This window comes from Faecalibacter sp., from assembly GCF_057177045.1.
The window spans coordinates 1441787-1557129 of the sequence record NZ_CM169987.1 but is presented as its reverse complement, the minus strand read 5'-3'; the positions used below and the strand labels follow the sequence as shown (position 1 = coordinate 1557129).

At 34.1% G+C, this 115343-nt stretch carries 108 protein-coding genes, 8 tRNA genes and 3 rRNA genes (2 of these 119 running past the window's edge); 68 read left to right on the top strand and 51 right to left on the bottom strand.

Annotation, left to right across the window (positions count from 1 at the left end; all coding sequences use genetic code 11):
* Positions 1 to 85 carry the beginning of a tRNA threonylcarbamoyladenosine dehydratase gene (locus AC1QSP_RS07170; RefSeq protein WP_484078145.1) on the bottom strand. It extends 638 nt beyond the left edge of the window, so only the first 85 of its 723 coding nucleotides appear in the window; the start codon lies at positions 83 to 85; its stop codon lies beyond the left edge, outside the window.
* A gap of 19 nt (positions 86 to 104) precedes the next feature.
* Complete coding sequence (locus AC1QSP_RS07165; RefSeq protein WP_484078144.1) at positions 105 to 755, bottom strand: TatD family hydrolase; 651 nt, start codon at positions 753 to 755, stop codon at positions 105 to 107.
* A 78-nt stretch (positions 756 to 833) separates the two neighbouring features.
* Between AC1QSP_RS07165 and AC1QSP_RS07160 the strand changes: the two genes are divergently transcribed.
* Complete coding sequence (locus AC1QSP_RS07160) at positions 834 to 2246, top strand: DHA2 family efflux MFS transporter permease subunit (RefSeq protein WP_484078143.1); 1413 nt, start codon at positions 834 to 836, stop codon at positions 2244 to 2246.
* 30 nt (positions 2247 to 2276) lie between these two features.
* On the opposite strand, the gene AC1QSP_RS07155 is transcribed toward AC1QSP_RS07160, so the two are convergent.
* Entirely contained in the window at positions 2277 to 3314 is a 1038-nt protein-coding gene (locus tag AC1QSP_RS07155) for an asparaginase (RefSeq protein ID WP_484078142.1), read from the bottom strand.
* A 107-nt stretch (positions 3315 to 3421) separates the two neighbouring features.
* Between AC1QSP_RS07155 and AC1QSP_RS07150 the strand changes: the two genes are divergently transcribed.
* The 4 genes from AC1QSP_RS07150 to AC1QSP_RS07135 all read left to right on the top strand — a co-directional run bounded on the left by AC1QSP_RS07150 (position 3422) and on the right by AC1QSP_RS07135 (position 7242).
* Positions 3422 to 4258, top strand: a complete 837-nt coding sequence (locus AC1QSP_RS07150) for a hypothetical protein (RefSeq protein ID WP_484078141.1) — start codon at positions 3422 to 3424, stop codon at positions 4256 to 4258.
* Positions 4259 to 4323: 65 nt separating this feature from the next.
* Positions 4324 to 4779: a peptidoglycan-binding protein LysM gene (gene lysM, locus AC1QSP_RS07145; protein ID WP_484078140.1), complete on the top strand. Its 456-nt coding sequence runs from the start codon at positions 4324 to 4326 to the stop codon at positions 4777 to 4779.
* 226 nt (positions 4780 to 5005) lie between these two features.
* Positions 5006 to 5848: an OmpA/MotB family protein gene (locus tag AC1QSP_RS07140; protein WP_322971973.1), complete on the top strand. Its 843-nt coding sequence runs from the start codon at positions 5006 to 5008 to the stop codon at positions 5846 to 5848.
* 119 nt (positions 5849 to 5967) lie between these two features.
* The gene (locus tag AC1QSP_RS07135; RefSeq protein ID WP_484078139.1) at positions 5968 to 7242 is read left to right on the top strand and encodes a cation:proton antiporter; all 1275 of its coding nucleotides are present in this window, start codon (positions 5968 to 5970) and stop codon (positions 7240 to 7242) included.
* A gap of 69 nt (positions 7243 to 7311) precedes the next feature.
* Here AC1QSP_RS07135 and AC1QSP_RS07130 read toward each other — a convergent pair whose 3' ends face one another.
* Genes AC1QSP_RS07130 through dnaN form a run of 3 tightly spaced genes read right to left on the bottom strand, consistent with a single transcriptional unit; the run spans position 7312 to position 11318 of the window.
* Positions 7312 to 7743: an META domain-containing protein gene (locus AC1QSP_RS07130; protein ID WP_484078138.1), complete on the bottom strand. Its 432-nt coding sequence runs from the start codon at positions 7741 to 7743 to the stop codon at positions 7312 to 7314.
* Positions 7744 to 7754: 11 nt separating this feature from the next.
* Positions 7755 to 10169, bottom strand: a complete 2415-nt coding sequence (gene pheT / locus AC1QSP_RS07125; protein WP_484078137.1) for a phenylalanine--tRNA ligase subunit beta — start codon at positions 10167 to 10169, stop codon at positions 7755 to 7757.
* A 30-nt stretch (positions 10170 to 10199) separates the two neighbouring features.
* Entirely contained in the window at positions 10200 to 11318 is a 1119-nt protein-coding gene (gene dnaN / locus AC1QSP_RS07120) for a DNA polymerase III subunit beta (RefSeq protein ID WP_484078136.1), read from the bottom strand.
* A gap of 283 nt (positions 11319 to 11601) precedes the next feature.
* On the opposite strand from dnaN, the gene AC1QSP_RS07115 reads away from it, so the two are divergent.
* The 9 genes from AC1QSP_RS07115 (at position 11602) to AC1QSP_RS07075 (ending at position 18952) form a co-directional block, all read left to right on the top strand.
* Positions 11602 to 11880 carry a GNAT family N-acetyltransferase gene (locus AC1QSP_RS07115; RefSeq protein WP_484078135.1) on the top strand — a complete coding sequence of 93 codons (279 nt, stop codon included), beginning with the start codon at positions 11602 to 11604 and terminating at the stop codon, positions 11878 to 11880.
* A gap of 6 nt (positions 11881 to 11886) precedes the next feature.
* Positions 11887 to 12516 (top strand): carbonic anhydrase, encoded by a 630-nt coding sequence (locus AC1QSP_RS07110; RefSeq protein WP_484078134.1) that lies wholly within the window; start codon positions 11887 to 11889, stop codon positions 12514 to 12516.
* Positions 12517 to 12594: 78 nt separating this feature from the next.
* The gene (locus AC1QSP_RS07105; RefSeq protein WP_484078133.1) at positions 12595 to 15408 is read left to right on the top strand and encodes a hypothetical protein; all 2814 of its coding nucleotides are present in this window, start codon (positions 12595 to 12597) and stop codon (positions 15406 to 15408) included.
* Position 15409: 1 nt separating this feature from the next.
* Entirely contained in the window at positions 15410 to 16171 is a 762-nt protein-coding gene (locus AC1QSP_RS07100) for an SDR family NAD(P)-dependent oxidoreductase (RefSeq protein WP_484078132.1), read from the top strand.
* A gap of 159 nt (positions 16172 to 16330) precedes the next feature.
* The gene (locus AC1QSP_RS07095; RefSeq protein ID WP_484078131.1) at positions 16331 to 16816 is read left to right on the top strand and encodes a DUF4252 domain-containing protein; all 486 of its coding nucleotides are present in this window, start codon (positions 16331 to 16333) and stop codon (positions 16814 to 16816) included.
* A 7-nt stretch (positions 16817 to 16823) separates the two neighbouring features.
* Entirely contained in the window at positions 16824 to 17312 is a 489-nt protein-coding gene (locus tag AC1QSP_RS07090; RefSeq protein WP_484078130.1) for a DUF4252 domain-containing protein, read from the top strand.
* Between the two features lie 35 nt (positions 17313 to 17347).
* Positions 17348 to 17878: an RNA polymerase sigma factor gene (locus tag AC1QSP_RS07085; RefSeq protein WP_484078129.1), complete on the top strand. Its 531-nt coding sequence runs from the start codon at positions 17348 to 17350 to the stop codon at positions 17876 to 17878.
* Positions 17829 to 18467 (top strand): hypothetical protein, encoded by a 639-nt coding sequence (locus AC1QSP_RS07080; protein ID WP_484078128.1) that lies wholly within the window; start codon positions 17829 to 17831, stop codon positions 18465 to 18467. The genes AC1QSP_RS07085 and AC1QSP_RS07080 overlap by 50 nt, the downstream gene beginning before the upstream one ends.
* Positions 18468 to 18478: 11 nt before the next feature.
* Positions 18479 to 18952, top strand: coding sequence for a DUF4252 domain-containing protein (locus tag AC1QSP_RS07075; protein ID WP_484078127.1), 474 nt, complete (start codon positions 18479 to 18481; stop codon positions 18950 to 18952).
* 43 nt (positions 18953 to 18995) lie between these two features.
* On the opposite strand, the gene AC1QSP_RS07070 is transcribed toward AC1QSP_RS07075, so the two are convergent.
* Together AC1QSP_RS07070 and AC1QSP_RS07065 are read right to left on the bottom strand one after the other, a co-directional pair.
* Positions 18996 to 19385, bottom strand: coding sequence for a T9SS type A sorting domain-containing protein (locus AC1QSP_RS07070; RefSeq protein ID WP_484078126.1), 390 nt, complete (start codon positions 19383 to 19385; stop codon positions 18996 to 18998).
* A gap of 199 nt (positions 19386 to 19584) precedes the next feature.
* A complete protein-coding gene (locus AC1QSP_RS07065) occupies positions 19585 to 20136 on the bottom strand; it encodes a hypothetical protein (RefSeq protein WP_484078125.1) in 552 nt (183 codons plus the stop codon).
* Between the two features lie 56 nt (positions 20137 to 20192).
* Between AC1QSP_RS07065 and AC1QSP_RS07060 the strand changes: the two genes are divergently transcribed.
* Both AC1QSP_RS07060 and AC1QSP_RS07055 read left to right on the top strand, forming a co-directional pair.
* Positions 20193 to 21665 carry a helix-turn-helix domain-containing protein gene (locus tag AC1QSP_RS07060; RefSeq protein WP_484078124.1) on the top strand — a complete coding sequence of 491 codons (1473 nt, stop codon included), beginning with the start codon at positions 20193 to 20195 and terminating at the stop codon, positions 21663 to 21665.
* On the top strand, positions 21662 to 22783 hold the full coding sequence (locus AC1QSP_RS07055) for a tetratricopeptide repeat protein (protein ID WP_484078123.1): 1122 nt from the start codon (positions 21662 to 21664) through the stop codon (positions 22781 to 22783). The genes AC1QSP_RS07060 and AC1QSP_RS07055 overlap by 4 nt, the downstream gene beginning before the upstream one ends.
* Before the next feature lie 58 nt (positions 22784 to 22841).
* Here the strand turns inward: AC1QSP_RS07055 and gdhA are convergent, their stop codons facing one another.
* Together gdhA and AC1QSP_RS07045 are read right to left on the bottom strand one after the other, a co-directional pair.
* The gene (gene gdhA / locus AC1QSP_RS07050; RefSeq protein ID WP_484078122.1) at positions 22842 to 24191 is read right to left on the bottom strand and encodes an NADP-specific glutamate dehydrogenase; all 1350 of its coding nucleotides are present in this window, start codon (positions 24189 to 24191) and stop codon (positions 22842 to 22844) included.
* 197 nt (positions 24192 to 24388) lie between these two features.
* Entirely contained in the window at positions 24389 to 24973 is a 585-nt protein-coding gene (locus AC1QSP_RS07045; RefSeq protein WP_484078121.1) for a DUF937 domain-containing protein, read from the bottom strand.
* A 107-nt stretch (positions 24974 to 25080) separates the two neighbouring features.
* Between AC1QSP_RS07045 and AC1QSP_RS07040 the strand changes: the two genes are divergently transcribed.
* From AC1QSP_RS07040 to AC1QSP_RS07030, 3 genes are all read left to right on the top strand, one after another.
* The gene (locus AC1QSP_RS07040; protein ID WP_484078120.1) at positions 25081 to 26115 is read left to right on the top strand and encodes a GyrI-like domain-containing protein; all 1035 of its coding nucleotides are present in this window, start codon (positions 25081 to 25083) and stop codon (positions 26113 to 26115) included.
* Positions 26116 to 26189: 74 nt separating this feature from the next.
* Positions 26190 to 29012 (top strand): excinuclease ABC subunit UvrA, encoded by a 2823-nt coding sequence (gene uvrA, locus AC1QSP_RS07035; RefSeq protein ID WP_484078119.1) that lies wholly within the window; start codon positions 26190 to 26192, stop codon positions 29010 to 29012.
* Between the two features lie 434 nt (positions 29013 to 29446).
* On the top strand, positions 29447 to 29908 hold the full coding sequence (locus AC1QSP_RS07030; protein WP_484078118.1) for a Dps family protein: 462 nt from the start codon (positions 29447 to 29449) through the stop codon (positions 29906 to 29908).
* Positions 29909 to 30054: 146 nt separating this feature from the next.
* Here AC1QSP_RS07030 and AC1QSP_RS07025 read toward each other — a convergent pair whose 3' ends face one another.
* Positions 30055 to 32001, bottom strand: a complete 1947-nt coding sequence (locus tag AC1QSP_RS07025; RefSeq protein ID WP_484078117.1) for a KUP/HAK/KT family potassium transporter — start codon at positions 31999 to 32001, stop codon at positions 30055 to 30057.
* Positions 32002 to 32319: 318 nt separating this feature from the next.
* Between AC1QSP_RS07025 and AC1QSP_RS07020 the strand changes: the two genes are divergently transcribed.
* The 13 genes from AC1QSP_RS07020 to AC1QSP_RS06960 all read left to right on the top strand — a co-directional run bounded on the left by AC1QSP_RS07020 (position 32320) and on the right by AC1QSP_RS06960 (position 47497).
* Entirely contained in the window at positions 32320 to 32763 is a 444-nt protein-coding gene (locus AC1QSP_RS07020; RefSeq protein WP_484078116.1) for a MarR family winged helix-turn-helix transcriptional regulator, read from the top strand.
* A gap of 2 nt (positions 32764 to 32765) precedes the next feature.
* Positions 32766 to 35165, top strand: a complete 2400-nt coding sequence (locus tag AC1QSP_RS07015; protein WP_484078115.1) for a 3-hydroxyacyl-CoA dehydrogenase/enoyl-CoA hydratase family protein — start codon at positions 32766 to 32768, stop codon at positions 35163 to 35165.
* Between the two features lie 41 nt (positions 35166 to 35206).
* Complete coding sequence (locus AC1QSP_RS07010; protein WP_484078114.1) at positions 35207 to 35557, top strand: four helix bundle protein; 351 nt, start codon at positions 35207 to 35209, stop codon at positions 35555 to 35557.
* Positions 35558 to 35604: 47 nt separating this feature from the next.
* Complete coding sequence (locus AC1QSP_RS07005) at positions 35605 to 36786, top strand: acetyl-CoA C-acyltransferase (RefSeq protein ID WP_322969021.1); 1182 nt, start codon at positions 35605 to 35607, stop codon at positions 36784 to 36786.
* An 89-nt stretch (positions 36787 to 36875) separates the two neighbouring features.
* Positions 36876 to 38678, top strand: a complete 1803-nt coding sequence (locus AC1QSP_RS07000) for an acyl-CoA dehydrogenase family protein (RefSeq protein WP_484078113.1) — start codon at positions 36876 to 36878, stop codon at positions 38676 to 38678.
* Between the two features lie 466 nt (positions 38679 to 39144).
* Positions 39145 to 39819: an SIR2 family NAD-dependent protein deacylase gene (locus AC1QSP_RS06995; RefSeq protein WP_484078112.1), complete on the top strand. Its 675-nt coding sequence runs from the start codon at positions 39145 to 39147 to the stop codon at positions 39817 to 39819.
* A 1067-nt stretch (positions 39820 to 40886) separates the two neighbouring features.
* A 16S ribosomal RNA gene (locus tag AC1QSP_RS06990) occupies positions 40887 to 42403 on the top strand.
* Positions 42404 to 42574: 171 nt separating this feature from the next.
* Positions 42575 to 42648, top strand: a tRNA-Ile gene (locus tag AC1QSP_RS06985).
* A 41-nt stretch (positions 42649 to 42689) separates the two neighbouring features.
* Positions 42690 to 42763, top strand: a tRNA-Ala gene (locus AC1QSP_RS06980).
* Between the two features lie 216 nt (positions 42764 to 42979).
* A 23S ribosomal RNA gene (locus AC1QSP_RS06975) occupies positions 42980 to 45761 on the top strand.
* 146 nt (positions 45762 to 45907) lie between these two features.
* Positions 45908 to 46015: ribosomal RNA gene (rrf, locus tag AC1QSP_RS06970) — 5S ribosomal RNA — on the top strand.
* Together the 16S, 23S and 5S rRNA genes with 2 tRNA genes alongside form the textbook arrangement of a ribosomal RNA operon.
* Positions 46016 to 46447: 432 nt before the next feature.
* Entirely contained in the window at positions 46448 to 46990 is a 543-nt protein-coding gene (locus AC1QSP_RS06965; protein ID WP_484078111.1) for an RNA polymerase sigma factor, read from the top strand.
* Positions 46991 to 47014: 24 nt separating this feature from the next.
* Positions 47015 to 47497, top strand: coding sequence for a hypothetical protein (locus AC1QSP_RS06960; protein WP_484078110.1), 483 nt, complete (start codon positions 47015 to 47017; stop codon positions 47495 to 47497).
* Here AC1QSP_RS06960 and AC1QSP_RS06955 read toward each other — a convergent pair.
* The 6 genes from AC1QSP_RS06955 to AC1QSP_RS06930 all read right to left on the bottom strand — a co-directional run bounded on the left by AC1QSP_RS06955 (position 47494) and on the right by AC1QSP_RS06930 (position 52254).
* Positions 47494 to 47790 (bottom strand): ATP-dependent Clp protease adaptor ClpS, encoded by a 297-nt coding sequence (locus AC1QSP_RS06955; protein ID WP_322969026.1) that lies wholly within the window; start codon positions 47788 to 47790, stop codon positions 47494 to 47496. The genes AC1QSP_RS06960 and AC1QSP_RS06955 overlap by 4 nt on opposite strands.
* Positions 47791 to 47794: 4 nt before the next feature.
* On the bottom strand, positions 47795 to 48631 hold the full coding sequence (gene prmA / locus AC1QSP_RS06950; protein WP_484078109.1) for a 50S ribosomal protein L11 methyltransferase: 837 nt from the start codon (positions 48629 to 48631) through the stop codon (positions 47795 to 47797).
* An 89-nt stretch (positions 48632 to 48720) separates the two neighbouring features.
* On the bottom strand, positions 48721 to 49479 hold the full coding sequence (gene tpiA / locus AC1QSP_RS06945; RefSeq protein WP_484078108.1) for a triose-phosphate isomerase: 759 nt from the start codon (positions 49477 to 49479) through the stop codon (positions 48721 to 48723).
* 23 nt (positions 49480 to 49502) lie between these two features.
* On the bottom strand, positions 49503 to 50585 hold the full coding sequence (locus AC1QSP_RS06940; protein WP_484080368.1) for an ABC transporter permease: 1083 nt from the start codon (positions 50583 to 50585) through the stop codon (positions 49503 to 49505).
* Between the two features lie 4 nt (positions 50586 to 50589).
* Entirely contained in the window at positions 50590 to 51708 is a 1119-nt protein-coding gene (locus tag AC1QSP_RS06935) for a BT_3928 family protein (protein WP_484080367.1), read from the bottom strand.
* A 3-nt stretch (positions 51709 to 51711) separates the two neighbouring features.
* A complete protein-coding gene (locus AC1QSP_RS06930) occupies positions 51712 to 52254 on the bottom strand; it encodes a DUF1599 domain-containing protein (RefSeq protein ID WP_484080366.1) in 543 nt (180 codons plus the stop codon).
* Positions 52255 to 52312: 58 nt separating this feature from the next.
* Here AC1QSP_RS06930 and folP point away from each other — a divergent pair, with 58 nt between their 5' ends.
* Positions 52313 to 53149: a dihydropteroate synthase gene (folP, locus tag AC1QSP_RS06925; protein ID WP_484080365.1), complete on the top strand. Its 837-nt coding sequence runs from the start codon at positions 52313 to 52315 to the stop codon at positions 53147 to 53149.
* Positions 53150 to 53178: 29 nt separating this feature from the next.
* Here the strand turns inward: folP and AC1QSP_RS06920 are convergent, their stop codons facing one another.
* The 4 genes from AC1QSP_RS06920 to AC1QSP_RS06905 form a co-directional block, all read right to left on the bottom strand.
* Complete coding sequence (locus AC1QSP_RS06920) at positions 53179 to 53604, bottom strand: hypothetical protein (RefSeq protein WP_484080364.1); 426 nt, start codon at positions 53602 to 53604, stop codon at positions 53179 to 53181.
* Positions 53605 to 53646: 42 nt separating this feature from the next.
* Positions 53647 to 54591: an MBL fold metallo-hydrolase gene (locus tag AC1QSP_RS06915; RefSeq protein ID WP_484080363.1), complete on the bottom strand. Its 945-nt coding sequence runs from the start codon at positions 54589 to 54591 to the stop codon at positions 53647 to 53649.
* Positions 54592 to 54642: 51 nt separating this feature from the next.
* Positions 54643 to 55668, bottom strand: a complete 1026-nt coding sequence (locus AC1QSP_RS06910) for a DUF4407 domain-containing protein (RefSeq protein WP_484080362.1) — start codon at positions 55666 to 55668, stop codon at positions 54643 to 54645.
* A gap of 99 nt (positions 55669 to 55767) precedes the next feature.
* Positions 55768 to 56823 (bottom strand): branched-chain amino acid aminotransferase, encoded by a 1056-nt coding sequence (locus AC1QSP_RS06905; RefSeq protein WP_322969036.1) that lies wholly within the window; start codon positions 56821 to 56823, stop codon positions 55768 to 55770.
* Positions 56824 to 56905: 82 nt separating this feature from the next.
* Between AC1QSP_RS06905 and mnmC2 the strand changes: the two genes are divergently transcribed.
* Both mnmC2 and AC1QSP_RS06895 read left to right on the top strand, forming a co-directional pair.
* The gene (gene mnmC2, locus AC1QSP_RS06900; protein ID WP_484080361.1) at positions 56906 to 57619 is read left to right on the top strand and encodes a tRNA (5-methylaminomethyl-2-thiouridine)(34)-methyltransferase MnmC2; all 714 of its coding nucleotides are present in this window, start codon (positions 56906 to 56908) and stop codon (positions 57617 to 57619) included.
* A complete protein-coding gene (locus tag AC1QSP_RS06895) occupies positions 57612 to 58043 on the top strand; it encodes an NUDIX hydrolase (RefSeq protein ID WP_484080360.1) in 432 nt (143 codons plus the stop codon). Before mnmC2 ends, AC1QSP_RS06895 begins: the two co-directional genes overlap by 8 nt.
* On the opposite strand, the gene AC1QSP_RS06890 is transcribed toward AC1QSP_RS06895, so the two are convergent.
* Genes AC1QSP_RS06890 through greA form a run of 4 tightly spaced genes read right to left on the bottom strand, consistent with a single transcriptional unit; the run spans position 58040 to position 59902 of the window.
* Positions 58040 to 58423 (bottom strand): hypothetical protein, encoded by a 384-nt coding sequence (locus tag AC1QSP_RS06890; RefSeq protein ID WP_322969039.1) that lies wholly within the window; start codon positions 58421 to 58423, stop codon positions 58040 to 58042. The two genes, AC1QSP_RS06895 and AC1QSP_RS06890, sit on opposite strands and share 4 nt — an antisense overlap.
* A 4-nt stretch (positions 58424 to 58427) precedes the next feature.
* Positions 58428 to 59003 carry a hypothetical protein gene (locus AC1QSP_RS06885; RefSeq protein WP_322969040.1) on the bottom strand — a complete coding sequence of 192 codons (576 nt, stop codon included), beginning with the start codon at positions 59001 to 59003 and terminating at the stop codon, positions 58428 to 58430.
* A gap of 8 nt (positions 59004 to 59011) precedes the next feature.
* On the bottom strand, positions 59012 to 59404 hold the full coding sequence (locus AC1QSP_RS06880; protein WP_484080359.1) for an HIT family protein: 393 nt from the start codon (positions 59402 to 59404) through the stop codon (positions 59012 to 59014).
* 18 nt (positions 59405 to 59422) lie between these two features.
* The gene (greA, locus tag AC1QSP_RS06875) at positions 59423 to 59902 is read right to left on the bottom strand and encodes a transcription elongation factor GreA (protein ID WP_484080358.1); all 480 of its coding nucleotides are present in this window, start codon (positions 59900 to 59902) and stop codon (positions 59423 to 59425) included.
* A gap of 125 nt (positions 59903 to 60027) precedes the next feature.
* Between greA and AC1QSP_RS06870 the strand changes: the two genes are divergently transcribed.
* The 8 genes from AC1QSP_RS06870 (at position 60028) to AC1QSP_RS06835 (ending at position 66712) form a co-directional block, all read left to right on the top strand.
* Positions 60028 to 60471 carry a hypothetical protein gene (locus AC1QSP_RS06870; protein ID WP_484080357.1) on the top strand — a complete coding sequence of 148 codons (444 nt, stop codon included), beginning with the start codon at positions 60028 to 60030 and terminating at the stop codon, positions 60469 to 60471.
* Positions 60472 to 60740: 269 nt separating this feature from the next.
* A complete protein-coding gene (gene eno, locus AC1QSP_RS06865; protein ID WP_484080356.1) occupies positions 60741 to 62033 on the top strand; it encodes a phosphopyruvate hydratase in 1293 nt (430 codons plus the stop codon).
* An 82-nt stretch (positions 62034 to 62115) separates the two neighbouring features.
* Positions 62116 to 63399, top strand: coding sequence for a citrate synthase (locus AC1QSP_RS06860; RefSeq protein WP_484080355.1), 1284 nt, complete (start codon positions 62116 to 62118; stop codon positions 63397 to 63399).
* Positions 63400 to 63518: 119 nt separating this feature from the next.
* The gene (locus AC1QSP_RS06855; protein ID WP_484080354.1) at positions 63519 to 64187 is read left to right on the top strand and encodes a sterol desaturase family protein; all 669 of its coding nucleotides are present in this window, start codon (positions 63519 to 63521) and stop codon (positions 64185 to 64187) included.
* A 269-nt stretch (positions 64188 to 64456) separates the two neighbouring features.
* Positions 64457 to 65365, top strand: a complete 909-nt coding sequence (locus AC1QSP_RS06850; protein ID WP_484080353.1) for a M28 family peptidase — start codon at positions 64457 to 64459, stop codon at positions 65363 to 65365.
* Positions 65366 to 65405: 40 nt separating this feature from the next.
* Positions 65406 to 65585: a hypothetical protein gene (locus AC1QSP_RS06845; RefSeq protein ID WP_322969048.1), complete on the top strand. Its 180-nt coding sequence runs from the start codon at positions 65406 to 65408 to the stop codon at positions 65583 to 65585.
* 91 nt (positions 65586 to 65676) lie between these two features.
* Entirely contained in the window at positions 65677 to 66009 is a 333-nt protein-coding gene (locus AC1QSP_RS06840) for a PadR family transcriptional regulator (RefSeq protein WP_322969049.1), read from the top strand.
* A 1-nt stretch (position 66010) separates the two neighbouring features.
* Entirely contained in the window at positions 66011 to 66712 is a 702-nt protein-coding gene (locus AC1QSP_RS06835) for a hypothetical protein (protein ID WP_484080352.1), read from the top strand.
* A gap of 35 nt (positions 66713 to 66747) precedes the next feature.
* Here AC1QSP_RS06835 and aqpZ read toward each other — a convergent pair whose 3' ends face one another.
* Together aqpZ and gcvP are read right to left on the bottom strand one after the other, a co-directional pair.
* Positions 66748 to 67449: an aquaporin Z gene (aqpZ, locus tag AC1QSP_RS06830; protein ID WP_484080351.1), complete on the bottom strand. Its 702-nt coding sequence runs from the start codon at positions 67447 to 67449 to the stop codon at positions 66748 to 66750.
* 121 nt (positions 67450 to 67570) lie between these two features.
* Positions 67571 to 70429: an aminomethyl-transferring glycine dehydrogenase gene (gene gcvP, locus AC1QSP_RS06825; protein ID WP_484080350.1), complete on the bottom strand. Its 2859-nt coding sequence runs from the start codon at positions 70427 to 70429 to the stop codon at positions 67571 to 67573.
* 142 nt (positions 70430 to 70571) lie between these two features.
* Between gcvP and hisE the strand changes: the two genes are divergently transcribed.
* The 5 genes from hisE (at position 70572) to AC1QSP_RS06800 (ending at position 74412) form a co-directional block, all read left to right on the top strand.
* A complete protein-coding gene (gene hisE / locus AC1QSP_RS06820; RefSeq protein ID WP_484080349.1) occupies positions 70572 to 71015 on the top strand; it encodes a phosphoribosyl-ATP diphosphatase in 444 nt (147 codons plus the stop codon).
* Positions 71016 to 71053: 38 nt separating this feature from the next.
* On the top strand, positions 71054 to 71833 hold the full coding sequence (locus tag AC1QSP_RS06815) for a M48 family metalloprotease (RefSeq protein ID WP_484080348.1): 780 nt from the start codon (positions 71054 to 71056) through the stop codon (positions 71831 to 71833).
* Between the two features lie 150 nt (positions 71834 to 71983).
* Entirely contained in the window at positions 71984 to 73366 is a 1383-nt protein-coding gene (locus tag AC1QSP_RS06810) for an HTTM domain-containing protein (protein ID WP_484080347.1), read from the top strand.
* Between the two features lie 31 nt (positions 73367 to 73397).
* Complete coding sequence (locus tag AC1QSP_RS06805) at positions 73398 to 73919, top strand: DUF2314 domain-containing protein (RefSeq protein WP_484080346.1); 522 nt, start codon at positions 73398 to 73400, stop codon at positions 73917 to 73919.
* An 85-nt stretch (positions 73920 to 74004) separates the two neighbouring features.
* Complete coding sequence (locus AC1QSP_RS06800) at positions 74005 to 74412, top strand: hypothetical protein (protein ID WP_484080345.1); 408 nt, start codon at positions 74005 to 74007, stop codon at positions 74410 to 74412.
* A gap of 37 nt (positions 74413 to 74449) precedes the next feature.
* Here the strand turns inward: AC1QSP_RS06800 and AC1QSP_RS06795 are convergent.
* The 7 genes from AC1QSP_RS06795 to AC1QSP_RS06765 all read right to left on the bottom strand — a co-directional run bounded on the left by AC1QSP_RS06795 (position 74450) and on the right by AC1QSP_RS06765 (position 76128).
* Positions 74450 to 74524: transfer RNA gene (locus AC1QSP_RS06795), tRNA-Val, on the bottom strand.
* Between the two features lie 42 nt (positions 74525 to 74566).
* A tRNA-Val gene (locus AC1QSP_RS06790) sits at positions 74567 to 74641 on the bottom strand.
* 42 nt (positions 74642 to 74683) lie between these two features.
* Positions 74684 to 74758: transfer RNA gene (locus AC1QSP_RS06785), tRNA-Val, on the bottom strand.
* Between the two features lie 42 nt (positions 74759 to 74800).
* Positions 74801 to 74875 (bottom strand) — tRNA-Val (locus AC1QSP_RS06780).
* A 42-nt stretch (positions 74876 to 74917) separates the two neighbouring features.
* Positions 74918 to 74992: transfer RNA gene (locus AC1QSP_RS06775), tRNA-Val, on the bottom strand.
* 42 nt (positions 74993 to 75034) lie between these two features.
* Positions 75035 to 75109 (bottom strand) — tRNA-Val (locus AC1QSP_RS06770).
* Between the two features lie 119 nt (positions 75110 to 75228).
* Entirely contained in the window at positions 75229 to 76128 is a 900-nt protein-coding gene (locus AC1QSP_RS06765) for a lysylphosphatidylglycerol synthase transmembrane domain-containing protein (protein ID WP_484080344.1), read from the bottom strand.
* 122 nt (positions 76129 to 76250) lie between these two features.
* Between AC1QSP_RS06765 and AC1QSP_RS06760 the strand changes: the two genes are divergently transcribed.
* Genes AC1QSP_RS06760 through AC1QSP_RS06750 form a run of 3 tightly spaced genes read left to right on the top strand, consistent with a single transcriptional unit; the run spans position 76251 to position 78444 of the window.
* A complete protein-coding gene (locus tag AC1QSP_RS06760) occupies positions 76251 to 77051 on the top strand; it encodes an SDR family NAD(P)-dependent oxidoreductase (RefSeq protein ID WP_322969058.1) in 801 nt (266 codons plus the stop codon).
* Complete coding sequence (locus AC1QSP_RS06755) at positions 77051 to 77506, top strand: GNAT family N-acetyltransferase (RefSeq protein ID WP_484080343.1); 456 nt, start codon at positions 77051 to 77053, stop codon at positions 77504 to 77506. The genes AC1QSP_RS06760 and AC1QSP_RS06755 overlap by 1 nt, the downstream gene beginning before the upstream one ends.
* Positions 77506 to 78444, top strand: a complete 939-nt coding sequence (locus AC1QSP_RS06750; RefSeq protein ID WP_484080342.1) for a hypothetical protein — start codon at positions 77506 to 77508, stop codon at positions 78442 to 78444. The genes AC1QSP_RS06755 and AC1QSP_RS06750 overlap by 1 nt, the downstream gene beginning before the upstream one ends.
* Positions 78445 to 78834: 390 nt before the next feature.
* Here AC1QSP_RS06750 and AC1QSP_RS06745 read toward each other — a convergent pair whose 3' ends face one another.
* From AC1QSP_RS06745 to AC1QSP_RS06735, 3 genes are all read right to left on the bottom strand, one after another.
* Positions 78835 to 79728, bottom strand: a complete 894-nt coding sequence (locus tag AC1QSP_RS06745; protein WP_484080341.1) for a DMT family transporter — start codon at positions 79726 to 79728, stop codon at positions 78835 to 78837.
* 62 nt (positions 79729 to 79790) lie between these two features.
* Complete coding sequence (locus AC1QSP_RS06740; RefSeq protein WP_484080340.1) at positions 79791 to 80351, bottom strand: DNA-3-methyladenine glycosylase I; 561 nt, start codon at positions 80349 to 80351, stop codon at positions 79791 to 79793.
* Positions 80352 to 80504: 153 nt separating this feature from the next.
* Entirely contained in the window at positions 80505 to 82508 is a 2004-nt protein-coding gene (locus AC1QSP_RS06735) for a thioredoxin domain-containing protein (protein WP_484080339.1), read from the bottom strand.
* A 79-nt stretch (positions 82509 to 82587) separates the two neighbouring features.
* Between AC1QSP_RS06735 and putP the strand changes: the two genes are divergently transcribed.
* From putP to AC1QSP_RS06700, 7 genes are all read left to right on the top strand, one after another.
* Positions 82588 to 84084, top strand: a complete 1497-nt coding sequence (putP, locus tag AC1QSP_RS06730; RefSeq protein ID WP_484080338.1) for a sodium/proline symporter PutP — start codon at positions 82588 to 82590, stop codon at positions 84082 to 84084.
* A 119-nt stretch (positions 84085 to 84203) separates the two neighbouring features.
* Entirely contained in the window at positions 84204 to 86030 is a 1827-nt protein-coding gene (gene mutL, locus AC1QSP_RS06725; protein ID WP_484080337.1) for a DNA mismatch repair endonuclease MutL, read from the top strand.
* Positions 86031 to 86032: 2 nt separating this feature from the next.
* The gene (locus AC1QSP_RS06720; RefSeq protein ID WP_484080336.1) at positions 86033 to 86788 is read left to right on the top strand and encodes a rhomboid family intramembrane serine protease; all 756 of its coding nucleotides are present in this window, start codon (positions 86033 to 86035) and stop codon (positions 86786 to 86788) included.
* Between the two features lie 6 nt (positions 86789 to 86794).
* Positions 86795 to 87673, top strand: coding sequence for a rhomboid family intramembrane serine protease (locus tag AC1QSP_RS06715; protein ID WP_484080335.1), 879 nt, complete (start codon positions 86795 to 86797; stop codon positions 87671 to 87673).
* Positions 87673 to 88713 (top strand): endonuclease/exonuclease/phosphatase family protein, encoded by a 1041-nt coding sequence (locus AC1QSP_RS06710; RefSeq protein WP_484080334.1) that lies wholly within the window; start codon positions 87673 to 87675, stop codon positions 88711 to 88713. Before AC1QSP_RS06715 ends, AC1QSP_RS06710 begins: the two co-directional genes overlap by 1 nt.
* A 31-nt stretch (positions 88714 to 88744) precedes the next feature.
* Entirely contained in the window at positions 88745 to 90277 is a 1533-nt protein-coding gene (locus AC1QSP_RS06705; protein WP_484080333.1) for a helicase HerA-like domain-containing protein, read from the top strand.
* A 9-nt stretch (positions 90278 to 90286) separates the two neighbouring features.
* The gene (locus AC1QSP_RS06700; RefSeq protein WP_484080332.1) at positions 90287 to 91648 is read left to right on the top strand and encodes an exonuclease domain-containing protein; all 1362 of its coding nucleotides are present in this window, start codon (positions 90287 to 90289) and stop codon (positions 91646 to 91648) included.
* Between the two features lie 27 nt (positions 91649 to 91675).
* Here AC1QSP_RS06700 and AC1QSP_RS06695 read toward each other — a convergent pair whose 3' ends face one another.
* The 14 genes from AC1QSP_RS06695 to AC1QSP_RS06630 form a co-directional block, all read right to left on the bottom strand.
* Positions 91676 to 92977, bottom strand: a complete 1302-nt coding sequence (locus tag AC1QSP_RS06695; protein ID WP_484080331.1) for a redoxin family protein — start codon at positions 92975 to 92977, stop codon at positions 91676 to 91678.
* A gap of 54 nt (positions 92978 to 93031) precedes the next feature.
* Positions 93032 to 93283 carry a hypothetical protein gene (locus tag AC1QSP_RS06690; RefSeq protein ID WP_484080330.1) on the bottom strand — a complete coding sequence of 84 codons (252 nt, stop codon included), beginning with the start codon at positions 93281 to 93283 and terminating at the stop codon, positions 93032 to 93034.
* An 8-nt stretch (positions 93284 to 93291) separates the two neighbouring features.
* Entirely contained in the window at positions 93292 to 95445 is a 2154-nt protein-coding gene (locus AC1QSP_RS06685) for a T9SS type A sorting domain-containing protein (RefSeq protein ID WP_484080329.1), read from the bottom strand.
* Between the two features lie 87 nt (positions 95446 to 95532).
* Positions 95533 to 96687, bottom strand: a complete 1155-nt coding sequence (gene clpX / locus AC1QSP_RS06680) for an ATP-dependent Clp protease ATP-binding subunit ClpX (protein ID WP_322969075.1) — start codon at positions 96685 to 96687, stop codon at positions 95533 to 95535.
* A gap of 145 nt (positions 96688 to 96832) precedes the next feature.
* Positions 96833 to 97498 carry an ATP-dependent Clp endopeptidase proteolytic subunit ClpP gene (clpP, locus tag AC1QSP_RS06675; protein WP_322969076.1) on the bottom strand — a complete coding sequence of 222 codons (666 nt, stop codon included), beginning with the start codon at positions 97496 to 97498 and terminating at the stop codon, positions 96833 to 96835.
* A gap of 46 nt (positions 97499 to 97544) precedes the next feature.
* A complete protein-coding gene (gene tig, locus AC1QSP_RS06670) occupies positions 97545 to 98867 on the bottom strand; it encodes a trigger factor (RefSeq protein ID WP_484080328.1) in 1323 nt (440 codons plus the stop codon).
* Between the two features lie 197 nt (positions 98868 to 99064).
* A complete protein-coding gene (gene accC, locus AC1QSP_RS06665) occupies positions 99065 to 100423 on the bottom strand; it encodes an acetyl-CoA carboxylase biotin carboxylase subunit (protein ID WP_484080327.1) in 1359 nt (452 codons plus the stop codon).
* Between the two features lie 22 nt (positions 100424 to 100445).
* Entirely contained in the window at positions 100446 to 100928 is a 483-nt protein-coding gene (gene accB / locus AC1QSP_RS06660) for an acetyl-CoA carboxylase biotin carboxyl carrier protein (protein ID WP_322969079.1), read from the bottom strand.
* Positions 100929 to 101054: 126 nt separating this feature from the next.
* A complete protein-coding gene (gene rpmF, locus AC1QSP_RS06655) occupies positions 101055 to 101252 on the bottom strand; it encodes a 50S ribosomal protein L32 (RefSeq protein ID WP_019975824.1) in 198 nt (65 codons plus the stop codon).
* Between the two features lie 49 nt (positions 101253 to 101301).
* A complete protein-coding gene (locus tag AC1QSP_RS06650; protein ID WP_484080326.1) occupies positions 101302 to 101874 on the bottom strand; it encodes a YceD family protein in 573 nt (190 codons plus the stop codon).
* Positions 101875 to 101947: 73 nt separating this feature from the next.
* On the bottom strand, positions 101948 to 103021 hold the full coding sequence (gene pdxA, locus AC1QSP_RS06645) for a 4-hydroxythreonine-4-phosphate dehydrogenase PdxA (RefSeq protein WP_484080325.1): 1074 nt from the start codon (positions 103019 to 103021) through the stop codon (positions 101948 to 101950).
* A gap of 10 nt (positions 103022 to 103031) precedes the next feature.
* Positions 103032 to 103511, bottom strand: coding sequence for a hypothetical protein (locus tag AC1QSP_RS06640; protein WP_484080324.1), 480 nt, complete (start codon positions 103509 to 103511; stop codon positions 103032 to 103034).
* Between the two features lie 17 nt (positions 103512 to 103528).
* Positions 103529 to 103912 carry a RidA family protein gene (locus tag AC1QSP_RS06635; RefSeq protein WP_484080323.1) on the bottom strand — a complete coding sequence of 128 codons (384 nt, stop codon included), beginning with the start codon at positions 103910 to 103912 and terminating at the stop codon, positions 103529 to 103531.
* A 14-nt stretch (positions 103913 to 103926) separates the two neighbouring features.
* Positions 103927 to 106515, bottom strand: coding sequence for a putative LPS assembly protein LptD (locus AC1QSP_RS06630; protein ID WP_484080322.1), 2589 nt, complete (start codon positions 106513 to 106515; stop codon positions 103927 to 103929).
* Positions 106516 to 106632: 117 nt separating this feature from the next.
* Here AC1QSP_RS06630 and AC1QSP_RS06625 point away from each other — a divergent pair, with 117 nt between their 5' ends.
* From AC1QSP_RS06625 to AC1QSP_RS06580, 10 genes are all read left to right on the top strand, one after another.
* Positions 106633 to 107928 (top strand): N-acetylmuramoyl-L-alanine amidase family protein, encoded by a 1296-nt coding sequence (locus AC1QSP_RS06625; protein WP_484080321.1) that lies wholly within the window; start codon positions 106633 to 106635, stop codon positions 107926 to 107928.
* A gap of 52 nt (positions 107929 to 107980) precedes the next feature.
* Complete coding sequence (locus AC1QSP_RS06620) at positions 107981 to 108955, top strand: MlaD family protein (RefSeq protein ID WP_484080320.1); 975 nt, start codon at positions 107981 to 107983, stop codon at positions 108953 to 108955.
* Positions 108956 to 108997: 42 nt separating this feature from the next.
* Positions 108998 to 110323, top strand: a complete 1326-nt coding sequence (locus tag AC1QSP_RS06615) for a 4Fe-4S dicluster domain-containing protein (protein ID WP_484080393.1) — start codon at positions 108998 to 109000, stop codon at positions 110321 to 110323.
* 75 nt (positions 110324 to 110398) lie between these two features.
* Positions 110399 to 110833, top strand: coding sequence for an LNS2 domain-containing protein (locus AC1QSP_RS06610; RefSeq protein ID WP_484080319.1), 435 nt, complete (start codon positions 110399 to 110401; stop codon positions 110831 to 110833).
* Between the two features lie 39 nt (positions 110834 to 110872).
* Entirely contained in the window at positions 110873 to 111664 is a 792-nt protein-coding gene (locus AC1QSP_RS06605) for a (Fe-S)-binding protein (RefSeq protein WP_484080318.1), read from the top strand.
* 131 nt (positions 111665 to 111795) lie between these two features.
* A complete protein-coding gene (locus tag AC1QSP_RS06600; protein ID WP_484080317.1) occupies positions 111796 to 112263 on the top strand; it encodes an ABC transporter ATPase in 468 nt (155 codons plus the stop codon).
* Between the two features lie 113 nt (positions 112264 to 112376).
* Positions 112377 to 112991: a LemA family protein gene (locus AC1QSP_RS06595; RefSeq protein ID WP_484080316.1), complete on the top strand. Its 615-nt coding sequence runs from the start codon at positions 112377 to 112379 to the stop codon at positions 112989 to 112991.
* A 4-nt stretch (positions 112992 to 112995) separates the two neighbouring features.
* Positions 112996 to 113436, top strand: a complete 441-nt coding sequence (locus AC1QSP_RS06590; protein ID WP_484080315.1) for a TPM domain-containing protein — start codon at positions 112996 to 112998, stop codon at positions 113434 to 113436.
* A complete protein-coding gene (locus tag AC1QSP_RS06585; protein WP_484080314.1) occupies positions 113417 to 114238 on the top strand; it encodes a TPM domain-containing protein in 822 nt (273 codons plus the stop codon). The genes AC1QSP_RS06590 and AC1QSP_RS06585 overlap by 20 nt, the downstream gene beginning before the upstream one ends.
* Before the next feature lie 93 nt (positions 114239 to 114331).
* A protein-coding gene (locus AC1QSP_RS06580) for a deoxyguanosinetriphosphate triphosphohydrolase (RefSeq protein WP_484080313.1) crosses the window boundary here: on the top strand, positions 114332 to 115343 show its 5' portion. 356 nt of this gene lie beyond the right edge of the window; only the first 1012 of its 1368 coding nucleotides appear in the window; its start codon is at positions 114332 to 114334; its stop codon lies off the right edge, out of view.

Sequence of the window (115343 nt, the reverse complement as noted above, 5' to 3'; positions counted from 1 at the left end):
CTACGATTAGTACATTCGAATTTTTAAGGTTATTTAATCCTTCTTCTTTGAATAATAACTCAGCTCTTTCTTGCCAAATTGCCATATGTGATATTTATTTTTTCTTATAAATTGATAAATACGCGACTGAATTGATTTTGAACAATCGCTTCGATTTCTTCTATCGAACAGTTTTTGAGTTCAGCAGCTTTCGTATAAATTTCTTGGATAGGGATTTGACTATCATCATTTTCCAAGAAAAACTGATTTTCCGAAAGGTTTGCAAATATAGTTTGTAAGTTTGGGTTATGAAGCAAATTTTTTCCAAATGATGGGATACAATAATTATCCAGAATTTGTTGTAATAATTGTACATTCTTATTGAATCCATGAAAAATAAAGGGAACAGTGATGTTTAATTTTTTTCGGATTTCAAAAATTTCTTGATATGCTCGTACGCAATGGATAATAACTGGAATTTGATGTTCTTGTGCAATGCATAATTGTTGCTTAAAAACATTTTTCTGAACTTCAAAATCTACTGAGGTTAATTTATCCAATCCTATTTCACCTATCGCAAGGCATTTATGAGATGATATATGTTGAGTTATCGTGATTAAATCATCTGCAATATGCGATTGATTGATAAATACGGGATGTATACCAATCGAATAATAGCCTTCATGGGGTTGAATGTTCCATGGGTATTGGTTATACACTTCAATCAAATAAGGTTCAGGTGTAGTGGTATGATGGGTGTGGATATTGATTAACATAATTGTATTCCTGTGGTAAAAATAATAAAAAGCCTAATCATTCCATTTTAGGAATAAAATTTGGAGCAAGGATTTTCAATGAATTCTCAACACATCGAACAAGATCCTAAAGCTTTAAAATATTTACCATGGCTTGCCGCAATTGCACTTTTTATGCAGGCTTTAGATGGTACTATTTTGAATACAGCATTACCAACAATTGCTGTAGAATTAAATCAATCCCCACTGAAATTACAGTCTATTATTGTTTCTTATACATTAACTGTAGCTCTTTTAATTCCGTTAAGCGGTTGGCTATCGGATAAATATGGTACAAAGCGTATTTTTCAATTAGCGGTCGTATTATTTACGATTGGCTCGATTTGTTGTGCGATTTCGCCTAATTTATTCACATTAATCTTATCACGAATTTTACAAGCTGTGGGTGGATCCATGATGGTTCCCGTGGCTCGCTTAGCCATTTTATATGCTTATCCTAAAGAACAATTATTGAAAGTCATCAATTTTATTACAATACCTGGAATGATTGGACCTTTATTAGGGCCAAGTTTGGGGGGAGTTTTAGTAGAAGCGCTTTCATGGCATTGGATATTTTTAGTGAATATTCCATTTGGATTATTTTTAATCTGGATGTCTCGATTTGGAATTCCTGATTTTAAGAAACCTGTTTTTAAATTTGATAAAACCGGACTTTTATTATTTGGAGGTGGAGTAACTTTCTTAACCCTATTTCTAGAGCTTGTATCTACCAATATCGTCACAACAGAATTATTGATTGGAATTGCAGTAATCACTTTTGTATTGCTTATCGGTTATGTAGTCTATGCCAAAAAGAAAGCTCATCCCTTAATTAATTTGAACCTATTTTCTATTCGTACATTACGCATAGGTATTATAGGAAATTTAATTACCCGATTAGGGATTGGAGGAATGCCGTTTTTAATTCCATTATTGCTTCAAGTTGGTTATGGGTATACTGCTACCGTTGCGGGATTAATGATGATACCTGCAGCTTTGAGTAATTTAATAGCAAAATCATTAGTTGTACCCATTGTAAATAAATTAGGCTATCGAAATATGTTAATATCTAATACATTTCTACTTGGATTTCTCATCTGTTTATTCTTTTTTGTGAATTCCGAATCACCTATCGAATTTCTTTTGCCTCTATTATTTATACATGGTGGTATAAGTTCGATTCAGTTTACAGCGATGAACACGTTGTCATTGGCCGATTTGGATTATACCAATTCCAGTGATGGGAATAGCATATTAACCATTACGCAACAACTTTCACAAACTTTCGGAATCTCGGTAGCCTCTTTGGTTTTAGGAATGTTTAAACAATGGGAAAGTCTAACCAATGGTGTGGATGTGCAAGCGTTTCGTTATTCCTTTCTATTCTTAGGTATAATTACCATTTTATCCACTTTCATATTCATACAATTGCGATCTTCAGATGGTCTAGCTATGTCAGGGCATAAAGATTAAAAAAGTCAACCACTAGGGTTGACTTTCTATTTAATTATAGTAATGGTGTCTTAATTCGCCTTTTAGATTGGCTTCGTATTGTGCTCTAAAATCTTCACGCGATAAATTTTGACCTAATAAATAAATGGCTTTTGTAATGGCTCCTTCCATTGTTAAATCATAACTTGAAATTGCTCCCATTTCTAACAAAGCATCACTTGTTGCATATCGTCCAATTTCAACCATTCCTCCTGAACATTGTGTATTAATGATAAGATGAATGCCTTGATCCACTTTTTCTTTTAAAAGATCAATAAACCATTGGTCCGTAAAAATATTTCCTGTCCCAAAAGCTTCGATAATAAATGCTTTCATGCAAGGCGCATTTAAAACACTTTCGATAAAGCATCGGTTCATTCCTGGGAAAATTTTTAACACACCAACATCAGCATTAAGATTCTTGTTGATGCTTAGGGGTCCTGTAATTTCTTTTTTTAGTAATAAGTTTTCTTTTACTTCCAAATGCACACCAGATACTCCAATTATAGGATAGTTTGGAGACTCGAAAGCATCAAAGTTCTCTGCATTAATTTTCGTGGCACGATTAGCACGGAATAATTTATATTCAAAATAGATGCAAACTTCTTGAATAATCGGTTGATTATTTTTACGCAATGCAGCTAATTGAATGGATGTAATTAAATTTTCTTTTGCGTCAGTACGCAAATCGCCAATTGGCAATTGAGAACCTGTAAAAATCACTGGTTTTTCTAAATTGTCAATCATAAAGCTTAAGGCTGATGCCGTATAAGCCATGGTATCAGTTCCGTGTAAAACCACAAATCCGTCATAGGTTTCGTAGTTTTTTTCAATCACTTGTGCAATTTCAATCCAATATTCAGGCTTCATATCAGAGGAGTCAATAGGTGTATCAAAACTATGATACTCAATCGTACAATCAATTAATGATAACTCTGGAATTTGTTTGATTAGATTATCAAAATTAAAGGGTTTTAAAGATTGATCGCCGTAATCTTTTGCCATCCCAATGGTCCCACCTGTATAGACTAAAAGAATCTTTGTTTGCATTTTTAATTAAAATATGGCTTAAATGTAAATATTAAAAAAAAGATGTACAAGAAGATTAACATTGTACGAATTTTATTAACTTGTTTTCGAAAGAAGAATTAAAGAAAATGAAAAGAATATTAGCTTTCGCGGTAACGACATTATGGTTTAGTTTCGGATGGGGACAAGACAACGAAGGATTATTTGCAGTTGAATATGAAATGAATGGAAAGCAAATTAATTCATTTGCTTATTCGGTAGAAAATTGTACGCAAACCCTTGCTCATTCGACATGGCAAAATTGGGTGGAAAATAAAGGAGGTTCTTCATCGATTTTGAAAAAATATGAGGCCAATAATTTACAGTTTAAAAATTCAGATGACCGCTATAAAGTTATCTTAAGTATTGTCGAAGATTCACCTACGAAGCTTACTTTAATTAATACATTAATTGATCAAAATGGAATGTACTTTTCGGAAAGTAATCCCGATTTTAATGAGATTCATGAAAAACTACGTGATTTAGCATTCAATACAAAAAAAGCATGTCTACGTAATAATCTGAAAGTAGCGAATGAATCCATGATTTCATTGAGTAGGGAAAATGTAAGCTTACAAACCAAAAAAGGGACAGAGATTAAATCGTACCTTAAATCAAATAATGCTTTACTAAAATTGGAAAACCGAAGAACAGTATTGGGTGAAAAATTAGATTTATTAGAAAATCAATTGGAACGTGCTTCTGACGATAAAAAAATTGATGCGTTAATGAAGAAAAAAAATAAAACGTTATCCACATTTAAATCAGTAGAAGGAAACATAAATACTTTAACCAGTAAAGTGACTATCGCAGAAGAGAACAGTAAAGTATTAGATGATCAAATTGATCATGTAACTTCTCAATTACAAGCGCAACGAAATATGATTGATCAATTAAAATTGAAATTTAATCAAATTCAACGATAAGAAATTGATTTAATTTGCTATATTTAATGAAGTTAAAAACCAATTACTAATAAAAAAGTCTATTTATGGGATTATTTTCTTTCATTAAAAATGCAGGATCAAAAATCTTTGGTGGCTCTGAAACACCGGAAGAAAAAGCACAAAAAGTAAAAGAACACGTAGCGAAATTTAATTTCGATTTATCAGGAGTAACTTTTACATCTAATGGAGATACAATTGTAGTATCAGGTCAAGCCTTAAATATTGATGAGAAACAAAAAATTTTAGCAACTGCAGGGAATGTGGATGGAGTAGAAGGTGTAGAAGATCAATTAACGTTGAAAACACCATTGAAAATTGAATTACCTGACTTATCAAAAACAATGTATACGGTAAAGAGTGGAGACTCATTATCAAAGATTGCTAAAGAGGTTTATGGAGACCCAATGAAGTATCCCGTTATATTTGAAGCGAATAAACCAATGTTAACTAATCCAGATAAAATTTACCCTGGACAGGTATTGTATATTCCTCAAGGATAATTTGAAAAATAAATTTTCAATCCAATAAAAAAGCTTTCCAAATTATTGTGTTTGGAAAGCTTTTTGTTATATATTTACTTAGTTATAACAAATGAATAACACCCTATGAAGTAACTTTTACTTTGGATTTTTTACGATAGAATTAACTTGTTTAATGTATGTACATTAAGCAAGTTTTTATGGTAAGAATGTTATAAATTCGTATTAATGAAATATTAGAATATTTATGAAAGTTTCAATTTTCCCATTAGTGTTAATCGCTGGAACAACGATGTTTAGTTGTGTGAGTCAAAAAAAATATGATGAGTTATCAAGCCGTTTTAACTCTGTATATTCAGAAAATCAAGGGTGTCAAACTGAATTAGCAGTAGCAAAATCTAAATTAGCAAGCTTTGAAAATTCGTACTCTCAGTCTGAAAACACTGTAAATAAAGAACGTGATCAAGTTCGTGAATTACAAAAATTATTAAATAACTGTATCGAAGGAGGAAACAAAAACGTTGCAGAGTTAGTAAAAGAAATTAACGAATCGAACAAGTATATCAAACACTTAGTAAACACGAAAAACAAATCGGATAGTTTGAATATGGTTTTAACGAACAATTTAACACGTTCGTTATCAAAATCTGAAGCAAACGATGTAGATGTACAAGTGTTAAAAGGTGTGGTTTATATCTCTTTATCAGATAACATGTTATACAAATCAGGATCTTACGAAATTTCTCCAGCAGCTGGTGAAACATTAAGAAAGATCGCTAAGATTATTAATGACTACAAAGATTACGATGTATTAATTGAAGGGAACACAGATAATGTGCCAATCAGTAAAACAAACATCCGTAACAACTGGGATTTATCAGCGTTACGTGCATCTTCAGTGGTACAAGCATTACAAAACCAATTTGGTGTTGATGGAAAACGTATGACAGCAGGTGGTCGTGGAGAATACAATCCTTTAACTTCTAATGCATCTGAAGAAGGACGTTCTAAAAACCGTCGTACACAAATCATCATTTTACCAAAATTAGATCAATTCATGGAATTAATCGGTCAAGCACCAAAAGATTAATCAATTGATGAAATTTTGAATTAAAATCGAGATTATAACTAAAAAAAGCCACTGTAAAGTGGCTTTTTTTGTACCTTTTACCAAGATTATTAAACTTAAACATATTTAACATTTAATCAATGGAACTTTATTACTCATTTTCCGTGTTAATTGTGCTTGCATCAATTTTCGCTTATGTCAATCTGCGTTTTTTAAAACTACCCGCAACCATCGGAATCATGATTATAGCCATGCTCGTATCCGTAGCAATACGATTAGTAGGGGATCAATTTTTTCCGAATGCGACAAAAGAATTGTATGAATTATTTACCGATTTAGATTTTAATGAAATCTTAATGGGCGCCATGCTTAATTTCTTATTATTTGCTGGTGCACTTCATGTCAATATTGGTGACCTAAAAAATCAGAAATGGGCAATTATGACTTATGCAACCATTAGTGTGGTATTGTCTGCTTTTATTGTCTCTGGCATTTTGTTTTATGTCGCTCCTTTGTTTGGAATTCATATTCCTTATGTTTACTGTTTATTATTTGGTACTTTAATTTCGCCAACTGATCCTATTGTGGTTTTAGGAATTCTGAAACAAGCAAAAGTCCCAAAATCAATTGAAACGAAAATTACAGGTGAATCATTATTCAACGATGGGGTTGCCGTTGTGATGTTTGCGGTAGTTCTTCAAATTGCTACAAATCCAACCTTTGAAGTATCCTTTAGTTCAGTTTCAAAATTATTTGTGATTGAAGCCGTTGGTGGAATTGCATTAGGAGCATTCTTAGGATTGACAGCTTCTAATTTAATGAAGAAGATCGATGATTATAAGGTTTCTGTATTAATTACCTTATCAATTGTGATGGGAGGTTTTTTAATTGCTAAAGAATTACATGTATCCTCGCCTTTAGCTATGGTAATTGCAGGTTTAATCATTGGGAATTATGGTAAAAATGTAGCCATGTCAAAAGAAACCCAAGATTATTTAGGGAAATTTTGGGAATTAATCGATGAAATTATGAATGCGATTTTATTTTTATTCATCGGATTCGAATTGTTATTAATCGAAGATTTATTGGATCAGATTTTATTAGGTGTTGCATCTATTTTTATTGTATTATTCTCTCGTTTCTTATCCATTTTAATTCCTTTTAAAACGTTATTACGAAGAAATCCATATTCTAAAGGTTCATTACCTGTAATGGTTTGGGGAGGAATCCGAGGTGGTGTTTCAATAGCCTTAGTCATGTCTTTACCAAATGGTGAATGGAAAGAATTATTATTGGAGATCACATATATCGTGGTCCTATTCTCGATTGCAGTACAAGGTTTAACAGTTGGAACTGTTGCTAAGCGCTTCTTACAAGAAGATGATGATCATCACGAACAGCAACATGCACATTAATCATTCAAATGATATAAAAAAAGGCGAACCAAATGGTTCGCCTTTTTTGTGGGATATTCTTCTCTTGAATTAATTGACAAATTTTAATAAAAGCATATTGCCTTTGTAAAAGTATAATTCGTTTCCTTTGATTTCGTAACGATTGACATCATCCAATACGCCAAGAAATGCTGCTTCTGATTTTGCCTCAGGACATAACATTTTTGTACTTCCCACAGGAGCGAAAGAAATTGAATTTCCATCAGCTGCTGCTTCAGAATAGTATTGATTGCAACCTGCAAATCCACTTACTTTAAAATCATTAGGATCGATTTTAAGGGAAACATTTTCTCCATTAAAACCTTTAACGATACTGTTTTCATCATCTACTAATTTCCATTCAGAACCATATAAAGATGATTTCTTATGATTTAAAATTGATGTTGCACTTCCTGAAGTAGAACATGCTGTAAATAATAAACAAGATAAAGTGAAAACAGATACTACTTTTACTAATTTCATAAGCTTTTATATTATCTCAATTCAGCGTTGAATTGGGTTTGGTAAACTTTGATTAATTTATTCATTACTCCATCAATTTCTTGATCGCTTAATGTTTTATTTTCATCCTGAATCATAAAGCTTAATGCATATGATTTTTTACCTGCAGGTAATTTATCTCCTTCGTAAACGTCGAATAAATTAATATCTTTTAATAAGTTCGTTTTAACTGAACGAGCTGCAAGATATAATTCTTCATATTTAACTGTATTATCCAATAATAATGCTAAGTCACGACGAGAAGATGGGAATTTAGATATTTCTTTGTACGTTAATTTTTGCTCGTTTGCTAATGTTAAAATCGCATCCCAGTTTAATTGTGCAAAGTAAACTTCTTGAGAAACTCCAATTTTCTTCGCTAACTTTTTGTTGATAATTCCAATTGTACCTAAAGCCACTTCATTGTGGAAAATTTCGATACCATCGGTGTAATTATCATTGTTAGCAGCTTTTTCTGCTGTAATTTCAATTTTAAGACGAACAAAAATTTGTTGAACTAATCCTTTTAAATCAGCAAAAGAAGCCTTACGTAAATTTCCTGTCCAAGATTCCGATGTATAGTTTCCTGATAAAACAATTCCTAAACAACGTTGCTCTTCGTAAGCAGAATTTAATTTACGGTAAATTTTTCCAAATTCAAATAACTTAACATTTGTATTACGACGGTTCACATTAAACGCAACATTTTCCAATAATCCGTTTAATAATGTACGACGCATTACCGCTAAATCAGCAGAAAGAGGGTTTAACATTTCTACGCTTTCTCCTTCTGGATAGAAAAATACATTTTCGTATTCTTTTTTCGTTAAAGAGTTGTTCATTGCTTCATTGAAACCTGCAGCTGTTAATTGTCGTGCAACAAAATCTTCTGTTTTTTCAGGATCTATAGAAGTGGTAGGAACGTAAGAGAATGAGAATTTAGATGGAATCTCGATATTATCGTATCCATAAATTCTTAAAATATCTTCGATGATATCCACTTCACGTTGTACATCTACACGGTAAGAAGGAACTTCGATAGCTAATGTTCCGTTATTTTCGTTTAAGATGTTAATATCTAAAGCAGCTAAAATCGTTTTAATCGTTGCTTCTGGAATTTCAACTCCTAATAATTCTTTTACTTTCGCTAAACGTAAATCGAATGTAAAGTTTTCGATTGGCGTTGGATAGATATCAGTAATATTAGAAGCAATTTCAGCATCTGCTAATTCAACTAATAACATCACAGCTTTTTTCAAGGCATCCACCGTAATTGTAGGATCAATTCCACGTTCGAAACGGAAAGAAGCATCTGTATTTAATCCGTGAGCTTTTGCACCTTTACGAATTGTTACAGGCTCGAAGTAAGCCGATTCTAAGAAAATATTTTTAGTTTCTGTAGTAATTCCAGAATCTTGACCTCCAAAAACACCAGCCATACACATTGGCGCATTTTCGTTACAAATCATTAATTCGTGTCCTTTTAACGTACGTTCAACGCCGTCTAAAGTTGTGAATTTTGTTCCTTCTGCTAATTTCTTAACGATGACTTTATTTCCTTCGATTTTATCGGTATCAAAAGCATGTAAAGGTTGTCCTAAATCGTGTAAAATATAGTTTGTAATATCGACTACGTTGTTAATTGGCGATAAACCAATCGTACGTAATTTATTTTTTAACCAATCCGGAGAATCTTTAACCGTAACATTTTTTAAGTAAACACCAGCATAACGAGGAGCAGCTTCTGTATCTGCTACTTCGATAGCGATTGGGTTTGCTCCGAAATCCGTCGTTGGATAAGAATCTACATTGTAAGAAGTAAAAGTTCCGTTAATTTCACGTGCTTTGAAAGCCGCATATAAATCACGAGCAACTCCAAAATGAGACATAGCGTCTGCACGGTTTGGCGTTAATCCGATTTCGATTAAGTGATCTTCTTCTTCAACAAAAATGGTTGATAATGGAGTTCCTGCCACTAAAGCATCATCCATTACTAAAATTCCTGAATGATCTTCACCGATACCTAACTCTACTTCAGAGCAGATCATACCAAAAGATTCTTCACCGCGGATTTTAGATTTTTTAATTTTAAAATCACCTGGAAAAACTGTACCAATTGTAGCGACCGGAACAGTTTGTCCCGCTGCAACATTTGGTGCACCACAAACAATTTGCGTTGCTTGTCCGTCCCCTAAGTCGATTTTAGTTACTTTTAATTTATCAGCATTTGGATGAGGTTGAGTTTCTAATACTTTACCAACAACAACCGTGTCTAAATATTCTTTAGCTCCACCTACTTTTTCTACACCTTCAACTTCAAGTCCGATATTTGTTAATACCGCTGAAATTTCATCCAAAGAAACTTCAGTATCGATGTAGGTTTTAAGCCAATTATATGAGATCTTCATTATTTGAAAAATAAATTTTTATCTGTTTGATTATGCGTTTAACATTACGGGCATAACTAACATTAAGATTTCTTCACCTTCTTCTAAACCATCTACTGGTTTGATGATTCCGGCACGATTTGGTTCAGACATTTCTAATGTAATTTCATCCGATTGTAAGTTGTTTAACATCTCGATTAAGAAACGAGAGTTAAAACCAATTTGTAAGTCTGTTCCGTTGTAATCGCAAGGTAAACGTTCTTCGGCTTTGTTAGCGAAGTCTACGTCTTCTGCAGAAATTGTTAATGAGTTACCAACTAATTTTAAACGTACTTGATTTGTTGTTTTGTTAGAGAAAATTGCCACACGTTTTAACGATGTTAAGAATAAGTTTCTGTTGATTGTTAAGACGTTTGGATTCTCTTTAGGAATTACCGCTTCGTAATTTGGATATTTACCATCGATTAAACGACATGTTAAAACGATGTTTTGAAAAGAAAAACGAGTATTTGTTTTGTTATACTCAATTGTTACATCATCATTATTTCCTCCTAAAATGTTCTTTAATAAATTCAAAGGTTTCTTCGGCATAATGTATTCTGAAGATCCAGCGTTTTCTAGCCCTGTACGTGTGTATTTAACTAAACGATGTGCATCAGTTGCAACAAAACGGAAAATATCTTGATCGGCTTGGAAAAATACACCTGTCATAATTGGGCGTAATTCGTCGTTTCCAGTCGCAAAAATTGTTTTTAAGATCGCTTCAGATAAAATGCTTGCACTTACTGTAGTGTTGCTTGCATCTTCAATATCTGGAGTCTGTGGATATTCGTTCGCATCTTCAAATGCTAATTGGTAATTTCCTTGTTCAGAAACAATCTCTAATGTATTTCCTTCTTTTTGGATAAACGTTAAAGGCTGAGCAGGGAAAGTTTTTAACGTATCAGTTAAGATCTTAGATGGAATGGCAATTTTACCACTGTCGTTCGATTCAACTTCAAGAGTTGTAGAAATTGTAGTTTCTAAATCCGAACCGGTAATTGTTAATTGGTTTCCGTCTAATTCAAATAAAAAATTATCAAGAATTGGTAACGTGTTATTTGAATTGATCACACCACCGATTAAGTTAACATTTTTTAATAGCGTGTTGCTTGATACAATAAATTTCATATGAGAAGAATATTTTTCCTAAATAGATCTAACAAATGTAAGAAATATCACACGAATAAAATGGCTTGCTATACATTATTTATATAACGATTTATTAACATAATGAAATTCAAATTGTTAAATAAATGTGTTTTTCAATGAAAATTCATTCAAAATTGAGGAGATTTTTTAAAAATCCTACCCTAAATTTGTTATGCAAATAGAAATTTTAACATGCCTTTTGGTGGTTAGTATCAATATATCATTTAACTTCATTGGAAATCGAAATTAAGAATCAAATCCTATGAAAATTGAGTTAAAAATGAATGGAAATAATGGAGTGTTTGAATTGATGGATGATCAGAATTTTGCGGTTGGTGAATTGACTTTTCTTCAACGTGATCAAGAAATGATTATCAATCATACAGGCGTTAATCCGAGCTTGAGAGGGCAAGGACTAGCGGAAAAATTGGTGTTAAAAGCGGTGGAATATGCCCGCGAACATCAACTAAAAATAAGACCTTTCTGTTCGTATGTTAGTGTGTATATTGGTCGTCACCCTGAGGTGCAAGATATAGTCTAAAATTATATGAATTTAGAAAAAGTATTTGAGCACAATAAATCGTGGATTGATAAGCGATTGGCTCAGAATCCGGCGTATTTTGATCAATTATCTGCTGGTCAAAATCCAGAAGTTTTATACATTGGATGTTCGGATAGCCGTGTAACAGCTGAAGAATTATTAGGTGCAGAACCAGGAGAGGTTTTTGTTCATCGAAACATTGCCAATATGGTCATCAGTTTAGATTTAAACACCACATCAGTTTTGGATTATGCCGTAGAGCATCTTAAAGTGAAACATATTGTCGTATGTGGACATTACAATTGTGGAGGGATTAAATCAGCGATGATACCTAAAGATTTAGGAATTATGAATCCTTGGTTGCGTAATATTCGTGATGTATACCGTTTGCACGCCGACGAATTAAATGCCATCGAAAATGAAGGCATGCGCTACAATCGTTTAGTCGAATTAAATGTGCAAGAACAATGTGTCAATGTGGTTAAAAACCCGTTCGTTCAACGTGCAATGTTAAATGAAGGGTTAGTCGTCCATGGATGGGTTTTTGATTTATTTACAGGAAAATTAATCGATCTCAATTTAGATTTTGATAAAATCTTAAAAAATATCAAAGAAATCTACGACATTACAGAATAAAGATTTGATTAGAAACATAAACATTTGGTTTAAAATTTGTTGTGTGTTTTGCACCAAGCTAAAACCGATTATTCAACTATGTTTCAAAAGAAATGGATAAAAATAACGAGTATCGTATTGGGTTCTGTCCTTGCGATACTTTTTATTTTAAGTATAATTATTACTTCACTAATCAATCAAAAACTTCCTGCAATTATTGCAGAGAAAAATGATACTCCTTATCATTTTACGTACGATGATCTGAGTTTCTCGCTTTTAAATGGTTCGCTCGCTTTGCGTGATGTTGAAGTTTCTCCAAAAGACTCGACCATGATAAAAGATTCCATTGATGTCACAGGAAAAGTCAAAGAGATAGACATTGTAGGTGTGAATTTTATCAAGTTATTAACCAAAAAGGAATTAGCCGCTTTAAAAATTAAAATCATTGAGCCGACGGTCAATCTTTTTGAATCGGATGGTCCTAAAACGAAAGATACAACCCAAGTAAAAGTGGGGCAAAGTATTGATGTTAACTCTTTAGTAATCAAAGGAGGTCAATTTAATATGTTGACCAGTGATGGAAAACATAAGGTAGCAAAAATACAGAATATCAACATCGATTTTGATGGCATTCGATTTAATGAGCGAACAGTAGAAAAAAAGATTCCTTTTCGTTTCGATAAATTCGAAATCAAGGTGGATAGTATGTTCTTTAAATTAAATGATCACCAATACATGGTATCCAGTCAAGTGAAATTTAATGATAAAGAATTATTATTAAAAGATTATCGCCTCAAGCCGATTCGTACCCAAGGAAAAACGTATCTCCCCAACACTTATGATTCTGATATCTTTGATATTGAAGCGCCTCAATTGCTTTTGAATAATACCGATTGGGGATTCGATCAGAATGATAAATTGTATTTTAAAGCAGATGGATTAAAATTTACAGCACCTAACATTAATATCATTACAGCTGCAAAAGTAAATAAAGCTCCCAAGCAAAAAATAAAAGTGAATACGAAGGATGCACAATTGATTGATATTAAAAAAATTGAAATTGACAACGGTAAAATCAAGATGTGGCATCCGGATGCTTCTCGTGCTAAATTCTATATTCAGAATGTTCAGACAGTGATTGAAGGAATTAAATTAAACGAATTAACACGAACATCTGAAATTCCAATTGATTATAAAACATTTAAAATCAAATTGGATTCCATGTACTATGAATTAAATGAGATGCAATATGTACGTGCATCCCATTTGAATTTTACAACAAAGGATTTTGTTTTGAAGGATTTTAAGATGAAACCTTTAATCAGTAATCAACAATTTGTGAACAACCTTACCTCATCCAATACTTTATTGGATATAGAAGCTCCCATACTTCGTTTATCTAATAATGAATGGGGATTTAATAATCAACAATTTTATTTTAAAACCAGTGCCATTAAGTTAGATGAGGTTAATGTTAAATTATTGAATCAGAAAAATGAACGTCAAGTTGCTCAAAAAGCTGAAGCTGCAGCTCAAAAATTTTTAATCAATTTTGATTTGCAAATTGATACCATCCGCATTAAAAAGTCACGTTTTTTGGCAGCAAACAAATTTGATTTCAATCATGTGGATGTAAGCCTTTTGGGACTAAAAAATAAATATGGTGAGCAGCTCAACGTCAATCACTTAATAATTAATAATCCAAAATTTACATTATTTGGTCAACCCAAGCGTGTGGCACAAAGAGGAAGTATTAAACAGGAAAAATCATTTCATGATATTATCAAAGTGAAAAATACGTCCATCAAAAATGGTGTGCTGCAAATGGTACCATTTGGAAGTCAAAAACCTAATTTTACTTTAAAGTCCTTTAATTTAGGATTTGCCAATCTAAAAGTGGATCCTAAAACCATTAAAAATTCTATTCCTTTTGTTTATGATGGTGTAGTACTAAAATCTCAAGGAATTGATTTTGATATGAATAAATATTATCAATTAAATACGTCTACATTAGAATTTAAGAATGGAAATTTAATCGTCAATAAACTTCTTTTGAAGCCTAAACTATCGCGTTCAGCTTATGTTTCTCAATTGAAGAAAGAAGAAGATATTTATACGGTAAATGTGCAACAAATAAAAGGGAATGGGATTCAATGGGGAATTGATCAATCCAAAGATTTTTATTTAAATGCATCAAACATGATTTTGGATCAAATGCATGCAAATATCTATAGAAGCAAAGTACCTGCAGATGACATTTCACGTAAATCCATGTTTTCCGAAAAATTAAGAAAAATGCAATTTGGTTTAGGAGTAAAGCAGTTGAATATTGTACGTTCTAAATTAGAATATGAGGAAGAAGGTCCCAATAGCAATGGAGCAGGAAAACTGACTTTCCCAAATATTAATGCGGTGGCAAAAAACGTGAATTCAGGATATAAAAAGTCTTCGTTACCTGATGTAGTGTTAGATTGGAAATCTCATTTCATGGGAGGAGATATGTATGCCAATTGGTCTTTTAATCCCATGAATCGAAACGAGAATTTTAGAATTAAAGGTTATATTAAAAATATGCCTGCAAAAAATATGGATCCTTTTTTAAAGCCTTATCTAAAAGTTTCAGCGGAGGGGCGTTTTAATGAAATTAATTTCAATTTTGCAGGAAATAATAATAATGCAGGAGGAGATTTTACGATTCGTTACAATGATTTAAAGGTAAATATTTTAAAAGATAATGGTGAAAAAAGAAAAGTCTTATCTGCATTAGGAAATGTGTTGGTGAGTAAAAATACAAAAGGAAATTCCAAACAGGCAAAAGTGGAAAATATTGAGCGAGACCAACAAAAATCGTTTTTTAATTTCTTTTTAGCTTGTATCTTAGATGGACTAAAAGAAACAATACTCATTATCTAAAATGAATACAAAAAGAACCGCCTTGATTACTGGAGCATCATCAGGGATTGGAATGGCTACAGCCAAAAAATTAGCCCCAGATTATCGTTTAATTTTATGTGGTAGAAGACAGGAACGTTTGGATGATTTGCAAAAAGAATTAAGTCCAATAACGGAAGTGATAACCTTGGTTTTTGATGTACGCGATAAAGCGAACGTTTTTGCCGCTATCGAAAGCTTACCTGAAGCTTGGCAAACGATTGATGTTTTAATTAATAATGCAGGAAACGCTCATGGTTTAGCAACTTTTGATGCTGCGGATTTAGATGATTTAGAAGCCATGATTGATATTAATGTGAAGGGGTTAATACATGTTTCTAAAGCCGTAATTCCTTTTATTAAACAATCTAAGAATGGACATATAGTCAATCTATCTTCAATTGCAGGGAAAGAAGTATACACCAATGGAGCAACTTATTGTGCATCAAAAGCGGCTGTTGAGTCATTGAGCAAAGGAATGCGCTATGATTTATTACCATATGGTGTAAAAGTTACAAATGTCGCTCCTGGGGCCGTGGAAACGGAATTTTCTTTGGTACGTTTTAAAGGCGATGAAGAAAAATCAGCGAACGTCTACAAAGGGTTTGAACCTCTAGTTGCTGAAGATATTGCAGATACCATTGCATATGCATTAAATGCACCTCAACATGTACAAATTGCAGATGTCACTATTTTTCCACGTGCACAAGCAGGGGGGACTGCATTTTTCAAGAAATTAGATTAATTTTTAATATTAGAATAGTGTTTAAAGCCTCTTTTGAAGAGGCTTTTTTTTTGTAGAATTTTTTTTTTCATTTTGATGTAACAATTGATCAAGTTAAGAGTCTTTATAGTATAAGGTTGCAACCGAATAAAAATGAACAACTTTAAAAACACACACGATATGAAAAAGATAATATTCTTCTTTGCATTTGTATTTGCAACAACATTACAAGCACAAATGAACAAGTTTGATCAATTATTCAAACAATTAGAAAATAAAAAAGGCATTACTACACTTCACATCAACAAATCGATGCTTCAAAGTCTGAAATCCAACGAATCTAAAATGTCTTCAAAAGACTTGAAGGATTTTAATGATTTTACAAAAAATATAGAACATGTGAAATTGATTGTCGTAGATAAAAACACGAATAAAAAAATTCACGATGATTTAAAGAATACTCTGAAAGCGGTCAAGTTAGAAGAATTAATGACCATCAATAAAGATGGAAATAAAGTCAAGTTTTATACAGAGAATGCGAAAGCAAGTCAGTATAAAAATCTTTTAATGGATGTTTCAACTCCAACAGAAACAGTGTATATGGTTATTAAAGGTAACCTTAAGAAAGAGGATATACAGAAATCGATTCTTTTAAAAACAAAATAATTTCGACATGAAATATTTTATCTATTTATGGACCTGTATTGCTATAGCACTAACTTTTGTAGGATGTGTATCTCTTCACAAATCCAATATGGATTTTGTGGCGAGTCAGCAATTGCGCAATGAATCTTCTTTTGTCGCGGTTAATTTACCAACGGGATTGGCAAAACCGTTCATTATTCGTACACTCAAAAAGGAGGGTGAGTCCAAAGAAGTTATTGCGTTCGTAAAAAATATAAAAAAAGCTAGAATTCTTACTGTTGCGAATGCATCTGAAAATTTACGAAATGATTTTAATGATTATTTAGAGGCAAATAATATGGAAGAATTTTTAAGTGTTAATCATGAAGGAGACCAGATAAAAATTCATGCTAGAAAAGAGGATAAAGGGTTAAATCGATTGATGATTCGTGTAGAAGATCAACAAGGAGAAAATGTTTTTATCGATGTGAAGGGAAAATTTTCAGAAGAATTAATAACTGGTTTGATCGCAGAATAATTCTTGATCCAAATTCAATCATTAACATACCTGATATGGACCAAGAAAGTTTCAAAAATACAGTTTTTATCCTCAAGGATAAATTGTTTCGATTGGCGAGGCGGATTCTAGTGAGTGAAGATGAAGCCTTTGATGTGGTTCAAGATATTTTAGTGAAGCTCTGGGAAAAACGTATAGAACTGAGTGACATACAAAATATTGAGGCTTATGCCATGCGAATGGTGAATAACGAATGCATTACGCGAATACGAAGACATGATAGAAGAGAAAGTTATAAACAATCGCAGGAAACACAATTAACGACAGAACATCGGGTAGAGGATTTAAAACCTATTATTCTAAAATTCATTAATCAGTTGCCCGAAAAGCAACGAATGGTGATTCATCTAAAAGATGTAGAAGATTATGATTTGAAAGAAATCGCTGAAGTATTAGAGATAGAAGAAGGAGCTGTCCGCGTTAATCTCACCCGAGCAAGAAAAAAAATAAAAGAACAACTTGAAATATTCTTTAAAAATGAAAGAAAAGAAATCAAACGTACCACATCCATCAATGCATCAAAATGAATTTGATGAAACCTTGGATGAACTTAACCAATTTTCTTATGATGAGGTTTTGAAAGAGGAAAGGGAAATTACGATGAATCTTTCGTTTGAAGATTTTCTTCTAGGTGCAGAACAAAAAAAACAAGTCTCCATCAATGAATACGCGCTAAAACCAAAGAGGATAAAGTGGAAAATTTGGAGCGGAATTGCAGCGTGTGGATTAATTGTATTAGGTTCAATTGCGGCTTTACATTCTGAAGAAAAATTACAAAACAAACCTATGGTAGAAGTGGTTGAACATCAGTTAAAAATTCATGAGCAAGAGCAAATCGATCAAGAGATGAATTCTAATCCTGCATCAGAAATAGAAAATCATATGGTAGCCGCTCCTAAAAAGACAAAGAATATTGAATCGTTGGATTATAAAAATAAAGAACGTACTATTCTTCCGTCGAATGAACAAGAATTAGTTGTTGTGAATGGAGAAGTGATAACGGATGAAGAACAAGCAGAAGAAATCGCAATAGAAACTTTAAAACTTTTAGCTAAAAATTTAAATAAAGGAAATGATGCCGTACATCAATTAAAGCATCTTTCCATTGAATTATAAAAAAAATAAACATGAAAAAATATATTTACCTAATGGTATTAATCATCTCTACGATGAGTAATGCCCAACAAAACAAATTTCATCAATTTTATAATGATTTTGAAAATCAAGAGGGAATTACGACCATCAAAATCAACAAGGCAATGTTTAGCTTTTTAGGAAATATGGATTTAGATGAAGATATAAAAAAAATGACCCCCTTGTTTAAAAAAATGAATTCAATCCAAATGATTATATATGATGGACAAAAAAATACGAAAATCAAAGAAAAATTAATTTCAGATTTTAAAAATTTAAAATTGGAAGAGTTAATGACGATTAATAATGAAGGGAATCGGGTAAGATTTTATGCAGATCAAGCTTCATCAGATATCTTTAATAACTTAATGTTAAATATTAGTACCAGCGATGAATTACTTTATATCATTCTGGATGGTGAAATAAAAGCAGAAGATTTAAATAATATGATTTCTTCTAAAGAATAAAAAAAGCTCGGCATAAACCGAGCTTTCACTTTTTACACAAAGATTACTTTTTGATAAATTTATGGTTAGTTGTTTGATGACCATCCTTTATCGTGATAATGTAGTTTCCTTTTGGAAGATTTTGTACATTAATTTTTCCAGAAGTTGTTTCTTCTGATTTTATTTTTTGACCAATCATATTGGTAATGTCAATCGTAGCCTTACCATTTAATCCTTCGATCGATAAAACATCCGAAACCGGATTAGGGTATATTTTTAATGAATTTGTCACATTCGTTTGATCAGAAGTATTTAAATAGTCAGTTAATTCAACATAAAATCCATATTGACCATTATCTGTACCACGAGCAATACCAACAATTTTAGTCCCATCCGGAGAAATGCTTAACGGTAGAGCTAAAACATACCCTTGTGTATCAATTCCTATATTCATTCAATTCTTGTCTTCCAGTTTCAGCAGTCCAAATAAATCCTTCTCCAAAATGAGGTCCACCTGGCCAACCTCTAAAATATCCAATGACTGTTGATCCATCTTCAGTGATCCCTGTCGCTCCACCTCTAAAGAAGTTTCCTGATTGTGGATGTGTAATCGTTGTAAATGAATTCGCAGTCCATACATATGGATAAAATCCTTAAGCACCAACAACGACTGAACCATCTCCTGAAACCGCACCAGCTTCACCTAAACCATTTCCATCATTATCGGTTAAAATCGTTTGATTTCCATTGATCCAAATCGCTCCTTGACGAAAACCAGTAGTATCATCTTGCCATCCAACAACTACAGTTCCATCATTGTTAACGGCATTTGCACGCGAATATCTTCCTTCAACTGTACTTCCTATATCTGTAATTTCACCAGCAGCATTCCAACGAACTGCATGAGCACGTCCATCGGCTAAATTTCCTAAACCAACCAAATGGTTCCCATCTTTGCTAATTCCCCACGGAGAAGTGGCACTATTGTCCATTGCTCCTCCTAAATCTTGTAAAAATGTCCACGTTCCTGTTGATATGGTATAAATAGCTGCTGTATTATTATTTGTTTCAGGATTGGTCATATAAGCGTACACCTTATCATTATCTTCTGATACTAAGGTTTGACCAGCTAATGTATTCACAGCTAATGTACCGATATGTTGTAATAATTGGTGTGCTGCTCTTATTTTTATGTGCTTTACCATTACAAGCAGAAAATAGAGAAGATTTTATATTGATTTTGGATAAAAGTATACAGAAGATGTATGAAAATCCAGAAGACTGTATTGCCTATACCCAAGGTTTTTTAATCAATGAACAGCGATCAGAATATCGAATTATACTTCAAAACATTATTGCACAAGCGTATGCTCTAAAAGGAAATTATGTCCAATCCATACGAATGTCATTGGATAATGAAAAATTAGAGGCAGATAGCGGTCATCCCACTCGTTTTTCTCAATTGTTTTTAGATTATGCCTTGTCGGAGCAATATCAAAACTTAGGTTTATATCATCAATCCGAAAAATTAATCAATCGCATCATTCAACAGCATGAGCAACATTCTCGTGATTTTATAGAACAGGTGACTATTGCAAAAGTGTATCAATTGCATGGAATCAATCTGGGGGTGCTAAAAAAATATAAGGCTTCCAATGAAATCTTTGAATATGTAAATCAAAATTTATTGAAATACACCCACGAAAACGAAATTTTAAAATTTGAGAATAAAGTATTTATCAGTGGAAATTATATTCAATTAAAAGATTATCAAAAAGCCAAAACAATTTTGCTACAATTGATTCAGGATTTGGATCAATTTCCTCACGCGATATTCTTACATGCCCTTGCTAAAGAGCGTTTATCTCGAGTGTATTTTATCGAAGGAAATCATCAAGAAAGTATATCGTTATTGAAAGAGGCTTCCCAAGCGATTCTATCATCGGAATACTTGTATTTAAAATCTAAAATCCATCAAGGATTATCTAAAAATTATTTGGCAAAAGGAGATTTTCAAAATTATCGTTTGCATCAAAAACAATTTGAAACGTTAGATCAAAATTTAATAAATAACTCCAAGGAAGGAATCCGTTATTTATTAAAGCTTACAGAAACGAATGAACAGAAAAACAAATACTTTATTCAACAAAAATATGTGAAGTATCAATGGATAGTATTTTCGATTCTATTACTTTTTATCCTTTTGTTGCTATTGATTTTTATTCATCTAAGAAACCGAAAAAAAGATTTTCAGAAGCAATTGGAATTTTTTTCAAAGCAGGAGGAATATTTTCGTTTAAAGACATCAGAATTGGATCCTGATCTTTTGCCAATTGAAGATAAAAGGGAAAAAAGTAAAGTAATCATTTCCAAAGAAACAGAAAAAGATCTATTACTAAAATTAAAGACTTTTGAAAAATCAGATCGTTATTTAAACAAAGACATGTCGTTGGCTCTTTTAGCAGGACAACTGGAAACCAATACCAAATATTTGTCGGAAGTTATAAATACCTATAAAGGAAAAAAAATTAGTGCTTATATCAATGAATTAAGAGTAAATCACATTGCCTATTTGTTGAAAACAGAACCTTCTTATTTGAATTATAAGGTGAGTTATTTAGCCGAAGTGGCAGGATTCACCTCTCACAGTACTTTTACTACGGTGTTCAAATCGTTGACCGGAATTTCGCCTAATGCTTATATCCAACAATTAACGAAATCCATGAAAAAATGAAGCAATTATTAATATTAATAGGAATTATTTTATATAGCTTATGTTTTAGTCAAGCGATAAAAAAGGATTCAGTGTATCAAAATGCCGTTTCGAAGATTTATAAAGATCCTTCTGAAAGTATTTCGGTATTCACAAAATTGTTGAAAAAATACAATGGGGTAGAAGATCAAGCAGAATTGTATTGGCAGATTTCTACGGCATACATTGCCAAAAGAGATTTTGATTCTTCGCTCAAGTTTATGAACAAAGGACAACAGCTTTTAACCGATATCGAGAATCCTCGAATAAAGATGCAAATTTTAGTTTCTATTGCGGTACTATATCAACAAATGGATTTATTTACTAAGAGTTTTGATATGTTGAATGAAGCTGAAAAATTAAGTAATGATATACCTGATAACTCAGAATCTAAAATTCATTTGTTAGGGAATGTTTATGCCATTCGAGGGATGATTTACAGAAGTCAATCCAGTCCAGAAATGGCATTGGAAAAATTTATACAAGCCAAAGAAAATTATCAGAAAATAAAAAATAAGATTTCAGCCAAAGCAAATCTTAGTGTTATTTTATACAATATGGGATATACCTATTTCGAGAAAAATGATGTGAGAGAAGCCAAGCAAGCATTCGAAGAATCGATAGCCTATGCTCGTTTGGCGAAAGCGAATAGTTTAGAAGCATTTGCTTTGAAAGGTTTAGCGGAAACATATTTTCGAGAAGAGAATTTTAGTGAAGCCCTTGTAGTTTTGAAAAAGGCTGAAATTCTTGCTGAACCTGTAGGGGATTTGGTTTTAAATGAAGGGATTTTTAAAGGATTTTCAAATAATTATTTGGCTTTGGATCAGTTCGAAGAATATCAATTGTACAATAAAAAATATGTGCAGACTCGATTTGAACGTCAGCAGAATGAGTTGGAATCCATTAATAGTGAAATTGATAATCAAATCGATTATTATAAGCAAGAAATCGAAGCAGAAGAAAAGTCGAGCAAATTAGCTTTGATTCTAATGATCACCATTGGATGTGCCTGTATGATGGGTTTGGGCTTTATGATTTTTCGAACAAAGAAAGAAAATAACCGCATCCTAAGTCAAATTCAAAAAATGGCTCAGACCTAAAAAAAAAAGATGAGCTTAAAAAAGCTCATCTTATAAAAGAATTAATAAAATGAACAAACTAAATACCTTGAGCAATCATAGCATCGGCTACTTTAACAAAGCCAGCGATGTTAGAGCCTTTATAGTAGTTTATGTTTGGGTTATTTTCATCACGACCATATTGCTTGCATTGGTCATGTATTTTCATCATGATATCTCTTAAGCACTGATCCACTTGTTCTCTTGTCCAATTTTGGCGCATGGAATTTTGAGACATTTCTAATCCTGAAGTTGCTACTCCACCAGCATTAGAAGCTTTTCCAGGAGCGTATAAAATGTTATTTTGTATGAAATAATGAACAGCATCAGGTGTAGTCGGCATATTGGCCCCTTCAGCAACCAATAGACACCCATTTTGATGAAGTGTTATCGCATCTTCTAGTGTTAATTCATTTTGCGTAGCACAAGGTAAAGCAATATCACATCCAATTTTCCAAGGGGTTTCATGAGGAAAAAATTCAGCATTCGGATAATAGTTTAAATAATCTGAAATTCGACCATAGGCCTCATTTTTAATCTTGAAAATGACTTTTAGTTTTTCATCATCAATTCCGTCATAATCATAAATAAATCCAGAAGAATCAGACATCGTAATCACTTTACCACCCATGGCAATTGTTTTTTCCGCGGCATATTGTGCGACGTTTCCAGAGCCTGAGATAGCAACCAATTTATCATATAATGTTTCTCCTCTTTCTTTCAACATACACTCCACAAAATATAGTAATCCATATCCTGTAGCTTCGGGACGTATTAAGGAACCTCCAAAAGTTAAACTTTTACCGGTTAAAACACCCGTAAATTCATTTTGTAATTTTTTATATTGACCAAAAAGATATCCGATCTCTCTTCCGCCTACTCCAATATCACCAGCAGGGACATCAGTGTCTGCACCTATATGTTTACTCAATTCGGTCATAAACGCTTGACAAAAACGCATAATCTCCATATCCGATTTTCCTTTAGGATCAAAATCAGAACCACCTTTGCCACCACCCATAGGTAATGTCGTTAAAGAGTTTTTGAACACTTGTTCAAAAGCTAAAAATTTTAAGATGGATAAATTAACAGTCGGATGAAAACGCAATCCTCCTTTATAAGGACCAATTGCAGAATTCATTTGGACACGATATCCTTTGTTAATCTGAATTTCCCCTTGATCATCAACCCAAGTCACACGAAATTGAATTATTCGTTCTGGCTCCGTTATACGTTCTAATATCTTATGTTTTTTATATTTAGGGTTCTCTTCAATAAATGGAAGAATGTTTTCTGCAACTTCGGTAACGGCTTGTATAAATTCGGTTTCGTGAGGATTTTTTGCAGCAATGTGTTGAATAAATTGTTCAGTAAATGCGATTGTGTTCATGTTTTGTTAATGTGTAGGCTAAATTTAATAAAACACTAAGTTTTATTGAATATGATCCGTTTTAAAACCAATAGAATGCGATAAAATTTATTGATTTTAAGTTTTTTGATGCAATTGATTGTCAACTTTAAAATTTTGAGGTAAAAAAAATGCGAGTTGTTATCAACTCGCATTCAATATGATGATTTCTTTTTATATTATTTCTTAAAAAATCCTCCTAATAATCCCATAACATCAGATGCACCTAATTTTCCATCTCCGTCTTGGTCTAATAATTTTTCAAATCCTCCTAAGTTTATTCCACCAGATGCTGGATTTGAACCTCCAACTAAACCACCTAATAAACCAGCAATTCTGTTTGAATCTAAATTATTTTGTTGTTTTTGTTTTCCTAAAAATCCCATAACAATAGGTGCAACAATGGCTAAAATTTTTAGTACTTGACCTGTGTTTAATCCCGATTCTTTTCCAATTTGATTCGCGACATTCTCTTGTTTATTTCCTAATACATGTCCTAAAATTCCTAAACCTTCTTGTTGAGCATTGCCTTGATTTAAAAATCCAGCTAAATTATCTAATATGCTTCCATCATGCTTGTTTAAGGCATTTGCAATTCCTGCAGCATCACCATTTTGCGCATTCTTATTTAGCGCGGCTAGAAGTACGGGGATTGCTGCACCCACTGCAGTCTGTGCTTGCGACTGATTAATTCCTAATTGTTGTGTCGTAGATCCTATAATTTGTTGACCAATTGGCCCTTGTAATAGTGATGTTAAATCCATAGATTTTGATATATGTTGTCTTAAAAATAAGAAATAATTTTTAAATTAAAGCCAATTGATTGATAAAGTAGTTACTTAATCTTAATTTTGTCTCATATAATGATTGAATGAAGCAAATTAATATTGTATTAGTTTTTTTAATAATGGTTTTTGTAGCCATTCCGTTTTTTTTACCAAATCAAATTGATGAAAAAGCATCGTATGAAATTGAAGCTCCTATTGGACTAGTATATGATGAATTTTCAGATTTAAGAGAGTTCTCCAAGTGGGAACAATTTACTGCTGCAGATTCGCTGACTCAAAAGAAATTTTTTGGAGGAGATGAGGAAGAAGAAGCTGTGGAATGGAAAAGTCATTCCTCTTCGGTAGGAAATGGAAAAATTACCATGAAAGATTCTGATATTAATAAATCAATTAATTATAACATCAAATATGAAGGTTGGGGGGAAGAAGATCAAATGAGTTTTATGTTTGATCAAACACCTTCAGGAACAACCAAAGTGGATGTTCATTATCTAAGCCAGGAAGTACCTTATTTTTACCGCTATTTTACTTTTTTCAATTCACCGATGAAAAAAGTGGAAGAATCCATTCAATTATTTAATGACCAAATCAAAGTGCGTTTAGATAAAGAACGCAAAGAAGGTAATTTAATTTATGGGGAATATCGAATTGTAAAACTTCCAAAACAAATATTAATCGCTGTTAAAAAGTTTTCAAAAATTGATAACGATGACGATTATATGAAAAAAGCAGATGAAGCATTCGAAGTTATCTACAAAGCATTGGTCAACGAAGAAGGGACATTTGATTTTGATTTAGGATTTCCTAAAATTTATCGTACAGAGATTGATCGAGAAAAAGACCGCCAAACCATTTTCGCAGGTATTGGAATCATCGAAGATTTATCCTTAAAAGGATCTATGCAACGAGTGATTGTACCAGAAGGTGAATATCTTTTATCCTTACACCAGGGACCACGTTCTCAAAAGAAAAAGACAATTGAGTTAATGAAAAAATACGCATCAAGTAAAAAAATTAACTTAACTGAACGTGAAATAGAAGTGTTGTTGAATGATCCGAAAGAAACTGATACGCTTCAATTAAAGTCAAGAATTTATATTCCAATTAAGAAAGATTAATATAATTTAAAGAATTAAGAGCCACAGAAATGTGGCTTTTTTATTGTAATTTTGCGACTTATCAAAAAATTGCAATGGATAAAGAATTTATTGAAGTTTACGGCGCACGAGAGCACAATCTAAAAAATATAGATGTCAAAATCCCTCGAAACGAATTAGTCGTTATCACAGGATTAAGTGGTAGTGGTAAATCTTCATTAGCGTTTGATACGATTTATGCAGAAGGACAACGTCGTTACATCGAAACTTTTTCAGCTTATGCTCGTCAATTTTTAGGTGGTTTAGAACGACCAGATGTCGATAAAATAGATGGACTTTCTCCTGTAATTGCAATCGAACAAAAAACGACTTCAAAGAATCCTCGTTCAACCGTAGGAACAATTACTGAGATCTACGATTATTTACGTTTATTATTTGCACGGGTATCCACAGCTTATTCGTTGGATACAAACGAACCAATGATTTCTTATACAGATGATCAAATCATTGAATTAATCCGTAAAAATTTTACCGATAAAAAAATTGCAATTTTAGCACCTTTGGTCCGATCACGTAAAGGACATTACCGCGATTTATTTGTTCAATATTCGCGAAAAGGGTTTTTAGAAATGCGTATCAATGGAGAAGTCAAAGAAATCGCTCCAGGAATGATGTTGGATCGCTATAAAACCCACGACATCGAATTGGTAGTGGATAAAATTAAATTAAGCGATAAAATTACAGACGAACGTTTACAATCTTCTCTGACGCAAGCCATGAATCAAGGCAATGGAATCATTATGATTTTGGATTATGAAACAGAGCAAGCGAAGTTTTACAGTAAAAATTTAATGTGTCCATCGACAGGGATGTCGTATGCTTTACCAGAGCCAAATACATTTTCGTTTAATTCACCGAAGGGGGCATGTCCAACATGTGCTGGTCTAGGAGAATTGAAAGAAGTGAATATGGAGAAGTTAATTACTGATCCGAAGAAATCATTAATTGAAAACCTAAAAGAATCTTTTGACTTAATCAAAAATACGTCTCGCATAACAAAACAATTGGAAGGTATTTTTGCAAAATACGCGATTGATGAAAAAACAAAATACAAAGATTTACCAGATGCATTATTGCATGATGTATTTCATGGGTTAGTCGAAAATTTTGTTGTGGATTTAAAATTCGCATCGGTTAAAAAAACGTACAAAATTGATTTCGAAGGCTTAATTACTTATTTTCAAGAAATTATTGATGATAAAACGAATCCCAATTCGAATTCCATTTCAAAATTATTAGCACGAAAAATTGAATGTCCTACATGTAAAGGTTATCGTTTAAATAACGAATCACTACATTTTCGAATTGATGACAAACACATCGGAGAAGTTGCTAATTTAGATTTAAGTACGTTATATGAATGGATTTCAAACGTGCCTATGCATTTATCTTCAACGCAACAACAAATTGGATTTGAAATTTTAAAAGAAATTGCAACCCGATTATCGTTCTTATTGGATGTAGGATTAGATTATTTATCATTAAACCGTTCATCTAAAACATTGTCTGGTGGTGAAGCACAGCGTATTCGTTTGGCGACTCAAATTGGATCTCAATTGGTCAATGTGTTGTACATCATGGATGAGCCAAGTATTGGGTTACATCAAAGGGATAATGTAAAATTAATCGAGTCATTAAAAAAATTAAGGGATATAGGAAACTCTGTTCTGGTGGTAGAGCACGATAAAGATATGATTCTAGAAGCCGATCATGTAATTGATGTTGGACCAAAAGCCGGTAAAAATGGAGGTCAAATTGTATGGGAAGGACATCCAAAAGAAATGTTGAAGTCCAATACCCTTACCTCTCAATACTTGAATCGCGATCGAATGATTGAAGTGCCTCAAGAGCGACGCAAAGGGAATGGTAATGTTTTGAAATTATCCGGAGCAACAGGAAATAATTTAAAAAATGTTTCAATTGAGATTCCTTTAGGAGCTTTAACCGTCGTTTCAGGGGTATCTGGTTCAGGGAAATCAACTTTGATTAACGAAACGTTGTACCGAATTTTAAACAAACATTTCTTTAGAGCAGAAAAAGAACCGATGCCGTATAAGAAAATTGAAGGATTAGAGCATTTGGATAAAGTTATCGAAGTGGATCAATCACCAATTGGACGTACGCCTCGTTCCAATCCAGCGACATATACAGGGATCTTTTCGGATATTCGTTCTTTATTTACGAATTTACCAGAAGCCAAAATTCGTGGGTATAAACCTGGACGTTTTTCTTTCAATGTCAAAGGAGGACGATGCGAAACATGTCAAGGAGCCGGTTTACGTGTAATCGAAATGAATTTCTTACCGGATATTCACGTGAATTGTGAGACATGTAACGGAAAACGTTTTAACCGTGAAACCTTAGAAATTCGATACAAAGGAAAATCCATCGCCGATGTGTTAGACATGACAGTCAATGAAGCGGTTGAATTTTTTGAGCCCATCCCTAAAATTTTTCGTGTCGTAAAAATGTTACAAGATGTAGGACTAGGTTACATCACATTAGGGCAACAATCCACAACGTTAAGTGGAGGGGAAGCCCAACGGGTAAAATTAGCCACTGAATTATCGAAAAAACAAACGGGGAAAACCATTTATATCTTAGATGAACCCACAACAGGATTACATTTCGAAGACATCAACATCTTGATGAAGGTGATTGATAAAATTGTTGAATTTGGAAACACTGTGATAATCATTGAACATAATTTAGACGTAATCAAATTAGCCGATCATGTCATCGATATCGGCCCAGAAGGTGGACGAAACGGTGGAAAAGTGGTGGCACAAGGTACACCAGAAGAAATTGCAAAAAATAAAAAATCAGTCACAGGTAAATTCTTAAAAGACGAATTGTAAATAGGAAAAAGGAGTTAAGCTCCTTTTTTTGTTGATCGAATATGAAAATTTTTCATCAACGTTAATAAATCTCAAACTTTTTATCCATCAATCAAATATTTTAGAGAAAATTTATTTCACAGTTTCTTAAATAAATAAAACACCTAACTTTTTATTATTCAAAAAAATAGCATCAAATAATCGCTGATATGTTAAAAAACGGCATTGTTTTAGCTATAATTTTAAATATTATTTAACGTTATAAAGGTTTGTAATTACCGAAACTGCATTACATTTGCAATGTAGAAATAACACTTTAAGTAATTCTAGTGTTATAAAAATGAGAAGTTCTTATAAATAATATTTATCGGTTTATCAATTTTAGATTTGAAAAATCTATTGATTTACTTGTTTTTGGTTCTATATTTGTACTTGTAATAACAAAACAACTTACCATGAATTTTTTAAATAAAGATCAAGTGAATAAGATCGCCGATATATTAAAACAGTTATTAGCTGACGAAACAATTTTATATTTAAAAACGCGTAATGCCCATTGGAATGTTGAAGGTCCAGATTTTCAACAAGCACATGTGTATTTTGAAACGCAATATAATGAATTGCAGTTAGTAATTGATGAGGTAGCTGAAAAAATCCGTACAAAGGATATTTATGCACCTGCAACAATGAGTGAGTATTTGCAGTTAACTCACTTAAAAGAGAACAAAATCGACAAGCACGATAGTTTAACATTCATGCAAGAATTATTGAATGATTATGAAATTATTATTGCTTTCTTAAATCAATCAATTGTTGAAATTGAAGATTTAAAAGATGTTTCTACTTCAGACTACTTAGTTGGTTTGTTAGAACAACATCAAAAAACTGCTTGGATGCTTAGATCGCATCTTAAATAAAGTGAACATTATTTTACTTCATAAGTTTTTAGTGTTAATTCATATTAGTGTTAATTAGGTTGAGCCTTGGATTCGTCCAAGGCTTCAGCTTTTTATAGAAGTATGTAAAAATAATAAATCCCATTCAAATGTTGAATGGGATTTTTTTATTTAATGCGATGGAGTTCAATTTTATTCTTAGAATGTAAGTATAAAGGTACCTGTTCAATAATTACATCATTTTTCTCTAATCCAAAACTCTTGACAATATTGTATTCAATCTTTTTAATTAAAGCATAGCATTTTAATGTAAATAATTCTTGTAACGTTAAAGAGCTTTCAATCGAAGGAAATTTTTGTAATAATATAAATTTCATATCAGGGTCAATGTTGTACTTTTTCAGGTTAGGTTGGAGGTACTTGAGTTCCAATTCTCCCGATAAATACAATTCATGAATAATTTTTTTGATGTATAATTCTGTTTTAGGTTGGATGCGAAACCCGATATGAAAGATAATTTTATAGATTTTTTTGGGTTCAATTTCAATTAATTCATAATTCAATGTATAAGGCTGATTGGTGCGAACAATATTGACAAACCAATACATATCTGCACGTTTAGGTCTGCGGGATAAAATGGAATTGATAATGTTCTTTTCAATCTTATTTTTTTTGTTCGATTTCGTAAAATAGAACAACAAAGTCGAATATTTGTTGACCGTTTTATCTTCGCTTAATTCCGATAAAATGCTTTTATACTCTTTTAAACTGACAAATTCCAAGTTTCTTTCATTTAATATTTTTCCATAATAAGTAGAATACATAATGATAATGAATATTAAACTGATGCTTAATGCAACATAACCTCCTTCTTGAAATTTTAACACATTTGCGGTAAAGAATGAAAATTCAATGATAGCAAAAATGAAAATAATAAGGGATGTAATAAGTCGAGGTAATTTTTTATACAGGATAAGATAATAAGCCAACAAATAGGTAGTCATTAGCATTGTTACCGTAATGGCTAAACCATAGGCTGCTTCCATATGTTCGGAACTTTGGAAATATAAAACGACAAATACACATCCAGCCCATAGCATAAAGTTAATGGTAGGAATATAAATTTGACTTTTTTCTTCATTAGGCTGAACGACCATCGTTCGGGGCCAAAGTCCAATATTAATTGCTTCGTTAATCAATGTAAATGATCCGGTAATCAATGCTTGAGAGGCAATAATAGCGGCACAAGTCGCAATGATGATTCCAGGAAGTAATAAAAATTCGGGCAACATCCCAAAAAATGGATTTTGATTATTTAAAAAATTAAAGTTACCGTGCATTAACCATGCGGCCTGTCCTAAGTAATTAATTACTAATGCTAACTTAACATAAATCCAGCTGATTCGAATGTTATTTTTTCCGCAATGCCCTAAGTCGGAATATAAGGCTTCAGCCCCTGTGGTACATAAAAATACGGCTCCAAGTAGCCAAAATCCTTGTGGATAATTAACTAATAAATCGTACGCATAATAGGGATTAAGGCTTTTAAGAATTTCCGGATATTTCGAAATCATATATATTCCTACTGAGAGTAAGAAGCTAAACCAAATAAACATCATGGGGCCAAAAATTTTGCCCACTTTTGAAGTTCCTGAACGTTGAACTAGAAACAATAAGGTTAATATCGAAATGACAATGGGTAAAATTGGAATATCTTCCATCCCTTTTATAAATCGTAATCCTTCCACAGCAGAAGTTACTGAAACTGGAGGTGTAATAATTCCATCGGCCAATAGCATAGCTGCTCCAATAATAGTAGGGATAATTAATTTCTTTCCTTTTTTATTGATTAAAGAATATAAAGAAATAATTCCACCTTCACCATTATTGTCTGCTTGCAAGGTGAGCCAAATGTATTTGATCGTGGTTTGAAAGAACAGTGTCCAGAAGATACATGAAACTCCACCATATACGATTTGTTCGGAAATTTCTCTTTTTCCAATGATGGCTTTCATTACATATAAAGGACTGGTTCCGATATCACCGAATATAATTCCAAAGGTGATAAACAATGACGCAGCGGTGATTTTTTCTTTTGTGCTATGATGACGCATAACGATAAATTTATGGTGCTAATGTAGCTTTAACTTTGATGCCGTATTATACCTTTTATTTATAATTCATGCCCTTTAATTTTGAAGTAAATTGATAATAATGGTGTATAAATACGTTATAAGATAAGAATGTTCTTGAATGAATAAAAACTGTTGTTGTTTATTAATAAAAGTATTTATTTTTGTAGGATTAGTTGTTTGAAAATGATATTTCTAACTGATAAATATTTATCGAGAGAAAAAAATATTAATTTTTTAAATTTACTATGCTTGCATAATAAAAATTCATTTATATTTGTTGTATATACACTAAGGTAGATGTTGAAAGAGACTTTAACAATAGATTATTTATTACGATCAACTTGGTTAGCGGTGCAGAAAATGTATAATGAACAAGCCAGTGAGTACGACTCAACAATGGTATATGCATTTACATTACTTTCGATCGATCCGAAAACAGGAACACCAAGTACTTCTTTGGGTCCAAAAATGGGGATTGAGCCAACGAGTTTATCACGAACATTAAATAATTTGGAAGAACGAAAATTTATCGTTCGTAAACCAAATCCAGAAGATGGTAGAAGTGTTTTGATTACATTAACAGATGAAGGACTTCATATGAGAAATGTATCGAAACAATTCGTACTTCAGTTTAATAATGCGATTAATGAAAATATAGAACCCGAAAAAATGAAAATATTTTTTGAGGTAATGACAAAAATTAATCACTTAATATCAGACCGAAAAATATTCAAAAAATAATTATGAGAAGACACATTAAACATGTTACTGTATTAGGGTCAGGAGTAATGGGTTCAGGTATTGCATGTCATTTTGCAAATATTGGAGTCGAAGTCCTGATGTTAGATATGGTGCCTCGCGAGCTTACGCCACAAGAGCAAGCGAAAGGGTTGACTTTAGAAGATAAAGTTGTTCGTAACAGAACTGCTCAATCTCATCTAGATGCAGCACTTAAAAGCAATCCTTCCCCAATTTACGACAAAGCATTCGCTTCGCGTATAACTGTAGGTAACTTCGAGGATGATTTAGAGAAAATCAAAAATTCGGATTGGGTGATCGAAGTAATCATCGAAAGATTGGACATCAAACAAGCGATGTTCGAAAAAGTAGATGCTTTACGTAAACCAGGAACATTAGTGACATCAAATACATCGGGAATTCCAATTCACATGATGTCGGAAGGAAGATCAGAAGATTTCCAGAAACATTTCTGCGGAACACACTTCTTCAATCCTCCTCGTTACTTAAAATTATTTGAAGTCATTCCAGGTCCGAAAACAGATCAATCGGTTATCGATTTCTTCATGAATTATGCTGGTTTATTCTTAGGGAAAACAGCGGTTTTATGTAAAGATACTCCTGGGTTTATCGGAAATAGAGTAGGGGTTTATTCGATGGCAAAAGTAATGGAACTAACACAAGAGTTAGGGTTGACTATCGAAGAAGCAGATACATTAACAGGATCTATTTTAGGTCGTCCTAAAACGGGAACATTCAAATTAGGAGATTTAGTTGGTTTGGATACGGCGTATAATGTAACAAAAGGGTTACAACAAAATACGACAGGAGACCAAATGATTCAAGATTTAAAAGATTCTAAATTCTTAGAATTCTTAATCGAGAATAAATTCTTAGGAGATAAAACAAAAAAAGGTTTCTATTACAAAGAAGTTGATAAAGAAGGAAACACGAATCGTTTCGCTTTAGACTTAGATACGTTAGAATACCGTCCGATGGAACGTGCAAAAGTTGGTGCAGTTGAAGCAGCAAAACAAGCAGGTTCTACAAAAAATAAATTAGCAGCTTTATTAAAAGCGGATGGAAAACACGGCGATTTAATTCGTAAACATTTTGCATCATTATTTGCGTATGTTTCTCAACGTGTGCCAGAAATTACAGATGTATTCTATCCAATCGACGACGCGATTCGTACAGGTTATGCGTGGAAATATGGTCCTTTCGAAACATGGGATTATGTTGGTTTAGCAAAAGGGATCGAATTAGTAGAATCAGAAGGTTACCAAGTAGCTGAATGGGTAAAAGAATTAGCGGCAACTGGAGCGGATTCTTTCTACAAAGTAGAAGGTGGTAAAAAATTATTCTACAACCAAAACTCAAAACAATTCGAACCAATTCCAGGTCAAGATGCATTTATCATTTTAGATAACATCCGTAAGACCAACGAAATTTGGTCGAACAAAGAAGCTTCTGTTCAGGATTTAGGAGATGGTATCATCAACTTAGAGTTCCGTTCTAAAATGAATTCTTTAGGTGGAGGAGTTTTACAAGGAATCAACAAAGCCATCGAATTAGCTGAAAAAGAACACAGAGGTTTAGTGATCGGAAATCAAGCCGATAATTTCTCAGTAGGAGCAAATTTAGCGATGATCATGATGATGGCTGCCGAGCAAGATTGGTGGGATTTAAATATGGCCATCAAAATGTTCCAAGATACCATGATGCGTGTGCGTTATTCGGATATTCCAGTAATTGTTGCGCCTCACGGAATGACTTTAGGTGGTGGATGTGAAATGACGATGCATGCGGATAAAGTAGTTGCAGCTGCTGAAACATACATCGGATTAGTGGAAGTTGGTGTTGGTCTGATCCCTGGTGGAGGTGGTTCGAAAGAATTTGCTTTACGTGCAGCTAAAAATGTATTAGCCGATGACGTGAAAACAAATCACTTAAGAGATGCGTTCATGAACATCGCAATGGCAAAAGTGGCTACTTCTGCTTATGAAGCGAAAAACATGGGAATTATTCGTGAGCAAGACATTATCGTAGTGGATAAAGATCGTCAAATCGCAGAAGCGAAGAAACATGCAATCATTATGGCTGAAGCGGGATACACACGCCCAATCAAGCAAAAAGTGAAAGTATTAGGACGCGAAGCACAAGGGATGTTCTACGTTGGAACTGACCAATTAGTAGCAGGACGTTACGCTTCAGATCACGATCGTTTAATCGCGAATAAATTAGGATATGTAATGACAGGTGGAAACTTATCAGAAGCAACAGAAGTATCAGAACAATACTTACTAGACTTAGAAAGAGAAGTGTTCTTATCATTATGTGGTGAACGAAAAACGTTAGAGCGTATCCAACACATGTTAAAAACAGGTAAACCATTACGTAACTAAGAGTGTTGTAGTATGTAAAAAGTAATATGTAAAAAGTACCTATGCATGATTTTAAAGAATTATTAGTATGGCAGAAGGCAATGAAATTTACAAAAAGGTTTTATGAAGTTTCTTCAAAGTATCCAAGTAGTGAAATTTATGGTCTTACTTCTCAATCAAGAAGAGCTTGTATATCTATTTCTTCAAATATAGCAGAAGGTGCTGGTCGGAACTCAAATATTCAGTTTAAGAATTTTCTGAATATTTCTTTAGGTTCATCCTTTGAATTAGAATGTCAAATTATTCTTGCGAAAGATTTGAATTTTATTTCGGAAGAAGTTTCGATTGAATTATTAAAGGAATTAAAGCATATTCAGAATATGTTAATCAAATTAATTCAATCCTTAAACTAAATACATAATACATTTTACACTATACATTTTACAAAAACTAAGAAATAATGAAACAAGCATATATTGTTACAGGATATAGAACAGCAGTAGGTAAAGCGCCAAAAGGAACTTTACGTTTTACGCGCCCAGACGAATTAGCGGCGACTGTTCTGAAACGTTTAATGGAGGATTATCCAACATTAGATCCAGCACGTATCGACGATTTAATCGTAGGATGTGCAATGCCAGAAGCTGAACAAGGTTTGAATATGGCACGTTTAATCTCGTTAATGGGATTAAGCACAGATAAAGTTCCAGGAGTAACCGTAAACCGTTACTGTGCATCAGGGTCTGAAGCCATTGCATTAGCAGCAGCTAAAATCCGTACAGGAATGGCAGAATGTATTATTGCAGGTGGAGCAGAGTCGATGTCATACATCCCAATGGGAGGGTACAAACCAATTCCAGAAACGGATATGGCAAAAGATAACCCAGATTACTACTGGGGAATGGGATTAACGGCTGAAGCTGTGGCAAACGAATTTAAAGTTTCTCGTGAAGAGCAAGATTTATTTGCATTCAACTCGCACCAAAAAGCATTAAAAGCTTTAGCTGAAGGAAAATTTGATGCTCAAATCGTTCCGGTTGAGGTAGAATACAATTTCTTAGATGCCAACGAAAAAATCCAAACGAAAAAAACCATCTTCAAACAAGACGAAGGACCACGTGCAGATACTTCATTAGAAGGTTTAGCAAAATTACGTCCAGTATTCGCCAATGGAGGTTCAGTTACAGCTGGTAACTCATCTCAAATGTCAGATGGTGCTGCTTTCGTTATGGTCATGTCTGAAGATATGGTCAAAGAATTAGGATTAGAGCCTGTTGCTCGCTTAGTATCTTATGCAACGGTAGGTTTAGCGCCTCGTATCATGGGAATGGGGCCTTTATATGCGATTCCAAAAGCATTAGAGCAAGCAGGATTACAATTGCAAGACATCGATTTATTCGAGTTAAATGAGGCATTCGCTTCTCAATCGGTTGCAATTATGCGCGAGTTAGAGATGGATGCAGCTAAAGTGAACGTGAATGGTGGTGCCATCGCATTAGGTCACCCACTAGGATGTTCAGGAACTAAATTAACCGTGCAATTAATGCACGAAATGGAAGCACGTAAAGCGAAATACGGTATGGTAACCATGTGTGTGGGGACTGGACAAGGAGCTGCTTCTGTTTTCGAATACTTAAAATAACATAATGCGGTGTGAGACCGATGAGCTTCAAAACCGATTTGGTCTCACTTTTTTCAAAACATTTTCATAACCATAAAAAAACTATTATAATGTCTACAAATCCAAACAGATTAATTGGAGGTCAGTACTTAATCAAAGACGCTTCATACAACGATATCTTTACTTACGAAGATTTATCAGAAGAACAACAAATGATTTTGCAATCAGCAAAAGAGTTTATCGACAAAGAAGTTGTTCCAAATAAACACAGAATCGAGAAAAAAGATTATGCGTTAATCGAAGAATTAATGCGTAAAATCGGAGAGTTAGGATTGTTAGGGATTTCAGTTCCTGAAGAATACGGTGGATTAGGAATGGGATTCGTAACAACAATGTTAGTGTGTGATTACATTTCGGGTGCAACAGGTTCTTTAGCAACTGCTTTCGGTGCGCATACAGGAATTGGAACAATGCCAATTTTGTTATACGGAACGGAAGAACAAAAACAAAAATATTTACCAAAATTAGCGACAGGTGAAGTGTTCGCTTCTTACTGTTTAACAGAACCAGAAGCAGGTTCTGATGCGAATTCAGGAAAAACAAAAGCAACTTTATCAGAAGACGGTAAAGAATACATCATCACAGGGCAAAAAATGTGGATTACGAATGCAGGTTTCGCTGATATCTTCATTGTATTCGCACGCATCGACGATGACAAAAACATTACTGGATTTATCGTAGAAAAAGATAAAGCAGGGGACGGATTCTCTTTAGGAGAGGAAGAAGATAAATTAGGAATTGTTTCTTCATCTACACGTCAAGTGTTCTTAAACGAAGTTCGTGTTCCAGTAGAGAACATGTTAGGAGAAAGAGATGGAGGATTCAAAATCGCGATGAATGCCTTAAACGTAGGGCGTATCAAATTAGGTGCGGCTTGTTTAGATGCACAACGTCGTGTGTTGGACAACGCTTTACAATATGCTTCTGAAAGAAAACAATTTGGTGTTTCAATCAATACATTTGGCGCAATTAAAGAAAAATTAGCGGATATGGCGGTTGCTACATTTACATCAGAAGCGGGTGCTTACCGTGCAGCGAAAGATGTAGAAGATGCAATTGCAGATAATGTGGCGAAAGGAATGGCGCATAATGAGGCTGAATTAAAAGGAATCGAAGAGTACGCAATCGAAGCTTCGATCTTAAAAGTTTGGATTTCTGAGGCGGCTCAAGTGGCTTCTGATCAAGGGATTCAAATTTATGGAGGAATGGGGTACTCAAAAGAGATGCCAATGGAATCCGCTTGGAGAGATGCGCGTATTTCGAGAATCTATGAGGGTACAAACGAAATCAACACTTTATTATGTGTTTCGATGTTGGTAAAACGTGCGTTCAAAGGGAAATTAGATTTAATGACGCCTGCAATGGGAATTGCAAACGAATTAATGTCGATTCCTTCTTTCGATATTCCAGATTATTCTGAATTATTCGCACAAGAAAAAGAAATCATTGCGAACTTAAAGAAAGTATTCTTTATGGTGGCTGGTGCAGCTTTACAAAAGTTTGGAGCGAATCTAGAGCAACACCAACAGCTGATCATCGCAGCTTCTCGTATCATGCAAGAAATTTACATGGTGGAGTCGGCAATGTTACGTGCAGAGAAATTAGCAAATGCTAAAGGTGCTGATGCAGCGAAGAATGCAGAGAAATTAGTGCAATTACAATTGTTCAAATCGGTTGAAATCATTAAAACTGAGGCAACGCGTGGAATTATTTCATTCACAGAAGGTGATGAACAACGCATGATGTTATCTGGATTAAGAAGATTTACACGTTACAACGAATATCCAAACGTAGTCAACTTAAAAACAGAAATCGCAGATTTATTAATCGCTGAAAATAAATATACGTTCTAATTGCTAGAATTATATTGTTTGTGATAGTTATTAAAAGTGGTCAATTTTGACCACTTTTTTTATTTAAATGATTAAAAGGTATACTTTGGTATGTGATTTGCATATAATAAATTAAGTACTAGTCTTTTATATAAGTTAGTTGAGTTTCATGGTACTTAAGTTTTAGTAGAGAAAAAGGCCTCAGTTAAGAAATTAGCTGAGGTTTTTTTATGTTTTTTCAGAAAAAATTTGTAAATTGATATAGATAAATCATTGATTATAAACCTTTAAAAGAATAAATTATGGAACCACTAAATGTTATTATTGCATCGTTCATTGGTTGCATGACTGTAATTTATGCGTATTGGATATATGATGAAATTTTGTAAAAATCAGAAATGCACCTAAAGCGTATCAAGGGAATTTGAACTTGATACGCTTTTTTTGTGAATTCAAATTATATTTAAAGCAATAAAAAAAAATACACATGAAAAATATGGTGATATTAACTGGAGCTGGAATTAGTGCGGAAAGTGGAATATCAACTTTCAGAGATGCAAATGGTTTATGGGAAAATCATGACATAATGGAAGTGGCTTCCATCGAAGGCTGGAATACAAATCCAAGTTTAGTACTCGACTTTTATAACCAAAGACGTGCGCAATTAAAAGAGGTGATGCCAAATAAAGCACATTATTTTTTAGCAGAATTGGAAACTAATTTTAACGTAACAATCATAACACAAAATGTGGACAATCTTCATGAACGTGCGGGTTCTACTAAAATTATTCATTTGCATGGAGAATTAAATAAGGTCAGAAGTGTTAAAAATGAAAATTTAATTTATACATGGGAAGATGATTTAATGATGGGGGATTTTGGGGAGGATCAGGCACAACTCCGTCCACATATCGTATGGTTTGGTGAAATGGTACCTGAAATGGAATCTGCTATTGATATAGCTTCTCAAGCGGATTTATTTTTAATCATCGGAACTTCCTTACAAGTCTACCCTGCGGCATCTTTAATCGATTATGTACCAAAGCATGCGCAAATTATTTCAGTTGATCCTAATCCACTTCCGCTTGACCAACATATTTACCATATTCGTAAATCAGCTACTCAAAGTATCTCCGATTTAAAAGAAATCTTTAAAATTTAATGTTGAGGTTGAGCTAGAAGTTAATTTTATAGAATAAGAAATCAGTATCGAATGCTGTAAAGATCTTAATATGATTTGATAGGAGAATAATTAAATTATAAAGTGTTGAATGGGTCAAGGAAGAAATTGATTAATGTGATAATTTGTGAATTTGTGAATGAGATAATTCGAGAATCGCAGTCTAGACTTTTTTGGTTCGTTTTTGTGTCAAGACAAATATGAAAATATAATGCAGCTTATTTAGCTTTGTTGTTACTTCGTGGTCAGGACTACATCGAACTGGCCTTAAGTCTTGTTCTAAGTTCGTCTTACGTTATACGTGGTACGTTTTACGTTATACGTTTTGTTTTTGTAAAATGAAAATGATTAGTGAATAACTAAAAGTGAAAAATGAAAAATTACTTTTGTTCTAACTTCGTCTTACGTTATACGTGGTACGTTATAGGTTTTGTTTTTTTTGTAAAAAGTAACTTAGTTCTAAGTTCGCCTTAAGACTTACGTCTTATGCCTTACGCCTCACCATTCATAATTCATCATTTCTAATTTATAATTTATAATTAGAACGAGAAGTAAGACGAAAACCAGTAAAAACAAGAGGAACGTAGAACGTCTGACGTAAAACGTATCAGGTGTATAAAAAATATTTCACCGAGGTTCAGTGAGTTAGGGATAAAAGTGAAAATAATTCCCAAAACCATTTGGAAAAACGAATTATGTTGCCCTATATTTGCACTCTCAATACGAAAGAAGAGTAGTATTGAAAACTTGAAATCGCGAAGAAGTAAACTTATTAATGAGAGATGAGAATTAAGATTATTCTTAATAGAGTCTTGAAAAAATAAAACTTCAAAAATTTTTAAAAAAGATTTTGCAGTTTAAAAATAAGTATTACCTTTGCAACCGCAAACAACGAAAGAAGTTTGCTTGAATTGAGAAGTTCATTTGAAATTACAATATAGACAGAAGAAATAAAAGCCGAATATAAATTAGGTCAATCCTTAAATAATAGAGTCATAAGGAAATTCGAAGTTGTAAAACATAAGCAGAAATGCTAAAAGAAATTATTTACAATGGAGAGTTTGATCCTGGCTCAGGATGAACGCTAGCGGGAGGCTTAACACATGCAAGCCGAGGGGTAGAGATAGCTTGCTGTCTTGAGACCGGCGCACGGGTGCGTAACGCGTATGCAACTTGCCCTACTGAAAGGGATAGCCCAGAGAAATTTGGATTAATACCTTATAATAAATTTCATTGCATGATGAGATTTTGAAAGATTTATCGCAGTAGGATAGGCATGCGTCAGATTAGCTAGTTGGTGAGGTAACGGCTCACCAAGGCGATGATCTGTAGGGGGCCTGAGAGGGTGAACCCCCACACTGGTACTGAGACACGGACCAGACTCCTACGGGAGGCAGCAGTGAGGAATATTGGACAATGGGTGAAAGCCTGATCCAGCCATCCCGCGTGAAGGATGACGGCCTTATGGGTTGTAAACTTCTTTTATATGGGGATAAACCTACTCACGTGTGAGTAGCTGAAGGTACCATATGAATAAGCACCGGCTAACTCCGTGCCAGCAGCCGCGGTAATACGGAGGGTGCAAGCGTTATCCGGATTTATTGGGTTTAAAGGGTCCGTAGGCGGACCAATAAGTCAGTGGTGAAAGCCCATCGCTTAACGATGGAACTGCCATTGATACTGTTGGTCTTGAGTGAGGTTGCAGTGGCTGGAATGTGTAGTGTAGCGGTGAAATGCTTAGATATTACGCAGAACACCAATTGCGAAGGCAGGTCACTAAGCCTCAACTGACGCTGATGGACGAAAGCGTGGGGAGCGAACAGGATTAGATACCCTGGTAGTCCACGCCGTAAACGATGGATACTTGCTGTTGGGCGCAAGTTCAGTGGCTAAGCGAAAGTTATAAGTATCCCACCTGGGGAGTACGTTCGCAAGAATGAAACTCAAAGGAATTGACGGGGGCCCGCACAAGCGGTGGAGCATGTGGTTTAATTCGATGATACGCGAGGAACCTTACCAAGGCTTAAATGCATAATGACGTATTTGGAAACAGATATTTCTTCGGACAGAATGCAAGGTGCTGCATGGCTGTCGTCAGCTCGTGCCGTGAGGTGTTAGGTTAAGTCCTGCAACGAGCGCAACCCCTATCATTAGTTGCCAGCGTTTAAAGACGGGGACTCTAATGAGACTGCCAACGCAAGTTGAGAGGAAGGTGGGGACGACGTCAAGTCATCACGGCCCTTACGTCTTGGGCTACACACGTGCTACAATGGTAAGTACAGAGGGCAGCTACCTGGCGACAGGATGCGAATCTCGAAAACTTATCTCAGTTCGGATTGGAGTCTGCAACTCGACTCTATGAAGCTGGAATCGCTAGTAATCGCATATCAGCCATGATGCGGTGAATACGTTCCCGGGCCTTGTACACACCGCCCGTCAAGCCATGGAAGCTGGGGGTACCTGAAGTCGGTGACCGTAACAGGAGCTGCCTAGGGTAAAACTGGTAACTAGGGCTAAGTCGTAACAAGGTAGCCGTACCGGAAGGTGCGGCTGGAACATCTCATTTTTAGAGAACGACGAATTTTCTTCTATTTATAGAAGATTGACCTTTGTTCGGTTTTATTTTACTGTCATATACTAGTAATTAGTAAAAAGTAAATAGTAATTAGAAAATCTAAGTACTTATTACTAACGACTGAAAACTAGAAATATAGACCACTCTTTAAGAGTATTAAAGAGTCTCATAGCTCAGCTGGTTAGAGCGCTACACTGATAATGTAGAGGTCGGCAGTTCGAGTCTGCCTGAGACTACAACGTAAAACGTTTAACGTCGTACGTAATACGTAAAAAGAGGGGGATTAGCTCAGCTGGCTAGAGCGCTTGCCTTGCACGCAAGAGGTCATCGGTTCGACTCCGATATTCTCCACGAAGTCCTAACGGACAAGAAGAGTTCATTGACATTATTAGAAAAAGATAACAAGAAATTGTTAACGACATACAATCAAACAGAGATTAAGAAATTAATCAAAGCAATATAGAATTAAATAATTAAACGATTTAATTCGGCAAATTGAAGGTATACAATTAAACAAAAACGAGTAAGATTAACATAACCGCTCATTATTATGACGGTTAAATTATGAAAAAAGTTACTAAGGGCGTACGGCGGATGCCTAGGCTTTGAGAGGCGATGAAGGACGTGATAAGCTGCGATAAGCTACGGGGAGCGGCACATACGCATTAATCCGTAGATTTCCGAATGGGACAACCCGGCATGTTGAAGACATGTCACTCTGATTTATCAGAGAGCGAACGTTGGGAACTGAAACATCTAAGTACCAATAGGAAAAGAAATCAATTGAGATTCCGTAAGTAGTGGCGAGCGAACGCGGATTAGCCCTAAAGACTTTATAATGCTAGCAGAATAACCTGGAAAGGTTAACCGAAGAGGGTGATAGTCCTGTAAGCGAAAGTGTTATAAGGTTGATAACGAGTAAGGCGGAACACGAGAAATTCTGTCCGAATATGGGAGGACCATCTTCCAAGGCTAAATACTCCTCAAAGACCGATAGTGAACTAGTACTGTGAAGGAAAGGTGAAAAGCATATCGAATAGATAGTTGAAATAGAACCTGAAACCGTACGCCTACAAGCGGTCGGAGCTCTACGGAGTGACGGCGTGCCTTTTGCATAATGAGCCTACGAGTTAATGTCACTGGCAAGGTTAAGTACTTCAGGTACGGAGCCGAAGCGAAAGCGAGTCTGAATAGGGCGATAGAGTCAGTGGTATTAGACGCGAAACCTTGTGATCTACCCATGGGCAGGTTGAAGCTTTGGTAACACAAAGTGGAGGACCGAACCGGTTGACGTTGAAAAGTCTTCGGATGACCTGTGGGTAGGGGTGAAAGGCCAATCAAACTGGGAAATAGCTCGTACTCCCCGAAATGCATTTAGGTGCAGCGTTTAGTGAAGTATATTAGAGGTAGAGCTACTGATTGGATGCGGGGGCTTCACCGCCTACCAATTCCTGACAAACTCCGAATGCTAATATATGTTTCTAGGCAGTGAGGGCATGGGTGCTAAGGTCCATGTCCGAGAGGGAAAGAACCCAGACCATCAGCTAAGGTCCCCAAATATATGCTAAGTTGAAAAAACGCGGTTGGATTGCATTGACAGCTAGGATGTTAGCTTGGAAGCAGCTATTCATTTAACGAGTGCGTAACAGCTCACTAGTCGAGCGATCCGGCATGGATAATAATCGGGCATAAGCATATTACCGAAGCTATGGATTCATACTTATGTATGACTGGTAGGGGAGCATTCTAACGGCGCAGAAGTCACCTGGTAATGGGTGGTGGAGCTTTTAGAAAAGAAAATGTAGGCATGAGTAACGATAAAATAAGTGAGAAACTTATTCGCCGTAAGACTAAGGTTTCCTAAGCTATGCTAATCAGCTTAGGGTTAGTCGGGTCCTAACACGAACCCAAACGGGGTAGTGGATGGCAAACGGGTTAATATTCCCGTACCTGCACTCAATAAAAGTGACGAATGATTGTAGGAGGTGCGTGCTGACGGAATAGCACGTTGAACCTGCGTAAAGCAGGGATAGTACACAAATCCTTCGGGTGGCGTGATAATCCTCTGAAAATTGTTCCAAGAAATAGCGAGATGTGCAGCCCGTACCGTAAACCGACACAGGTGGTCGAGGAGAGTATCCTAAGGCGCTCGAGTGAGTCATGGTTAAGGAATTAGGCAAAATAGACCTGTAACTTCGGGAGAAAGGTCGCTGGCGTAAGTCAGCCGCAGTAAAAAGGCCCAGGCGACTGTTTATCAAAAACACAGGACTCTGCAAAATCGAAAGATGACGTATAGGGTCTGACACCTGCCCGGTGCTGGAAGGTTAAGGAAGGGGGTTAGCTTCGGCGAAGCTCTTAACTGAAGCCCCAGTAAACGGCGGCCGTAACTATAACGGTCCTAAGGTAGCGAAATTCCTTGTCGGGTAAGTTCCGACCTGCACGAATGGTGTAACGATCTGGGCACTGTCTCAACCATGAGCTCGGTGAAATTGTAGTATCGGTGAAGATGCCGGTTAATCGCAACGGGACGAAAAGACCCTGTGAACCTTTACTATAGCTTTGTATTGACTTCGGGTAAATAATGTGTAGGATAGGTGGGAGACTATGAAGCAGGTTCGCTAGGATTTGTGGAGTCATTGTTGAAATACCACCCTTTATTTACTTGGAGCCTAACTCCTTATTAGGAGGACAGTGCATGGTGGGTAGTTTGACTGGGGTGGTCGCCTCCAAAAGAGTAACGGAGGCTTTCAAAGGTACCCTCAGCACGCTTGGTAACCGTGCGTAGAGTGTAATGGCATAAGGGTGCTTGACTGTGAGGCCAACAAGCCGAGCAGGTGCGAAAGCAGGACATAGTGATCCGGTGGTTCCGTATGGAAGGGCCATCGCTCAAAGGATAAAAGGTACTCCGGGGATAACAGGCTAGTCTCCCCCAAGAGCTCACATCGACGGGGAGGTTCGGCACCTCGATGTCGGCTCGTCACATCCTGGGGCTGGAGAAGGTCCCAAGGGTTGGGCTGTTCGCCCATTAAAGTGGCACGCGAGCTGGGTTCAGAACGTCGTGAGACAGTTCGGTCTCTATCTGTTGTGATCGTTAGAAGTTTGAGCGGACTTGACTCTAGTACGAGAGGACCGTGTTGAACAAACCTCTGGTGTATCAGTTGTGCCGCCAGGTGCACCGCTGAGTAGCTACGTTTGGATGAGATAAGCACTGAAAGCATATAAGTGCGAAACTCGCCGCAAGATTAGACTTCTTTAAAGGGTCGTGGCAGACTACCACGTTGATAGGCTATAGATGTAAAGGCAGTGATGTCAAAGTCGAGTAGTACTAATTACCCATAAACTTTTTCAAATATTAATTTAACCGTCATAGAGAAGGTTAGTTAATCTTATTTGAATTGTATACTGGATTGTATAAGCAAGAGTATTTGTATTCAATTATCTAATAATGTCAAAAATAGATTAGGAATCAAACCTAATTAAAAATATCTAAGAAATTAGGGTGGTTATAGCGAAAGGGCTCACCTCTTCCCATTCCGAACAGAGAAGTTAAGCCTTTCAGCGCCGATGGTACTGCTATTGCGGGAGAGTAGGTCGCCGCCAGTCTTTATTTAAATCCTCAATCATTTATTTGGTTGGGGATTTTTTTTTATGCTATAAGCTGTAGGCTTTATGCTATAGGCTTTAAATCTTTACTTTGCTAATGTTTCGTGCTGAATGAAAGATTTCCGGTGTCTGAGGTTCTCGAAGACAAAGGAAATCGGCACTTCGAGAACCTCAGTGACCGATTTTTGTATGTGAATAAATAATTTTGAGCAAAAAGATTAGTGAATAACTAAAAGTGAAAAGTGAAAAGTGAAAAGTGAAAAGTGAAAAATTTACTTTTGTTCTAACTTCTAACTTCTAACTTCTAACTTCTAATTACTACTCCAACTCCACCTAACGCTCCACTTAATTCTCTTTATAGCATATAAAATTTTGTTAAATATTCGATTAAATTCTATTGTTTAATTAAGTTTGAAGAAGAATTACAAACGGTTGGAAAAGGATCTAGAAATAATAAATTTAGTAGGAAATCAGCAGATTGAACAGGCTTTTAAACTTCTGGTGAATACTTATCATCAAAAAGTTTATTGGCAAGTCCGTCGCATGGTATTGATCCATGAAGATGCAGATGATGTCACTCAAAATATATTTATTAAAATCTTTCAAAATCTTTCAACCTTTCGAAATGAATCCAAATTGTCATCTTGGATTTTTCGAATTGCTTATAATGAAGCCATAAATTTTATCCAAAAACGGGCGAAAGAAAACCATTATTCTTCGGAAGGTTATACCAAAGAAATTGTTGACCATTTAGAAGAAGATCAGTATTACAGTGGAGATGAAATTGATTTGAAATTGCAAAAGGCCATTGCACAATTACCCGAAAAACAACGTGTAATTTTTATGATGAAATATTATGATGAAATGAAATACGAAGAAATTTCAGGGATTCTAGAAACATCAGTAGGAGCATTAAAAGCGAGTTATCATCATGCTGTAAAAAAAATTGAGCAATTTATTAAACAATCCGATTAAACCTTTGTATATTAATGTTGTCTAATGTATACAATGAAAGATTTAAAATTTAAACATCACAAAAATTTTACCACCCCTGAAAACTACTTTGATCAATTAGAAAAATCCATTCTAAATGAAACGAAACGGTTTGAAGATGGGGCTTCTTTCGATGTGCCTGAAAATTATTTTTCAAGGTTAGAAACAAAATTAATTTCTACTGCTCTCCCTCACAAAAAATCAAAATGGATAAGCTTGTGGTGGGCTGCAGCTTCGGTAGCAGCTTGTTTATTGGTATTTGTAATACTTTATTCAAATGATACGGAATCTACGCCTGAATCTTCTCCATTCGTTATGGATTCGAAGAGTTATGAAGCTGAAGTAGACCCTGAAGTTGAAGAAGCAGTGTATGAATCATTATACAAATCGTATTTCGTAGATGAAGACATAAAAAAATCGTCTAACGAAATTTCATTAGACGATTTGGATCATTTTTATGCAGAAAAGCAATTGTCTAGCACGCGTTAAACAATTTCTGCATTAATATTACGATTCAATAACTCTGTACAACGAGGTTTTAGATCTTCATATGACCCTGTTAGTACCTCACATTTTCCTTTGTAATGAATTAAAATTGTACATTGCTCTGCTTGTTCAGGCGTATGATCACACACATCAATTAATGATTCAATTACCCAATCAAACGTATTAATATCATCATTATAGACGATGATTTGATATTTCTTAGATTCTTGTTCTAAAACTTCAACATCCGAATCATATTCAGTTTCCCATTGTGGTTTCGTTGAAAATTTAATCATAATCTTATTTTTTGAAATGTAATGCAATCCATTCGTTTCGTTGTTTTTTCGAAACAAACGTTAGATTTTTATCGACACAAAATGCGTGAATATCATCGAAATCTTGTTCCATTAATCCACTTAAGAATAAATCTCCACCTTCATTTAAAACGTTGATGTATGAAGGAATTTGAGCCATTAAAATATTTTTATTAATGTTGGCTAAAATCACATCAAAATGTTTAGAACCCAATAACGAATGATCACCCATCTTTGCATCTAGGCTTACTCCATTACGCTTTCCATTTTCGATTGAATTCTCGACTGCCCATTCATCAATGTCGATGCATTCAGCATAATTGGCATTCTTTTTCATGGCTAAGATGGCTAAAATTGAAGTTCCACACCCCATATCAAGAATGTCTTTTCCATCAAAATCCGTTTCTAAAATATATTCAACCATTAAATGCGTTGTCGAGTGATGCCCCGTTCCAAATGACATTTTTGGTTGAATGACAATTTCGTAAGGAATATTTTCAATTGTTTCATGAAATTCAGCACGAATTAAACACTGATCGTTTACAAGGATAGGTGTAAAATTTTCCTCCCAAGTGGCATTCCAGTTTTGCTGCTCTATCTCTGTACGAACATACGAATATTCTGCTCCTTCTAAATCGTCTAATGCAGTTAAAGCCGCTTTGATCTCTTCTTCGTTCTCTTGAGTAGCTGGAATGTAAGCATCAAATCCTGTCTCATTTTCTAAAAAACTTTCAAAAGGTAATTCAGAAATAGTAGCGATAATGATTTCATTCCATGGCTCAGGTTGAGCAACCTGAAATTTATATTCGATGTAATTTGTCATATTCTTCAATTAAAAAAGCTTGTTTCTAAGCCAAGTGCAAATTTACAACTTGGATTTTGAAACAAGCTTATATTCTTGATAAATTATCGTTATTTGATTGCTGCAATGATTTTTGTGAAGTCTTCAACTTTTAAAGATGCTCCCCCAACTAAACCTCCATCGATATCCGGTTGAGCGAATAATTCTTCAGCATTTGCTGCATTTACACTACCTCCATATAAAATCGAAGTCCCATTAGCCAGATCTTCACCGAATGCATCTTTTAAAACAGAACGAATGTAAGCATGAATTTCTTGTGCTTGTTCAGGAGAAGCTGTTTTTCCTGTTCCAATAGCCCAAACTGGTTCGTAAGCAATCACCACTTTAGTTAAATTTTCCACTTTTTGAGGCTGTAAAGCATTTAATACTTGTGATTTTACCACTTCAAAATGTTTATCCGCTTCACGTTCTTCTAATTTTTCTCCTATACAGAAAATAGGCGTAATTTCTTTCGCGAATAATTGTTCTAACTTTTGAGCAATAATAGCATCCGATTCGTGTTGATATGCTCTTCTTTCAGAGTGACCCACAATCACACAATTAATTCCAATACTATCCAATTGTTCAGCCGATACATCTCCCGTATAAGCCCCTTTTTCAGCCGCGGCTACATCTTGAGCTGCAACCGTGATATAATCGTTATCTACTGTCTCTTGGATCGCTTGTAAATAGATAGAAGTTGGAGCAATCACCACTTGTGCAGTACTAGGATGGTGAGCTACATATTCGTTTAAATCATTGGCCAATTGTAAAGCTTGTTCAAACGACAAATTCATTTTCCAATTTCCAGCAACAATTTTATTTCTCATAGTTTTATAATTTCGTATGTTTTTTATTTGATTCGTACACGTGGATCTAATACACCGTATAAGATATCAATAATGATATTAATAACAATAAACATGACCGCAATAACCAAAACGGATCCCATGACAATCGGTAAGTCTAAGGTGTTTAGTGCATTCACAATTTCTTTGCCTAAGCCATTCCATCCAAAGATAAATTCTACAAATACAGCCCCAGCTAACATGGATGCAAACCATCCCGAAATTGCTGTGATTACAGGATTTAAAGCATTGCGTAAAGCATGTTTTAGAATTACGGTTTTCTTCGATAATCCTTTCGCATAAGCCGTGCGAATGTAATCTTGGCTTAATACTTCTAACAACGAGTTTCGTGTTAATTGTGTAAATACAGCTAACGGTCTAGATCCTAAGGTTAGGGCTGGAAGAATTAAATTTTTTAAGGTCAAATGTTTTCCTTCTCCTAAATCATCCACTTCATATAAACTCCCAATCATATTTAAATGGGTGACTTCGTGCAATAGAAAAGCAAAAATATAAGCAATAATAATGGCTGAAAAGAAGGAAGGAATACTCATCCCAAAACTGGTAATGACTAAAAGGGAACGATCGATCCAACTGTCCTTCACTAAAGCCGATATTATTCCTAATGCAATTCCTATGATGGTCGCCAAAACAATGGCTGCAACTGCTAATACAATGGTATTGGGTAGCGTTTCAGCGATGATTGTAGCAACAGATTTACCTTGTTTTTGAAAAGAAGTACGTAAAAAAGGTTTTTTGATGACCATCGCATTTTGTCCGAAAGACGCAATTTCATGATATTCATATTTTCCAGAACTTAAAGAAGTATACGTCGATTCTTTTGTTTGGTCATCGTGGAAGGAAATGGGAGACAAATCATTAAGATAATACAAATATTGTTTCCAAACCGGTTGATCAAGGCCTAGATTTTTACGTATCTGTGCCAATTGTTCAGGATCTTCTTTTTGATCCAACATCATTCGCGCCGGATCTCCAGGAAGTACAGTAAATAAAAGGAAAACTACGGTTACCACGCCAAAAAGGGTTAAGAAACCGTAGAATATTTTATTGATGATGTAATGGATCATCGAATTATAATTTTTGCGCTAATTGTTCAACAGTAGGGAAATCATTATCGTGGTATTTGGCTTTCACCACTCCATTGGAAATTAAAACCACGCCTGGATTCGAACGTATAATGGTTTTCATCGTGGTTTGATCCATAAAACAAATGGGTGATGTTACCTCTTTTAATGGATTGTTTGAAACGACAACTACTTCAAATCCTTTGGCTCTTCCTTCGTTTGTAATGGAATTGATTCGAGTGGATTGTGCAGCAGTAATTCTTTCAGCAAATGGAACGACAATTAAAATGACTTTGGGATGCGATAAATAATAAGATGTTTTATCTTCCCCATTGCAATCAAAATAAAAATCATGGATGGGCGCTTCGTATCCTTTTTGATCGATGACATTTTTGGTTTTATCGACATCCATTTCCCAAACAGAAACGTCTTGATATAATTTTTGACTGATGTATTTTTTGTCATCCACCACAATCGTAGCCCCGTCTAATTTATTCTTTAATGTAAATAACGTTTTATATGTTGTAGGTTGGAATCCGAGTTCTTCCGCAGATTTCATTCCATGGACTAAATCTTTACCGACAGCATATGCTCTAAAATCAATCATTGGCAAATGATTAATCCCGATATACGAAATGATAATCGAAGCGATGGTAGCAATCGTGACAAGAGCTATATTAAGCGGTTGGATAAATAAGGGTTGAATATATCGATTGCCGATTACCAAAATAACGATTAAAACAGTTAATACGACATCTTTATAAAATGATGTCCAAGGTTCTAATTTTAAAGCATCTCCAAAACATCCACAATCTGTTACTTTATTAAAATAAGCCGAGTAGAAGGTAAGAAAGGTAAAAAATAAGATCGTTACCAATAATGCGTAAGTTGTAAATTTTCGGAATAATCCCAATAACAATAAAACGCCCAGAACAATTTCAAAAATGGAAAAGAATGTAGCTAATGGTAAACTGACATCCATTAAAAATGGAATATTTAAAACCCCAGGTGAAAAATATTCTTCCAATTTGAAACTTAATCCAATGGGATCTACTGCTTTTACAAATCCAGAAATGATGAATAATACTCCTACGATTATTCGTGATAATTGAACCAAGAACCTCATATATTATTTTTGTTCATTTATTAAAATTAAGGCGAAAATAGAATAATTAATCATATCTAAATAATTGGCATCTAAACCTTCCGATACAATCGTTTTACCTTTGTTATCTTCGATACTCTTAGTGCGTAAAACTTTTTGATAAATTAAATCCGTAATCGAACTAACACGCATATCACGCCATGCTTCTCCATAATCATGATTTTTTTTCATCATCAGGTCATGAGCCATGGTAGCGTATTTATCGTAATAAGCTACCGCTTGATCAGTTGTTAAATCTGGTTGATCCGCAAAACCTAACTCCAATTGGACCAAGGCCATAATGGCATAGTTGATGATTCCGATGAATTCACTTTCTTCGCCTTCATCTACCATACGTTCTGTCGATTCTTGTAACGTACGAATACGACTGGCTTTGATAAAAATTTGATCCGTTAACGAAGGCAATCGTAATACGCGCCATGCTGGACCATAATCTTGTAGTTTTTTCGTATATAAATCCCTACATTGGGCAATGATATCGTTAAATTGTTTTGACGTATTTTTCATAATTTCGTTATTGAATTCAAAAATATTAGAATTCGCTCATGTATACAACTTCTAAGATATGACAATTAATTGTAATGGTCGATTAATCGATTTAAGTGAACCTAAAATAATGGCTATTTTAAATACGACTCCCAATTCATTTTATGATGGGGGTAGCCATGTGGATATGGATTCAATTCTTTCTAAAGTAGAAGAATACATCAAGTACGGTGCAGAAATAATTGATGTAGGGGGCTATTCGACGAAGCCAGGAGCAGAAGAAGTTTCAGAGGAAGAAGAATTGCAACGTACCATACCTGTGATTGAAAAATTAATGGAAAAATATCCTCAGCTGATCCTATCGATTGATACTTTTCGTGGGAATGTGGCACGTGCCGCTGTAAAAGCTGGAGCATCCATTATAAATGATGTTTCAGGATTTGAACTGGATGATGAAATGTTACCTGCCATAGCCGAATTAAGGGTGCCTTATATTTTGATGCATATGAAAGGGACACCGCAGACAATGCAGGATAATCCATCCTATGAAGATATAGCGTTAGAAGTAAATCAGTATTTTTCTGAAAAAATTGCTCGTTTACGTGCATTAAAAGTCAATGATATTATTTTGGATCCAGGATTTGGGTTTGCCAAAACTTTAGCACATAATTATGAATTGTTTTCGAAGATGGAAGTGTTAGGATTTGGACAATATCCATTGTTGGTTGGAATTTCCAGAAAATCGATGATCTATAAATTTTTCGGAACAACACCTCAGGAAGCTTTAAATGGAACAACGGCATTGAATATGGTTGCTTTGCAAAAAGGAGCCAAAATTTTACGTGTTCATGATGTAAAAGAAGCAGCGGAAACTTTAAAAATTTATCACGCATTACAAGGAAAGCTTGAACAATAAAAAAGGCTCCCTTATGGGAGCCATTATTTTTAATCGATAATTTCACTGTTCGGAAATTCGACTTTAAATGTATCAATAATAATTTCTTCTTTCGCGATAATTTGCCAATGCGAATCTTTGACTAATTCTAAGACTACTTCGTTTTCATATAAGTTTTCGTCTTCGATGTTCACGTAAAGATTTTTTTCATTGCGATCACCAATCACTAATGCTTCAGTGACTGTTTCCATTTTATGGCTTAAATTGACTAAGGCTTCAAAATCAACAATAATTCCATCCTGTTGATCAATCACTTCTTGTAATTCGAAAACAGAATATTCATCTGTTTCACTTTCACCATCAATCCAAAGAATTTTCCAAAAGTAACCTTCGATGTTTTGAATGGGTTGAACCACTTGTTCTAAATCAATCGAAAGTTCTGCTTTATTTTCTCCGTATATTTCTATTTTGTACATAATCTTCTTTTCTTCCGTACAAAATTACAAAAACCATTTCAGCTATAATTCGATTTGAGCCAAATTTGATGGGATCGTCAATGGAACCCATTGGTAACGATGATTATTCTTATCGATGTAACCCAAACCTGGCCAAGGCAAATGCATCGCAAAAAGCAATTGACGCTGTTGATAAGCTTCTTCTAAAACTGTTAATCGCGTTTTAACGGCCAAGTCAAAATCGTGATCGTATTTAATTCCATATTCTGGGTAACGGACTAATATCGGTGAGTGTACAAGATCAGCAATATGTGTTAATGTTTTATCAGATTGCGTAATTTCAAACGCTAAATGTCCAGGAGTATGTCCCGGTGTTTCAATTACTTTAATATTTTCAAACAAAACATCACCTTGTTTTAGATAAGTTAAGTGAGTTTGTATTTTATTCAGAATAGTTTTCGTTGAAGCGTGATCACTATTCATCCAAAAATCAAATTCTTTTTTACTCACGTAATACTTGGCATTTTTGAATGCAAAACTTCCATCAGGCAACAAAATACCGTTGATATGATCCCCGTGTGCATGCGTTAAAATAATATCGGTAACGCGATGTGGTTCGATATTCGAAGCTTGCATTTGTTCAATAAGGCGCCCTATATTTTCATTTTTTCCAAGTCCATTTCCTGTATCAAACAAAATGTATTGATGACCCTTTTTAATCAAAAGAAGATTGAGTGAAAAGGCGATCGGTTGTTGGTCCAGAAATGTTTCTTTTCGTGCGTGGTTAAATTCAGTTTCAGTTTGTTGTGGAGCAATGAGTGGAAAAGGTTCTTTTAGTACATTACTGCCATCAGAAAACACAAAGAGTTCTAAGTTACCCAATTTTAAACGTAATGCGTTGGGTGTTATCGCTTTTATGGAAGGAGCATTGAAAGCGTTTGAAGCTCCTAATAGCGGAAAAGCCAAACCCGAAGCGAATATCGATTTGATAAGATTTCTACGATTCATAAAAAAACGTTCAAGATGTTTCTTAAAGATAACAAATTGAACGTTTATATTTTAATGGGAATGATTCATTTCTTTCTGAATTCTTCGATCGGATTTGATGTCCATAATTTGAATGCTTTCTTTGGAAAATAATTTGAAACTGTATTCGTGTTTTTCCAACAAGTAATCATAAGGTCCTTTGGGAGCAATAAGTTTGACCAATACAGGAGCTGTTTCTAAGGAAATAAATACCAAAGCGATAAAAATGGCTGCTGTTCCTAATATCGGATGATGAGCACCTAGTTCATTTAATGCTTGCATTCGAGCGGCAAATCTATTGTAATTTTCTTCCGTTGGTTTTGCAGCCGCTAATTCATTTTCTTTCTGATCAATTAATCCGTCAATTTCCTTATTTAATTCATCCAATCGTGGTTTCATTTGTTCAGAAAAGGCTTGCATCTCTTCCAGTTTCTGTTGCTTTAATTCAGCTTTTCGTTTAGCATTAGGACCATATCCTTCACGACCAGTAGTCGTTTCAGTTGGGGTTCCAACAACTTCTTTTTCTAATTCAGCAGAAGCTAAATTGTATTCTTTTCTTAACGTATCAATTTGTGCATAAATCTTTTTACGTTCGTCATCTATAGGTTTTGCTAATTCGGAATATCTCGCATCAATGGATTGTTGAAGTTCAGCTTTGTTACGATTGACAATCACATTTAATTGCTTGTTGATTTCTTTTTCAAAGATTTTTAATTCCAAGGGTTTTGAAATGACAATACCTAATAATACCGCGACGATAATACGGGGTAAGGCTATAAAAAATTGTCGAAACCAAGCACCTTGTTTTTTCATGGAAGTAACAATGTATCGGTCCAGATTAAAAATCATTAATCCCCATAGTAAACCAAAACCAATCGCCGCATAATAATGATCAAAAATGGTGTAGAGTGCATATCCTGAAGATAAAGATGCTAAAATCCCAGTAAATAGAATAACTCCACCAATTCCCACATGTTTATTGACATCTGTTGGAGTTTTCTTTAGAAGTTCGAAACTACTGCCCGAACAAATCACTAAAAATTTTTGAATAAAATTCATTTTATAAAAATAGTACTTTGTAATACATAATAATAAAAATTATGCCAAAAAAAAGCTGACACATCATGTGTCAGCTTTATATATAAATTGGAGAATTAATTATTCACCAATTTTTACTCTCCATCCATAAGGATCTTCAACTAAACCATACTGAATGTTACGTAAAGCTGTTTTTAAGCGAAATGCAAATGATTCCTCTTCTGGTAAGATTCCAATTTCGGCACGTTCTTCACCAAATCCAATCGCATCGTATGAATTAACGACTACGGCTGTACCACATCCAAAAACTTCTTTTAACTGTCCGTTTTTGTACGCTTCATACATTTCAGCAACTTCAATTGGACGAACTTCAACGTCTAATCCCATATCTTTCGCTAAATTTAATAAAGAATCACGTGTCACTCCATTTAAAATACGTTCAGATGTAGGAGCTGTTAATAATTTGTCTCCGATACGTACCCAAACGTTCATTGTTCCCGCTTCTTCGATGTATTTGTGTTCGATAGAGTCTGTCCAAATCACTTGGTCGTATCCTTCTTTTTGTGCTTCTTCTGTAGGGAAGAAAGAGGCTGCATAGTTTCCTGCACATTTAGCATATCCAACACCACCTTGTGCTGAACGGCTATAGTAATCTGCAATTTTAACTGATAATGGTTTTTCGTAGTAAGAAGGTGCATAAGCCATTAAAATCACAAACATAAATTCTTGAGATGATCTTGCAGATACAGCTTCTTCTGTAGCAAACATGGTCGGTCTTAAGTATAAAGACGTTCCGTAGTTTTTAGGAACCCATTGACGATCTAAATCAACAATAGTTTTAATTCCATCCATAAAAATTTCGGCAGGAACTTCAGGCATACTTAAACGTTTTGCGGATAAATTAAAACGCTCAAAGTTACGATCAGGACGGAAGATAAATACTTCATCATTCTCATTTTTGTATGCTTTCATACCTTCGAAGATGGCTTGTCCGTAGTGGAAAGCCATTGCAGCTGGCGTAAATTCTAAAGGTCCGTAAGGCATGATTGTAGGTTCATCCCATTTACCATCTTTATATCTAGCCACTAACATGTGGTCTGTAAAGTTTTTTCCAAAAACTTTAGATTCAAATACTGAATCGTTAAATCTTGACTCAGCAATTTTTTCTATAATCATTGAAGTGTATATTTTGTTTGTTGCGATACCAAATATACAGTTAATTTGCACTTTTACCCAATAAAATTCTTAACTTAATCTGATGAAACGCAAAATCGTAGAAACGGAAGATGGTTCAAAAACCATTCATATTGAAGATTGGAACGAGACGTATCATTCGATCCATGGCGCTGTACAAGAGGCTTTCCATGTTTTTATAAATAATGGATTAAATTTCTATAAACATCACAAAAAACAAATAAAAATTCTTGAAATTGGACTCGGTACAGGATTAAATTCATTTATTACTTTATTGGAATCCGAGAGAAATCAACTTAATATTACCTATTTTGGTGTTGAAAAATACCCTATTGCTGCCGAAGAATTTGAGGCAGTTAATTATTTTGAAGATGTGTTTAAGTTTTATCCAGAATTGGAGACGCGTCGAGAAGAATTTTGGGGATATTATCAAAAAATGTTCGCATCCAATTGGGAGGAAATAATAGAAATCACTCCGAATTTTACCCTAAAAAAAATTGAAAAAGATTTTTTTGATTTAAATGCCCATGATGGAGATCAATTTGATTTAGTTTATTTTGATGCATTTGGATCTCAAGTTCAACCCGAGCTTTGGGAAGAAAATTTACTAAACATTGTAACCGATCTAACGAATTCATCGAGTATTATTACAACGTATGCAGCGAAAGGATCATTTAAAAGAGGACTAAAAGCCAATCATTTTACAGTAAAGAAATTTCCGGGACCTCCAGGAAAGCGTGAAATGATGGTTGGTTTTAAAAATTTTGACCATGAGTAAACCATTTAATGTAAGAGTTTATGCGCTCCTAGAGCATCAAGGAAAAATCATGATTATTCATGAACCTTTCCAGAATCAATTGATTTATAAATTTCCAGGGGGAGGGCTGGAATTTGGAGAAGGGACAAGGGAATGTTTAATTCGTGAGTTTAAAGAAGAATTAAATTTAGAGGTAGAAATTGGCGAACATTTCTATACGCAAGATTTTTTTATTCAAAACGTTTTTGATCCAACCGAGCAAATTCTTATGATTTATTATTGTGTTCAAACCACTGACGAAGCATTGGAAAATTTAAAAGTCATGGATGAAGATATTCAGGAAGTGATGTGGTGGGATAAAAAGGATTTAAATCCTGATCGCATGACATTAGCAACGGATAAAATTGTTATTGACTTATATCAAAAGAAAAACTTCGAATCTTAAGATTCGAAGTTGATTATTTTTTGGTCTTCAAAATATTGAATGATCGCATGTTTCATTAACAATGTTTGCTCGTTTGTTTTTAGAGGAGGTAACTCTTCTAATAACTCGAAATGAGGCCATCCTTCCGGATCTAAACCATCGAAACGATAGAATCCAAAGGGTTCTAAAACGCGACAAACAGCAATGTGGAGTAGATTTAATTTATCATCTTTTTTAAATCTGATCTTTCCTTTTCCTAATTCTTGTACACCAATCAAAAATAAGATGGTATCCAAATCGGGCGTTTCGCCATCGGTAAAATTAGTTTTAAAGAATTCTTCAATTTTTAACCATTTGTCATGGTTTGATGCTTGTTGAAAATTGATTTCTTTTACATCCATTGAATTAGAATTTGCGACCTCTATGGCGCATGTTAGGGTTTTGTAATTGATTCACGTTTACATTTGAAAAACGTTTCATTTGTTCGTTCATCATTTTAATTTGATCTCCGAACATTCCTTTCGAATCATTTTTCTTCGCTTCTTTAATGTAATTTTCTGCGTCACGTTTTTTTCCTTTAGCCATAGCAGCACCTGCTAATGATAAATTGGCCATCGCACGGTCGTGATCAAATGATAAACCATAATTTAAGGCATCTTTCATATATTTTTCAGATCCCGATAAATCATTGTCTTGAGCAGCAATAATTCCTTTCATATAATTGAAATATCCCATTTGTTTAGGAATTAATTGTGTTTCAGGATTTGTGATTCGATTTAACCATTTTTTTGTTTTATCCATTTCTTCTTTACGTAAGAACCAGAAAGCGATTAAAATATTTTCGTTTCTGAAATAGAAGATGACTGGAAAAACAGCTATTAATAACGCAAAAAATCCCCAACCGTATTCACGCTCAGCAAACAAGAAAATTGCTAAAACGACTAATACAGCGGCGATTACTAATTTGATGTATTTATTCATTTTATAAATTATAAATAGGATTTGATTTGTGTTGCAATATCCGACATCTCTTCGGAATCCAATTTTAATTTTGGATTTGCAAAGTTAATATCTTCCATTGAATTTAGCGGTACCAAATGTACATGAACATGTGGTACCTCTAATCCAACTACTGCTACACCTACGCGTAGACAGGGTATTGCTTGTTCTATAGCTTGCGCGACATCATACGCGAAATCCATTAAACCGGAATAGGTTTGTTTGTCGAGATCAAAGATTTTATCAACTTCTTGCTTTGGAATAACTAATACATGGCCTTTAACTAAAGGAAAGGCGTCTAAAATAGCAATGAATTGATCGTTTTCTGCAACTTTATACGATGGAATTTCTCCGTGAATGATTTTTGTAAATACGCTTGCCATAGCAATTGATTTTAAATTTTAGCTCAAAGATATTTCTAAAATCTCAAAATTTAAAGTCATTCCGTTAGGTAATGTGATTTCTGCAATTTCGTTTACAGATTTACCTAATAATCCCTTAGCAATTGGTGTATTCACTGAAATACGAGCTTTTGCTAAATCAGCTTCTGTTTCAGGAACTAGCGTGTAAACCATTTCTTGATTATTCGCTAAGTTTTTGATTTTAACTTTAGACAAGATAGAGATTTTAGAGGCGTCTAATTTAGTTTCATCAATAATACGAGAATTACCAATGCTTTCTTTTAAACGAGCAATACGAGTTTCTAATAAACCTTGAGCTTCTTTTGCTGCATCGTATTCTGCATTCTCAGATAAATCTCCTTTATCACGCGCTTCAGCAATTTGCTGTGAAATTTTTGGACGTTCAAATGTTTCTAATTCGTGTAATTCTGCACGAAGTTTCTCCAATCCTTCTTTTGTTACATATTGTATATTTGCCATAATAAATGTATTAATTATATAGTTTTACGTTATATTCTAAAAAATAAATAATCCTACGCATAACTTAATATGTGCAGGACTATTCTTAGCAAATATAATAATTATTTTAATCGAAATAGAAAATCATGAAGTTTATTAAAACGATTCTAAATAACGTTTTGGTTTTGTTGTTCCCTTTTTTGTTGTTGAATGCATGTAAGACAGATGATGGAACAGTAAGCTGTGTGCCGTTTACAACGGTGAGTCGTACCATTAATTTGAATTTACCCTTATATGTGAATTTAAATAATCCAGGGGGGTGGGCCTATATTGATGGAATTAATTCGGGATCACGTGGATTAATTGTCGTGAATACGGGGGTAGGATTTAAAGCCTATGACCGTAACGCACCTCATATCTGCCCAACCCAAAATTCGACAATTTATGTCAAAGACGATATTAAAATGGTATGTGATGAAGATGGATCGGAATGGATCTTAACGACTGGGCAACCAACAAAGGTAGCAAATCGCGCACCGAGAACTTATCAAGCCATATCAAATGGAAATCAACTAATCATAACCAACTAATATTTTTCGTGTAAAACTTGGAGGTTAATTGGGTAATTCGTACATTGATAACAAGTTAAAGTTTTTAGGGGTTTAAAATTTAACAAGTAGTTCATAAGAAATCGAATAATTGCAAAATATTTAAGAGATTAAATTTATTATGCATGAATAGAAAATATTGATTAACTTTTGGCTCTGAAATTTTTAAAACATTCTAAATTCGTTGGACAAAAGGTTCGAAAACGTTATTTTTGAAAGATTAAAAAATTTCAAACAAAACATAATTAACTATGAGCATTATCTCTCACATTTTCGCAAGACAAATTTTAGATTCACGTGGTAACCCAACAGTAGAAGTTGATGTAGTCACTGAAAATGGAATCTTAGGTAGAGCGGCTGTACCTTCAGGAGCATCTACTGGTGAATATGAAGCTGTCGAATTACGCGATGGAGGTGATTTATATTTAGGAAAAGGAGTATTAAAAGCAGTTGAAAACGTTAATGACGTGATTGCTCCAGAATTAATTGGATATTCTGTTTTCGAACAAAATTTAATCGATCAATTAATGATTGATTTAGATGGAACTGAAAATAAAGCAAAATTAGGAGCAAATGCCATCCTAGGAGTTTCTTTAGCGGTAGCAAAAGCAGCAGCTGAAGAATTAGGATTACCATTATTCCGTTATGTCGGTGGAGTTAACGCCAATACGTTACCTGTTCCGATGATGAATATTGTAAATGGAGGTTCTCACTCAGATGCTCCAATAGCATTCCAAGAATTCATGATTATGCCTGTTGTTGCAGAATCGTTCTCGGATGCTTTACGCAAAGGAACTGAAGTTTTTCATGCATTAAAGAAAATCTTACACGACCGTGGATTATCTACAGCCGTTGGAGATGAAGGTGGGTTTGCGCCAACATTTGATGGGACGGAAGATGCATTAGATACAGTAATGCAAGCCATTGAAAAAGCAGGTTATCAACCAGGTCAAGAAATTATGATTGCTTTGGATTGTGCTTCTTCAGAGTTTTATGTGGATGGAAAGTATGATTACACAAAATTTGAAGGGGAGAAGGGAGCAATTCGTACTTCAGAAGAGCAAGCCGCTTATTTAGCTGAATTATCAGAAAAATACCCCATCATTTCAATCGAAGACGGTATGGACGAAAACGATTGGAACGGATGGAAAATTTTAACGGGTAAAATCGGAGACCGCGTTCAATTAGTGGGGGATGATTTATTGGTTACGAATGTTAAAAAATTAGAACGAGCAATCGACGAAGAAACAGCAAATTCAATCCTTGTAAAATTCAACCAAATTGGTACATTAACAGAAACGATTAAAGCCGTACAAATGGCACAAAATTCTCGTTATACTGCTGTAATGTCTCACCGTTCGGGAGAAACAGAGGATGCAACAATTGCTGACTTAGCCGTAGCTTTAAACACAGGGCAAATCAAAACAGGATCCGCTTCAAGATCTGATCGTATGGCGAAATATAATCAGTTATTACGCATCGAAGAAATCTTAGGCGAAACAGCAATCTATCCTGGTTTGAAAGCATTCAAAGTGAAACGATAGTGTGATTCTGACACTGATTTATATCAGTCCGGAATTAATAAAATATATTGTAAATTACGCGTTAAATAATATAAACTAAAAAATGTCAGACAAGGTAGTATTAAGTTACGATGGAAAGGAGTTGGAGCTTCCGGTTTCAACAGGATCAATGGACGAAAAGTCAATTGATGTTTCTAAGTTAAGAGGTGCAACAGGATTAATCACAATGGACCCAGGATACAAAAACACGGGATCTTGTGAGTCTAAAATCACTTTCTTAGATGGTGAAGAAGGAAAGTTATTGTATAGAGGATATCCAATCGAACAAATTGCAGATAAATCTAATTTTGAAGAAGTAATGTACCTTTTAATCAAAGGTGAATTACCAACTCAAGAACAATTAGATGGTTTTGTGGCTGATATTAGAAAAAATACTGAAGTAGCAGAAGAAATTGTTACAATGTTAAATGCATTCCCACAGGATTCTCACCCTATGGCAATCATTTCATCATTAACTTCAGCTTTATCTGTTTTCAATGCAGATAAAATTAATGTTGTTACAGAAGAAGAAATGTACGATGCAGCAGTTACATTATTAGGACAATTCCCAGTAATTGCAGCTTGGGCTCAACGTAAAATCAAAGGTTTACCTTTAACGAAATCAGATAATACATTATCATACGTAGAAAACTTCTACCAAATGTTATTCAATGATGGTTCTGAAGGGTATAAAGCTAATCCAACAATCGTTGAAGCGTTCGACAAATTATTAATCTTACACGCTGATCACGAACAAAACTGTTCTGCATCAACTGTACGTTTAGTAGGTTCTTCTCACGCAGGTATTTTTGCTTCTATTGCAGCTGGTATCTCTGCATTATGGGGACCATTACACGGAGGTGCAAACCAAGCCGTATTAGAAATGTTAGAAGCGATCCAAAATGATGGTGGAGATGTTGCTAAATTTATTGCTAAAGCAAAAGATAAAGAAGATCCATTCCGTTTAATGGGATTCGGACACCGTGTATACAAAAATTTCGATCCACGTGCTCGTATTATCAAAGTTGCTGCTGACAATGTATTAACAACTTTAGGAATCAACGATCCAATCTTAGATATTGCTAAAGGATTAGAGCAAGCTTGTTTAGAAGACGAATACTTCAAAGCTCGTAAATTATATCCAAACGTAGATTTCTACTCAGGAATTATTTACAAAGCATTAGAAATCCCAACTGAAATGTTCACAGTAATGTTTGCTGTAGGACGTCTACCAGGATGGATTGCTCAATGGATGGAAATGCGTCAAACAAATCAACCAATCGGACGTCCACGTCAGTTATATACTGGTGCTGCGACTCGTGATTATGTTGAAATGTCTGCTAGATAATAACACATTTACATTATATTTAAAAAACTCCAAGTCTTATGACTTGGAGTTTTTTTTGTGTTTGTTCATTTGATATTCCATACTAATTGTTTAATTTTAAGAGAACTAAACGAATCATTATGAAATTTGAGAAGATCCATAACAAAGGACAAGCGCAGCTTTTTGAGAATAAATATTTGGAAATGTTAACCAAAGGACACCCTGCTGTTATTTGGGGGATGTATATCCCAATTTTATCCTATATTTTATATACTGGTTATACTTCTTTTCAATTATCACTTCAATTGATCATAGGTCTATTTTTGGGTGCCATGGTTTTTTGGACCATTTTCGAATATTTTGCCCATCGCTATTTGTTTCATTGGACGACTGAACATCCAAAATTGCAAAAAGTAGTGTATATCTTTCATGGGAATCACCATCATTATCCAAGAGATAAACAACGATTGTTTATGCCTCCTGTTCCAAGTATAATTTTAGCATCCATTATTTTTGGAATTCAATATTTGATTTTAGGACGATATGTGTTTGGTTTTTTTCCTGGATTTATGTTGGGCTATCTTTTATATGCGTCCATGCATTATTTAATTCATGCAGTAGCACCACCATTTAAATTTATGAAACCTTTATGGCGTAATCATCATCTGCACCATTATAAGAATGAAGAACTGGGATTTGGCGTTTCAAATACGTTTTGGGATCGTGTATTTGGTACCATGTTCGATTTAAATAAAGAAAAGGAAGATAAAGAGAAAGTAAAAGAATTAATGTTCGAGAAAAAGAAATAATGATACATCCTTATCATTCCCATAAGGGAATTTAAAATTAGACCTACGACTTTGAGGCTTTTCGTCAAGGAAGATTGGAGAAATTAGGTCTATTGGTTGTAAGTTTTAGTTGTGAAGAAATTAAAAATTATTGAAATCATACGATTGAAAATTTGAAAGCTATACGAAACGAAAGAATTTATTCTTTTGAGTAACTTCCTCCTTTTGAAGATGGATTAGGGGGAATGTTTAAAATAATTTATTTATCTTCATTGATTATAAAATTACACATGAAAAAATACAATTTCTTGATCGCTTTAGGATTAGTAACATCTATTTCGCAAGCGCAATATTCAAAAGAAAAACATACCGAGTATGTTAAAACGTTAGCTTCAGATGAAATGGAAGGACGTGCGTTTGGAACAGAAGGAGGGAAAAAAGCAGCAGATTATATTGCCAATCATTTTAAAGCCAATGGTCTTAAACCATGTGTCGGAAATTCGTATTTAATTCCATTTGAACATAAAGAAAAAACAGGTTACAATGTGTGCGGTATCCAAGAAGGAAAATCGGATGATATTGTAGCGTTTGGAGGTCATTTTGATCATGTAGGTAATCACGGCAAAGGAGAAGATAAGATCTATAATGGCGCGGATGATAATGCTAGTGGAACATCAGTTGTAATGGCATTATCGGATTATTTTAAAAAGAAAAAACCTGCAAAGAGCATCATGTACATGGCGTTTGACGCGGAAGAAATTGGTTTAATAGGTTCAGGCAAATTAGTAGAAAACCCTGAATTTGCGAAATATTTACCAAAAATGGAAGTTATGCATAATCTTGAGATGTTAGGAACTGTTTCAGCTTTCGGGGAAGGGAAAGTGTATATGACAGGAAGTGATCGCTCGGATTTAAAAGACTTGATGAATCAAAATTCATGTAAAACATTTCGCATTTCAGATGATCCTTATTTAAAACAAAATTTATTTATGCGTTCGGATAATGTTCATTTTTATAAAAAAGGAGTGATTTCCCATGCATTATCGACCGTAAATATGGAAACCCAAAAACATTACCACCAACCCAATGATGAATTTGATGTAATTGATATGGATAATTTATCGGCAATAACTAAAGGTATTGGTCGTGCTTCCCACAAAATGATGAAAAAAAACATCAAAGCGAAATATAAATCATAATTGATATTTCAATGGTGGATGAAAATATAAATTAAAACAAATGGTAAAAACATTAAATACGATAAGTATAGGAATTGTCATCGTATTATTAGCCTTATTTATCTCTGAAAAATTTTATCCTATCGAGGGATTCGAATTGCTGTATCAAAAGAAATTTTATCTGGCCATTGCTTATTTAGTGGTTAGAGTATACAGAAATTTTGTGCTGAAGAAAAATTAATAGTTAAGATTTGAATGATTCGAAATAAAAAAGTAGTTATTTAATTACTTTTTATTTTTTTTAACGTACCTTACATAAGAATCTTAGGTATATGATAGATGCACAATTTTATAAAGGTAGTTTACAACCAATATTACTTAAATTATTAAATGATAATGGTAAAATGTATGGTTACGAAATAATACAAAAAATAAAGGCTTTGTCTAATAATGAATTCGAGATAAAAGAAGGTGCATTGTATCCTATTTTACATAAACTAGAAGCTGAAAATTTAGTTGATGTAGAAGCTGTAAAGATCGATGGTCGTATACGAAAGTATTATCGTTTGACTGAATTTGGAGAGAAGGAAACAGTTAATCGTCTAAATTCATTAAAAGATACAATTCAACAAATTCAGAATTTAATTGATCCTAAACTTATTTAAAATGAAAAAATTAACTGAGAAGGAAATTCAAAAATTATTTGATTTCACAAAGAAGCATTATGTGGAATATTATGATTTACAATTAGAATTAGTTGACCATTTGGCATGTGGAATTGAAGAGCAATGGAATATAGATAATAGTATTACTTTTGATGATGCATTAAATATGGAATTCAAAAAGTTTGGGGTTTTTGGTTTTTCTGATATTGTTGATCAACGAAAATTAGAGCTTCAGAAGAAATATAAAAAGGTTATTAATAACGCAATTGTAGATCATCTAAAAAAGAAAGAATATGTTGGATTAATGTTATTATTTTCAATTATTTATTTCTTATTTACACTTTTAGACGCTGAAATTACCTTTATAGTAGCTATCGTTCTTTTCTATAGCATTGGTATTTATCAATTGGTACGATTAAATAATCAATATAAATTAAAAACTAAGGAATTGGGTACAAAGCTAGTATTGGTGGAAACAATATATAAAAATTTTATATCGATTTCTGCTGCTTCAGCATTTTTTAATTTAGGTATACAATCAATATTACATCTAAATGTAAATTTTCTTTATGTAAATATTGGTGTAGCTATAATACTACCTTTCTTATATTTGATACTATATGTTTCGTGTTATTATCTCCCCAAACATTCAGATGAAATATTGAAGGATTTATGTTCAGAATATCAATTAATAATGAAATAATAAAAGCTCCAAATGGAGCTTTTCTTGTGTATATTTTAATCGTTTTTCTGTAATAAGAATTTATAAATTAATCCTCCCACGATAGCACCAGCGATAGGAGCTACCCAGAATAACCAGAGTTGTGGAACAAATTCTCCACCTGCAAAAATAGCTTGCGATGTAGAACGTGCAGGATTAACAGATGTGTTGGTAATTGGAATAGAAATCAAGTGGATTAATGTTAAAGCTAATCCAATGGCAATACCTCCAAATTTCCCATTCGCATATTTATCTGTTGCTCCTAATATTACAATTAAAAAGAAAGCCGTTAAAACAAATTCTGCTAAAAAAGCAGCAGTTACAGAATAGCCGTGTGGTGATAAAGCCCCATAACCGTTGGAAGCGAATGCTCCTGCTTTAGTATTGTCAATCGAAAATTCTGCATTTCCACTAGCAATTAAGTATAATACTCCTGCTGCAGCAATTCCACCTAATACTTGCGAAATGATGTATGGTAACAATTGCTTTGCATCAAATCTCCCTCCAGCGAACAGACCAAAAGATACTGCTGGATTAAAATGTCCACCTGAAATGTGCCCCACAGCATAGGCCATAGTAAGAACAGTTAAACCAAAAGCAAGTGATACCCCAGCGTATCCAATTCCTAGTTCAGGAATGCCAGCCGCGAAAATTGCACTCCCACAACCTCCAAAGACTAACCAAAAAGTACCGAAAAACTCGGCAGCATAATTTTTCATATTTATTTATAATTGTTTAGGTCGTATGAAGTTAAGGATAAAAAAGATGGAATTAATTTTTTGCAAAAAAAAACGCCCCGAAAATTCGGGACGTCAATGTTAAATATGATAGATGAAAAAATTATTCTTCAATGTAAGACTCAACAGGAGCACAAGTACACATTAAATTACGATCACCATATGCATCATCAATACGAGATACTGTAGCGAAGAATTTACGTTCACGCACCCATTCTAATGGGAAAGCTGCTTTTGAACGTGTGTAAGGATATTCCCACTCGTCAGCTGTTAATAAGTGCTGTGGGTGAGGTGCATTATGCAATACGTTATTGTCTACAGGATAGTCTCCGTTAGCGACCTCATCAATTTCTTGACGAATTTGAATTAAAGCATCACAAAAACGATCCAATTCTGCTTTCGATTCAGATTCAGTTGGCTCTACCATTAATGTTCCAGCAACAGGGAAGGAAACTGTAGGCGCGTGGAATCCATAATCGATTAAACGTTTTGCAATATCTGTTACTTCAATACCGACTTTCTTAAATGGACGACAATCTAAAATGAATTCGTGGGCTACTACGTTGTTTGCATTGGTATAAAGAATATCGTAGTGACCTTCTAAACGCGTTTTCATATAGTTGGCATTTAAGATAGCACCTTGAGTAGCTTTAACTAAACCTTCAGCTCCTAACATTAAAATGTAAGAATATGAAATTGGTAAGATAAAGGCAGAACCATAAGGAGCAGCAGCAAAAGTATTTTTCGCTTCTTTTCCTCCTGTTTCGATAATTGGAGATGATCCTAAATAAGGAGCTAAGTGTGATTTCACACAAATTGGTCCAACTCCAGGCCCACCACCACCGTGAGGAATAGCGAAAGTTTTGTGTAAGTTTAAATGGCAAACGTCTGCACCAATATTTCCAGGAGAAGTTAATCCAACCTGTGCATTCATATTCGCACCGTCCATATACACTTGACCACCGTATTCGTGAATCATTTTTGTTACTTCTTCAATGTTACTGTCAAACGCTCCGTAAGTTGAAGGGTAAGTAATCATTAAAGCTGCTAAATGATCTTTGTGTAATTCACATTTCGCTTTTAAATCCTCTAAATCCGTTTCTCCAGATTCTAAGTTTTTAACCACCACGACTTTCATTCCAGCCATTGCAGCAGATGCAGGGTTTGTTCCGTGTGCAGATTGTGGAATTAAAGCCACATTACGGTGTCCTTCACCTTTCGATTCGAAGTACGAACGAATCACCATTAATCCTGCATATTCTCCTTGTGCACCAGAATTTGGTTGTAAAGAAGTCGCATCAAAACCTGTAATTACTGATAAGTAATCTTCTAAGTTTTTGATTAATGTTTGGTAACCTACAACTTGTTCTTTCGGTGTGAAAGGGTGTACATTCCCCATTCTTTCCCAAGACATATGTAATAACTCAGTCGCTGCATTTAATTTCATTGTACAAGAACCTAATGCAATCATCGATTGGTTTAAAGCTAAATCTTTACGCTCTAAACGTTTGATGTAACGCATTAATTCTGTTTCTGTGTGGTATGAATTAAAGTTAGGGTGAGTTAAGAAATCAGAAGTTCGGATTAAGTCAGCTGGTAAGTATGATTCTTCCACCTCAAATTCAAAACCGTCTTCTGTATTTTTAATTGTTGCAAAAACGCTTAAGATTTCGAAAACATCTTCTTCAGAAGTCATTTCATCAATTGTGATCGAAATTTTTCCTTTTTCGAATCCGTTGACATTAATATCTTCCTCTGCAAAAATTTGAACGATTTCGTCCGAATTTTCTACCTCGATTTGAACAGTGTCAAAGAAGTTCGTATTGGTAACTTTGTATCCTAAGTGTACTAATCCACCTTGTAAGATTCCCGCTTTCGCATGAATTTCATTGGCGATGAATGTTAAACCATCTTTCCCGTGGTAAACCGCGTAGAAAGAAGCCATCACAGCTAATAATACTTGTGCAGTACAAATGTTCGATGTTGCTTTTTCACGTTTAATGTGTTGCTCACGCGTTTGTAAAGCCATACGTAATGCGTAGTTTCCTAAACGGTCTTGAGAAACCCCAATGATACGTCCAGGAATAACACGTTTGTAATCTTCTGTACATGACATGAAAGCAGCGTGAGGTCCACCGTATCCCATTGGAACACCAAAACGTTGAGAAGTACCTACCACGATTTCAGCACCCCATTCTCCTGGAGGTGTTAATAAAGTTAACGCTAATAGATCTGTAGCAGTTGCTACTTTTACTCCAACAGCATTCGCTTTCTCAACAAATGATTTATAGTTATTGATTTGTCCACCTTTTCCGATGTACTGAACAATCGCTCCAAAGTAATCTTCGTTTAATTCTGTTGTTTCGTAGTTTCCTACCACTAATTCGATTCCTAATCCATGAGCTTTTGTTTCTAAAACAGCTATGGATTGTGGAAATAAGTTATCAGCAACAAAGAATTTAATGACGTTATTTTTCTTTTGATCTCTTGAACGAGATTCGAATAACATATGCATTGCTTCACCACATGCAGTTCCTTCATCTAATAAAGAAGCATTTGCAATCGGTAAACCTGTTAAATCTGAAATAACCGTTTGGAAGTTTAATAAAGCTTCTAAACGTCCTTGTGCAATTTCTGCTTGGTAAGGCGTATAGGCTGTATACCAACCTGGATTTTCTAAAATATTACGTTGGATAGGTGCTGGTAAAATAGTACCATAGTATCCATATCCTAAGTAGTTCTTAACTTTTTTATTTAAAGATGCTAATTCAGCTAAATGGTTGATGGCCTCATATTCAGAAAGGGCTTCTGGTAAATCCAAATCAGCATTTAATTTAATGTTGTGAGGAAGTGTAGAGTCAACTAAAGCTTCGATAGAGTCTTTCCCGATCACAGCAAGCATCTCATCTACTTGCTTTCCATGATTTCCAATATGACGAATGGAAAAGTCGTTTGTGTTCATTGTTTGCGTTTGTTTTATTTGACCGTAAATTTAAGATTATTTCCGATCAAAATAAAATTTCTTGCATATTCCGAAGGGCCTTTATTTCTCATCATAGGGAAAACAATTGAATCATTGATTGTTCTTGGGATCAAAATGATAAATGTGGTCAAAAAAAATTAGAAACGGAAAAGAAATTATAGGACGTGGGAGGGATTTTGGCAAATTAATTGGTAAGATTCAATCGCTATCTTTATTTTTACAAATAGGAACAAACAACATGGACTTAGACAAAACCAACACAATAGAAACAAAAGAGAAAAGATTTCCATTCCTAAAGAAATTGGAAGCGATGATGGAAGAAGCCAAATTAGAGGATGCTAAAAAATCTAAAATGAAACGTGTTCATAAAAAAGGGACTTCACAAATCGCGAAGAAAATGGGGGAGGAAGCGGTAGAAATGGTAATAGCTTCATCTCAAGAGGATGACCATGCCTTTTTAGAAGAATCTGCTGATGTCCTATTTTATTATTTAATGGCTTTACATGATCGTGGTTTCGAACTCAAAGATGTGTTAGAAATTTTAAAAAAACGTCATAAAAAGTAATAAATTTCTTATCTTCAGTAGATTAATTGAATAACGCTATGCAAAGAGGAGGTTCATCATCATTAAAATTACTTTTAGCGGCAGGGATTGTGATATTTTCATTGGTGAAATATTTTTCAAGCTCTGAAGTGAATGAAGTGACAGGAGAGAAACAATACATTTCATTGACAAAAGATCAAGAAATAGCATTGGGATTAAATTCAGCACCACAAATGGCGCAAGAATTTGGTGGATTATCACAAAATGCACAAGCTCAACAGTTGGTAAAACAAGTGGGTGAAAAGATTGTGAAATCCAGTGATGCAGGCAAAACCCAATATCCTTTTCAATTCTATGTGTTAGCCGATCAACGGACGGTGAATGCCTTTGCATTACCAGGGGGACCAATTTTTATTACGGAAGCACTTTTGGGACGATTAAAATCTGAAGATCAATTGGCGGGTGTGCTTGGACATGAAGTAGGGCATGTGATTGCACGTCATAGTGCCGAACAAATGTCGAAGCAACAATTAACCCAAGGTATAGCCGGTGCTGCTGGGGTAGCAGCTGGAGATATGAATTCGGCCTATTATGCACAAGTAGTAGCGAACATGGTCAATATGAAATATGGTCGTGAAGATGAATTAGAATCGGACGATTTAGGCGTTCGTTTTATGCTACAAGCGGGTTATGATCCTACGGCTTTAATTGGTGTAATGGATATTTTAGAGGAAGCTTCTGGTGGAAGTAATGTGCCCGAATTTCAAAGTACCCACCCTTCTCCAGCCAATCGACGAGCTAAAATTCAAGCAGCCATAGAGAAATATACCAATCTATAAATAACAATAACCGATAAAGCGATTGATTTTCAATCGTTTTTTTTATGAAATATGGTCGATGAGGTCATCCATTTTACGGCTTTAAATATCTTTGAACTTTTATCAATAGACCAACCCTAAATTTATAAATTAGCCAAAAAGAAGTAAAACATGTTTAGTGAATTTTTATTCCGAAAAATCGATAATTCTGCGTTAGTAATTTTTAGAATCCTTTTTGGGTTATTAATTGTTGCCGAATGTTGGGGAGCCATTTTTACCGGTTGGGTAAATGTGAACATGGTGGAACCAAAATTAACCTTTACCTTTATTGGATTTGAGTGGATGAATAATCTCCTTGGTCCACACATGATTTATTATTATGCAGTGATGGGCTTATTAGGCATATTCATCACCTTAGGAAGTTTCTATCGCTTTTCAATGATTGTTTTTGCAATCATGTGGTCCATGACCTATTTCATGCAAAAAACGAGTTATAATAATCATTATTATTTGTTTATGTTGGTTTCATGGATGATGACCGTAATCCCCGCGCATCATTTCTTTTCTGTAGACAGTTTTATTTTTCCTCGTCTAAAACGTTTAACCTGTAAAAATTGGGTTAGAGTGTTGTTTATTGCACAATTGTTTATCGTCTATACATTTGCAGCAATTGCTAAGATTTACCCTGATTGGTTTAACGGAGTTTTTTTAAATGCTCATTTCATACAATATGCCCATATTTTAAGTGGAAAATACCAATTGGATGGATTAGCTCAAATTATTGGAAGTATAGAGTTTTCTCAAGGAATTGCGTGGTTAGGATTTTTGTTCGATTTGTTTATTGTTCCTGCCATGTTAATTGATCAAACTAGAAAATATGCTTTTCGAGCAGCGGTGTTTTTTCATGCCTTCAATTCGATTGTTTTTGGAATTGGAGTATTCCCATTTTTTGCTTTAGCAATGATGATTTTCTTTTATGACCCAGTTAAAATTCAAGAAATTTTCTTCAAAACAAAATCGTTTATGATGGATCGTAACGATGAAGATGGTTTAATTACCACTCGTCGTGTAGCATTTTCATATCTATTAATGTTGTATTTGGTTTGGCAAGTATATTTGCCAATTCGTCATTATATCATTCCAGGAAATGTTTTCTGGACTGAAGAAGGACATCGCTTATCTTGGCGAATGATGTTAAGAAGTCGTTCCAACGATACCAAATTTTATGTTGCATTTCCGGATAAAAATGGAAAATTTAAAACCAAAGAGCAAGTTGACTTGTACCAATACTTAACCTTTAAGCAAGCGGGACGTTTTGGGAGTTCTGCCGATATGATTTGGCAAATGGCCCAATTCATCAAAGAAGATTACAAAAAGAAAGGAATTGATCATGTGATGGTATTTGCAGACAGTAAAGTTTCTGTAAATGGATCAGAATATTATCAATACACCAATCCTAAAGTTGATTTAGCCCAAGTCAATTGGAGTTATTTTGGGCATCAAGGATGGATTAAACCTCAACCTAAGGAATTAAAACTATCCTATTTTCATTAATTTTTCTTAACTTTAAATAAATTTCCTTACCATGAAAAAAATAATCGTAATGCTTTTTGCATTGGTAGCATTTACAGCCTGTGATAATAAAAACATCGCAAAAGATGCTTATAAAGGTTTAGATAAACAAGAAAAAGAAGCAGCACTTTTAGATAGTATCACCTTGGAAGCACGTCGTACATTTGATGATTTTAAATTGGCGCTGCAGATGAAAGATTCTACCATGACTAATTTTATTGTCAAACAAGAATATATTGTTGATGAAAATGGGAGAACAAGACAAGAACATTTATGGATTCGTGATGTGTATCAAGATGGAGAAGTGTTAAAAGGTATTGTTGATAATCAACCTCAAATTACAAAAGAGGTGAAATTAAACGATACCATTGTAATCGATGATCAAAAGATTTCGGATTGGATGTTTTATAAAGTAGAACCAACCGATTCGATTGCACGTGTCATTGGTGGTTATTCCGTGAAATACATGCGTAATCAATTATCCGATGCAGAGAAAGTAGAGTTTGATAAACAATACAAAGCAAAGTTCGATTAATCAATGAACTTTATATAAGATTTAATCCCTTACCCCATGTGTAAGGGATTTTTTGGTATATTAATAATGATATAGAGTTTAATAGATGGATAATTATTTCTTAAAAAATCAACTTTTAATTGCTTTTGTATTGTGTATCTTTTCACTTTATGAAATTTATACTTTTAGAGGAAACAATGAGGCAATAAATAATAAAAATAAGAATGAAATTACTGTACGAGAAAAGAATTGTGGAAGTCATAATGGAGCATCTTCAATTTCCTTTTTGCACAAAGAAAAAGAATACAATACTAAACTTAATGGAGATACGTGTCTAAACTTGGATATTGGCGATAAACACGAAGTATTTTATTCAATTAAAAATGATAAATTTTTAGATAAAGAATCGGTAGAACACAGTAAAAAAGGAGTTATTTTTTCGATAATGTTAGTTATTCTATCTCTGATACCTTATAAAAAGGTTTTTGAAAAAATAGAATATAGGTTAAAATAAAAAATCCTTTCAAGATGACTTGAAAGGATTTTTGTTGTGGTCCCTACTGGATTCGAACCAGTGACCCCCTGCTTGTAAGGCAGGTGCTCTGAACCAACTGAGCTAAGAGACCTTGTTTAGAATTTGATTGAAAAGACTTTCTATTGTCTTTATGTGGTCCCTACTGGATTCGAACCAGTGACCCCCTGCTTGTAAGGCAGGTGCTCTGAACCAACTGAGCTAAGAGACCTTGTTTAGAATTTGATTGAAAAGACTTTCTATTGTCTTTATGTGGTCCCTACTGGATTCGAACCAGTGACCCCCTGCTTGTAAGGCAGGTGCTCTGAACCAACTGAGCTAAGAGACCTTATTTAGAATTTGATTGAAAAGACTTTCTAATGTCTTTATGTGGTCCCTACTGGATTCGAACCAGTGACCCCCTGCTTGTAAGGCAGGTGCTCTGAACCAACTGAGCTAAGAGACCTTGTTTAGAATTTGATTGAAAAGACTTTCTATTGTCTTTATGTGGTCCCTACTGGATTCGAACCAGTGACCCCCTGCTTGTAAGGCAGGTGCTCTGAACCAACTGAGCTAAGAGACCTTGTTTAGAATTTGATTGAAAAGACTTTCTATTGTCTTTATGTGGTCCCTACTGGATTCGAACCAGTGACCCCCTGCTTGTAAGGCAGGTGCTCTGAACCAACTGAGCTAAGAGACCTTCGTAATTGGATTGCAAATATAGGGCTGTTTTTGAATAATCCAAATAGTTGAATCGAAAATTATCAATAAAAATTTATGCTTTTTTCTTAACTAATTTTATTTCAGGGAAATATTTTTTTAATTTTTATCAAGAAATTTTGAGTTTTTTTTCTTCTCTTCAATTTTTACGCCTTTAAACAGATAAATGATTCCCACAAATGAGATGGAAATGGTAATTATGGAGAAAATAAAAGCGGCACTTGTCGCTAATGTTTCATTAAAATTGAAGCGATGGGCAGCATACATAAAGACCACTTCTCGAATTCCAAATCCACTAAACGAAATAATGGATAAAATTCCTGAGACTAGAAAAATCAATAAATAAATGCTGAAATTTTCCGGATGAATATTTAATCCTTCCAGGACAAAATACAACATTCCAACTTGAATTAACTGTAAGACGATCGAATAAATCATCGAGTTAAAAAAGGTCTTTTTATGAAGAGGGAAAATTATCCCAAGGATATAGGGAACTGCAATAAAACCGACTAAAGATGATATTAATGCCCCATACTGAATGATGGGATAATCGGTAAGATTGGATAAATACACCAAAAAGACGATAATTAATACCATGGCAAATAGACCAATGATTTTATCCAAGAATACGGCTTGTGAAATCTTTTTGACCCCATTATCGTAATTCTTATTCAGCATATATACTTTATAAGCATCACCACCTACACCTCCTGGTACAAAGGTATTGTAGAACATCCCTAAGAAATACAAGCGAATATTCGATCGATAAGATAAGTCCAATTGAATATCTCGAAAATAATAATCTAAACGAAAGACGGATAAGGCTTGGGAAATGACATATAAAATCACAGCTAATGCGATATACATCCAATTGGCATTCTTATAATTGTCGAAAATGTCGAAAATATGTAATTTGACAAAGAATACGTAATAAATTAAAATAAAGCTAATCGCTAACTTTAATCCGGTTACAATATATTTTTTTGTTTTAGGATTCAAGGGAATATGAGTTCTAAATTAAGGGACAAATTTAGAGATTCTTCAAGAAATCCTTTAAAAAAATATTTCACGTTTATTAATTGTTTGATATTCCTTAGTTTTGTTTAAAATTTTAGGGTATTATGCAATCAAAAGTTATTGTGATCACAGGCTCGTCGTCGGGAGTTGGACTTACTTTAGCCAATTATTTTCACGATCAAGGTCATCAAGTGTATGGATTATCGCGTTCTAAAAAAGGACAAGAGCGATTCCAACATATTCCCACTGATGTTTCGGACAAAGCCAATGTGAAACGTACTTTTCAACAGATTTTAACAGAAACCAATAACCGAATTGATGTCTTGATCAATAATGCAGGTATTGGGATGTTGGGTGCCGTAGAAGATGCTTCGAAAGAGGATATCGAGAAATTATTAAATGTGAATGTATACGGTCCAATTTATACGATGCAAGAAGTATTACCGGTGATGCGTGCGCAACAATCAGGGCATATATTAAATGTTTCTTCGATTGCCAGTAACAATGGGCTACCATTTAGAGGATATTATTCAGCGTCCAAAGCAATGATCGACCGTTTGATTGAATCGGCTCGTTTAGAAAACCGTCATACAGGGGTAGAAATTGCCACGTTAAATTTTGGGGATATTAAAACCAACATTGCGGAAGGGCGTGTAAAATCATTTGTTTCGGCTTTTTACAAAAAGAAATACGATGAAATGGTCGCCGATATCGACCACGAAGTGGCACAAGGTACACCGACTGAAGATTTAATTCCAATCATTGAAGGTATTTTAAATCAAAAAAACATCAAACCTCACTATTACATCGGGAAAACGATGCAGAAATTTTCGGTGACGTTAAAAAGTATTTTACCTCAGAAAATGTTCGAAAATATTATTGCAAAATACTCAAAGTTAGATTAATGGAAGGGAAAGTCGTTTGGCATTACAAAATATTCGAAGAATTAACCGCCAAAGAATTGTATCAAATTATACAATTACGCAATGAAGTCTTTGTGATTGAACAAGATTGCATTTACCAAGATGCCGATGGAAAGGATTTCAAATGCGGGCATCTGTGGGCGACCATCCAGGATGAAGTGGTTGCGTATTCGCGCATTGTTCCAAAAGGCGTTTCTTATGAAAACGAACCTTCGATTGGACGAGTGGTGAGTAGCGGAAAGCACCGTGGATTAGGTTTAGGAAAGCAATTAATTGCCAATTCAATTGAAGTCGTTGAGAATCGCTTTTTCACTTCTTCGATTCGAATTTCAGCTCAATTGTATTTAAAAGCCTTCTACGAATCCTTCGGCTTTGAACAAGTTTCGGAAGCGTATTTAGAAGATGATATTCCACACATCGAAATGTTGAGAAAATAATGAAATTCATCAAATATATGGTGGTCACATTGGTGGCCATTTATTTTTTAGCCGGAATTGGCGATATTCTTTATTCCAATTCGTTAAAAGAGAAAGCCTTGTTTAGCGGTGAAGTACAAGAATGGAACCGCGTGAATCAAGGGGATATAGACGTGGATTTAGCTGTTTTTGGTTCTTCACGGGCGATGATTCATATCAATCCTCAAATTCTGGAAGATTCGTTGGGGATGAAAACGCATAATTTAGGGTTGAACGGAAGTAAATTCAAGATGCAATATTATCGTTTCTTGAAGTATTTGGATAAAAATCCTCATCCTCAGACCATTGTTTGGAATTTGGATACGTTTTCATTTTCGCACATTGATGAAGTGTTTCAACCGAATCAATACGTGCCTTTTATGTTATGGAATTACAAATTGTATGCGTACCTAAAAGAATATGAAAATGCCGATTGGAAAGATTATGTGATTCCGTTTTACCGATACGAAGACCAAAAGTATTGGAAAGATGAAATCCAAAAAGCCGCAAAAGAAAAAGTGGACAAAAATGGAGATTTTCGTTTAAAAGGTTTTAAATCCTATAACCGAAAATGGAATGTCAATTGGGCGAATTTAAAAGCAAAAGATGCGGAATTTGATGCCGAAGTGTATCCTTTGTTAGAAGAATTAATCCAACGTTGTCAACAAGAAAATATTCAATTGATTTTTACGATTGCGCCAGAATTTTACAAAGGGCAAGGGTATATGTTGAACCGCGATGAAATTGTAGGGCGTTACCAAAAAACCTTACAAAAATATGATTTGCCTTTATTGGATTATTCGAATGATTCGATCAGTTATCAACAAAAATGGTTTTACAATACCACCCATTTAAACGATAAAGGGGCGGATGAGTTTACCAGAAGATTAGCAACAGCTTTAAAACCTTATATACACTAGGTGTACAATATAATTAACCCATACAAAAAGCCACTGTTGGAACAAAGTTCCAGTAGTGGCTTTTTGTATGGGATACCTGAAAGAAGAAAGGAAAGATTCGGAATTCTTAGCGAAAAAATCGTATTTTTAAATCCGTAATTTCAACCCCTCTTTAGGCCACTTTATTTTCTTTCACGGTCATTGTTCAGTATCGGTTCTATGACGCTTCTATGCCGCCTTTATGCTACCTCTATGCTGCCTTTGTACCGCCTCAACTTCGCCTCAACCAGGAGGATTCTCTTATCTTTCTTCGGTGATGCTCTTGTCTTGCTTTAAGTAAAGTTCTCCTATGAAATGAATGTGCATAAAAAATCCTCATTCATTGAAATGAGGATTGATCGTATAGTACCGTTAAATGGTTTCGATTTGTTTTTTGTCTGGTTTCTGCGTCAAATAAACACCTGAAAGGATTAAAATAAATCCAACGATATGTAACCATGTGATTTTTTCGCCTACTAAAATTCCCCAAAAGACAGAAACCACGGGCATTAAATAAGTTACCATTGAAGAAAACATTGGCCCGGTTGACTGAATTAATTTATAGTACAAAATCATCGCTGTTGCCGTTCCAATTAAACCTAAAATGGCGATAAATCCTAGACTTTGCCATTGTGGAATCGTACCTTCAAAAACGGTTGGGAATCCTGAAAACAATAAGATGATTATTGCAGGCGGTAACCAAATCGTAAATAATGAAGAAGATAATTGAAAGGAAGGAATATCGTTTAGATATTTCGTTAAGATTAAACTGTTTAAACCGTATAAAGCGGTAGCAAAAACAATAATCATGCAATGCCAAAAGCTATTTTCACCTGTCAATCCATCACCCCCAATTAAGATCACAGCACCTACAAAACCAATGATTGCCCCTAAAATTTGATTTTTAGTTCCTCTCAATTGGAAAAATAAGGCTCCAAATAACAAGATGAATAAGGGGACTAAGGAATCCAAAATTCCTGCCATCGAACTTGACACCTGCGTTTGGGCAATTGGAAATAAAAACATGGGTACAAAATTCCCGGTAAATCCAGCTAAGGCCACATACCCGATTTTATTTTTTGGAATGCGTTTGATTAAGTTGGGAATCCCCCAAATTGCTAAAACGCCTCCTGCAAAGCATAGTCGTAAGGCCCCAACTTGATAAGGCGTAAAGGAAACTAATCCTTGTTTGATTAAGATAAAAGAACTTCCCCACGTCAGCGCTAAAACGCCTAAGATAATCCAGTTCTGTAACGAAATTTTCATCAATGTGTATTTTGTGCAAAGATGCTAAAGTTCATTTGATAATAAAATAACAAATTCAACTTTTAACCTTTGTGACAAAAACAATCGGTGGTATGGTCGTTTACCATTCCAATGCCTTGCATAAATGCATATATTGTGGTGGATCCAAAAAACTTAAATCCTCTTTTCTTCAAGTCTTTTGCGATTAGATCAGAAAGTGGAGTAGTGGCCGGAACTTCTTCTCTCGTTGTCCAATGGTTGATGATCGGCTGATGGTCGACATAATTCCAAATAAATTGTGCAAATGAACCAAACTTCTTCTGAATCTCGATGAATAATTTTGCATTGGAAATGGCCGCTTCAATTTTCCCACGGTGACGAATAATCCCTTCGTTTTGGATCAATTCTTCAACTTTATCAGCAGTGTAATTGGCTACTTTCTGCACCTCAAATTGATCGAAAGCATTTCTGAAATGTTCGCGTCGTTTTAAAATCGTTAACCAACTTAATCCCGCTTGAAAACTTTCTAGGATGATAAATTCAAATAAAGTTTGATCATCATAAACCGGTTTTCCCCATTCGTTGTCGTGGTAATCGATATAAATTTGGTCTTTCGTGACCCAAAAGCATCTTTTTTTATTCATGGCTTTACTTCTTTTCTTATTTGTCGTTTGCAAAAGTTATCCTGAATTTTTCAGAATTACATTTACTTTATGAGCTGTCGAGAAAGGTTCAATATAACAGTTGATTTCTTTTATCAATCCTGTCAAGGTTTTAAACCTCGACAGGATTAGAACTTAAATTATTTCTAATGCTTTATCAACTTCATAAACCGGCATCATACAAGCATAGTTTTGGCAAATGTGAATTCCAGTTTGGCCTTCTGTCCAGCGGTTTTGTGTAATTTCTAGATGCTCTTTTTCAGCTGCTACAAAAACGGCATTTGGAATGTAATAAAAATGCAGTTGTTTTAAATATTCCTTGGCTTGATCCCCTACAATTACAATTTCTTTGTAATCGTGACTAAAATTTAAATATAATTGTATCCAATTCGCAAATCCAGTCGGGTAATCGTGAATTTTATCTTCGATGTTCGAAAGCATTTGTTTGGCTTGTTCGATGTAATGATCTTGATTTAAAATTTTCCCCAATTTGAATAAATTGTTTGCCATCATCGAATTTGAAGAGGAAATCACATTGTCATAAATTTCAAATGTTTCGTTCACCAAAGGTGTGTCATAATGCGATTTGTACGCAAACATTTTGTTTTTATGGTTGTAGAATTGGTTGAATACTTGTTCTGTTAGATCCTGGGCTTTCTCTAAATAATTTAGTTTCGTTGTTGTTTCAAATAATTTGATCAAGGCTTCGATGACTAATACATAATCATCTAAAAATCCAGGTATGGTTGTTTGCTTGTCTTTATAATTTCGGTAAAGCGTTTCCCCATTCCATTGTTTTGCTAGCAAGAATTGCATGGCATTTTCTGCTAATTCTAAATACTCGTCCTTTCCTAAGGCTTGATAGGCATCGCACAATCCTTTAATCGTTAAGGCGTTCCAAGAAGTTAGAATTTTTTCATCGCGATGTGGTTTGATGCGTTGTTCACGGATTGGATTTAAAATTGCTTTCCAATGTTTAACTTTTAATAAAAGATCTTCCAACGACATTTGGTGTTTTTCTGCAAAATCTTCATCATCGGTCAAACGCATCAGAATATGGTTTCCGTGTTCCCATTCGCCAAAACCGTCGATGTTATAATACGCTTTGAATAATTCGAATTCATGGCCTAAAATTTCTTTTAATTCAGCAGAATTCCACACATAATATTTACCTTCTTCGCCCTCTGAATCGGCATCGATTGCGGCATAAAAGGCATTTTCAGGCGCAAGCATTTCGTCTTTTAACCAATTTACGGTTTCGTCCATTACGCTTTTGTATTCCTCTTCTCCATAAACTTTAAAGGCATTTGCGTACAATGAAAGCAATTGTCCGTTGTCGTATAACATTTTCTCGAAATGAGGCACTTTCCAATAGGGATCGACCGAATAGCGTGCGAATCCACCTTTTAGTTGATCGTAAATACCGCCAAAAGCCATACGATCCAATGTTATTTTTGTCTGAATCAATACGTCTTCATCTTTGGTTTGTACGCCATAACGCAGTATCGCTTCCCATGCATTGGGTAGCATGAATTTTGGCGCACGGTTAAATCCTCCCCATTCGTCATCAAATTGTTGTTTCCAAAAATCAAATGTTTCTTGAATTTTATCTTTGGAAAATTGCTGCTCGGATTTTAATTCGATGGTTTCCATTTTCGTTAAACCCTCTGCAATGGAATGCACATATTCCAAAGTTTTGGAATAGTTCTGGTGGTACATGGCTTGAATGTTCATCAATAATTCGATCCATTGGTGCTTTGGAAAATATGTTCCACCATAAAAAGGACGACCATCGGGCAATGCAAAAACATTCAATGGCCATCCGCCGGATTGATGAATAATTTGCACCACATTCATGTACAAAGCATCTAAATCAGGACGTTCTTCTCGATCAATTTTAATGCAGACAAAATGTTCGTTCATGATTTCGGCGACTTCATCATTTTCAAACGATTGATGTTCCATGACGTGACACCAATGACAAGCCGAATAGCCGATCGAAATCAATAACGGTTTATTCATTTCCTGAGCATAGGCTAAAACTTCATCGCTCCAACTTTGCCACCAAACCGGGTTGTTTTCGTGTTGTTTTAAATAGGGACTTGTTGCCGATTTTAGATTATTTTGTTGAAAATTCATGCTTCCTCAATTTGAATTATTAAAGTTCGGACAAATTGAATAGATGAAAAAGTTTATCTTCGGTAAAATTTAAAATATAATGGATACGTACGAAATCATTTCCATCGGTATATATATGCTTTTAATGATTGGAATTGGCGTTTATTCTTTTCGAAAATCGAATTCAAATTCAGAAGACTTTTTAATTGGAGGCCGTAAAATGGGAGCGGCAGTAACGGCTTTGTCAGCGGGATCATCTGATATGAGTGGATGGTTATTGATGGGTGTCCCCGGCGCCATGTATTTCACAGGATTATCTTCTATATGGATTGCTATAGGGTTAACGATAGGGGCATTTTTCAATTATTTGATTGTTGCGCCACGATTACGTTTATATACAGAAGTTGCAGGAAATTCGATTACATTACCGGTATTTTTTGAAAATCGTTTCAAGGACAAAACACATTTGTTAAAAATCGTTTCATCACTTTTAATCTTAGTTTTCTTTACGCTTTATACTTCATCTGGAATGGTAGCGGGAGGGAAATTATTTGAATCCGCTTTTGGTTTCGATTATAAGAATGGTTTATACCTTACCAGTTTAGTCGTTGTATTGTATACATTTTTAGGAGGATTTTTAGCTGTATCGTTAACCGATTTTGTTCAAGGAACCATTATGGTTTTGGCTCTAGTAATTGTACCTCTAGTGGCATTAATCGAAATTGGAGGTATTGGAGAAACCTTGCAACTTGTAGCTTCTAAAGGAGATCACTATTTAGATTTATTTTCTGGTACGACAACAATTAGTATTATATCATTATTGGCTTGGGGATTAGGCTATTTTGGTCAACCTCATATATTAGTTCGGTTTATGGCGATTGGTCAAGTTGGTGATCTGAGAAAAGCACGCCGTATTGGAATTACGTGGATGATCTTTACTGTAGGTGGTGCATTGTTAGTTGGCTTAATAGGAATTGCCTATTTATTAAAATTTGATGGAACGACAATGTTGAGATTTGATGCTTCGAAAACAGAATCAGAAACCATTTTTATTTATTTCTCGCGAATACTATTTCATCCCTTAATTGGTGGATTCTTATTGTCCGCTATTTTAGCAGCTGTAATGAGTACAATCTCTTCTCAATTGTTGGTGACATCGAGCTCATTAACGGAAGATATTTATAAAGCTTTTCTCCACAAAAAAGCAACCTCAAAACAGCTATTAATGGTGAGCCGTATATCGGTACTGTTAGTGGCTATTATCTCATTAATGTTGTCCATTTCGCCTAAAGATTCCATTTTAAATTTAGTGGGAAATGCTTGGGCAGGATTTGGTGCTGCGTTTGGACCTCTTATTCTTTTATCCTTGCTTTGGAAAAAGACAACTTGGCAAGGGGCATTAGTTGGAATGATTGTTGGTGCAAGTGTGGTTCTGATTTGGGTATATGCCGACCATTCGTACAAGGATTGGTATGAACTATTACCTGGATTTGTTTGTTCATTTGTATCGATTATTTTGGTTTCACTTTTAACACAAAAGGAAAACAAGGCAATTACTTACGAATTCGAACAAGTGAATAAGTTAATTAAAAAATAATATAATGTATTTTCTGAACACGATGTCTTTTGGGTTTATCGTTCAAAAAATATATTTGTTTGTATATTTGTAGAAAGTAGATTTTAAAGAAGAATCGAAAAAATATTTCTTTAGGAAGAATGATGAATGATATTATTCAATTACTACCAGATCATGTAGCTAATCAAATTGCTGCTGGAGAAGTGGTGCAACGCCCTTCATCTGTAGTGAAAGAGTTAATTGAGAATGCGGTAGACGCGGGTGCAACATCCATTCAATTAATTTGCAAAGATGCTGGTAGAACGTTAATCCAAGTTATAGATAACGGTAGCGGAATGAGTGTGACAGATGTTCGTATGGCATTTGAACGACATGCGACTTCTAAAATTAAAACTACCGAAGATATATTCTCTATTCATACCAAAGGATTTAGAGGAGAGGCATTAGCTTCGATTGCCGCAGTGGCACAAGTGGAAACTAAAACACGTCGCGAAATAGATGAATTAGGAAATCAATTAATCATCGAAGGTGGGGTGGTACGCAATCAAGATCCTGTGGTATGTCCAGTTGGAACTTCAATTTCAGTAAAAAATTTATTTTACAATGTTCCAGCGCGTCGCAATTTTCTTAAATCCAATCAAGTAGAATTTCGACATATTCAAGACGAGTTTCAACGTATAGCTTTGGCACATGAAAATGTAAGCTTTTTCTTGCATCACAATGATTCTGAAGTGTATCATTTAAAAGCAGGAAATCTAAAGCAACGAATTGTTCAAATTTTTGGTAAAAAATTAGGTGCACAAATTATATCGGTTGAAGAAGATACAGAAATCGTTAAGATCAAAGGATATGTAGGGAAACCAGATGCGGCTAAAAAATCGAGAGGAGAACAATTCTTCTTTGTTAATAACCGATTTATCCGTAGTCCATATTTGCACAATGCTTTATGTGATGCGTTTGAAGATTTATTGCCTGCTGGTTATCAGCCTGCTTATTTCTTGTATTTAGAATTGGATCCGTCTCGTATCGATATCAATATTCATCCGACTAAGACTGAGATTAAGTTTGAAGATGAAGCCTTGATTTATACGATTATTCGAGCAGCAGTAAAACATGCATTAGGTCAGTTTAATGTCATTCCATCCTTGGATTTTGAACAAGATCCTAACTGGGCATTTATCCCTTCAGCAACAGAAGATGCTGAAATTAAAATGCCTGAGATTACAGTGGATCAAAGTTTTAATCCTTTTTCAAATGATAATCATTACCGTGCACCCAAACCATCGGCAATTAAATCCACGATGGATTTTTACAATGATGCAGTGGAATTAGAAATTGAAAATAATCACGCGCATCAAGTATTTGAGTCTGATTTTGGTCAAACGCACGAATTGTTTGAATCTGAAGTAGGACAATCAGAAAAATTCAATGTGATTCAATGGCAATCGAAATATTTGATTGTAGAATACCGTGGTGAATTATTGATCATTGATCAACACCGAGCGCATCAAAAGATTTTATTTGAAAAATACATTCACTCGAAGCGAGAAAATGGATTGGTTCAACAAATGCTTTTCCCAATTGAATTGGACTTATCGCCGAATGATCGTCAAAAGTTAATTAATGTTGAAAGTCAATTGCTAAGTTTTGGATTTGATATTTCATTGGATGAAGAGGCTATTGTCATTAACGCTATTCCAGTAGATGTACAACAAGAAGATGTAGTGTCCATATTTATGGATTTTATTGATGAATTAGAATTTAAAGAGTCGTTAGAATTGGATCAATCTTTTGCCAAAATATTAGCAAAAAACGCAGCTGTTAAAAAAGGAGCTGTTTTAAAAGAAGAACAAGCAACCTCATTAGTAGAAGAATTATTACGATTACCCAATCCGAATTATTCGCCCTATGGACGACCAATTTTCGTTCAGATGAATACTTCTGAAGTTGAAAAAATATTACAATAATTATGTTTCAACAATCGATACCTAAAATAACGAAGAATTTATTAATCATTAATGTATTATTCTTCTTGGCAACGTTAGTGTTCCAAGATAAAGGAATAGACTTAACGATGATTTTAGGTGCATTTTTCCCTGGTTCTCCCAATTTTGAATCGTGGCAGGTGCTTTCGCATATGTTTATGCACGGAAGTTTTTCACATCTTTTCTTTAATATGTTTTCGTTATGGATGTTTGGTTCAGTCGTCGAAAATAATATAGGAGATAAGAATTTTCTAAAGTTGTTTATCTATTCCGGTTTTGGAGGATTTATATTATTCAATTTAGTCAACTATATTGAAATAAGTCAATTGCAAAATGTTGTACTTGAACAAGGCGTACAATTAAAAGATATTTATTCTGCTTCGAAATTGAATATTCATCGTGAATTTGTGAATGAGCCGTCAGCTGCAGTAGTTGCAAATGGAAATGCGATTGAATTGGTTAAAGACTATATTACACCAATGGTTGGTGCATCAGGAGCGATATATGGATTATTGATTGCGTTTGCGGTATTGTTTCCAAATAATAAATTGTTCTTTATGTTTCTACCTATTGGAATCAAAGCAAAATATTTTATTCCGATTATGATTTTAATTGAGTTATTTATGGGAATTCGAAATTACGAATGGAATAATGTCGCTCATTTTGCTCACCTTGGTGGAGCCGTTATCGGATACTTCTTTATTAAAAATTGGAAGAAAAATTTATACCGAAGAAATTAAAACAGTATGAATATGCTGAATGGAATTTTAGACGATTTAAAATTAAAATTTAATACTGGAAATATTGCAACAAAGATTATTTATATCAATGTTGTGATATTTTTCTCTTTATTTATCCTTGATGGATTACTAAAATTAGGAATACGAGACTTTTTGGAGTTGCCACGCTTAGAGCAAGGATTTTTGGGACAGCCATGGTCTTTATTCACTTATTCGTGGTTGCATTGGGATTTCCTTCATTTAGCAATGAATATGATTTTATTGTATTTCGTTGCTCAATTGTTTTTACGATTTTTCAGAGATCAAAATTTGCTGACGTTTTATCTTTTTGGTGCAATTGCAGGAGGAATTCTTTTCTTATTATTTCCCATTAAAAGTTCAAATTTATTAGCAGGCAGTTCAGCGGGAATTTATGCATTATTATTTGCTGTAATTAGTTATAATCCAAAATTACCGGTACGAATGGTCTTAATTCCTTCTTCATTTCCTATTCTTTATTTTGGATATGTATTTATTGGAATTGATCTTTTACAAATTATCTTAAAAAGTTCGAATTTGGGTGGAAGCATTTCTCATTTGGGTGGAATGGCATTTGGATATTTGTACATGAAACAATTTGAAAAAGGAAACGATTTTTTAGGAAATATTGTTTCAAAAGGTTTAAATTTATTTAGTCAAAAAGAACGTAAAACAACGTTTAAAACATATAAGAATAAACAAACAACAACAAATCAAACTAAACCAAAAACCGATTACGAATTCAATCATCAAAAGGTTGAAAAACAAAAAAGAATTGATTCAATTTTAGACAAAATTTCAAAATCAGGTTACGAAAGTTTATCAAAGGAAGATAAAGATTTTTTATTTAGAGAAGGGAGATCATAATGGGGTTATTAAGTCGTGATAAATTTCGATTGAATTATTTTAATCGTTTCATTTTTACCATCAATCTGTTGGTATTATTTATCGCGTATTCTATTTACTTGAATTATATTTTTAAACCTTCAGAAATTCCTTACTTCAATTTTATTTCCATAGGATATCCGATTCTTTTTATTATCGTGATAACATTTATGTTCTATTGGCTATTATTTAGTTGGAGGCATTTTATTCTAGTTACTTTATTATCCTTAGGAGCATTTTATCCGATGTATTTATCTTATCCCGTAAAAAACTTATCTAAACAAGTGCATGGAGAAGGACAACTTACGGTTATGAGTTTCAATACCCATGGATTTCGTGCTGATGGAACCAGTGAACTGATCGAGAATAATCTTGCCGATATTATGTTATTGCAAGAATCCCGAGAAAAACAGCAAAAAAATTGGAGTGCTAAAAAACTTGATCGCTATTATAAAGAGTATTTTGGATTATTAACCATTTATAGTAAATATCCAATTATTAAAACTAATGTCATAGAATCTACAGTCAATACAGGAGCAGGGATGGGAGCTTATGCTGATATTGATTTAGGATTTGATACTGTTCGTGTGATTAATTTATATATGGAACCAATGTACATAGAAAAGGCATTGGTAAAAGACGTCATTACTTCCGATACTGCGGAAGAAATGGAACAAACGAGTAAAAAATTAGAAACAAAATTGGTTAAAGGAATGGTCATGCATCAATCTCAGCTTGATGAATTAATTCCTTTTATTCGTCGATCACCTCATCCTGTAATATTGGGATCTGACCTTAATGCCACTCCATTATCCTATGAATATTTGAAAATAACCAAATATTTAAACGATTCATACATCATGGCAGGTGAGGGGAATGCTACTACTTTCCATGGATTTAAGTTTCCCATTCGAATTGATTATTTATTCCATTCTCCACAATTAGAAGTGGTAGATGCTAAAATTATTCGAAAGAAATTTTCTGATCATTTTCCAGTCATCGTGAACTATAAACTACAATAATAGTATTATATTTATTAAAAATACTATCAATATGTCTCAGAAAGAAGCTTTTGTAAATGAAATACAATCCCGTTACAACTATAAAAACGATAAAATTGTATTAGGGAAGGCAAAGCTGAATGGAGAAGTTGTCGATGAAGCAGAAATCTCGATTGCTTTGAAAACATTGAACCGTCACGGAATGATAGCAGGTGCTACAGGTACGGGGAAAACCAAATCATTACAAATTATTGCTGAACAATTATCATTAAAAGGTGTTCCTTCGTTGGTGATGGATATCAAAGGAGATTTGTCTGGAATAGCAGCAGCTGGGAAAATTGATGATGAAAATATTAAATCACGCCACGATTTACTAAATTTGCCTTTTCAACCGAGTGGTAATCCAACGGAATTATTATCCATTTCAGAAGAACCAGGAGTTCAGTTACGAGCAACAGTTACTGAATTTGGACCGATACTATTCAGTAAAATATTAGAATTAAACGAAACGCAAGAAAGTATTATTTCGATCATTTTTAAATACTGTGAGGATCGTAAACTTCCATTAATTGATTTAGAAGATGTTCGAAGAGTATTACAATATGTAACAGATTCTAAAGAAGGCAAGGCTGAATTAAATATGAATTACGGAACTATAGCACCTGCATCATTAGGCGCTATATTACGTAAAATCGTTGCATTAGAACAACAAGGAGCGTCAAAGTTTTTTGGAGAACCAAGCTTTGATATTCATGATCTAATGCAAATGAGAGACGGTAAAGGGATTGTAAATGTAATTCGATTAACCGATTTACAGAATTATCCGAATCTTTTCTCAACATTTATGTTGAGTTTATTGAATAAAATTTATTCGCAATTGCCAGAAGCAGGTGATGCGGACCGTCCTAAACTTGTCATTTTTATTGACGAAGCACATTTGATTTTTAAAGAGGCCACAAAAGCACTTTTAAATCAAATAGAAACCATTGTAAAATTAATCCGATCAAAAGGTGTAGGATTATTTTTTGTAACGCAAGTTCCAGGAGATGTTCCCGATGGGGTTTTAGGGCAGTTAGGATTGAAAGTACAGCATGCTTTAAGAGGATTTACGGCAAAAGATCGTAAACAAATTCAAAAGGCAGTTGAAAATTATCCTATTACGGAATATTATAAAGCAGATGAGGTCATCACTCAGTTGGGGATCGGAGAAGCATTTGTGACCGCATTAGATGAAAAAGGAATACCAACACCTTTGGCCTATACGTTTATGCGATCACCCAATTCAAGAATGGATGTTTTGACTTCAGAGGAGATTGAATCAATCGTTAATAATTCTTCATTGGTAAAGAAATATGCAGATTCAATTGATCGACACTCTGCAAATGAAATGCTTCAAAAGAAATTAGAAGAACAAGCACAAGTTGCATCACAACCTTCAAAACCATCTACAAGACGAACGACAGTACCAAAAGAAAAAGATTGGACAGAAAATAAAATGGTTCGTGAAGTAGGTCGTACAGCCACAAGAAAATTAATTGATTGGGGAATGAAATTGTTGATGAATGCAATGAAAGGTAAAAAATAGATTTTTAAAGTGTACGCAATTTTAGATATAGAAGCGACAGGAGGTAAGGTTGGTGAAGAATCAATCATAGAAATTGCGATTTATAAATTTGATGGTGAAGAAATTGTTGATCAATTTATTTCTTTAGTTAATCCTGAAAAAAAGATAGATCCGTTTGTACAGAAGTTAACAAACATTTCAGAAAAAATGGTTCGTACAGCCCCTAAATTTCATGAGGTTGCAAAACGAATTGTAGAAATTACCGAAGATTGCATATTAGTAGGACATAACGTAACTTTTGATTATCGTATGTTAAATCAAGAATTTAATCGCTTGGGATATACGTACGAGAGAGAATGGATTGATACGTTTGAATATGCCGAACAATTAATTCCTGGAATGCCATCGTATTCACTTGGGAAGTTATGTGATTCATTAGGAATTGTCGTTACGGATCGTCATCGTGCATCTGGTGATGCTAGAGCGACCATTGCATTGTTTAAAATGTTGATGGATAAAGATAATCAGAAAATTATCACGAAAAAATCGGGAATCAAATCACCGAAAAAAGTGAATAATAAGTATGAGAAATTAGTTGAGAATTTACCTAATAAACCTGGATTATTTTATTTTTATAATTCACGAAAGGAGATCATTTTCATTGGTAAAAGCATCAATATTGCCCAATCCGTCAATCAAATTTTTACATCCAAATCAATTCGTCATAATCGAATTAAACGTTATACAAAAAATATAAAATTCGAGTTAACAGGAAGTAATTTATTGGCCTCGATTAAATACATTAACGAATTAATAAAAATAAAACCTGCTTTAAATCCCTCAATTCATAATAAATCCGTTTATCAATTTGGAATCTATTTCAAAGAAAATAAAACGACTTATTCTAAGTTTGAAATAGGTAAAGGTCGTAAAACGATCCCTTTTTTATCATTTATTACGAAAGAAGAAGCGGAAAAAAAGTTAGAGAAAATAATGACCAATTTTCAGCTTTGTCAAAAAATTAATAAAGGGGAAAAAGATCATGAATCATGTTTTGGATATACCGTAAATACGTGTAAAGGAGCGTGTATTGATAAGGAGTCAAAGAATGAATACAATGCAAGAATTAAAAGTATTGTTGAGAAGACCAATTATCCAAGTGATAATTTTTTGATTGTAAGTAAAGGAAGAGAAGGTATCGAAAAATCGTTTATCGTAATTGAAAATGGTGTTTTTGTGGGGTATGGATATTATGAATTCCATCATCAGATCAATACTATGGAGCGAATAAAGAGTGTAATGACTCCTGCGGATGAATTACCCGATATTAAAGCAATTATTCGAAACTATTTATTTAAAGCGAAAGAAAATCAAATTATCGTAATCTCATAAAAAAAGCTTCCATATGGAAGCTTTTTTCTATTTTGTTTGAATTAATTCATTTACATGTGAAACTTTGTTGATAATTTTATTGTCTTTATCTAAAAGGAAAATCGTAGGTGTTGCTTCTACTTGATATGATGCTGCGATAGGTGAATCCCAACGCATTAAATCGGTGTAATTAAACCATGGCAATTCTTTTGTTGCATCATTAAACATAGTTTGATCATAATCTAAAGAAATCGCAATAATTTCACCTCCATTTTTCTTGAATTCATTATAGTATTCTTTGATGTATGGCATCTCTTTGTTACATGCCGGACACCATGAAGCCCAAAAAACAACTAATTTTTGATTCGCTTTGATATCGTATAAGCTCTTCTTTCCTTTTACGGCAGATTCAAATTTAATATCTGGTGCTTTATTCCCAATTTTTAATGTTTCACTTTTTACTTTAGATTTTAAATCATCAGTGACTTTACATGTTAGCGCATTTACTTTTGATTTGTATGTCGAGTGAAAATTTTCAAAATTACTTTCTGGAATTAAAGAAAATAATGTTGATAATACATTTTGTCCCCTTTCCGTTTCAATATTTCCTTTTTCTAATAAAACTTCAGTAGCGCTCATAACAACAGTTTCTGGAGTCTTCCCTTGGTTCTGTGTGAATTGATAATTAATGTATGCATATACTAATTCTTGTAACATTCCAGAATGTTCTAAGCGATTATCATCTTTTTCAATATGAGCTAAAATTTTATTAGCCGTTTCGTTAGTAATCGTAGCATTATTTTTTGTTTCGCTTAAAATAGACTCTAAATCATTAATATACTTTACCAATGAAGAATTAAATGTTTGATTCTGCGTTAGTTTTGTGATACGATCTTGTTCCGCTTCTATGGCTTTATAAAATGCATCTGAAGGTTGATATACGTTCTTTAGATGTGGTAATAAGTTGGTATTTAAATCTTTTAAGGGTGCTAATTTTTGCAAAGCATTATATTCGATTTGTGTTTTTCCTTCTAAAACTTGCACATCTTGTTGGATATTTTGACCGTAACTCGTTTTGAATTTAATGTTTTCATTATCGGAAAGGATATTAATTGAACCACCTGCAGGTATTTCTAATTTAATTAGTCCATTGTAAGTAACGGGTACTTTTGCTACAAAATGTCCATTCGGATCTGTTTTAGCATTCTGGATGATTTTAGCATTACCATTGTCAAATATTTTAACCAATACAGGTTTAGAGTTGTAATTATCAATTTGACCATTAATTGTGAATTGAGCAAATAAACTCGTTCCAAGAATTGATAAAGGTAGGAATATGTATTTTTTCATATAGTTATAGAATTAAAAAACCTCAGTCGTAAGACTGAGGTTTAAAAATACTATTTATTTTTTAAGAATCATCTTTTCTTTGTTGGAATAAATAACTCCTGCTGCTACTACACCAGCAATTATTAATAACCCAGCATATTCGTCAATAGGAGTTGCTGGAGAATATGCTCCGGTTCCCTCTCCTGGTTGTGGCAAATCACCTGTACCTGTACAATCTGGGTCATCAGGAAGACAATCAGCATAAACGGTGTTTAGTGGTAAGGTAAATAGAGCTATTATCGTTAAAAATTTATAGAATGGTTTCATATGTTAGGTTATTTATTAATCGTTTTTTTCGTTACCACTTTACCATCTTTGTACGTTATAACAACGACATACACATTAGGTACATTTGTTAAATTTAATCTATAATCAGATGATGTATTAACATTTGTATTTTTTTGAATAGAACGTCCCGTAATATCAAAGATTTCAACTGTAGCAGTTGAATTTGAATTTTCGAAACGGACATATTGAGCAGCTTGATCTTTATAAATATACGTTGTATTTTTTACGATATCATCAGTAGATAAAGTTCTAGGTGATTCATTCCAATAAAATTCAAAACGGTCATTTACATTTTCATCAGCCACAAAATTAATTTGTGTTAACGCATTAATTTCAGTTACTGTATTAGTTAATTTGTCTAATAAATAATAGCGTCCTAAGTTTAAGCTATTTACTTTATTTAATATTGAATATTCATAAAGATTTATATTCACTTGGTATTGATTTCCAGCTGTTAAATTTTTAAATCCTAAACGTAAAGGTTTACCAATATAATCTTCAGAATTAAATGTATTAGATATAGTTTCTGCATTTACTAAAACATTTCCTTCAGTAGTTTCTTCGTAAAAGAAAATTGGATTTTCAGTAGTTTTATTCGAAGTATCAATTCCTGTATTCATAAAGTTAGCATTCAATAAATATGCTGCACTCCCTTGTATAGTTGAATTTTGACTTAGATATACTTCCAGCTGAGTAAAGTCAAAATCTGTAACTAATCCTTTAGCTTTCAATGATTCATCAGCTAAAAGTGTTGCTACCGAATTATTTTGTAGATTATTAACTCCACGTGCATAAGTAATATCTCCAATTTGACCAGTAGTTTGATCTACAATTGGTAAATATTGTTGATTAAATGTTTTTTGTTTATCTCCAAGTGTAATTTCTGCATCAACAATACGTGTATCACCATTAGTAGAACGGCTTATTGTATAATAGTCAACGTAAAATGTTTCATAAGGTTTAATTAGTAAAGCTTCAGGAGCTCCAGTCCAAAAGTAAGGTTTGTCTACATTATTTGTATTCTTATTCAAATATGCATTAAATAATGTAGAATTCGCTATACCTGTAGAAGTATTTCCAGTATTTGGATTCCATACAATTTTAAAATCGTTAGCAGTTTTAAATACTCTGAATCGAATTGTACTAGAATATGCTTCAGTCGGTCCTAATAAACCTGCTGGAGTATTAAACTTAATCCATGTATTTTCAATTGAAACATCACTTAAATCCAAATTAGAAGTAAATGGGTTAGCAAGTCGATGTAAATTTTTTCCATACAATTTATTATTATTGATTGCTGTGGAATTGTTTTGATTTCCTAAATAAGAATCATAGGTTTCAGAATAATTATTCCATGTGTTTTTCCATTGAGCATAAGTCAAATCCTCATAAGCTTGACTATTGTTCTTTAAACCACTTTTTAAACTTAGAGAAACTGTTTGATTTGCTGGAGTACCACTTAAAGCTATTTTTTTTGTATTAGAACCTAAACCATTATTAATTTCAACTAATTTTTGTTTAAGTGTTGAATTCTCACGTGTATTTAATAAATAACGGCTTGTAGGATTTACAACATCTGATTCAATAATAGCATCATATTCAGTTTCACGATTATCCCACACAAAAATAGACTGTTCATATCTAGTATCACAAATTGTATTCACAGCACAATTTCCCATAAATGGGTTGTCAACATTACTAGGATAAGTATAATTTGTCAAAGATTCATATACATCTTTAACCGTTGCGTTGAAAGGAAGTGCAATAATATACTCATCAATTTCCTCCACATTTGGTAAGCTACGCTCCATTGCAACTTTACCCGTAGAAGTTGAAGTTTCATTAATAATTAACTGACCAAAATTATTAGCATCAGTCCATATATTAACAAATTCAGCACCATTAGCGCTGTTGATTGTATTCTCAAATTGACCTTGAACTTTAATGTTTCCTTGGTTTTTCACTACTTCCGTTAGAGGGGCACCTGAACCTGTAGAAGTCGTTAATTTTACGTTTCCACCATGGTAGAATAATGTGTTCGGCTGTACTTTTACAACAGCTTTATCACCTATATATGTATCTTGCGCAAATGCAAATGCAGCTGCTGCAAGAAAAGATAAAGTCAGTAAATTCTTTTTCATATAAATAATGTTTAAGAGGTTTTTGAATAATCATTTAGGATATAGCAAATATAATAAGTTTTATTTAAAATATACAAATTCAGCTATTTAAACTTCAACTTTTTCTGGTAACTCGCTAATGTTATACATTAAATCTGTAAATAATTCTTCAGTAACCGATCTTAGTCCGCGAGCTCCTAATCCTAATTCGTTTGCGCGGTCCACAATTTTATCGATTGTTTCTTCAGTTATTATTAATTCTTTATTGTCTAATTCAAATAATTTTTGATATTGTTTTAACAAAGCATTTTTAGGCTCAGTCAAAATGGCTTTCATGGCTTCTTTATCTAATGGTTTTAAGAATGTAATAATTGGTAAACGCCCAATTAATTCTGGAATAATACCAAAATTCTTTAAATCCATTGAATTGACTTCATCTAATAAATTTTCTACGACTTTGGTTTCTTCGTTTTTAAAACCAATGACATGTTTGTTTAAACGATCAGCAATGTGTTTTTCAATTCCAGAAAAAGCACCACCCGCAATAAATAAAATATCTTTAGTATTTACTTCTACAAATTTTTGATCGGGATGTTTACGTCCTCCTTTAGGTGGAACATTAACTACGGTACCTTCTAGTATTTTTAACAGAGCCTGTTGTACTCCTTCACCTGATACATCTCTCGTAATTGATGGATTGTCTGATTTGCGTGCAATTTTATCTACTTCGTCGATAAAAACAATCCCTTTCTCAGCAAGTTCTACATTATAATCTGCAGCTTGTAATAAGCGTGTTAAAATACTTTCAACATCTTCACCGACATAACCTGCTTCAGTTAAAACAGTAGCATCAACAATAGCAAATGGAACATTTAATAATTTAGCAATTGTTTTTGCTAATAACGTTTTACCACTACCTGTTTCTCCAACTAAGATAACGTTTGACTTATCAATTTCTACCTCACTTTTTGATTTAGATTCGTGTAAAATTCTTTTATAATGATTATATACAGCTACAGAAAGAATTTTCTTCGCCTGATCTTGTCCAATAACGTAATCATCTAAGAACTCTTTAATTTCTTTCGGTGATTTTAAAGCAAGAGGCTGAACTAATTCATTATCAGTGTTAAATTTTTTCTCCTCAAGAACGATACCATGTGCTTGTTCAATACAATTATCACAAATGTTACCCTCTACACCAGATACTAAAATATTTACATCATTTCTGCTTTTTCCACAGAATGAACATTTATTTTCTTCCAATTTTTACCTTGTTTATACAATTTGCAAATTTACTTAAAAATTTAAATTCCTACCATAGATATTTAGAATTTAATATTTTAATCCTAATTTTTAATCAATAAAAAAGGCTACTCATAGAGTAGCCTTTATATTATTGCAAAATGGATTATCCACGAGGTAATAAAACTTCGTCAATCATTCCATATTCTTTTGCTTCTTGTGATGTCATCCAATAATCACGTTCTCCATCTTTTTCAATTTGCTCAAACGTTTGTCCTGAATGATGAGAAAGAATATCGTATAACTCTTTCTTTAACTTTAAAATTTCTTTTAAAGTAATTTCCATATCAGTCGCTTGTCCTTGTGCACCACCTAATGGTTGGTGAATCATCACGCGAGAATGTTTTAAAGCGGAACGTTTACCAGCTGCACCTGCACTTAATAAAACTGCTCCCATTGAAGCAGCCATTCCTGTACAAATTGTAGCAACATCTGGTTTGATTAATTGCATGGTATCATAGATACCTAAACCTGCGTAAACACCTCCTCCTGGAGAGTTAACATAAATTTGGATATCTTTTGTAGAATCAACACTTTCTAAGAATAACAATTGTGCTTGAATGATGTTCGCAATTTGATCATCAATAGCAGTTCCTAAAAAGATAATTCTATCCATCATTAAACGTGAGAAAACGTCCATTTGTGCAACGTTTAATTTTCTCTCCTCAACGATGTAAGGCGTTGTAGCTTGGATGTAGCTTTCCATATGTAAGCTACTAATTCCTTTATCTAATAACGCGTATTTTTTAAATTCTTCTCCAGCGTTTTTCATTCTTGTTAGATTTTAATGAAAGGTAAAGAATTTTTTCAGAAATTGATTAAGCTTCTGCTAATTCTTTGTTCTTTTCAGTAATGATTTCTACGAATTCGTCAAATGTCACTTCTTTCTCGTTTAATTTAACGTTTTCTTTGAAGATAGCTAACATTTTATCTGTGAATACTTGGTAAGATAAACGGTTGTATTCTTCTTGGTTAGATAATGCACCAGCAATGATTTGGTTCATGCTTTCTTCTGGAATAGAAGTTTGTCCGTACATTTTTAATTGTTCTTTGATCGCAACTTCTGCAGCAGCTTTAACTTCTTCTGCATTTACCTCTACGTTATTAACTTCAGCAATTTTAGCTTCAATTAATTGGTAACGTAAAGATTTTTCCATTTTCGCTAATTCTTCAGCCGCTTGCTCTTCCGTTGTGATTTGCTCGTTAGAGAAAGTTAACCATTTTGTTAAGAACTCTTTAGGTAACTCAAATGAAGTGTTTTCTAATAAACCTGTTACAACGTCATTGATAATTTGTTTATCAGCTTCTTTGTTGTACATATTTTCAGATTCTTCTTTGATTTTGTTACGGAAAGCTTCTTCAGAATCAACTGCTCCTTCACCGTATACTTTATCAAATAATTCTTGGTTAATCTCAGCTTTAGCAACTGTATTAATTTCTTTGATTGTAATTGTTACATTAACTCCTTCCTCAGAAACTTCAGTTCCTAAATTTTGAGTAGCTTCTTCAGCTGTATCGTAAATATCTTTTGAGTTTACTTCAATTACATCACCTACTTTTTTACCGATAAAAGCAGAAGCGTCTTTTAAATCTTCAATACGAATGAAAGATGCTTTCGCTTCTTCTCCGTTTACTGCTTGGTCTACTTTTAAGATTGCACCTTCTTCAGCAGCCTCTAAAGATTTTAAAGAACCAAAACGTTGAGAGAAGTTATCAACATATTTTTGAACTTCTTCGTCTTCAACTTTTACTTTGTATGACTCAACTTCAATTTTAGATAAATCAACATCAAATTCTGGAGCTAAACCAATTTCGAAATCAAAAGTTAATTCTTCAGCATCCCAATCAATCGCATCTTTGATAACAGGAATTGGGTTTCCTAAGATTGATAATTTTTCTTCGTTGATGTATTCAGTAACTGATTTTTGTAATAATTCGTTTACAGTATCAAATACAACTGCTTGTCCATATTGTTTTTTTACAAAACTCATAGGTACTTGTCCTTTACGGAAACCTTTGATGTTAGCAGTTTTTCTGTATTGGTTTAATACGTTATCTACTTTTTCTTGATAATCGTTTTTGTTAACAGTAATTGTAATTACTGAAGTTAAGTTGTCTGTTGTATTTCTAGTAATATTCATCTACCTAAAATTTGGTTTGCAAATGTACAAAATTTATATTAATAGTAAAGCTTTATCCGTAAATTACAAGGGATTAATTAGGATATTTTTATGATTTTAAACCTTAATTCTGTCAAATTGATAATCGCTCATTTTTGAACATAAAAAAAGTTCGACAACCGAAGTTATCGAACTTATAGTATTAATAGATTTATTCTTTAATCCATATCGGCATATGAAGGATCTAATTTGAAATCTTCCATAAACTTTGTTGTGTAATTTCCAGCAATAAAATCTGGATCATCCATCAATTGTAAGTGGAATGGGATTGTTGTTTTGATTCCTTCGATATAAAATTCTCCTAATGCACGCTTCATTTTCTGAATTGCTTCTTCACGAGTTTGTGCAGTCGTGATTAATTTTGCAATCATAGAATCGTAGTGAGGAGGAATTGTGTAACCTGCGTATACATGTGTATCTACACGAACTCCATTTCCACCAGGGATATTAATCGAAGTGATTTTACCTGGAGAAGGACGGAAGTCATTGTAAGGATCCTCTGCATTGATACGACACTCGATAGAGTGCATCTGAGGGTAGTAGTTTTTACCTGAAATAGGTTCACCGTCCGCTAACATGATTTGTTCACGAACTAAATCGAAACCTGTTACTTGCTCAGTGATTGGGTGTTCTACTTGGATACGAGTATTCATCTCCATGAAATAGAAATCACCATGCTTGTCTACTAAGAACTCAATTGTACCAACTCCTTCGTATCCGATGTATTCAGCAGCTTTAACAGCAGCTTGCCCCATTTTTTCGCGTAATTCATCTGTCATAATAGGAGATGGAGTTTCTTCTACTAATTTTTGATTACGACGTTGGATCGAACAATCACGTTCTGATAAATGGCAAGCTTTTCCGAATTTATCTCCAGCAACTTGGATTTCGACATGGCGAGGTTCCTCGATTAATTTTTCCATGTACATACCGTCGTTTCCGAAGGCTGCAGCAGCTTCTTGACGAGCAGACTCCCAAGCGTGTAATAAATCTTCTTCTTTCCAAACAGCACGCATACCTTTACCACCACCACCGGCAGTAGCTTTTAACATAACAGGAAATTTAATTTCCTTTGCAATTTCTAAGGCTTGTTCGTAGCTATCTAATAAACCTTCTGATCCTGGTACAACAGGAACTCCAGCTTCTTTCATTGTCGCCTTTGCATTAGATTTATCTCCCATTCGGTCGATATGTTCTGGTGCAGCTCCAATAAATTTGATTCCGTTAGATTGACAGATTTTAGAGAAAGTTGCGTTTTCTGATAAGAAACCGTAACCCGGGTGAATTGCATCTGCATCTGTGATTTCAGCAGCAGCGATGATATTAGCCATTTTTAAGTAAGAATCTTTACTTTGCGCTGGTCCAATACACACAGCCTCATCAGCGAAACGTACGTGTAACGATGTTTCATCTGCCTTAGAGTATACTGCAACTGTTTTAATACCCATTTCTTTTGCTGTACGAATAACTCGCATAGCAATTTCTCCTCTATTTGCTATTAATATCTTTTTGAACATAGCTAAATATTTAGATGATTAATTAAGATGGGTCTACTAAGAATAATGGCTGATCGTATTCTACTGGCGTAGCATCGTCAACTAAGATTTTAACGATTTTACCAGAAACTTCAGATTCAATTTCGTTAAATAATTTCATGGCCTCTACGATACATAATACTTTACCTGGAGCGATAGTATCACCAACACTTACGAAAGCATCTTTTCCTGGTCCAGATGCGCGGTAGAATGTACCAATCATTGGAGATTTTACAGTAATGTAATTGCTGTTCTCATCTGCTGAAGGAGCAGCGGCTTCAGGAGCAACTGGAGTAGAAGGAGCAGCAGTAGGTGCTACAGGTACTTGTGCAGTTTGTGGCACGTAGTAAGTTTGTGCAGCAGGCTGGTTAGAAACACTGTGTAACGTTTTGATTTTGATTTCAATGTCTTCTTGTTTAATACTAACCTCGGCAACTTCTGCTTTAGAGACAAATCTGATTAAATTTTGAATGTCTTTAATATCCATATAATGCGGTTTTTAAATTCGACCTTTTGAGTGTCGTTTTTGTTTTCAGTTACCAAAGGTATTAAAAAAAATAAAAAAGCTGCTTCTTTTATGGAGAAACAGCTTTAAAATCTTTGTAAGACTATATTATTCAGTAACTTCTTGTACTTTTTCTAATACTACTTTTCCTTTGTAGTATAATTTTCCGTCAGACCAGTGAGCTCTGTGGTATAAGTGAGCTTCACCTGTAGTTTTATCGATAGCTAATTGTGGAGCTTCGATTTTGTAGTGTGTTCTACGTTTATCTCTTCTTGTTGACGACTGTCTTCTCTTAGGATGTGCCATATCTAACTACTTTGTTTTTTTCTTTATTTCTATATTATTACTAAAAACCCTATGGTTTTAAATCTTTTAATTTTGCCCAACGAGGATCGATATCTGAATCATCGTCATCATCGTTTTCGTCATTGTCATCATCTTCAGTGTTGATTTCATCTAAATCATAGATGCTATATTCATCTAATAATTCAAGATATTTTGGATCAACATTTCCGCTGATGACATCGGGATGAATTCGTTTTACAGGTAACGCAGTCATAATCAATTCGTAAATGATTTGCGCAATATTTAATTCGTATTCATCACGAGGGATAATCCAGATTTCAGCATCTGTATCATCATATTCGTCGCCAAATTTAACAATTAATTTTGCTTCATTCGAAATTTTTTGATCAAATTTTTCTCCAGTGACATCACAAGGTACTTCTATTGTACCATTGATGCGGAAAAATAATTCTAACATGCTTGATTTTTTCTCGAATTCTACATCAATTTTGATGTTAGCATTCTCAAAATCAGCCTCAATCCCGAATAAATCAAAGAACGACTGTGATATTTCGTAATCAAAATCTGTAACACCATAAGGTAATCCAGAAAATACGATTGTGTAATTTTTTAATTTATCCATACCACGAAAAGGTTTGCAAAGATAATGTATTTTATTTAAAATAAATAGCTCTTGGTCGAGTTATTTTAATTTTTTATTCTTTATTATCTCCTTTTTCTAATTTTAGAGGGATATGCTGTAAAACATTTTGTGTTAATTCAGCATAATCTAACCTGTTTTTGTGTAATTCGATTGCAAGAAAAACAGCTTCTTTAAACGATTCCTCATTGGCAATCCCTTTTCCTGCAATGTCATAAGCGACTCCATGGTCTGGAGAAGTTCTGACATATTTTAATCCTGCAGTGTAATTCACCCCTTCATCAAATGCAATTGTCTTGAATGGGATTAGTCCTTGATCGTGATACATGGCTAATACGGCATCAAATGCTTCAAGATTTTGATCTGTAAAGAAACTATCTGCTGAATATGGTCCATAAACAATTTTATCCTCTTTCTGGCATCTCTCAATTGCAGGTAAAATAATATCTTGTTCTTCTGAACCAAGTAATCCATTATCCCCAGCATGAGGATTAAGTCCTAAGACTGCAATTTTAGGTCGTTCAATCGTATAGTCTTCAACTAAACTTTTATGAATTTGTTGAATTTTAGTATAAACTGATTTTTTATTAATTCCTTGAGCAACTTTAGAAATAGGAACATGTTGAGTGACTAAACCTACTTTAATCTTCTCTGAAACCATAAACATTAATGGAGCTCCTCCCCAAACTTCACCTAAATATTCGGTATGTCCAGGAAATTTAAATTCTTCGGATTGAATATTATCCTTGTTAATAGGTGCTGTCACTAATACATCAGCATACCCATCGACTACTGCTTGTGCAGCGGCATTTAATGATTGAAAGGCATGTTCGCCTGCTGATTTTGTTACTTTACCGAACTGAACTTCGATTTGATCTTTCCAAAGATTAACAACATTAATTTTGCCATCCACAATTTGGCTGGCATCATGTATTCCTTGGAAACTAATTTTATCTAATTTCAGTTTATCTTTTTGATGAGATAATAATTTGGTTGAACCAAAAATAACAGGTGTAAAAAACTCTGTAATTTCTTTTTCTTTTAAAGTCTTTAAAATGACTTCAATTCCAATCCCATTAAAATCACCAATAGAAATGGCTACTCTTATTTTTTTATCTTTCTCAGACATAATTTTATTTTTAATAAGATTGTGATGATGGTTTTTGTTTCTTAAAAAACTTCTTGTAAATAATATCAATAATTAATCCACCAATCCATGAGAATAAAAATAACACAGGACAAATTGCAATTTCATACCATGTAGGATGATTAGGAGTAAAGATAACATCTCCAAATGCAACTAACAGCAATATAAAACCAATTAACATGGCATAAGCTTGCTTGGCTCTTTTAACTAAAATTGCAGTTACGATTCCTCCACATAGTGCTGCTATACCAGAAGTAAGAAGCATTAAACCGAAGAAATCCACTTGGTAGATTTTTCCTTCACCTTTGGTGAAATATTTAATGATATGTCTCCATTCAGGAAAAACTTCATCATCGTACCAACCTAAACGGTCAGCATTAAGTGTAATTCCTAAATTGACGATAAGATATACAACGCTAAGCCCTAATAGCACAGCGATGACATTTCTTAATACAGTTTTGTCTTTTAACATAGATAATATTTAGTGCCTTATGCAATGGCAATTACTGAAATTTCAACATTTACATCTCGTGGTAAACGTGCAACTTCAACGCATTCGCGGGCAGGGAAATTTGTGTCATTAAAGTATGATGCATAAACTTCATTAACAGCTGTAAAATCATTTAAATCTTTTAAGAAGATGGTTGCTTTTACGATGTTGTCTGTAGTTGTTCCAGCAGCTTCCAAAATTGATTTGACATTCTTCATGACTTGGTGAACCTCGTCTTGAATTCCTGAAGTAACTAAAGCTCCTTTTTCTACATCAAATGGAATTTGACCTGATGTGTATACAAATCCATTATATTTTACGCCTTGTGAATACGGTCCAATAGCTTCAGGTGCTTTGTCTGTGTAAATAATTTCTTTTTTCATTTTATAGTGAGTTTTTAAAATCTAATGTTTCGTGAACGGTCTTTATATTGTAAATCTTGTAATATAGAAGCTTTAATTCCAATAAAGAAATTATAATAACTATAACGTCCAATAGGATTCCAGTTAAATGAAAGTTTAAAGCTTCGTAAATCACGTTCAAATCCAAAGTTAACCATTGTGATTTCATTATTAATAAAATCATAATTGGATGATACAGAAATATCCCAATAAGGTGTTGGTTTTATCTTACCATTCATCATAATCGATCCGGTATGTAAAGCCTCTGGTCGAGTATCTTTAGTATACGTATACGTTAATGATGTAGTTAAACTCCATGGAATTGCAAAACGTGCGTAATTATCTTTATCGAAATAAAAATTCTCATCCCTTATACTACCTCGTTTATCGTAATCTTTTGGTTCAAATTTCTTTCCGTTAAACGTATTATTATCAAATGTATATCCTGTACCAATATTAAAATTAGTCAATTGAGGCATTCCAAGTTTGTCTACACGCCTACGGGTATTCGTCAATTCGTCCGTTTCAATTTTATATGGATTAAACGAACCGGCAAATTGAATATTAATTTTACGATCAAATAAAGTCGTATTACCATTCATATTAATAGGTGATAACTTAAATTCTTCAGCAGAAAAATTATAAGCAGTACTAAAACGTAAAGACTCGAAAATCTTTATTTTTTTTACACCTTTAGGATCATTATCATCTCTAACTTTAACTTCTAAATTGTTTAATAAATTAAAGTTAATACTATTCGTTAATGTAGGAATGCTAACTCCGTATAAAGCTTGTTCAAATTGATTGTACCAAATCTGCTCCATATTTGCACCTTCATACGATTTATAATAGCCCCATCCTTCATTTCTAAAATCGGGATTAAAAGAATATCCAATCATAGGGCTTAACACGTGGCGAATCCCTTGAATTTTAGCTTCTTTATTTGAATTTAAAAAGGTACCATAAATGTTTGTCGAAATACTCGCATTTAAGTTGAATGTTCGATATGAATTAAATCCTTTGATTTTCTGTTCTGTAACAATACTATTTCGAGGATTAAATGTTTTTTCGATGCGATGGTCAGTCCAGTTTTCATTATATGTCGACGTTAAACTTAAAGGGAAATAATTCCCTAACGTGACAGCAGTCGATAAATTCATACGATGCGACGCACCAATACGTGAGTCATCTTTCCACATGGCTTTTGTGAAGAAATTTTCATCATTGGTACGAATTTCATTAGCAGCCTGCATTGTGTAGTCAACCCCAAGATTTTGAATTAATCCTTTTTTAGCACCTGCTTTTGGAGCAAAAGGGTAAATTCTGGTCATATTAAGGTTAAAACGAGGAGCTGTCAATGTAATATTTTTAATGCTACTATCGTCTTTGATTCCTTCTACAACAGTAGGATTTAAGTTTTGAGAGTGACCTAAACTTAATGTAGCAGAAAATGGAGAATCTCTGAATTTCTTATTTAATGTTATCGATGAGTTGATGTTATTATTGTACACCTGATTATTTTGTACATACTGATTACTAATCGAGTTTTGATAATAACGTGAACTTGTAAAATTTACATTAGCATTAAACTGAGTATATGGATTTGATTTCGGGTCTTGAGTGTGTCTCCAACTTACACCATAAAGGTTTGATTTGTTGTACGCATTATTTCCTGTTTGTAATCCTTTAATACCCGTAATTCGATTTTCAAAATTGGCATTAAATGAGCCTGAATATTTATAATTCTTCTTATAATTACTTTCAGCACGTACACCCCAACTCCCTTTTGTATAAATATCGGTTGAAAGTGTTACATCAAAATATTCTCCGACGGGTAAGTAAAATCCTAATTTTTCAATCGCAAATCCTAAATTTCGACGTTCTGAAAAACTCGGCATTAAAATTCCTGCAGATCGTTTAGAACCTAATGGGATGTACGCAAATGGTGCCACCAATGGTGTAGGTACATCATAAATATACATTTGTGTTGGTCCCGCAATCAATGTTTTATTTTCTCCTTTATCGATTAATTTTCCTGGAGAAGTTCGAATAAAATAATCTCGGTCTAATGTCTTCCCATCTTTAAAGTATTCGTCTGTCGTATATTCTGCTCGACGCAATAACATGATCGAATCATTTACACGCTTTACACGATCGGCAATTATAACTCCTTCACCTTCTGTAATTCTCACATTATAGGCTATCCCTACTTTGGTTTTGAAATTAACTTTAAAAGCATCTTGTGTAAATTCTTGTTGCCCTTGAACGAATTTTGTGGGTTCAGTAATCTGACCAATGGAATCTCTTTTTCCTTCGGCATATACATCACCACTCGACCAATCAAGTTCAATATAATCGGCATATATAGACATATCACCATACGTTACACGAGCGTTTCGCATAAAATATGATTTACGTTTTTTAAGGTCGTGTCTTTCGTCTTCAGACTCTCTATCCACTATATAATCGAGCTTCTCTTTTACAGGAATAATCTTCTCTAATTTGATCGTATCATTCGCTTCTTTAGAGTCGTCGGGATTTGTATTATTTTTATTAATTTGACCAAAAGATATCGTACATATCATGGCCGGACTAAAAAATAATATGGATTTTAATGCGTTTGTAAACAAATTGAAAAACTTATTTTTTATAAATTGCGTCAAAATTAATCAAAAAATCAATCCTATAATATGAGATTAAAAATGATTAACATACAAAAGTATCTATTTTTTGTAATGATGATGCTTTTTTCTACATTTTCGTTGGCACAAAAAAAGACGAATTTTGTAGTCGTGTTAGATGCAGGGCATGGAGGGAAAGATGCAGGAGCGCGTGGAGTCGCTGATTTAGAGAAAAATATCGCATTGGATGTGGTTTTAAGATTTGGAGCGATGATCGAAAAGAATCATCCAGATGTTAAAGTTGTGTACACGAGAAAAACCGATGTTTTTTTGGAATTGTGGGAGCGAACGAAAATTTCAAATGCAAACAAGGCCAACTTATTTATTTCGATTCACTGTAACTCGGCAAAAAATACTTCAGCTTATGGAACGGAAACGTTCGTGATGGGACTTAGTCGAATGGGAGAAACTGATGAAGTCTCACGTCGAGAAAACTCAGTTATTATTTTAGAAAAAGATCAAGAAAAGTATGAGAAATTTGATCCAAATGATCCAGAGGCAGTCATCGCATTCGAAATTATGAATGCCACTTACAAGGAACAATCTATTCGATTTGCAGACTTGGTGGAGAAAAAATTTGTGAATGAGCAAGGGCGTAAAAGCCGTGGTGTAAAACAGGCCAATTTCCACGTATTAAGAGGAAACGCTTCACCGTCTGTTTTAGTAGAATTAGGTTTTATTTCGAATTATGAAGAAGGAACTTATTTAGCTTCAGATGAAGGAAAGCAGGCTTCTACAGAGTCTTTATATAAAGCTTTTAAAGAATATAAAAAAGAATTTGATCGCCGTTCAGGAATAACATCGGATTCGGATAAACCAAAAGTTGCTAAAGAAACTGAAAAACCATTAGAAGGAAAAGTACTTAAAGTAAAATTTTTAGAAACAACCTTAAAATACACAACAACTTCCCCGCAACTTAAAGGGTTAACAGATGTAGAAATTGTACAAGATGGTAATAAGTACGTTTATTACTACGGAAATACAAATTTACGTTCACGTGCTGATGAATTATTAAATGTGGTTAAACGAAAAGGGTTTACAAAAGCCTCAATTGAAGAATTTGATTTAAATAAAAAATTAGAGGGTCAAAAAAATTATCGTGTTTTGTTTATGTCTTCTAATAAAAAATACAAAGAAAAAGACGATCGCTTTAATGGGTTGTCTAATGTATTGAGAGTGAAGAGCGGAAATATGTTTAATTACTATTTCGGATCAGATAAATCCATGAGCGATGCTCAAAAAACCTTAGAAGCAGTACAGAAAAAAGGATTCCGTAATGCCTTTATTGTAACATTTAACGGTGAAGATCCAATCTAATATTGATTAGTTCTTGATAAATATTAATTATTTTTGCAGAAACATACATATCGTGAAGATTTCAAAAGAAGCCAAAATAGGTGCCATAACATTAGTAACATTAGTTAGTTTTTTTATTTTATTTAATTTCTTAAAAGGAAAAAATTTATTCACATCAGGGAGAGTGTTTAAAGTAAAGTTTGAAAACGTCAATGGATTAGCGCCATCAAAACCTGTTTCAATCAATGGATTGAGAGTAGGACGTGTAGAAGAAATTTCTATTGTGGATGACCAAACCCCAATATACTTTGAGGTATTAATCTCCATAGAAAAAGATGTCGAATTCTCGAAAAATACAATTGCCGAAATTTATGAACCAGGGATTATGTCTGGAGCCGAAGTTCGTTTAATTTTAGACTATGGAAAAGATATTGCTCAAAGTGGAGATTATTTAAATGGTCGTGTAGCAGGCGGAATGTTTGCTGGGATTACAGAACAATTAGGTCCAACACAAACAAAAATCGATTCAGTTTTAATTACTTTAAATAAAACTTTAGCGGGAGTAGATTCGATGTTAGATCAAGAAAATAAACAAAATTTAAAAGTTTTATTAAAAAACTTAAACCATACAGTTTCTTCATTTGATGCTACTGCAAAATCAATTGAAAGAACCTCTAATTCTGCCAATGGTTTAATTGCACAAAACGAGCAAACCATTAAAAAGACGTTAAACAATGCCAATACTACATTAGCATCAACGCAAGCAACCATAGAAAAATTTGGAAAAACTGCTGACAAAATCAATGCGATGGAGTTAGAGAAAACCATCAAAAATTTCGAAGAAGCCTCTAAAAACTTAAATTCTTTATTAGCTGATATCAATAATGGTAAAGGATCATTAGGAAAATTAGCGAAAGAAGACGATATTGCAGATGAATTAAAAGCAACGATTAAGAGTGTTAACTCATTAGTGGATGATTTAAAGAAAAATCCAAGTCGTTATGTTAACATTTCTGTTTTCGGTAAAAAGCAGACAATTCAACCGTAATAACCAAAACTCAAAACTCACAAAAAAAACTAGAATAAAATGATGAATTACATTCCAAATGTAATCTTTGCCTTAATTATGATTGGTGCCTTATGGTTTTTTTCACACAATGTGAAAAAGGTCATTCGCAACATCAAATTAGGTAAGAAGATTGACCGTTTCGATAATCCATCGGAACGTTGGGCTACTATGGCTCGTGTAGCTTTAGGGCAGGGTAAAATGACGGTACGTCCCGTTGCAGGTATTTTGCATATTATCGTATACGTTGGTTTCTTATTAATTAATATCGAAGTTGTAGAAATTATCATCGACGGATTATTTGGTACACACCGTGTACTAAGTTTCTTAGGTGGTTTTTATGATGCGATGATCGGATTTTTCGAAATCTTAGCATTCCTTGTACTGGTATCGTGTGTAATCTTTTGGGCACGTCGTAATATTGTTCGTGTGCAACGTTTCTGGAAACCAGAAATGAAGGATTTTCCTAAAGACGATGCCAACTACATCTTGTTTATGGAAGTCGCATTTATGTTTGCGCTTTTAACGATGAATGGAGCCGATCAAGTTTTACAACAATTAGGTGCAGCACATTATCCAGTTGCAGGATCTTTCCCGATTTCTTCTTGGTTAACAGCACCAGTTATTAGTTCCTTTAACGATATTACCTTTATTACATTAGTAGAAAGAGCAGCATGGTGGTTCCATATTATCGGAATCTTCTTCTTCTTAAACTATTTATACTATTCAAAACACTTACATATCATTTTGGCTTTCCCAAATACGTGGTTCTCTAAATTAGAACCGAAAGGAGAGTTTACAAACCTTGCGTCTGTTACAAATGAAGTAAAATTGATGATGGATCCCAATGCCGATCCTTTTGCTGCGCCTGCAGAACCAGTGGGTGAACCAGAAACTTTTGGAGCAAAGGATATTTTTGATCTTAATCAAGTTCAATTACTAAACGCTTATTCGTGTACCGAATGTGGGCGTTGTACTTCCGAATGTCCAGCCAATATTACGGGTAAAAAATTATCGCCTCGTAAAATTATGATGGATACTCGTGACCGTATTGAGGATGTAAGTCGTAACATTGATAAAAATGGAGAATTTGTAGATGATGGTAAAACTTTAGTGAATGATTACATCACTGCAGAAGAATTATGGGCTTGTACATCATGTAACGCATGTACACAAGCTTGTCCAATTAATATCGATCCGTTATCAATCATCGTAGATTTACGCCGTTACTTGGTAATGGAACAATCGGCAGCTCCAAACGAGTTAAATATGATGATGACCAATGTTGAAAACAATGGTGCGCCATGGCAGTTCAACAATGCCGATCGTTTAAACTGGGCAAACGATTAGGGCTTTATAAATAATACTCTATCTTCTCAATCTATTAAAACAAATTATACACATACACACACAACACGAACACAAATGGAAGATTTCTTAAAGGAAAAAATCGAAAACGGAGAAAGAGTTAGTCCTATTTTACCAGAAGAAGTAAAAAATTATTTAATTGACATTGACGGAACAATTTGTGACGATATTCCTAACGAAGAACCAGAAAGAATGTTAACTGCGGCATTATATCCTGATGCGTTAGAAACATTAAATAAATGGTATGATGAAGGACACATCATCACGTTTTTTACGTCAAGAACAGAGGAGCACCGTGAGTACACGGAAATTTGGTTAGCAAAACATGGGTTTAAATACCATGGATTATTAATGGGAAAACCACGTGGTGGTAACTACCATTGGATCGATAACCACTTAGTAAAAGCAACTCGTTACAACGGAAAATTTACAGATTTAGTGGAGAAAACGGTTTCTATCCAAGTCTTTGACGATGGGAAACACGGATCTTAACTAAAGATTCAAAAAAAACAAAAAGACTACAAAAAAACTATGTCAAATATTACTGTTAAAACTATGGCTCAATACATGGCGGAAGGTAAGCAACCAGAGGTATTATTCTGGGTTGGTTGTGCCGGAAGTTTTGATGATCGAGCTAAAAAAATTACAAGAGCATTTGTAAAAATATTAAATAATATTGGAGTTGAATTTGCTGTATTAGGAACAGAAGAATCTTGTACAGGAGATCCAGCAAAACGTGCAGGAAACGAGTTCGTATTCCAAATGCAAGCCATGATGAACATCGAAGTGTTAAACGCTTACGAAGTAAAAAAAATCGTGACAACGTGTCCTCACTGTTTTAATACTTTAAAAAACGAATATCCATCTTTGGGTGGAGATTACGAAGTATTACACCACTCTCAATATTTACAACAGTTAATAGACGCCGGAAAACTAAAGTTAGAAGGTTCTGAAACTTTCAAAGGAAAACGAATTACTTTCCATGATCCATGTTATTTAGGACGTGGAAATGACGTTTACGAAGCCCCTCGTAGTTTAATCGAAAAATTAGATGCCGAGTTAGTGGAAATGAAACGTTGCCGTACACGTGGATTATGTTGTGGTGCGGGAGGTGCACAGATGTTTAAAGAACCAGAAAAAGGAAACAAAGACATCAACATCGAACGTACAGAGGAAGCTTTAACCGAGAAACCTCATATTATTGCAACAGGATGTCCTTTCTGTAATACAATGATGACGGACGGAGTAAAACACTTCGAACAAGAATCTAAAGTTATGGTGAAGGATTTAGCCGAATTAATTATGGAAGCTAAAGATTTATAAGAAATTATTTCGCCTATATCATAAACCACTCTTACTATAAGGGTGGTTTTTTTATTGTGTTAAGTCTGATAAATCTCGGTAAATACTTTAAAAATCCTTCCTATCTTTGTATAAATATAAAATTATATACGATGAATTTAGCAGACAATTCAAAAATTTGGATTTTTCAAGCCAATCGTAAATTTTCTCCAGAAGAAAAAGAAACTATCATATCAAAACTTCAAAATTTTATGTTGGATTGGAATGCGCACGGTGCAGCTTTATTAGCTGATTTTACCTTGCCTTACGACCAATTTATTGTAGTTGGAGTGGACGAAAATCAAGCCACTGCCAGTGGCTGTTCTATCGACAAGTTAACAAAAATTATTCGCGAATTAGATGCGGATTATAACTTCGAATTCTTAAATCGTATGTTAGTGGCATACGAACAAAACGAAAAAATTTTAATCGAAAAATTACCAACATTCAAAAAGAATGTAAAAGAAGGTGTAATTGCCAACATCAATGTTTTTAATAACGGCATTGCTAATTTGGCAGAATTCAAAACTTCTTGGAAGTTACCCATCGAAGAAAGTTGGGCAAAAAATTTACTGAATTAAAAGTAAAGGAATATAAATTAGGATAAAGCCGTACCAATTAGTGCGGCTTTATTTTTGCTATAAGAGTGTTGAAAAAAACTTATATTTACGTTAAAACTATTATTTTTTAAAATATGAAAAACAAAGGGTGTTTAATTGGTGGTGGAATTTTAGCTGCTATCATCGTTTTAGGAATTATCATTGGTGGGTGGTTTGTATCTAAATACAATTCTATGGTACCAATGGAAGAAGGTGTGAAAGCACAATGGTCGAATGTTGAAAATACGTACCAAAAACGTGCAGACTTAGTCGATCAATTAGTAGGAACGGTAAAAGGAGCGGCTAATTTCGAGCAAGAAACTTTAACCCAAGTAATTGAAGCACGTGCTAAAGCGACATCAACACAACTAAATATTGATGATGCTTCTCAATTAACAGAAGAAAATATTGCGCGTTTCCAACAAGCACAAGACCAATTAGGTGGAGCATTAAATAAATTAATGGTTTCTGTTGAGCGTTATCCAGAATTAAAAGCAAATCAAAATTTCTTAAACTTACAAGCATCAATCGAAAGTATGGAAGCTGAGGTTTTATTCGAAAGAAAGAAATACAATACGGCAGCAGAAGGATTTAATTCGCATATTAAGATTTTTCCTAACAACTTTATTGCAAACTTCGGTGGATTTAAAGAAAAAGGATATTTTAAAGCTGCTGCAGGTACAGAAAATGCACCAAAAGTAGAATTCTAATCGTATGGGGAAAAAGGATAATCCATTTCTTTCCTCCAAACAAGAACAGAAAATTATTGAAGCCATCCAAATGGCTGAAAAAAATACAAGTGGTGAGATTCGAGTTCATATCGAATTCGAATCTTCTACCGATCATTTCCAAAAAGCGTTAGAAGTCTTTAAACGATTAGAGATGCATCAAACGAAAGACCGAAATGCTGTTCTTTTTCATGTGGCTCCTTACGATCATAATTTTACAATTATTGGTGATGAAGGTATTGATAAAGTAACGCCAGATGATTTTTGGGAAGAGATAAAAGAAAAAGTAATCTCTTATTTTAGAGAAGAAAAATATGCAAAAGGGCTTTGTACAGGAATTCATATGACTGGCGAAGCACTTAAAACATATTTTCCGTATCAGGAAGATGATAAAAACGAATTGCCAGATGAAATTAGCTACAGTTAGAAATTTTGTACTTTTATTTTTTATAGGGCTTGTTTCACTCTTTGCGCAATCTCCTTATGAGTTGGTCGAATTAAAAAATCCTCCTAAAAAATTAGTGCAGGATTATGCCAAAGTTTTCGATGCTATACAACTTGATGCATTAGAGCGAAAATTAGTAGCGTATAATGATTCGACATCTACTCAGATTTTAGTTTTAACCGTAGAATCTCTTGATGGATATCCCTTAGAGATGTTTGCGAATGAAATTGGAGAAAAATGGGGAGTTGGACAAAAAGGCAAGGATAATGGAATTGTCATTGTACTGAGCGAACAAGACCGTAAAATTACGATTCGTACAGGTTATGCTTCTCAAGTGCATTTGCCCCCTTCGATAAATAAAACCATTATCGACCAAGTTATTATTCCTCATTTCAAACAAGGTGATTATGCGGGTGGTATAGATGCAGGTATAAATGCAATTTTCCAATATTTTAATGGAAAATTTGATGCGGAACCCAAACAAGATCAATATGAGGTCGATTGGTTTTCTACATTTGTACTCATCTTTTTCATTTTATTTGTTTTACTGATTGTATTCGGTAAAAAGAATAATGGTGGCGGAGGCGGAAACGGTGGACGCAAACAAAGAAGTTTATTAGACGATATCATCATCATGAATACAGGACGTTCAATCTTAGGAGGTGGCGGCCTTGGTTCAGGAGGTGGCTCATGGGGCGGCTCTTCAGGAGGCGGATTTGGCGGAGGCTTTGGAGGCTTTGGCGGAGGAAGCTTTGGTGGAGGTGGAGCTTCAGGCAGCTGGTAAATCGTAAAAAAATATAAAATCCAGATTGTGTAAACAGTCTGGATTTTTTTATAGCTTAACAAATATGATTAATTTCGTTATATAATTCAATCTATGGAGATTTTAAATCACATCTACACGAATCAGAGAAGCAATAGTAATGATACTTCTGATGCTCGATCAGAATATCAACGTGACTATGACCGTATTATCTTCTCGTCAGCTTTTCGACGATTGCAAAATAAAACCCAAGTCTTCCCCTTACCAGGTAGTGTATTTGTCCATAACCGATTGACACATTCCTTAGAAGTATCATCTGTAGGAAGATCAATGGGAAATTTGGTAGGAAAATTTATTGTTGAGAATTATGATTTGGCGCCATCTTCGTATGAGTTTTATAACTACAGTATCCATGATGTGATTTCTGCAGCATGTTTATGCCACGATATCGGTAATCCAGCTTTTGGGCATTCGGGTGAGGATGCTATCGCTTCATATTTTGATCGTCACGAGTCGGAATTAAAAGATTTTTTCACGGAAGCCGAATGGGGAGATTTGATCAATTTTGAAGGGAATGCAAATGCCATTCGAATATTGACACAGCAACAAAATGGAAAATCAGAAGGTGGATTAAGATTGACTTATTCTACTTTAGCCTCTATAGCAAAATACCCTTGTGAATCCATAGCGAAAGATAAATCTCAATTGCATCGCAAGAAATTTGGTTTTTTTCAAGCTCAAAAAGAAATGTTTAAAACCATTGCTGATAAAACGGGAATGATTGTCGAATCAGAAGATCCAATTATTTATAAACGCCATCCATTTGTATGGTTAGTGGAAGCCGCAGATGATATATGTTATAGCATTATAGATGTGGAAGATTCGCAACGTTTAGGAATTATCGATCACGATAAATGTAAACGATTATTTTTAAACTTAGTGGAATCGTTAAATTCAGAGCAATTTGATAAAACAAAGGCCCAATTAAAATCCATTTCGGATAAAAATGATCGCATTGCCTACTTACGAGCAAAATCAATTAATTTATTGACTCAGAAATCAGTGCAGGTGTATCAAGATAATTTCGAAACAATTGTTCAGGGTGAATTTAAAACAGCATTATTGG

Bases quoted from the DNA above. Each gene is read 5' to 3' on its own strand.
- AC1QSP_RS07110 (WP_484078134.1), top strand. From the start codon at position 11,887: ATGAATTTAGAAAAAGTATTTGAGCACAATAAATCGTGGATTGATAAG.
- AC1QSP_RS07115 (WP_484078135.1), top strand. From the start codon at position 11,602: ATGAAAATTGAGTTAAAAATGAATGGAAATAATGGAGTGTTTGAATTG.
- AC1QSP_RS06815 (WP_484080348.1), top strand. From the start codon at position 71,054: ATGCAAAGAGGAGGTTCATCATCATTAAAATTACTTTTAGCGGCAGGG.
- AC1QSP_RS07055 (WP_484078123.1), top strand. From the start codon at position 21,662: ATGAAGCAATTATTAATATTAATAGGAATTATTTTATATAGCTTATGT.
- AC1QSP_RS07105 (WP_484078133.1), top strand. From the start codon at position 12,595: ATGTTTCAAAAGAAATGGATAAAAATAACGAGTATCGTATTGGGTTCT.
- dnaN (WP_484078136.1), bottom strand. From the start codon at position 11,318: ATGAAATTTATTGTATCAAGCAACACGCTATTAAAAAATGTTAACTTA.
- AC1QSP_RS06805 (WP_484080346.1), top strand. From the start codon at position 73,398: ATGAAAAAAATAATCGTAATGCTTTTTGCATTGGTAGCATTTACAGCC.
- AC1QSP_RS06870 (WP_484080357.1), top strand. From the start codon at position 60,028: ATGAAGTTTATTAAAACGATTCTAAATAACGTTTTGGTTTTGTTGTTC.
- AC1QSP_RS06690 (WP_484080330.1), bottom strand. From the start codon at position 93,283: ATGAAACCATTCTATAAATTTTTAACGATAATAGCTCTATTTACCTTA.
- AC1QSP_RS06635 (WP_484080323.1), bottom strand. From the start codon at position 103,912: ATGAAAAAAGAAATTATTTACACAGACAAAGCACCTGAAGCTATTGGA.
- AC1QSP_RS06755 (WP_484080343.1), top strand. From the start codon at position 77,051: ATGGAAGGGAAAGTCGTTTGGCATTACAAAATATTCGAAGAATTAACC.
- mutL (WP_484080337.1), top strand. From the start codon at position 84,204: ATGATGAATGATATTATTCAATTACTACCAGATCATGTAGCTAATCAA.
- prmA (WP_484078109.1), bottom strand. From the start codon at position 48,631: ATGACAAATTACATCGAATATAAATTTCAGGTTGCTCAACCTGAGCCA.
- AC1QSP_RS07015 (WP_484078115.1), top strand. From the start codon at position 32,766: ATGAGAAGACACATTAAACATGTTACTGTATTAGGGTCAGGAGTAATG.
- AC1QSP_RS07040 (WP_484078120.1), top strand. From the start codon at position 25,081: ATGAAGCAAATTAATATTGTATTAGTTTTTTTAATAATGGTTTTTGTA.
- AC1QSP_RS07075 (WP_484078127.1), top strand. From the start codon at position 18,479: ATGAAAAAATATATTTACCTAATGGTATTAATCATCTCTACGATGAGT.
- AC1QSP_RS06720 (WP_484080336.1), top strand. From the start codon at position 86,033: ATGTTTCAACAATCGATACCTAAAATAACGAAGAATTTATTAATCATT.
- AC1QSP_RS06840 (WP_322969049.1), top strand. From the start codon at position 65,677: ATGATAGATGCACAATTTTATAAAGGTAGTTTACAACCAATATTACTT.
- AC1QSP_RS06800 (WP_484080345.1), top strand. From the start codon at position 74,005: ATGGATAATTATTTCTTAAAAAATCAACTTTTAATTGCTTTTGTATTG.
- AC1QSP_RS06930 (WP_484080366.1), bottom strand. From the start codon at position 52,254: ATGAAAAATACGTCAAAACAATTTAACGATATCATTGCCCAATGTAGG.
- AC1QSP_RS06920 (WP_484080364.1), bottom strand. From the start codon at position 53,604: ATGTACAAAATAGAAATATACGGAGAAAATAAAGCAGAACTTTCGATT.
- pheT (WP_484078137.1), bottom strand. From the start codon at position 10,169: ATGAAGATCTCATATAATTGGCTTAAAACCTACATCGATACTGAAGTT.
- AC1QSP_RS07045 (WP_484078121.1), bottom strand. From the start codon at position 24,973: ATGGATTTAACATCACTATTACAAGGGCCAATTGGTCAACAAATTATA.
- rpmF (WP_019975824.1), bottom strand. From the start codon at position 101,252: ATGGCACATCCTAAGAGAAGACAGTCGTCAACAAGAAGAGATAAACGT.
- clpP (WP_322969076.1), bottom strand. From the start codon at position 97,498: ATGAAAAACGCTGGAGAAGAATTTAAAAAATACGCGTTATTAGATAAA.
- AC1QSP_RS06895 (WP_484080360.1), top strand. From the start codon at position 57,612: ATGAGTAAACCATTTAATGTAAGAGTTTATGCGCTCCTAGAGCATCAA.
- AC1QSP_RS07080 (WP_484078128.1), top strand. From the start codon at position 17,829: ATGAAAGAAAAGAAATCAAACGTACCACATCCATCAATGCATCAAAAT.
- AC1QSP_RS06760 (WP_322969058.1), top strand. From the start codon at position 76,251: ATGCAATCAAAAGTTATTGTGATCACAGGCTCGTCGTCGGGAGTTGGA.
- AC1QSP_RS06880 (WP_484080359.1), bottom strand. From the start codon at position 59,404: ATGGCAAGCGTATTTACAAAAATCATTCACGGAGAAATTCCATCGTAT.
- AC1QSP_RS06835 (WP_484080352.1), top strand. From the start codon at position 66,011: ATGAAAAAATTAACTGAGAAGGAAATTCAAAAATTATTTGATTTCACA.
- AC1QSP_RS06715 (WP_484080335.1), top strand. From the start codon at position 86,795: ATGAATATGCTGAATGGAATTTTAGACGATTTAAAATTAAAATTTAAT.
- AC1QSP_RS06630 (WP_484080322.1), bottom strand. From the start codon at position 106,515: ATGATATGTACGATATCTTTTGGTCAAATTAATAAAAATAATACAAAT.
- AC1QSP_RS07100 (WP_484078132.1), top strand. From the start codon at position 15,410: ATGAATACAAAAAGAACCGCCTTGATTACTGGAGCATCATCAGGGATT.
- AC1QSP_RS06640 (WP_484080324.1), bottom strand. From the start codon at position 103,511: ATGTTAAAAGACAAAACTGTATTAAGAAATGTCATCGCTGTGCTATTA.
- AC1QSP_RS06910 (WP_484080362.1), bottom strand. From the start codon at position 55,668: ATGAATTTTATTCAAAAATTTTTAGTGATTTGTTCGGGCAGTAGTTTC.
- mnmC2 (WP_484080361.1), top strand. From the start codon at position 56,906: ATGAAACGCAAAATCGTAGAAACGGAAGATGGTTCAAAAACCATTCAT.
- gdhA (WP_484078122.1), bottom strand. From the start codon at position 24,191: ATGAACACAATCGCATTTACTGAACAATTTATTCAACACATTGCTGCA.
- AC1QSP_RS07030 (WP_484078118.1), top strand. From the start codon at position 29,447: ATGAATTTTTTAAATAAAGATCAAGTGAATAAGATCGCCGATATATTA.
- AC1QSP_RS06740 (WP_484080340.1), bottom strand. From the start codon at position 80,351: ATGAATAAAAAAAGATGCTTTTGGGTCACGAAAGACCAAATTTATATC.
- putP (WP_484080338.1), top strand. From the start codon at position 82,588: ATGGATACGTACGAAATCATTTCCATCGGTATATATATGCTTTTAATG.
- AC1QSP_RS06935 (WP_484080367.1), bottom strand. From the start codon at position 51,708: ATGAGGTTCTTGGTTCAATTATCACGAATAATCGTAGGAGTATTATTC.
- AC1QSP_RS06810 (WP_484080347.1), top strand. From the start codon at position 71,984: ATGTTTAGTGAATTTTTATTCCGAAAAATCGATAATTCTGCGTTAGTA.
- AC1QSP_RS06955 (WP_322969026.1), bottom strand. From the start codon at position 47,790: ATGATTAAATTTTCAACGAAACCACAATGGGAAACTGAATATGATTCG.
- AC1QSP_RS07160 (WP_484078143.1), top strand. From the start codon at position 834: ATGAATTCTCAACACATCGAACAAGATCCTAAAGCTTTAAAATATTTA.
- folP (WP_484080365.1), top strand. From the start codon at position 52,313: ATGACAATTAATTGTAATGGTCGATTAATCGATTTAAGTGAACCTAAA.
- AC1QSP_RS07155 (WP_484078142.1), bottom strand. From the start codon at position 3,314: ATGCAAACAAAGATTCTTTTAGTCTATACAGGTGGGACCATTGGGATG.
- AC1QSP_RS07005 (WP_322969021.1), top strand. From the start codon at position 35,605: ATGAAACAAGCATATATTGTTACAGGATATAGAACAGCAGTAGGTAAA.
- AC1QSP_RS06615 (WP_484080393.1), top strand. From the start codon at position 108,998: ATGAATTACATTCCAAATGTAATCTTTGCCTTAATTATGATTGGTGCC.
- AC1QSP_RS06705 (WP_484080333.1), top strand. From the start codon at position 88,745: ATGTCTCAGAAAGAAGCTTTTGTAAATGAAATACAATCCCGTTACAAC.
- AC1QSP_RS07150 (WP_484078141.1), top strand. From the start codon at position 3,422: ATGAAAAGAATATTAGCTTTCGCGGTAACGACATTATGGTTTAGTTTC.
- AC1QSP_RS06735 (WP_484080339.1), bottom strand. From the start codon at position 82,508: ATGAATTTTCAACAAAATAATCTAAAATCGGCAACAAGTCCCTATTTA.
- AC1QSP_RS07025 (WP_484078117.1), bottom strand. From the start codon at position 32,001: ATGCGTCATCATAGCACAAAAGAAAAAATCACCGCTGCGTCATTGTTT.
- AC1QSP_RS06850 (WP_484080353.1), top strand. From the start codon at position 64,457: ATGAAAAAATACAATTTCTTGATCGCTTTAGGATTAGTAACATCTATT.
- AC1QSP_RS07130 (WP_484078138.1), bottom strand. From the start codon at position 7,743: ATGAAATTAGTAAAAGTAGTATCTGTTTTCACTTTATCTTGTTTATTA.
- greA (WP_484080358.1), bottom strand. From the start codon at position 59,902: ATGGCAAATATACAATATGTAACAAAAGAAGGATTGGAGAAACTTCGT.
- accB (WP_322969079.1), bottom strand. From the start codon at position 100,928: ATGGATATTAAAGACATTCAAAATTTAATCAGATTTGTCTCTAAAGCA.
- AC1QSP_RS06995 (WP_484078112.1), top strand. From the start codon at position 39,145: ATGAAAAATATGGTGATATTAACTGGAGCTGGAATTAGTGCGGAAAGT.
- gcvP (WP_484080350.1), bottom strand. From the start codon at position 70,429: ATGAACACAAACGACTTTTCCATTCGTCATATTGGAAATCATGGAAAG.
- AC1QSP_RS06940 (WP_484080368.1), bottom strand. From the start codon at position 50,585: ATGATCCATTACATCATCAATAAAATATTCTACGGTTTCTTAACCCTT.
- AC1QSP_RS06960 (WP_484078110.1), top strand. From the start codon at position 47,015: ATGTATACAATGAAAGATTTAAAATTTAAACATCACAAAAATTTTACC.
- hisE (WP_484080349.1), top strand. From the start codon at position 70,572: ATGTGGTCAAAAAAAATTAGAAACGGAAAAGAAATTATAGGACGTGGG.
- AC1QSP_RS06750 (WP_484080342.1), top strand. From the start codon at position 77,506: ATGAAATTCATCAAATATATGGTGGTCACATTGGTGGCCATTTATTTT.
- AC1QSP_RS07000 (WP_484078113.1), top strand. From the start codon at position 36,876: ATGTCTACAAATCCAAACAGATTAATTGGAGGTCAGTACTTAATCAAA.
- AC1QSP_RS06695 (WP_484080331.1), bottom strand. From the start codon at position 92,977: ATGAAAAAATACATATTCCTACCTTTATCAATTCTTGGAACGAGTTTA.
- AC1QSP_RS06845 (WP_322969048.1), top strand. From the start codon at position 65,406: ATGGTAAAAACATTAAATACGATAAGTATAGGAATTGTCATCGTATTA.
- AC1QSP_RS06905 (WP_322969036.1), bottom strand. From the start codon at position 56,823: ATGATTATAGAAAAAATTGCTGAGTCAAGATTTAACGATTCAGTATTT.
- eno (WP_484080356.1), top strand. From the start codon at position 60,741: ATGAGCATTATCTCTCACATTTTCGCAAGACAAATTTTAGATTCACGT.
- AC1QSP_RS06595 (WP_484080316.1), top strand. From the start codon at position 112,377: ATGAAAAACAAAGGGTGTTTAATTGGTGGTGGAATTTTAGCTGCTATC.
- aqpZ (WP_484080351.1), bottom strand. From the start codon at position 67,449: ATGAAAAATTATGCTGCCGAGTTTTTCGGTACTTTTTGGTTAGTCTTT.
- AC1QSP_RS06585 (WP_484080314.1), top strand. From the start codon at position 113,417: ATGAAATTAGCTACAGTTAGAAATTTTGTACTTTTATTTTTTATAGGG.
- AC1QSP_RS06745 (WP_484080341.1), bottom strand. From the start codon at position 79,728: ATGAAAATTTCGTTACAGAACTGGATTATCTTAGGCGTTTTAGCGCTG.
- tig (WP_484080328.1), bottom strand. From the start codon at position 98,867: ATGAATATTACTAGAAATACAACAGACAACTTAACTTCAGTAATTACA.
- AC1QSP_RS06610 (WP_484080319.1), top strand. From the start codon at position 110,399: ATGGAAGATTTCTTAAAGGAAAAAATCGAAAACGGAGAAAGAGTTAGT.
- pdxA (WP_484080325.1), bottom strand. From the start codon at position 103,021: ATGTCTGAGAAAGATAAAAAAATAAGAGTAGCCATTTCTATTGGTGAT.
- AC1QSP_RS07140 (WP_322971973.1), top strand. From the start codon at position 5,006: ATGAAAGTTTCAATTTTCCCATTAGTGTTAATCGCTGGAACAACGATG.
- lysM (WP_484078140.1), top strand. From the start codon at position 4,324: ATGGGATTATTTTCTTTCATTAAAAATGCAGGATCAAAAATCTTTGGT.
- AC1QSP_RS07020 (WP_484078116.1), top strand. From the start codon at position 32,320: ATGTTGAAAGAGACTTTAACAATAGATTATTTATTACGATCAACTTGG.
- AC1QSP_RS07085 (WP_484078129.1), top strand. From the start codon at position 17,348: ATGGACCAAGAAAGTTTCAAAAATACAGTTTTTATCCTCAAGGATAAA.
- AC1QSP_RS07135 (WP_484078139.1), top strand. From the start codon at position 5,968: ATGGAACTTTATTACTCATTTTCCGTGTTAATTGTGCTTGCATCAATT.
- AC1QSP_RS06605 (WP_484080318.1), top strand. From the start codon at position 110,873: ATGTCAAATATTACTGTTAAAACTATGGCTCAATACATGGCGGAAGGT.
- AC1QSP_RS06590 (WP_484080315.1), top strand. From the start codon at position 112,996: ATGGGGAAAAAGGATAATCCATTTCTTTCCTCCAAACAAGAACAGAAA.
- AC1QSP_RS06915 (WP_484080363.1), bottom strand. From the start codon at position 54,591: ATGAATCGTAGAAATCTTATCAAATCGATATTCGCTTCGGGTTTGGCT.
- AC1QSP_RS07010 (WP_484078114.1), top strand. From the start codon at position 35,207: ATGCATGATTTTAAAGAATTATTAGTATGGCAGAAGGCAATGAAATTT.
- AC1QSP_RS07060 (WP_484078124.1), top strand. From the start codon at position 20,193: ATGTATGAAAATCCAGAAGACTGTATTGCCTATACCCAAGGTTTTTTA.
- accC (WP_484080327.1), bottom strand. From the start codon at position 100,423: ATGTTCAAAAAGATATTAATAGCAAATAGAGGAGAAATTGCTATGCGA.
- AC1QSP_RS06860 (WP_484080355.1), top strand. From the start codon at position 62,116: ATGTCAGACAAGGTAGTATTAAGTTACGATGGAAAGGAGTTGGAGCTT.
- AC1QSP_RS07090 (WP_484078130.1), top strand. From the start codon at position 16,824: ATGAAATATTTTATCTATTTATGGACCTGTATTGCTATAGCACTAACT.
- AC1QSP_RS06890 (WP_322969039.1), bottom strand. From the start codon at position 58,423: ATGGATGTAAAAGAAATCAATTTTCAACAAGCATCAAACCATGACAAA.
- AC1QSP_RS06685 (WP_484080329.1), bottom strand. From the start codon at position 95,445: ATGAAAAAGAATTTACTGACTTTATCTTTTCTTGCAGCAGCTGCATTT.
- AC1QSP_RS06650 (WP_484080326.1), bottom strand. From the start codon at position 101,874: ATGGATAAATTAAAAAATTACACAATCGTATTTTCTGGATTACCTTAT.
- AC1QSP_RS06710 (WP_484080334.1), top strand. From the start codon at position 87,673: ATGGGGTTATTAAGTCGTGATAAATTTCGATTGAATTATTTTAATCGT.
- AC1QSP_RS06600 (WP_484080317.1), top strand. From the start codon at position 111,796: ATGAATTTAGCAGACAATTCAAAAATTTGGATTTTTCAAGCCAATCGT.
- tpiA (WP_484078108.1), bottom strand. From the start codon at position 49,479: ATGAGAAATAAAATTGTTGCTGGAAATTGGAAAATGAATTTGTCGTTT.
- uvrA (WP_484078119.1), top strand. From the start codon at position 26,190: ATGGATAAAGAATTTATTGAAGTTTACGGCGCACGAGAGCACAATCTA.
- AC1QSP_RS06625 (WP_484080321.1), top strand. From the start codon at position 106,633: ATGATTAACATACAAAAGTATCTATTTTTTGTAATGATGATGCTTTTT.
- AC1QSP_RS07070 (WP_484078126.1), bottom strand. From the start codon at position 19,385: ATGAATATAGGAATTGATACACAAGGGTATGTTTTAGCTCTACCGTTA.
- AC1QSP_RS07065 (WP_484078125.1), bottom strand. From the start codon at position 20,136: ATGGTAAAGCACATAAAAATAAGAGCAGCACACCAATTATTACAACAT.
- AC1QSP_RS06885 (WP_322969040.1), bottom strand. From the start codon at position 59,003: ATGAATAAATACATCAAATTAGTAATCGCCGCTGTATTAGTCGTTTTA.
- AC1QSP_RS07095 (WP_484078131.1), top strand. From the start codon at position 16,331: ATGAAAAAGATAATATTCTTCTTTGCATTTGTATTTGCAACAACATTA.
- AC1QSP_RS06855 (WP_484080354.1), top strand. From the start codon at position 63,519: ATGAAATTTGAGAAGATCCATAACAAAGGACAAGCGCAGCTTTTTGAG.
- AC1QSP_RS07165 (WP_484078144.1), bottom strand. From the start codon at position 755: ATGTTAATCAATATCCACACCCATCATACCACTACACCTGAACCTTAT.